Source organism: Listeria sp. SHR_NRA_18, from assembly GCF_003856515.1.
Lineage (GTDB): Bacteria > Bacillota > Bacilli > Lactobacillales > Listeriaceae > Listeria_A > Listeria_A newyorkensis.
On record NZ_QPKR01000011.1, the window covers coordinates 1 to 109,955 of the forward strand.

A 109,955-nucleotide genomic window follows, 5' to 3' on the forward strand; every position below is an offset into this window, starting at 1 on the left:
TTATGTTCGCATACTTGGTAATGCCCGAAAAAATCACTATTTTGGCGGGCTTAGTTTTGTTCGGTCTTAAAACGAAGTTTTTACTCGAATAACTACTCCTTTTCACTTGACTTACTACCACTAGACTTCTACGGATAGTACTGTTTTTCTAAGTATACCCACTTTAGCAACTAGTTACAATGATTGTGATTACTATTACTCGACAACTTCGCTAGAAAAGAAATGTTCGCAAACTTGAGAAATTCGCTCTAAATCAACATTTCCGCCAGATATGATGCAAACAACATTTTTGCCTTGCACATAATCTGTTATTTTATCGGAAACGAGTGCGGCCGTGCTGAGTGCCCCGGCGCCTTCAACAACCGCTTTTCCACGCTGTAGCAAATCTTTCATCGCTTGTTCTAACTCGTCTTCCGAAACCGTGATGATCTCGTCTACCAATTCTTTCACAATAGAAAACGTGATGTCCCCAGGAACTTTCACCGCACAGCCATCTGCCATCGTTGGCGCTGCGTAATGCGGCGTGATTTTTTCAGCATCAAACGACGATTTCATGCCATGCACATTTTCCGCTTGCACGCCGATAATGCGAATGTTCGGATTAAACGATTTCAGCGCAATCGCGATGCCCGATATTAAACCACCGCCACCAATTGGCACGATAACCGTATCGACATCCCACATGTTGTCCAAAATCTCCAAACCAATCGTTCCTTGCCCAGCAATCACCGCCGGATCGTCATATGGATGCAAAAAGGTGCGTCCTGTTTTCTCCGCGATTTCGATGCACTTCTCTTTAGCTTCATCAAACGTTTGCCCATATAAAACAACGTCCGAACCATAACCTCTCGTTGCATCGATTTTAGCTTGTGGCGCGGTTTCAGGCATCACGATTTTACTATTGATTCCGAGTAATTTTGAGGACAGAGCAACGCCTTGCGCGTGATTTCCTGCTGAACAAGCGATGACACCGTGCTCCTTTTCGGTCGTCGTCAAGGCCGCGATTTTGTTATAAGCACCACGGAATTTGAAAGAGCCAGTTAATTGCATGTTTTCTAACTTTAGGTAAACGTTTGCTTCTGCCACACTTGTTAAGTAGAATGATTTTACAAGCGGTGTTTTGCGGGCGTTATCTTGAAGCACTTCTTTCGCTTTATTAATGTCCCAAATCGTCACATATTCGTCGGTTTTCATCATTGGAGTACCTCACTATATTCCATTCCTAACGTGTCGGCGAGGCTTTTTGACATGATGTTCCCTTGATGAATGTTCAGCCCACTTGCCAAAGAAACATCTGCGCGTAAGGCTTGTTCCAGTCCTTTTTCCGCGATGGCTGATAAATACGGAAGGTTCCCCGTTGCCAGCGCCATGGTCGAGGTTCTAGGCGTCGCACCCGGCATGTTTGGAACCGCATAATGAAGCACACCATGCTTGATAAAAATCGGATCATCATGCGTCGTATAGTGCTCGATGGTTTCCACCGTTCCGCCTTGATCGATAGCGATATCAACAATGACGCTGCCCGGTTTCATCGATTTCACCATAGATTCCTTGACTATTTTTGGCGGTTTCGCTCCAGGAATGAGGATTGTCGAAATAAAGACGTCCGCCTTCTGGATTTCCCGCTCGAGATTTTCCGTTGTCGATGGCAAAATTGTGACTGATTTCCCTGCGTAATGTTCCGTTAAATACGCAATTCGTTCTGGATTCAACTCCAAAATCGTCACGCTACAGCCAATTCCAATCGCCATATCGCACGCGTTGATCGCTGCGTTTCCCCCACCAAGAATCACCACCTCACCAGCCGGGATATTTTCAATTCCAGATAGCAAGATTCCCTCACCTTGATGTTGTTTTTCCAAATAATACGCACCCATGAAAATCGCTCGACGTCCTGCAATCGCGCTCATTGGTTTTAACAACGTAAGCACGCCATCTTTTTCAATCGTTTCCCCGCCAATCGCTGTGGCACCTGCTTTTAAAAGGGCTTCCACACACGGTTTCGACGCGGCTAAATGAAGAAATCCCCAGATAATCTGACCTCGCTTGAAAAACGGATATTCGGAAGGCTGTGGCTCTTTCACTTTGACAACCATGTCCGCCATCCATGCTTCTGCTTGATCAACAAGCGTCGCACCAGCGTCCACATATTCTTGATTTGTATAACCGGAACCAATCCCAGCATCTTGTTCTACTAATACAACGTTCCCTTGGTTCACCAATACCGCCGCGTTTTCAGGCGTCATACCAACACGAGCCTCGCCCGCCTTGATTTCTTTCACGACACTAATTCTCATCTTCGTTCACGTCCTTCTTTTAGATTGTGTTTGCGAGTACAGAATAGCACCCTGACGTAAACGCTGTCAAATCGAGTTTGATAAGTATTTCACAATATAAAATAGCAATTAAATCCCGAAAAGCATTGCGCGCCAACACCTGCAAACACTAGGAAAAGCACTCATTTCGTGGCTTGATATAACTTTGTCCAACTTTTCAATTTCAAAACTGGACAAATTAGCAATATGTTTGTATTGCTTATATGCAAGCGGAGTCATAGTATAAGGGTGTAAGGTGAATCTTTAGCAGCGAAAGAAAATGAAACGCATACGCAGCTTTCATGGGGAAAATTTCTGCGAAAGGAAGAAACATAATGTACCTATCTGCACGCTCACGAATCATTTTAGAAAAAATCCTATCGGTACCCGGCGATATTTCGATTGCACAGCTCGCTTCTTATTTAGATGTCAGCGAACGAACCGTGCGTCGCGATTTAAAAGAAGTCGGCGAAACATTGCAGGATTTCAAATTAACCTTAGTCAAACACGGGAGTCGGCTCACTGTCACCGGCGCGTCTGCCCATCGTGATCGCATTCAAAAAAACATATTGGAACTCGTCAATAATGAGTTTACACCTTTTGAGAGACAACAAATCATTTTGCGGGTGCTTTTAAACGAGTCCGAACCGGTGAAATTGATTGCGCTTGCCAACGAACTTTCGGTCACCGTCGCCACTGTGAGCAGTGATTTAACCCGGCTGGAAGAAGACTGGAACGGCAAAATCCACATTAAGCGAAAACGTGGCATCGGCGTCGAATTAGAATCTTCCGTCCTAGAAAAACGCGAACTGCTCGGAGAACTGCTTTTAATGACAGTTCCGAAAATCAAGCTCTATCAAATGTTCAGCGACCTCCTAGATGATAACGAAGCCCACATCGATGAGCGTATCGCGGATTTCGTCGACCTATCCCTTTTGCACATGTGCGATCCGATTATCACTAAATGGATGAAAAAGCTTTCCTATGAAATTAGCAATGATTCCTACATAAACCTGCTGACTTACCTCATGATAACGATTCAACAAATTCCAAAAGGGAAAATCATCGCTAAAAGTGACGGCAATCATGTTTTCCTGCAAGAATACCCTGAATACGACATCGCCGAACGGATTTTGCGTGACTGTTTGCCAGATATGGTCGAAATTCCAGACAGCGAAATCGCGGAGCTAACGATGCTCGTGCTCGAATCAGAAATTCGCCGCGGACAAGATGTTTTTTACCGAAACGAGAAAGTACAAGCCATTCGAATCGCGAAAAAACTCATTTCCCGTGTCGCGAAAGAAATAGATACACCGCTATCACAAATCACTGTTTTAAAAGGGCTTACCGAACACATCCAGTATTCCATCATCCGATTGAAGAAAAAAATGCCGATGAGCAATCCACTACTCGAAATGATCAAAGCCGAGTTCCCGGATTTATTCGACATCGTGCACAGAGCAGCGTGTGACGTCTATCCCTTTAAACAAATTCCCGAAGAAGAAACTGGATTCATCGTCCTTCACTTCGAAGCCGCGATTATCCATTCTGAAAACATGCGACCGTACAGCGCACTCATCGTGACCTCGCGCAGCAGTGGCATCAATACCTGGCTACAAGCAAGATTTAGGAAGCGCTTACCTAAGCTAAAAAAAATGAAGTTCATCACGCCAATCGATCTTATGAAAGAAACCAATCTAGAAAAATACGATATGATCCTCTCGACATCACACTTAGAGAATTTCGCCCATGATTATCAATTTATCAGTATTTTTTTCACAGATAATGAAATCAACGCCATCAATAAAAAGCTCGAAAAAATCGCGAATCGTAAGCAAAACGAGACTTTCCCAATGGATGCCGTTGCAACGACCGATTTTGAGACGGCTTTATCGAGTTTGACTGTGATGCAAACCTATTATCATTTAATTATCTCACTCATTAAGGCGACCCATTTTACAGCGAGCAGCGTGATGACCCGCAATTTAGAAGATAACCTCCGCGGCTTCAGTCAAGAGATCGCCCAGAAAACCAATCTCGCGGCGGACGACCTTTACGAACAATTAAACAAACACGAGAATCACCGCAAAGTCTTGGCCTGCGGAACAAATACGGCCATGTTTCTTATTAATACAGAGGTTGAAACGGCCTCGGTTCACGTTTTTAGCTCCAAGCATAATTTAGAAATGCACATCGCATCAGAAGGCAAAGTCAACATCACGAACATCCTCGTCTTCTTACTTCCAGAAACCTTATCGAGCGAAGAAATCGAGATTTTCACCTACTTAATCACGATGTTAACCGAAGATGAAATCGCGACCAGCATGATTGAATCCGGCAACCCAGAAAAAATCAAAAACCTGATTCTCTCGATACTTCAAGAGTTTTTAGAACAAAAGAACATCAACCATCTGGTGACCGATCGATCGCTTGGTTTCTAGTTTTATTTTGGCATTACCGCGCGGTTCCCTTTCCCAACCCCATCCGGCGTAAGGGACGCGTGATAATATATAAAAAATTTTTTAGGAGGCATCTCTCACATGACGAACAAAGTTTTAAACGACTTTCTAGAACCACAATTACAAGCACTACGAGATCAAGGACTTTACAACACTATCGATACCGTTGAAGGTCCAAACGGCGCGAAGATCAAGGTGAACGGCGCTGAGTTGATCAACCTTTCTTCCAATAACTATTTAGGCTTCTCCAATGACGACCGCCTGAAAAAGAAATGCATCGAAGCAACCGAACAATATGGCGTCGGCGCTGGGGCTGTGCGCACTATCAACGGTACCATGACAATCCATAATGAACTCGAAACACGCCTAGCAGAATTCAAGCATACCGAAGCTGCGATCGCTTTCCAATCCGGTTTCAACTGTAACATGGGCGCTATATCCGCCGTTATGACGAAAAAAGACGCCATCATTTCCGATGAACTGAATCACGCATCGATTATTGACGGGTGTCGCCTATCCGGTGCTAAAGTATTGCGCGCCAAGCATCAAGACATGGACGATCTTCGCCGCGTCGCCAAAGAAGCAACAGAAAGCGGACTATACGAAAAAATTATGTACATCACGGATGGCGTTTTTTCCATGGATGGCGATGTTGCAAAAATCCCTGAAATCGTTGCTATCGCAGAAGAATTCGGCTTAATTACTTATGTAGATGACGCGCATGGCTCAGGCGTAATGGGCAAAGGTGCAGGGACCGTAAAACATTTCGGCATGTCCGACAAAATCGACTTCCAAATGGGTACCCTATCTAAAGCAATCGGCGTTGTCGGCGGCTACGTAGCAGGCTCCCAACAACTCATCGATTGGCTAAAAGTTCGCGCTAGACCGTTCCTATTCTCGACCTCTTTAACACCTGGAACCGCAGCAGCATGTATCGAAGCCATCGATATCATGGAAAGCGACCCAGAACGCATGGAAAAACTATGGGGAAATGGCACGTATCTAAAAATCGGCTTAGCAAAATTAGGTTTTGACATCGGTCATTCCGAAACACCCATCACGCCTTGCATCATCGGCGACGAGAACCTAACACAACAATTCTCACGTCGTTTGCTAGAAGAAGGCGTTTATGCGAAATCCATCGTCTTCCCAACCGTTCCAAAAGGTACCGGCCGCGTACGTAACATGCCAACCGCTGCCCACACGAAAGAAATGCTCGACGAAGTACTAGCAACATACGAAAAAGTCGGCAAAGAACTAAAAGTCATCTAAAAAACAGGCTGGGAGAAAGTGATTTCAAACGCACTTTCGCTCCCTTCCAAAGTAAAATAACAACTCAATTCGTGTGATTAAGAAACAAAAAAGAGCAACTGAGTGGCCATTCGTCTCAATGTTCACCCAGCCGATTACTCTTTCTAATACCAAACTTAATTATACCACTAAAGCGATAGAACATATAAAAATACGATTTCTAATACAATGGAGGTTTTTTAAATGAAAAAAGTACTTATCACTGGTTGTCTAGGTCAAATTGGCTCCGAATTAACGATGCGTTTGCGCGCTGAAAACGGCACGGACAGCGTTATCGCAACAGACATCCGCCGTATCGCTGGCAACGAAGTTATTGAAAGCGGTCCCTTCGAAATTTTAGACGTAACCGATAAAGATAAAATGATGGATATCGCGCGTGAATATGAAGTCGACACGATTATTCATTTGGCCGCATTGCTTTCTGCTGTAGCCGAAGAAAAACCACAACTCGCGTGGAGCCTCAATATGGGCGGTCTTGTGAACGCACTTGAAGTCGCTCGCGAATTGAAATTGAAATTCTTCACACCAAGCTCGATTGGCTCGTTCGGACCTGGCACACCAGCAGATAACACGCCACAAGACACCTTGCAACGCCCAACGACCATGTACGGTGTCACCAAAGTAAGCGGCGAACTACTATGCGACTACTATTTCCACAAATTTGGCGTAGACACTCGCGGCGTGCGCTTCCCAGGCCTGATTTCCTACAAAACACTTCCAGGCGGCGGAACCACCGATTATGCCGTAGATATTTACTACGAAGCACTGAAAAATAAGAGCTACACCTCGTTCATCGCGAAAGGCACGCACATGGATATGATGTATATGCCAGACGCAATCGATGCTATTATCAAACTGATGAAAGCGGATCCAAAACGTTTAGTTCATCGCAATGCCTTCAATATCACGGCAATGAGCTTTGAACCAGAACAAATCGCCGCGTCCATTCGCAAATTTATCCCTGATTTTGAGCTGAAATATGATGTTGATCCTGCCCGCCAAGCGATTGCAGACTCATGGCCAGATTCACTCGATGCAAGCTGTGCTAGAAACGAATGGGATTTTGACCCGCAATATGACCTAGACCGCATGACAAAAGATATGCTGGAAAAGCTGACAAAAAAGCTAGAAAATGATACAGTAGTAAGGCATTAATAAATTTCTATTTTTAACAAAACAACTGTTGACTAGGAATTAGTGTTCAAAGGGGGCGCTGATTCCTGACAACAAGCGAGGGGAAAACACATGGAAAATCAGAAACTAAAAAAAGAGATTGGCTTTTTTACTGCACTAACCATTGTTATGGGAACTGTTATCGGTTCCGGCGTATTTTTCAAACCTGAGGCCGTTTATTCAGCAACAGGAACCGCGAGTCTTGGCCTGCTAGCTTGGATTCTCGGCGGCGTCATCACCATCTGTGGAGGGCTAACCGCAGCCGAGCTTTCCGCTGCCATCCCACAAACCGGTGGAATGATGATGTACCTTCAAAAAACATATGGCAAATTAACCGCGTACTTACTTGGCTGGGCGCAAACCGTTATTTACTTCCCAGCGAATATCGCGGCATTATCAATCATTTTTGCAACACAAGTCGCGAACCTTTTTGGAACTGGTGATGGCATCATCGTCCCAGTGGCCATTGCAGCAGCAGCGTTCATTATGCTCATGAATTTTATCGGGGCAAAAGTCGCTGGGTCATTCCAAGCAGTCACAACAATCTGCAAACTAGTACCACTTATCTTAATTATTATATTTGGACTCTTTCATCAGGGAGACGTTGCGTTCCGGTTATTCCCGATCAGCGTAGAAGATCACCCATTTTTGACAAGCTTAGGATCAGGTCTCGTAGCAACCATGTTTGCGTATGACGGCTGGATTCACGTTGGTAACATTGCCGGCGAAATGAAAAACCCGAAAAAAGATTTACCAAAAGCTATCGTGTTCGGTCTAACTGGCGTTATGTTGGTGTACTTATTGATCAATATCGCTTACTTGTTCGTTATGCCAGCCGCTGCACTAGCTGCTACAGCAACACCAGCATCAGACGTTGCGAATATCATCTTCGGCTCGATTGGCGGTAAGCTCATCACTGTTGGTATTCTGATCTCTGTATTCGGCACAATCAACGGCTACACAATGACCGGAATTCGTATCCCGTACGCAATGGCTCTTGATAACCAACTGCCATTCAGTAACTGGTTCAAGAAACTTGGTGCGAAAAGTAGTGTCCCTTACAACGGCGGAATCGTGATTCTACTCATTTCCATCATCATGATTTTCAGCGGAGGATTCAACCAATTAACCGACATGCTTATCTTCGTCATTTGGATTTTCTACACACTCACGTTCATTGCCGTCTTCGTACTGCGAAAACGAGAACCAGAACTCGTCCGGCCATACAAAGTTCCACTCTATCCAGTGATACCAATCATTGCGATTCTAGGTGGTGCCTTCATCGTACTCAACACCCTCTTCACCCAACCGATGAACGCCGGAATTGGACTAGTTCTAACAGCAATCGGACTACCAATCTACCTTTACAAAAAGAAAAAAGGTCATTTTTCTGAATAACAGTAGTAAAAGCATTGGAAACTGGTGTAAAAACCGCTTTCCAATGCTTTTTTGTTCTGTAAAATGATGTAATCGCGGTGAAAATGGATTTTTCGATAGATTCCAAAAAACACAAATCATGCTATACTAGCCATGTCGCCATCCCACTTTTTTCGCGTGTGTTTAACGTGAAGGAGGTGCGAACATGACACGCTATAAACGAAATAAACAAAGACGACGGGAGCGAGAACAATTTTTCATTAGAGGCTTGATAACCCCCTTATTTATTGGAATTGTACTTGCACTCATTCATTGGTTACTCAATCGTTTTTAGGCGACAAGAAACCCCACAAGGTGATAAGACTTGTGGGGTTTCGTATTGACACGCTATAAACTTATAAACCCAGTATAACACCCTTCTGATTATTTAACAACGCTTTTCCACATGAAAAAACCGCTTGAAACATTTTACTAATGCTTCAAGCGATTTTTTTCGTCTTATGGAGACGGTGGGAGTCGAACCCACGTCCAGAAATAACGGCACTTAGACTTCTACGAGCGTAGTCGTCGTATTAGGATTTCGCATATACATCAGCCCGACAACAGGCTTCCATAAAGCTAGTCTGATTGAGCTCTTCTCCTAAGCCCCAGACGGAGACTTAGAATCGTATCCCACTTCATTTGAGACCCTTACCGTAGCACATGGGCGATGCACGGAGGATCAGCTATCGACTGTTCTTAGGCAGCGAAAGCTAGGTTATTATTAGTTTTGCCAGTTATTATTGGCTTTGACGTTTGTAACGAGGCCGATCCCCCCGACTCGCAATCCAAGCTCGAACTATCCCTGTCGAATCCGTAACGTCCCCGTGTAATAGAGCCTAACTCTAGTAAATTGGCGACAACCGCTCAATTTGTTTAAAGCATCATCTTCGTCCTACCCAATTGAGGGATTCCTTGATTCTGCATGGTTTAGAGTTAGTATCAACATTCCACGAGAAAAATGTTTCTTTTTGCGAAACACCAAACGTGACAGTATCTAATATTATACACGAATGGCTCACAAATGGCAAATTAAAGCCAATCATGAGTGACATCCATTTTATTCTTCTATATATTCATCGTCTAGAATTACATCATCTTCTTCTATATAATAATCTTCGGTATCCTCATCTGTGTATTCTTCCTCCGTCACCTGCAACAACGCTTGATAACGCGCCTTATCCTCCGCCGTCTGATTCCAATTATCACCGTATAGATAATGCAGCTGCCCCTCTTGAAATTCAGCCAGGAACAACAAATCGCCCGCTTCATTCATAATTTTTACATACTGAAATTCCTGATCATCAAAATAATAATCCGTCATTCCAAGCATAAACTCATCCTTCAGCGCTTCTGTTCCCATCAATTTTTCAAAGGTTGGCCGATACGATTCGTCCACATAATCTAGCGCATTCGTTCGTGTCTCCTCATCCGCATCCTCGTAATATCCCTCTTGAATCGCTAAAAAGCTCGAGATGCTCTCTGAATCCGCAAATGCATCATCTTCCATGAAAGATTCACCGTCCACCAAACCGTTATTGGAATCTATCGCGCTACTAATTATTCCAAATCCAAGCAAAATGGCAGCCGGAACAAGGATAATTTTTGGGTTTAATCGCTTACTATTTACCGCTTTCCTCGTAAGTGGTGGATTAACTTCGCGATGCTTCTTCACTTCCCGCGGTGCCACGTTTTTCTTAGCAGGCGCCGTGGCTACTTTAGGTACTGGCGTTTTTGCGATAACAGGCACTGGTCCCGGTTCAACCCGCCCAATTTTCCGCTTTGCCAATCGAACATCAGCAATCAACCTGGCCAGAGCCACAACGATTAGAACACCCGCAAGACATGCAATTCCCCAAGTCGCGTTGATAAAAAACAATGGCACATACAAAATACCGAAGCCCAGCAGAAAACCAGCATTTATTTTTGCATCCGTCATTTTCCCTCGAAATAAACGTGCGAAAAATATGCCGAATTTCCGAACAAAAGCTACTAGTCCATTCCCAGTTGGATAGGCTTGCCTGACTAAAGTCTGCGCTTCCAAATCATTTGGTGTCATCTCCAAAGCCCGTTCCGAGAATTCCCGAGCAGCCTTAAAATCACCAGCCTCATAACTCATCTGCGCGAAACGCCGCACGTTCTCCGTATGATTCGGATCAATTCCGAGCGCCCGTTTTATGTACTCACGCGCAACCTTTTTCTTGCCTAGCGAATACATCACCGTCGCGTATTTCCCAAGATATGACGCATTTCGCGAACCTAAAATCGTCGCCTTTTCAAAATAAACAGCAGCCTCTTTCAAATCCTTCTTTTCAAGCAAAAGCCCCATCCGATACGGATAAAACGGCTCCCGTGACACATAACGCATCCCTTGCTCGATAAAATATTTCTCCTTAGTATCATCGCGGTCTGCCCAAATCAACACACCTAAATGAATCGCTTCCTCACAACGCGGGTCCCATCGCAACGTCTCCTCCAGATACCCGTTTGCCAAATCCAAGTCGCCATCCCCAACAAACGCCGCATACGTCCAGCATAAATAACCTAGAAACCCTCGTGGTTGCGCTTCCACATAAGCCGCCGCAACCTCCCTAGCTTCCGTCATCTCCCCCTGATCCACAAGCTTCATAAACGCCTCAAACTTCATTATTCTAGTTGGAATCATCATCTACACTCCCTATTAATATCTGCTAAAAAAGACCAAATAGATAGGCATCTCAACCACATATCTATTCAGCCTCCCAATCTTATCGCTGTCTTTCTTTAAACGCCCGCTCCACATCACGTTTCGCTTCTTTACTCTTCAAATCTTGACGCTTATCGTATTTCTTCTTACCCTTCGCCACACCAATCAACACTTTTGCATAGCCATCCTTGATATACATTTTCAGCGGAATAATCGAGTACCCCGCCTCTTTTGTCTCGCCGATTAACTTGTTAATTTGCTTCTTGTGCAACAATAACTTACGCGTCCGCAGCGGTTCATGATTATAGCGATTTCCCTGCTCATACGGACTAATATGCATATTATGCAGAAAAATTTCGCCACGATCGATTCGCGCATACGCATCCTTCAAATTCACGCGCGCATTACGAACCGACTTAATCTCCGTTCCCTGAAGCACAATCCCAGCCTCAAAAGTCTCTTCAATCGCGTAATCATGACGCGCCTTCTTATTTTGCGCTAGTAAACGTCCATCACCTTTAGGCATGATACATCTTCCCTTCTAACGGCGTGGTTTCTTCGGCTTCGTGCCCTTTGCCACACCTTGGTAAAATGGTTTTTTCTTTTTCTTCTTCGGGTGTCCAGCGTCCCCGCCATCTTGTTTGCCCTTCTTACGCGAGGAATCGTTGTCCTTCCGTTTTTTATCGCCACTCGGACGGTTTTTATTTTTCTTAAACGATTTCGAGATTTCCACCGTTTTCTTACTCCGCTTAAAGCCAGGCGTTTCCTTACCAAGACTGCGAAGCGCAAAATCGATTTCGCGATGATCCACGTCCACCTTCGTTACCTCAACCTCGACCTCGTCACCAATTCGGTACACACGACCCGTACGTTCACCGATCATAGCCAGCTGATTTTGATGGAATTGATAGTAATCGTCCTTCATCGTACTCACGTGCACAAGGCCCTCAATCGTATTTGGCAACTCAATAAACAGACCGAAATTCGTCACCGAACTAATAATCCCTTTAAAAATTTCACCAACATGATCCACCATGTACTCCGTCTTCTTCAGCTCATCCGTCTCACGTTCCGCCTCTACAGCACGGCGCTCCATTTTAGACGTATGCTCTGCGATCTCAGGAAGGCGCTCAGCCCATTTCGCCATCGTTGCGTCATCAATATCCCCATGAATCAAATACTCGCGAATTAAGCGATGTACAATCAAATCCGGATACCTGCGAATCGGCGACGTGAAATGCGTATAGTATTCCGTTGACAACCCGAAATGCCCTAAGTTCGCCGTATCATATTTCGCCTGTTGCATCGAACGAAGCATGATCGTCGAAACAACCATCTCCTCCGGTTTCCCCTTAACCTCTTCCAAAACTTGCTGCAAAGCCCGCGGATGCACATCATTCGCCGTCCCCTTCACAACCAAGCCGAAGTTCGTAATAAATTCAAAGAAACGCTGTAACTTCTCTTCTTTTGGATTTTCATGGATACGATAAATAAACGGTACCTGCATCCAGAAAAAATGCTCCGCGATACATTCATTGGCCGCCAACATGAACTCCTCAATCAGGCGCTCACCAGCCGAACGTTCCCGCGTCACAACTCCCGTCGGACGCCCCTCTTCATCCACGACAACACGCGCTTCCTTAAAGTCGAAATCAATCGCCCCACGCGCATCCCGCTTCTTATTCAAAATTTTGGACAAAGCATACATATCCTCAAGCATCGGCACAATCGGCGCATACTTCGCGCGTAAATCCGCATCCTCCGCCACTAAAATATCATTCACATCCGTATACGTCATCCGTTCCGTCGTATTGATCACACTCTCAAAAATCTCATGCGAAACGACCGCTCCCGATGCATCAATTTCCATCTCACACGACATCGTAAACCTGTCCACATGTGGATTCAGCGAACAAATACCATTTGACAAACGATGCGGAATCATCGGAATAACCCGGTCCACCAAGTATACACTCGTGCCACGCTCTGCCGCCTCACGATCAAGCGCCGAGCCCTCCGTCACATACGAACTCACATCCGCAATATGTACACCCAGTTTATGATTCCCGTTCGGAAGTTGCGACACCGTTACAGCATCATCCAAATCCTTCGCATCCGCGCCATCAATCGTAATAATAACCTGATCACGCAAGTCACGACGCGCCCCAATCTCACCATCCGAAATCTCAGCAGGAACTTTGTTAGCCTCCTCCATCACATCATCCGGAAACGCAATCGGAATCCCATGCTTATGAATAATCGACAAAATATCAACACCCGGATCATTCCGATGCCCAATAATCATTTTGACAATCCCACGCGCACGGTGACGACCCTCAGGATACTCCGTCAATTCCACGATAACCTTATGACCATCCACAGGTTTCAGACCACTTGCAAGGTCAATTTCCACCTGCCCAAAAGTCCGCTTATCATCTGGAATCACAATCGGATCACCCATCAAATCTTCCATATAAGTCCCAACAACCTGCGACGTTTTCCGTTCCACAATTTTATGAATCGTGCCCTCCGCTAAATTATCACCCTTAATCTTCGTGATATTCGCAAAGACAATATCCCCATTCATCGCGTTATTCACTTGCGTTGGCGGGATAAAAATATCATCCATCTCTTGGTCCTCAGGAAGCACAAATCCAAAGCCCTTCTCATGCGCCCGGAAAGTCCCCTTCACAAAATCCAGCTCCTCCGGCAACGCATAACGGTTCTTCTTCGTCCGAAGCACATCCCCGCGGTCCTCCATCGCAACAAGCGACTTCACCATCGCCTTAAAATCATCCGCATCTTGCAGACCCATCTCCGCCTCTAAATCATCCAGCGAAAACGTCTTTTTCGGTGATTCCTTCATAAAATCTAAAATCTTATCTTCTATTTTCTTCATTGTTTCCCTCCTTTCTCTTCGTAAAACTTAAACATGCCAATCCAGCGTATCTAAAAAGGCCAAAATATCAGCTTGCAACTGCGCCTTTTCCTTGTCAATCGTAATAACATGCCCAGAATTCTCGTACCATTCCAGTTCCTTTTGATCTGACTCTACCTTATTATAAATCAATTCCGCTCCATTTACATCCACCATCTGATCTTTTTTTCCCTGAACGACCATGATCGGCGCATAAATCATATCAATTTGCGGAATAACATCCTGAATCTCATCCTTCAATTTTGCAATCGTGTCCATCGGCGCATCCTTATACGCCAACATCTCCGCATCAATCACGTCCGGCGTCTTGCCCTCATACTTCTTATAATTCCGTACATAATCCAAAAACCCTTGAATAATCGGCGAAGAACTATCCATCCGCGTCGGCGTGCTCATCGCAACAATCCCCTTCAGCGGCCGATTATACCCCAGCTTCAACGAGAAAAGTCCACCGAGCGAAAGCCCAGCCACCGCAATCTCCTCGTAGCCAAGCGATTTCAAGCGATCATAAGCCGCAAGCACATCCTGCCACCAATCCTCAGGCCCCGTCGTCAACAGCACGTCAGGCGACACACCATGCCCCTTATACTGCGGCGCATAACACGTATAATGATTATCCTGCAAAAACCGCCCCAACATCCGCACATCCGCAGAACTCCCCGTAAAACCATGCAACAACAATACCGCACGCTTCCCCGTCTCAAATAAAAATGGCTCTGGCGCCTTCATCTTCATATCAAAAAATCCCCTTCATTCTAAAAATATCACTACACCCAGTGTACCGCCTCCACACCTAAAATTCAAAAAGAAGGTATTGAATGAATCAAGTTAGCGGCACTGGAGTTCAAGACAATTGGTTTTACAATGGATTAACTGCTCTCTTCGTCCACAGCCCCACCAACAAAAAGCTCCACCCGAAAAAAATTCAGGTGGAGCTTTTTAAAATTACAAGAAAAATCCTAAAGCAATCAATATTGCAAAGAAGATTACCGCTAAAACAATCGTTGTACGATGTAAAATACGCTCAAGTCCTCTTGCTTTTTGTTTACCAAATAGTTCTTCTGCTCCACCAGAGATAGCTCCGGATAACCCGTTACTCTTACCTGGTTGAAGAACAACTACGATTATTAACAATACCGATACAATAACTAATAAAATTGTTAACGCTGTATTCATGCTCTTTCCTCCTAAAACCGTCCTCTTTTTGACTACCTTTTATGATAGCATATTTTACAAAGAACGTAAAGCCTAAAAGGAGTTCGGATCATAACCCAAATAAATCGGCGACAAGCGCTCGCATTCAGGGGATTTGGCGGACTTCCGGTTCTCATGTACAAGTCGTACACTCCGCTTCCGGCTCCCACCAAATCCCCTGAATACAAACGCTTTCGCTCGATTTGCGTGTAGCATGATCTTAAACCTACTCAAAAAATAATAGAAAGCGATTTAATCATTTTTTAGAATCACAAAATCTATTTATCCACTTTAGGTTGCAAGCGACTCATAACGCCCAATCGATTGTACGCATTAATCGTCGCAATCAACAAGTACAACTCACCAATCTCCTTCTCACCATAATGCTTCTCAAGCTCTGTATAAACCGCGTCAGAAACACCGTGCTGATGAATAAACGTTACTTCCTCAACAAGCTCCAACACCACACGCTCTTTATCCGTATAAAACGGAGCCTCACGCCAAGCATTCACGCCCATCACACGCTGCACCGTCTCACCATTCTCCAAAGCCTCTTTCGTATGCATATCAATACAAAACGCACAATGATTCAGACAAGAAGCATAAATCTTAATCAATTCCTGCAAATCTTTCGGAATACTACTCTCCCGACCTAACGTATCCAACTTACCTAATGTTGCATAAATCTCCGCATTTTCTTTCATCAAATTAAAACGTGCACTCATTTACTTTCCCCTCCATATCTTCCTAGAGTATAGAATAGAATCTATGCTACAAATTCGACTACATGTTTGACAAAATGCTAATCTTCAGTTTGTCCTATACCTCACATCTATACAGAGTCCAAGGTGGTTCCATGATAGCATATTTTAATATATAGGTAAAGCTTGAAAGTTGCCTGCACAAAGCATTCGTTAAGCCATTCCCCAATCGATTATTTAGTTAACTTTTTTGTGTTCATAGTTAGGTTTTTTATATCCAACAATTTACCAAACTTATCAAATGCTTCTACCGATACAACGTCAGTAGCTTTTTTTATTTTGTCGACCGCATAAAACTTAAATGTACCATTATTATGGAATGTACCTCCTTTATAGCTGATACCATTGACTTTTATGACAATAGATTTCACACTACCTGTATACGAGCCCGTAATATTCTTATCACCAATTGTAAATGTATCCAAATTTATTTCCCCGATATCTTCAATAAATGCCGATTTAACCGTCACTATTTTCGTGTCCAATATGTTATTTTTCTTGTCCAGAGCTTGAATTGTAACGATATCATTCTCTGATTTAATTTTACCAAAGACATAGAATTTAAACTCACCGTCACCATGGAATGTGCCTCCTTTATAACTTGTACCATTTACAGTGACAATGAGTGATTTCACATCATGTGCGTAGGTTCCAGTAATGTTCTTATTTCCTATTATAAAATCATCTGGCGCAATATGCCCTTTTGTAACCTCAACATTTGATTTGAGTGTCACTATTTTCGTGTCTAGCAACTCACCTGAGGCATCGTAAGCACTTACAATAACTTCACTTGTTAATGACTGAATCTTATCAAAACTGTAGAAGTTGAATGTACCATTGCTTGTCACCCCACCTTTATACTCTTTTCCATCAATTGTAACCCTAACAAAGGCCACATCACCTTCATATGTTCCAGTTATATAGCGACTTACTCCCAAGACATAATCATGCGGTGCTATCACTACTTGCACTTCATCCTGCTTCTTCAAGTGTACTTTTGCAACATCCAGATACATTTGCAAATCCTTTTTAACCGTTTCATCCTGTATTTCATTTACCAGCTTCTGAGCATTATCAATTGCTTGTTGATTTGTAGTATCTTTGATTTGATTAGTCAGCGGATTACCATTGATAAATAAATCTTGCACAGCCTTTGTTGCAACATCTTGCTTATCTTTTTCCGCTTGTGTCTCTATCACCTTTTGGCTCAAAAGCTCCTGTGCCCTATCTAAATCAGCTTGCAACTTGGCTTTTTTCAAAGTATCTTCCACCCTGTCAATCGCTTTTTGAGCCACGGCAATCGCCTCTTGATTAGTGGTATCTTTTAATACATTCATAGTTGGATCATCATTTATGAATAGTTGACTCACTATTTTTTTTGCTTCCTCCTCTTTTATCACCGTTAAATCGACCACTTTTAGATGTTTCATATGAAATGCTTGCCAATTATCGCTTTTATTGGAGTATGCACGATTGCCAATGCTCGTTTTATTTGATTTGGCAATAAACACTACTTGACGCTTTTGTTCATCTGGATTCATTACATAAGAAGTAGTTAAGGCTTTGTGACCGGCATACACATCTATCCCATCAAAAACCGTATAGCCCATTTTATCTAGACCAGTATGTGTCCCCTCTATTTGATATTCATGGCCTGCAATAGTGTCAATCGTCTGTCCAATTATAACAACCGTATCTGCTCTCACGTAACCTCCAATTTCACCTGAGGGTAAATCAGTCTTTAATTTGATATGTTTACTCTCCGTCAATACATCCCCATTTTCATCTAGTTCATTTTTTAATGCTATAGGGACATTAGCAGTAAGTACAGCTGTTGTATTCCTTAAAAGTTTCCATCCCTCCATTGTACTATTCCCTACTTCAAAGTAAAATGAGGGATTTCTAAATAAATTTTCCATTGCTTTTTGCGTAGTATATTGATTCGTTGTTTCCATTGACACTGCCTGAACATTTTGCATTGCTTGAACTTGACCCGTGAACATGCTAAATGAAGATGAAATAGTCGCTCCTACAACTGATACTACTAACAAATGGCTTATTAATTTTGCAACCTTTCTACTTTTCATAATCCATTCCTTCTTTCCTCTTTTTTTTAAACAGAAGTTCTAAACTCGTTACATCCGCATCACACCTAAGATATCCCTTCGAATGTAACCGCTGCCATTAATAACAACTTGCAACATTACCTTGCTCATAGTAGGCCCACTAATAAGCGATTCCTTCTCTTTCAAGAAATTATCTTTCTAGTTGATGAATTTAGTATATTGCAATAAATCAATACAGTTTTCTAAAAATGTGGATTTTAACATCTGTTTTTGTGAATTTTTTTTGACTTTTTAGCTGAATTAAAGTAATCTACGCTAAAATTAATGTACCTTTAAAGTACAAGCAAGGCGGACAGACCGAGCCTACAATCATTATCGTACCAAAAAAATTGGCTGACCTTAGTCCGGTGAAACACCGTTTTTTAGGCCAGCCAGGAAATTCGATTAAATTAGGGTCCAAATTTTGGGATTCAATGCAATTCGGTTGCTTCTTTCTATCTTATACCACGACTTCTTCTACCCACATCAAATCGTCCAAGAAATAAACTAAATCCTCCGCTAAAATATCTTTCTCGCAGTCCGTTGTAATATCGTGACCCGAGCCCGCATAAAAGCAAAGTTGCTTATCATCCGAGTGAATATTTTTGAAAATATAGTTCGCGTCGTCTGGCGCAATTTCTTCATCCTGACAACCTTGGCCAATCATCGTTGGCACTTCAATGCGTTCAATATCGCTCGCCACTGCCTTGTAAAAAGCAGAACGCGCGTCAGTCATTGTTTTTATCTCAGGTGCATAATTAGCAAGCATTACTTGTGCTTCCTCATCTGCAATACCTTCTCTACTCATGCTCTTTAATAGATACTTCTCCACTGGAATATATCGCATTTTACGGTTCACGTTCGCACATAATGGAGCGATTGCTTTCGGATTAAATGTTTCCGCCATTTTCAGAGCAAAAACACCACCCATTGCAGCGCCTACTATTGCTATTTCGTGATATCCTTGGTCCTGCAAGTGTTTATAACCAGCTTTCGCATCCTCGTACCACATATCTGGTGTGGTTTTCAGGAAAATTGCCGGTTCCTCGCCGTGACCGCGATAATTTGGTGCATACACTGTATAACCATTCTCTGCTAGATATTCACCTAATTCTCTAACATCCTCTGTCGTTCCTGCAAATCCATGCAGTAATAGAACAGCACGACTGCCTGCTTTTAAAAGAAAGCTACGATCCGTACTCATGATTAATTGCACTCCTCCATCTTCCTTAACTTGCCCTCATTGTACGCCATATTTGCGCCAATTGCCAACTTTTGATTCGAGCCCCGAAAACCCTTGGTATCAAAGGATTCAGCACCGTTCACAATCTCTGTTTTTTTGGTAAGTAATTTATACAATAGACATATGATAACGCCAAACGGAGGAACTGTCAATCTAATTCTCACATAATCCATCGAAAAACACCATTTAGCTACTTTATCCCTACATTTACGTCACATCTTCGTCAAAAAAGGAGGCAATAACCTGGTGCAACTCGCGCGGTTTCTGCCGAGTCAAAAAATGCGTACCATGATGAATAACCATCATCTCCCCGCGCTGAACCAAACGCACCATTTTCTGCGTGTCCGCCTTTGAAATCACATCATACTCCCCGATAATCGCCAACATCGGAGCTGAAATCCTCGCCAAATCCCTTTCTTTAATATGCGGATGAAAAATCATCAATCCCATCTGCGCCTTGATACGCCTAAAAAAGAAGCTAAACGGCGCCAAAAGAATTGAAAATAAATAACCGACAAAAGTAAAAATATTAGCCCACCATTTAATCTGACTCGTGTCATAATTCGTCCCAATCACAACCATCTGCACCTGCCGATTTGGCTGATACATCGCCATTTCCAACGCAATAATTCCACCATCACTATACCCAATCACGCGATACCTATTAATTTTCAAATAATCTAATAAACATAAAATATCCAACGCCATAATCTGAAAATCCAGCGGTCGAAAACCCAATTCCGACTTCCCATGTCCACGCGAATCCACCGCAATCACTTGATATTTTTTTCGAAAAAAGTCGATTTGGCGCTTCATTGCACCATGGCTCTGCCCATTTCCATGCAACAAAACAAGCGGCTCGCCTCTGCCATAAATATGATAAGAAAGGTCAATTCCATTCACATGTACTTTCATCGCTATCACCAAACCTTTTAACACCGAAGTCTTAGTAAAGCAATTATAGCAGAAAAAACACATTTTCCATACGACTAGGAACTGACATTTTGCAATACAAAAAGCACCCCATAATTTCTGGAGTGCTTCGTTTCATTTAGCGATTATTTTTTCAAGTTGTAGAAAGTATCGTCGCCGTGATATTGAGCTAGGTTACCTAGGTTATCTTCAATACGTAGCAATTGGTTGTATTTAGCAACACGGTCTGTACGAGTTGGAGCACCTGTTTTGATTTGTCCAGCGTTTGTTGCAACAGCGATATCAGCGATTGTGCTGTCTTCTGTTTCACCTGAACGATGGGAAATAACTGCTGTGTAACCAGCGCGTTTAGCCATTTCGATAGCGTCTAATGTTTCAGTAAGCGTACCGATTTGGTTTACTTTGATAAGGATTGAGTTAGCGATGCCATTGTCAATTCCTTCTTTTAGTTTCTTCGTGTTTGTAACGAACAAGTCATCACCAACTAATTGTACGCGATCGCCAAGGCGTTCAGTCAACAGTTTGTGACCTTTCCAGTCGTTTTCGTCTAAACCATCTTCAATAGAGATGATTGGGTATTTGTTAACTAACTCTTCGTACCAAGCAACCATTTCTTCTGAAGTACGCGTTACGCCTTCACCTTTAAGTTCATAGTTACCAGTTTCGCGGTTATAGAACTCAGAAGATGCTGCGTCCATTGCCAATTTAACTTGTTCGCCTGGCGTATAACCAGCTTTTTTGATTGCTTCGATGATTGTTTCTAATGCTTCTTCATTAGATTTAAGGTCAGGAGCGAATCCACCTTCATCACCAACACCAGTGTTAAGCCCTTTGCCTTTAAGAACTGTTTTAAGGTTATGCAAAATTTCAGTACCCATACGTAATGCTTCAGAGAAAGTTTTAGCTCCAACTGGCATAACCATGAATTCTTGAATGTCAACGTTATTGTCAGCATGTTCGCCGCCATTAACGATGTTCATCATTGGAACTGGTAATACTTTCGCGTTTACGCCGCCAATGTATTCGTATAACTCAAGGCCTAATTCTTCTGCTGCTGCACGAGCTGCTGCTAAAGAAACACCTAAAATTGCGTTAGCGCCTAATTTACCTTTGTTTTCAGTACCGTCAAGCTCGATCATTGCTTGGTCTAAACCGATTTGGTCTGTTACGTCAAAACCGATAATTTTGTCTGCAATAATGTCATTTACGTTTTCAACTGCTTTCAAAACACCTTTACCCATGTAACGGCTTGAATCGTTGTCGCGTAATTCTACTGCTTCATATTCACCAGTAGATGCACCACTTGGAACTAATGCGCGACCGAATGCGCCAGTTTCTGTGTAAACTTCTACCTCGATAGTTGGGTTACCACGGGAATCAAGAACTTCGCGTGCGTATACTTCAGTAATAATAGACATAATTTATACTCTCCTCTAAAAATGAATTTTTGTAAGGAAGTGACCGAATTACCGGTTGCTTACCTTCTTATTTTAGCCTTGTTTGGTCGAAAACGCAAAGCAAGACCTTGTTTATTTTTGAATTAAACTTTCGCCAGTCATTTCTGCTGGTTTTTTCACGCCTAAAAGATCAAGCATTGTTGGGGCTACATCGGCTAAACGACCGCCTTCACGCAATGTTACGCCTGGCTTTGTTACGATTACTGGAACCGGAACTGTCGTATGCGCTGTATGTGGCTTGCCTTCTGGTGTTGTCATCGTTTCGGAATTACCGTGATCGGCGAAAATAATCGCAGAACCGCCTTTTTCCAAAATAGCATCGACAACGCGCCCAAGGTTCTCATCCACTGCTTCAATCGCTTTAATCGTTGGTTCAACCATGCCTGAGTGCCCTACCATATCAGGATTCGCAAAGTTTAAGATAATCGCGTCATGTTTATCATTCTCGATATCTGCTACTAGCGCGTCCGTTACTTCATAGGCGCTCATTTCAGGTTTCAAATCGTACGTTTCCACTTTCGGCGAATCGATTAGAATCCGGCTTTCACCAGGAAACTCTTCGTTACGTCCACCGTTCATGAAGAAAGTAACGTGAGGATATTTCTCTGTTTCAGCAATACGCAACTGCGATAAGCCTTCATTAGATAAAACTTCCCCGATCACATTCGTCATTGGCATCGGCGCAAAAGCAACTTCTGCGATAATACTCGGATTGTAAAGTGTCATCGTTACGAATTTGATGTTTTTCGGATGTGTTTCACCACGGTCAAAATGTTCCCATTCTGTATCCGTGAACGCATTCGAAAGTTGGATCGCGCGGTCAGGACGGAAGTTGAAGAAAATAACAGCGTCGTTATCTTTCACTGTTGCAACCGGTTTACCATCTTTCGCTACAACAGCAGGAACAACGAACTCGTCATTTTTGCCATCTGCGTAAGAAGCTTCGACCAATTTCACAGGATCTTCAAATTGCGCGCCTTCACCTTTAACAATCGTGTTATAGGCTTTTTCGACACGTTCCCAGCGCTTATCACGATCCATCGCGTAGAAACGTCCAGAAACCGTTGCAATTTCGCCATAGTTAAGATCAGCAATAGCTTTTTGTAACGTCTCTAAATATCCTACTGCGGATTGTGGTGCCACGTCACGCCCATCAAGGAAAGCATGGATGTAGACGTTTTTCACGCCTTCTTGCTTCGCTGTTTCAAGCAAGGCTACTAAATGGTTGATGTGACTGTGCACGCCGCCATCTGATAACAAGCCGAACAAGTGAAGGTCAGAATTGTTCGTTTTAGTGTGCGTGAAAGCATTGTTTAACGCTTCGTTTTTCGCGAATTCGCCTTCTTCAATGGCTTTATCAATACGCGTCAAACTTTGGTAAACAATACGTCCAGCGCCGATATTTGTATGTCCCACTTCTGAGTTACCCATTTGGCCTTCTGGAAGACCGACATCGAGTCCGGCTGCTTTCAGTTGTCCATGTGGGAATTTTGCCCAGTAGCGGTCAAAGTTAGGTTTATTAGCTAAAGCAACAGCATTCCCAACTGTTTCGTTACGTAAACCGAAACCATCAAGAATGATGATAGCTACAGGTGATTTTGCCATTTATTTCACTGCCTCCAATAAAGCTAAGAATGATGCTGGCTCAAGACTCGCGCCACCAACTAAAGCTCCATCAATGTCGGATTGTGCCACATATTCAGCAATATTTTCAGGTTTTACACTACCGCCGTATTGAATACGAACAGCGTCTGCCGCTTCTTTAGAAACAACTTCTGCAACGGTTTGACGAACAACAGCACATGTGTCGTTAGCGTCTTTACTTGTAGAAGATTTACCAGTTCCGATTGCCCAGATTGGCTCATAAGCAATAACAGATTTAGCAACTTGCTCTTCCGTCAAGCCTTTAAGCGCTGCACGGATTTGTCCACTAACCCATTCGTTCGTTTGGCCAGCTTCGCGTTGTTCCAATGTTTCACCACAGCAAATGATTGGCGTCATGCCGTGTTTGAAGATTGCGTGTGCTTTTTTGTTGATATCTTCGTCTGTTTCGTGGAAATACTCACGACGTTCAGAATGTCCGATAACAACGTAAGAAACGCCTAGATCAGCGACTGCAAACGGGCTGATTTCGCCTGTGAAAGCACCTTCGTCTTCGAAATAAGTATTTTGCGCTGCGATTCTAAGATCAGTCCCCTCAGTTAGGCCAACTAATTCTTTTAAAAATAGAGCTGGTGCTGCGATGACAGAATCCACAACATCGTTACTTGGAACTTTATTCTTAACGTCCTCAGCAAATTGTCCAGCTTTCGCCGCCGTTTTGTTCATTTTCCAGTTTCCTGCAATGATAGGTTTACGCATAATTTATTCCACCTTCCTCTTCAGCGCGCCGACAAACGCTCATCTTTGTCGTTAAACCTTCCGTTCCGATGCTCACATACCCAAGTATGCTCCACTTCAGTACTCAGCTTTGCCTAAAATCTAAGCATTTGTCGACACGCTGAGGTTCACAGGTTCTATCTTGCTCTGCGAAATACGAATGGCTCACAATTTCAGTCCTTATTTATCGCTAATTGATTCAACGCCTGGTAGTTTTTTGCCTTCTAGGTATTCTAGAGAAGCGCCGCCACCAGTTGAAATGTGTGTGAATTTGTCAGCGTAACCTAGGTCCATCGCTGCAGCTGCACTATCGCCACCGCCGATGATTGTAGTTGCGCCTTCAAGATTCGCGATTGCTTCACAAACGCCGATTGTTCCTTTAGCAAAGTTGCTCATTTCGAATACGCCCATAGGACCGTTCCAAACAACTGTTTTCGCGCCTTGCAATTCTTTTGTGAAAAGTTCCACTGTTGCAGGACCGATATCCAAACCTTCTTCGTCAGCTGGAATGTGGTTTGAGTCAACCGTGTGGAATGGTGCGTCATTGCTGAATTCATGAGAAACAACATTGTCGATTGGAAGTACTAATTTGTCGCCTGCTTTTTCAAGTAAGCTCTTCGCAAGATCGATTTTGTCTTTTTCTAAAAGGGAAATGCCAACTTCTTTACCTTGCGCTACAAAGAATGTATACGCCATTCCGCCACCGATAAGTAATTTGTCTGCTTTTTCGATTAAGTTCTCGATAACGCCGATTTTGTCGGAAACTTTCGCGCCACCAAGGATTGCAACTAGTGGACGTGATGGGTTATCCACAACGCCACCGATGAATTTGATTTCTTTTTCCATTAGGAAGCCTGCCGCTGAGTCTAAGTTAGAAGCGATTCCAACGTTAGAAGCATGCGCACGGTGGGCTGTACCAAATGCATCATTTACAAAAACATCACCTAGAGAAGCCCAATACTTGCCTAGTTCAGGATCATTTTTGCTTTCTTTTTTACCGTCAACATCTTCAAAACGCGTATTTTCGAAAAGGATCACGTCGCCGTCTTTCATTTCGTTAATTGCGCCTTCAAGTTCTGGTCCACGAGTTACAGGTACGAATTTGACTTCTTTACCTAATAATTCGCTCAAACGTTCAGCAACTGGGCGAAGAGATTTGTCCGCTTTGTCTTCTTCTGTCTTCACTTTACCTAAGTGAGAGAAAAGAATTGCTTTCCCGTTTTGTTCAAGGATATATTGAATCGTTGGAAGTGCCGCTACGATACGATTATCATTGGTAATTTTACCGTCTTTCATTGGAACGTTAAAATCAACACGTACTAGAACTTTTTTGTCGTTTAAGTCTAAATCGGTCACAACTTTTTTAGCCATAATACTTTTCCTCCATACTTTTCAAATAAAAAGCGGAAACAAAAGACCTGTTCCCGCTTATTTGTTTATTATTTAGTTCTTAGCAATCTTATTTAGCAATTTTAGCGAAATATTCAAGTGTACGAACTAATTGTGCAGTGTAAGACATTTCGTTGTCATACCAAGCAACAGTTTTCACTAGTTGTTTGCCGCCAACTGAAAGGACTTTAGTTTGTGTTTCGTCGAATAAAGAACCGAAAGTAATTCCAGCGATATCAGAAGAAACGATTGGATCGTTAGTGTAACCGAATGTATCTGCATCACTTGCAGCTTCCATTGCAGCGTTCACTTCTTCAACAGTAACTTCTTTCTTAAGAACAGTTACTAATTCAGTTAATGAACCTGTTGCAACTGGAACACGTTGAGCAGCACCGTCTAATTTACCAACAAGTGATGGTAATACAAGACCGATTGCTTTAGCAGCACCAGTCGTGTTAGGAGTGATGTTTTCTGCTGCAGCGCGCGCACGACGGAAGTCTCCACCTGGGTGAGGACCATCAAGTGTCATTTGGTCGCCTGTGTAAGCGTGAATTGTAGTCATAAGACCTTGTTCAATACCAAATTGTTTTTCTAATACGTTAGCCATTGGAGCAAGACAGTTAGTAGTACATGAAGCACCAGAGATAACTGTTTCTGTTCCATCTAAAGTATCATGGTTTACATTGTAAACGATTGTTTTCATGTCGCCAGATGCAGGAGCTGAGATAACAACTTTTTTAGCACCAGCTTTGATGTGTAGTTCAGCTTTTTCTTTCGCAGTGAAGAAACCAGTACACTCAAGAACGATATCTACACCAAGTTCGCCCCATGGTAATTCCTCAGGGTTACGGTTAGCTAAAACTTTAACTTCTTTGCCGTTCACGTTGAAATAACCATCATGTACTTCAACATCGCCATCAAAACGACCTTGAGTAGTATCATATTTCAACAGGTGAGCTAACATTTTAGCGTCTGTTAAGTCATTGATTGCAACAACTTCAATACCTTCCACATTTTGAATACGACGGAATGCTAGACGTCCGATACGTCCAAAACCATTAATACCAACTTTAACTGTCATAAGTCAATTTCCTCCTTGAAAATAATGAAATTTTTTATTTCAAAAGGGTGTTTTCCCCTTTTAAAAGCATCGTTGCGGCTCCTTCGTCTGTTACTAAAATCGTATGTGCCGGAGCGGTTTTCATATACGATTTGATTGCTTTGGCTTTCGAAGTGCCTCCTGCTAGCGCAATAATATTCGGTATGCGAGGTAGGTCTTCAAATTGTAAACCAAATGTTGGAACTTTGTACACGACTTCTCCTTGCTCATTGAAGTAATAGCCAAATGCTTCTCCCACGGCTTGTCTTTCCGTGATTTTCTGCATCGTTTCGGCGTTCGTGTGCCGGCGCTGTGCCATCGTCATCGCGTCGCCAATGCCATGTAATATCGCATTCGCAGATTGAACGAGTCGCAGTCCTTCTTGAATTGCAGGCTCTTTCATCAATGATTGATATGCTTCTTCGCCAAGCTGTTCCGGTACATAAAACATACGGTGTTTGCCGTTCGTCTTCGTTGCCATCCTGTCACAAATCGTGTTCGCTTGATTATTGAGATCCTCACCAAGCCCACCACGTCCCGGGACAAAAAGTAGTTCGCGTCCATTTGAAAAATCAGGTGTCATCATTTCGGCTAGCGTCGCCATGGTAGAACCACCCATCACGGCAATCGTATTCTTCTTCTCCGTGAGCGATATATCCAACTGTTCGAGTGCCACACGTCCCATTTCTTCCAGGACCCACGGCGTCACATCACTATCACCTTGAACAACAAAACAAGCTTTGATCTTTAATTTCTCGCGGAGTCGATCTTCCATTGTATGTATTCCCGTCAATTGATTCATAACGGATTCTAATTCGCGAAATACGACCAGACCATCCTTCGTCACTGTCATCCCAGCAGGAGCAATGCCAATCAACCCTTGTGCTTTCAAAAATTCAACCTCACCGCGTAGCACCCGCTCACTCATACCCAACATCTGGGCAAGTGTCCGTCTACCAACCGGTTCCGCAAAATAAATCGAACGCAAGATTTGATAGCGCTTCTGCATTACTAGAAGCATGTCGGGTAACAATTTCTTTTGAATGTTAATAATATCTGACATTTCAAAGTCTCCTAACCATCTTGGACTCTTCTTGACCCGCTTAGTCATAAGATGTCCCGATAAAACTAAAAAAACAAGAGAACTAAGTCTTTGCTAGTAAACTATTGTGACCATCGCTCGTTAAAATGCAACGCCAGTCATCTTTTCGTTTCTAAACTAACCCATCTCTTCTCGTAAATCGCCTGCCATAAAGCAAGTAGCTATTTCATTACCCTACAACAACCATTCTACCAGTGATTAGGTCAAAATTCAAGCATTAAGCTATCATTTAAAGAAAAATTCATGATTCATGAACACTGTGTTCCTACTATATAATAAGCACACACTACCATATTCCACGGAATGACTATGTTAAAACATGAACAATTCAAATCAAGAAGAAAACCTCTCGCCGCATGACAAGAGGTCAAACAAATCTTTTCCGTTTCGATGAAGATGGAATATTCAACTCACCGCGATATTTCGCAATCGCCCGGCGCGAAACTTGAATACTTTGATCATCCAGCATCTCCACAATTTTTTGATCAGAAAGTGGTTTTAGCTTATTTTCTTCGTTCACAAATTGTTGGATTAGCTTCTTAATGCTTTGACTTGAAACATCACCCGCATCCGATTCTTCGCTCGCTTTTTTCGTCAGGCTCGATGAAAAGAAATACTTCAACTCGTATACACCTTGCACCGTCTCCATATATTTCCCATTCACCGCCCGGCTCACCGTCGATTCATGGACATCAATTTCCTCCGCGATTTCCTTTAAAGTCAATGGCTGCAAATGCTTTCCCTCATGCAAAAAGAATTCCCGCTGATGCCTCACAATCGCCTCACCAACACGACCAATCGTACTTTCCCGCTGCTCCAAACCCTTCTTCAACCAGTCAAATTCGCCAGCCTTCTCCTTCAAAAAAGCCGCCACATCTTTTTCTTGCGTCGCCTGCATCATCTTGAAGTAACCCTCTTGAAACTTCATCCGCGGCAAAAATTGCTTAGCTACCTTGACCCGCAGCTCATCCCCATCCCGCTGCAACACAAGATCTGGCACAACATATTGTACCCGTTCCGATTCAAATTCCGCACCAGGTTTTGGATTGAGCGTAATGATGAAATCCGAAATCGCCTGAATGTCCACCATCTCAATACCCAAGCCATCCGCAATCTTTTTCCAGCGCTTGTTCGCAAAGTCCTCGAAATAATCCCGAATTAGCTCGTAAGCCTTATCTGGCGCTCTTTCATGCCTCTGGATTTGCAGTAAAATACATTCCTTCGCATCACGCGCGCCGACCCCCGCAGGCTCAAACCCCTGCAACGTCTCCAGCATTTCCAGCACATCGCCCTCAGAAATAAGCAACGCCGAAGCTACAACATCCAGCTCCGTCTGCAAATAGCCATTTTTATCAAGGCTTTCAATCAAAAACAATAACGCCAACTTCTGCTGACTCGTCATATCTAAAAATTGCATCTGCTCCTTCAAAGCATCGGAAAGCGTCATCGTCGTATCCGCAATTTGCTCCAGCCAATCCGTATCATCCGCTCCCGCAAGATTATCTTTTTTGCGCGTCGTCGTTATTGTATAATCAGGAGCCGTATCCACACCCGGAATCACCTCAATCAAAGGATTCTCCAGTGCCTTATCTTCCAGAAAAGCCGTCAAATCTTCCATATTAAACTGCAACATCGCGATAGATTGCGACAACTGTTGTGTCATCATCAACTTCATCGATTGCGTCTGCTGCTGCTTCTGGACAAAATTGGACTCTAATCTCATGAGATAACTCCTCCTATTTCATACTCGTCCTCTCTATTATAACACGTCCCCTCCAAGTCGATAAGCCCTAAATCAAAAACACCTCCCAATCATGCTGGGAGGCGCATCGTCCTATTTCGGCAAATGCTCCAAAAAATTATCGTAGCAAAAGCCCTTAATTTCCTGTTCCGTAAAATGCTTTCGAAGCTCCGCGATAAAAGCCGGATATTTGGAGCAATCCTCCAAGCCCTCAATATGATACGGAATACCATCAAAATCAGAGCCAAAGCCAATATTTTTAACACCGCCAAGATCGCAAATATGTTTGATATGAGCAATTAAATCTTCCATATAAACCGTGTCCGCCGTCTCCTTCACAAAAAGTGGATAGAAAACCAGGTGAATCATCGCGTCTTTTTCAAGTAATGCCTTGATTTGTTCGTCCGTCAAATTACGGGGGTGGGGGCAAATCGCTTTGGCATTAGAATGGCTAGCAATCGGGTAATCCGCGAGTTCCATCACGTCCCAGAATGCCTTCTCACTCAAATGCGACACGTCCGTGAACACTTTCCGGTCATTCAGCCGCGCCACAATCGCCTTTCCGAAATCCGTCAAACCAGCGCCACGAGACTCCTCAATCCCATCCGCCGCCAAATTCGCGTTATTCCAAGTCAAACCGACCGAAAGCACCCCATAATCAAGCATTTGATCCAATTTGCGCAAGTCCGTCCCAATCGGCTCCACACTCTCCAAAGTCAGGAACGCCGCGATTTTCTCCTCCGGCACACGAGCAACATCGGACCACTGTCTGAGCGGCTTAATCACACCATTTCGATGCAAAACATGCTGCTTATAAATATTCACTTGCTCAATCGCTTTCTTCCATTTCTGTTCGACAGGTGTCGTCGGTTCTAGAAAAATCGCAAAAGCCTGCATTTTAATACCGCCCGCAATCATTTTTTCAAAATTCACGTCCAACTGCTCCGAATCCTGAAACGTCACTTTCCCAGCACCCGCCTGCAGCTTATAAAGCGCGTCACAATGCATATCCACGATGTTCATCATTACACCCACCCCCATTTAATATCTCTATTATATACTTTTTGAGGTGGGAAACAAGCGTTATTTGATCAACGTTCTTTATTATGCCCTTTCCCCGGCCAAAATGACCACTTTCCAAGCAGCATCGTTATCGCTGGGACTAAGAATGGACGGACAATGAAAGTATCCAATAAGACACCAATCGCCGTTATTAAGCCAAATTGGACGAGCAATTGAATCGGTAAGGTTGTCAAAACAGCGAACGTTCCTGCTAAAATAATACCCGCTGATGTGATAACGCCACCCGTTTGTCCCACGCCTTCTGTAATCGCCTCACGTAACGGCAATTCCCGACTTTTTTTCCAGATGCTTGAAATCATGAAAATGTTGTAATCCTCGCCGAGCGCTACGATAAAGACGAACGCGTAAATCGGGATCAAACCAGCGATTGCCTCGACGCCCATCACGTAATGAATGATAAGCCAGCCCAGTCCAAGTGCACTGAAGAACGAAAGCAGAACCGTCGCCACAAGGTATATCATCGCTGTCACCGAACGCAAGTAAACGAGTAGTAGCAACGCAATCAAGCCGATAACAAGTGGAATAATCAACGCCTCATCCTGTTTCGTCACAGCGCGCGAATCGTATTGTGTCGCCGTTTGTCCAGCAATCCAAACATTGTCTTTTGAAATCCCAGCATCACTCAGCGTTGTTTTTGCCGTATCGCGAATATCCGGAATCACGTCCATCGCCTCGTTGCTATACGGGTTATCCGCCAGCTCAATCGTGTACATCACATAATCCGGATTTTTCGTGCTCGGAATACCCACAGACACATTCGCAACGCCATCCTCTTTCTCCAAATTAGTCCGCAGATCCGTCTTCTCGCCATCCGTTTTCACAATCAAGTTCACCGGCGCTAATTGCCCCGCACCAAAATGATCACTAATCAGCGTAAAACCTTCACGCGACGGCATATCTTTCGGGAATGTCGAAAGCGTGTCATACGTATACTTCACCTGCGTCGCAAAAATCGCACAACCACCCAAAATCAAAATCGTAATCACAAACGTTTTAATCGGATGTTGCGCTGACATTTCACCAACACGGTGCCAAAAACGGTTTTCGCGATGAGGTTTCACCGTTTTGCTCTTTTTAGCAGCATGCGCTTTTGCCATTTCCTCTGTGCGCGGAACGAACGGCCAGAACGAAATCCGTCCAAAAATACCGAGTAGCGCTGGAACGAGCGTCAACGAAGAAATCATCATAATCAAGATCGACAAGCTAAACGGAACCGCAAAATTATGAATCGAACCATATTTTGCAACAAGTAAAATAAGTAACGCCGCCATCACCGTGAAGCCACTAAGCGCAATCGCGCCCGCCGTATTACTAAACGCCTTTTTGAAAGCCGTATAGCGATTTTCATCATGATGCAACTGACTGCGGAATCTCGCAATCAAGAACAAACAATAATCCGTCCCAGCCCCAAACAAAAGCACCGTCATAATCGAAAGCCCCTGCGAACCGTACGTAATAATGCCCTCTTTCCCAAGCAACGCAATAATCGGCGTCACCGCCAAGTAAGCGAAACCAACCGCAATAAGCGGAATAAATGCCAAAATCGGTGAGCGATAAATCAGCAACAAGAATATCAAAACAAGCAAGACCGTCCCGATTAACAGCGACACATCCGCATCACTAAATAACTCCGTCGCATCCACGCTAATCCCCGCAGGCCCAGTCGTGCGCGCCGTCAACGTATCCTTACTACTCACCTTCTGATCAAACGGCTTATCCGCAAAAATCCCATTCGCCGTCTTTTCTAACTCCTCAAAACTTGTTTTCAGCTCATCCGAAGACGCCTTCGAATCCATCAAAACCGTCTGAATAAACGTCGTACCATCCTTCGAAACCTGCTGCTTCAAAACCGGAAGTGGCATCTTATCATACGGAACCACCGTTTTCTGATGATCCACTGGGTTTTGCTGCAACGCCTTCGAAAACTCCTGAATTTGCGCTAAATCAGTATTTGTCAGCCCCGTACTCCGAAACCACGTAATCAGAGCCGGCGTACCTTCCCCAGTCGGAAACTGCTCATCCATCACTTTTTGCGCCACGACAGAAGGCTCCGATGCCGCCAAATCCGACGCCGCATCATCCTTATAATCCGCCGATTTCGGCAAAAACACCTGCAATGCGACCACAATCAAAATCCAGACAGCAAGCGTAATCCACCGTCCACGCTTTCCACCTACCGCGTTCGCAATCTTACTAAAAATACCATGACTCATCTCAACTTCCCCCTAATTCATTTATCACTTGATCAACATTTTCGTTTATCAATCGATAAATTTTTATTTATAAAAAAAGAGACATTCCAATTATACCTCTTTTTTACAAATTCCAAACATCATAAAATCAATCAACTCGTCCAAACGGTCCGAAATAGAACCAGTACGAAACGGGCTATCACTAGCAAAAACCGGGCTAATCGTCGACAAACAATAACGCGCCGCCGTCTCACTCGTCACCCCCGGGCGTAATGTCCCATCATCTGCCATCTTTTCAAAGAGACGCTTAAACGGATCCAAATACGTCGATTGCCAAAGCTGAAACATCAAAAACTGATTTTCCTTCTTCAGTTCGTTCAATATATCATGAATCATCATCAAAATATTCGTCGGATGATTCTCAATCAACATCATTAGCATAGCCTTTAGTTGCACTTTTGGCGAATCATTTGCTTGCTCAATCGGAATCATATCCGTATGAATCTCAATCGTCAACTGCCGAACAACCTCGACATAAAGCGATTCCTTATCCTTGAAATGATGGTAAAGCCCAGGCTGCGTCATCTGGCACTGCGCCGCGATATCACGCGTAGAAACCGTTCGATAACCCTTCTCCATAAACAAATCACGAGCCGTCGTTAAGATTTTATTCCGCGTAAAAACCAATTCCTCCGCACGAGTCCGCTTCTTCATCCCGTTTCGCCTCCATCACTCATTCCTCCATCATTTTATCACGACTTCGCCAATCCGTAAACCTCACATCACAACTCCTCCCGCAACACCAAAACCGACTGCTCCTTGCGCTTCGCCTCAAACATAATATCCACATCACGCCCAGCCAATAATCCCATCAACCGCTGAAAATCCTCCAAATGAATCAAATCATGATGCGACCGATCCGTAGCCCCCGTTTTTCCAGAGCTAATATGCATTTTTGGCGTCGTTTCCCACGTTTTAAAAACATCCGTCACAATTTGCGCCACATCTGCATCCGGCTCATGATTACAAATATGATGATGAATATCAAAACAAACCGTTGCGCCCGTAGCCTCCGCAATAGCCAAAACATCATTCGCCGTATACGTCTTATCATCATTTTCCAGCCGTAAAAGCCGCTTAATATCATCCGATAAGCCTTTATATGCCTGTATAAAGCGCTCACTTGCCGTTTTCTTATCGCCATAAGCCCCACCAATATGCAAAATCATATCCGTGCCACCGACCAAATCCAACAACTGCTGATGATACGAAAGTTCCGCAATCGCCTTCTCCACAACATCCGCACGCGGCGAATTAATAATCGTGTACTGCCCAGGATGCATCGACAACCGCATCCCATGAAGCTCCCGCAGCCGACTAATCTCCTCCGTCAACGCCAAAATATCCGCATCCCGCTGCCAATCCCACGTCATAATCGGATGCGACGCAAAAGGAATCAAATCACTCGACATTCGGAAAAAATAAATCTCATGCGCAATATTCCACTCCAAAACCCGAATAACCTCCGCCAAATTATGTACCGCAATCTCCTTCACTTTTTCCAGCCCCTGCTCCTCCACCGTCCGCAACCGACACGTCCGAAACTTCGAAGGCATCGACATATTAATACACGCATATCCTAATTTCATCACTCCACCCCTTCCGCACACCATCATAGCAAAAAAGCAACCATCACACCAAGTAAAGTGGTTTTGATCGTTGCTTTCGCTATCCATCCTAATGTATAAACTCAGCCAAAATACTCGTAACCACCACCGACAAAATCGTCACCGTCGAAAAACCAGCCACAATCATTTTCGGTAATATTTCTGCCTCAATCGCCGCGATTTCTTCCTTGTTCTCACCAGCACTTTTCGCGGCCTCTTGACTCAAAATCATCGTTCCAGGAAAACCATAGAGCGTCGTGAGCCCAATCGCCATCGACATCGCCATACTATACCCAAGAAGTTTTCCCAAAACAGCCGAAAACGCGACACTTCCTGTAACCCCAATGGCAAACGCGATGCAAAGCGGACCAATCAACGCAATTAAATCGTCCACAGAAGACGTAGCGAGCGGGCCAAAAATAATGAGCAAAATCCCAATCATCATCAACCCATACGCATCGATACCAGTCAAAATATTCGGTTTTAGAACACCAAACGCACGCAGTAAAATACCAAGCAGCAACGCAATAACAAATTGATTCACAATCCCATTCGTCAAATCAGAAATAAATCCAGCAAGCATCACGACTGCACCGACCACGAACAAAGTCCCCGCCGTCGTTTGGAAAGCTTTCGGCAATATTGTTTTCGGCTCCTCCTTCACCGCTTTTTCCACAGGCTCCTTCACTTTCAATCGGCCAGCCCGATATTCTCCCTTCAAACGATTCGCCTCTTTCCGCAAAATAATCGAAGTGAGCGGATAACCAATCAACCCCTGAAAAGCCGAAATCAGCACAGCAAAAACAGCAACCAACACCAGTCCAGATGCCAGCGCGGCCTCTTGAATAATGATGACCGCGACCGTCGTACCACTAATCGCCCCAATCGCCGAAATGATGAAATTTTGATCCAAAAAGAAAGAGCCAATTGTGAAAAGGAAAACGATAATACCAAGAATCGCAGAAACACCGATAAGAACCGTTCTCCACTGCTTTTTCAGCTCATCAATACTAATCATCGTCCCAATATGAACAATTAGCATGCCAATAACCGTCTGGCCCAGCGCGAGTAAAGAAGAACTAGTCAGCAAATCTTCCGGAAACATATTCGTTTTAAACCCGACTATGAAAATAATCGCCGCCACAAGTAAAGAAGAAATAATTGATTTCGTTTTCTTAGCCACAAAATCCCCAATCGTCCAAATAAGCATGATAATCGTAAAAGCCGTAACCGGATTCATATAAATCCCCCATCTCATTAAATTATTCCAACCAATCTTCTCTCTGTATGCTTTCACTCTGTTAATTACCGAACAAACTGATAGAATGTTCTGAAATTTAAAAGTAACAATAAGTACTAATAACCAATCAAAAAGAGTAAAATAATTTACTGTCACAAGGATTGTAGCACAATTCATAGCAAATTATCAAATAAAAAAAGCCCAAAATATAGGCTAATTATGCAACATATCTTCCATCTCTCTATAAATCGTTTCTTGAACTTGTTTTGTAGCAATTCCCATAAGATGTTCTCCCGCACCAGAAAAATGAACAATATCCGCAAACCCCATCGATTTATAAAAGCTGGTTGATTTTTCATTTAGCGAATCCACAACCAACACTGGGAACTTAACATATGGAGATATATTAATACTACATATCCTGAACAAAGCATTCATCAGAGCTGATCCATATCCTTGGCCTTGATGCTCTTCTTTTATTGCAAAGTGTGTAATTTTAAAAGCTGGATAAACTCTTAATTGATTTGTAAAATATTTCGTATTGGAACGTTTAAATTTCTTAGCTAAACTCACCTCACTCGCGCATACTGTGAAGTAACCAATTAATTCGTTCCCCATCATCATAATCGTTGTGGCACTAAGCATCTCAGAATCTTGTTTCATCGCGTCTGTACGAATAAAGTCATTCAATAGATCAATCCCACATCCAAATGGTCCCACAACATTATCATGAGACACTAATCCATTAAGAGAGAAAATATCTATGTCGCCACTTTGCTGCTTCTCGTTATCCCTCATCATATTTCCATCCCTCAATGAATATTTATGTTTTTGTTTTTCTTTGCTCTTCTCATTCTTAGGACAACTTCATTCACTTTATTTAAATCAACTACTGGATTTTCAAACAATTTAACTGCATTCTTAAAATCCTTATCCGGTAGAACAATGACATCATTTTTTTTCAATGTACCTGTTACCATAGCTCATTCCTCCAAATTATATTATTAGTCTTGATAGTAAATTTAATTTTAAAATTTAATACAACGCCAAGCAATGTGCAAAACTACATAGTTCGTATAGCCTTATACCTCTAATCCTATAGTACCACAGATTAAGAAAAAACGGTACACATATATAACAAAAAGTGTCCAATTAGTTTAGCCTAATTGGACAAAGGAATTATGATTCATGTAATTAACAGCCATTAATCACATGGACACATTGGTACTACTCACTTTTAATGCCCTCGACAGGCGTAATTAATGGCTCTATATGTAGGTTTTTATGACCGTATGCCACGGATAATGCCACGAAGGACACCTAGGCTAGCACAATTAGGTGTCCTTTTTCTGTCTCATGCTCGGGATGAGAACAACGCTATTATAACATACTAATAAATTATTTTTAAATATCAAGACTCATAAAAAATATATCACATTAAATATTAAGCATCAGAAAACAAAATAAAAAAGCCCCTCAAACGAGAGGCTTTTTCAATTACTTTAGAATCCACGCATTTTCTTCAATAACTGCAAGTTCTGCGAGGTACTGCCTCTATAGGCATCGATACCATACTGATGAGCGTATTTTGAACGTGAACTGTAGTCAGACGCTTTATTTACTGATTTCAAATAATCAACCAGTGAAGTGCCTTTATATCCTGATTGCACTGGTTTAGATGGTGCCGCACCCGCTTTTAGTTTATTCAATAAAGCCGTATTCTGCGTTGCTGTCCCTGTGTAGTTCGCGATGCCGTATTTAACAGCTAGTTTCTTACGATTAGCCATGCTAGAATCAATCTTCTTGCTGTTCAAGTAATCTACAATACTCCCACCAGTTGCTTGTTTAGAGGGAGTTTGCGGTGATTTGCTCGGTGCATCCCCAAGCGTATCTGTAGCATAACCCTTATAATTGTTCTGCAAGTGTGGTTTATCCACAAAACTAGTCCAATCTCCGCCCCATTCAAATCCTAACGCCTTAGCTTTAGCAATGAATTTCTTAATATCCGCACGTCCATATTCATCCCATTTTGTTGCTGATCCTTTTGTCGGAACAAAATCAAGCGCTTGACCTACTAGGTGATAGGACTTCATCGTTTGCGATGCACCAGATTTAACGTTAGCCTCTTGTTGTGCTTTTGTTCGGATAGTCTCATAAATTAATACCTCGATGTTGTTATCCTCTGCATATTTAAATAGTGCCGTTGCTTTTGCCTTTGTATCATTCGCCAGTTTTGCAATGTTACCCCAACTTCTTTCACTGTAATGTAATTTTGTCATTATTTATCATCCTTTCTTGGTTCCGTATAATTCATAACCTGCTTACTATCAGAAAACCCAGCAGTTGTTGGGTCAACATATGTTGCAATCAAAGCTGTGATAACCCCAATAATCGCAACTGGTTTACTTAGAAACTCCACAAACGCCTGACCTAGGATTCTCCAACTATCTAAATCAGATAGTTCAAAGCCTCCTGCTGTCCACATAATAGTAGCTACCGTAACGCCAGATAATACCCATGTACGCCAGTTATTTCTTATTTTCCAGTTGATTTTCATTTGTCCTCAACTCCTATTTCTTTTTACCACATCGTGTGCATTTACCATTTTTCCATTGATGAATTCCCATATTACAAAGCATTTTACCAACTGCTGACATGCTTTCACCCCCCTCCTAGATTGTTCAAGAACACCGCTACATAAAAACTAATGACTCCTCCGATTATCGATGTAAAAAAAACGGCAATTAATGCACCTATAATAATTCGAATAAGCCACCGTTTTTTTTCTTTTGATTCTTCAATTATCTGCTCTGCTTTTTCTGCCCGCTCTCGTTCGCGATTTAGCTCTATTTCGGAAAATTTACGATCATGGATTATTACCTTTTCCAATGTTGGGGCCATACCTTTTTCTACCGCCTTTTGAATAGCAAGCGGTAATGTCATTTGAGCATCTTCTATAATATCTAACCGCTTACTATGTCGATTTAATCGTTCTAAATTAGCAGTTGACTGTTTTTCTGTTTTTTCTACTTTATTTGTAATTTGGGTCCATTCACGATTTGTAATCTTTACTTCTTGCTCCAATCCAATCACCTCATCCCATAAAAAATACACCTCTATAAGGTGCGAATTTCTTCTTGTATTTGATTGATTAAATCCCCGTTTTCAACCATTACATTTTGTTGCTCTTTTTTATCCAATACAGCAATGCCATCAACGATTTTTACAGCATCAACATTACCAATTAGTTTTTCATCCGCCATCGCTTTAAAAAAACGTTCTGGCAAATTGTCATTTCCTTCTATATCACACCACTCTTGCACATATCCATTTTCACTCAAAGACACATATACTTCTTTCATTTTTTTATTCCTCCTATCTATATCCTATTCGCCTAATACACCAGCCGTTGTTTGGACTTGCGCCATTATCAGCATGTCCTTTAATTGAAGTTGACGTTCCATAAAATATTTTCTTAGCTCCATCTGTCCCTGTCATACCTTCCCACACTGCCTTTCCACTGTTTTCAAGTAATGCCTCGCGTGGAATGAAAATGGTATGAAAGCCATATTCCAAAGGGCCAACTCCCGGCGTATACCTGGAAATATCAATATACAATCCTAATTTAACCGCATCTGCTACAAAGGTATATGTGTTTGTGTCAAGGAAATAAGCTGCACCTTTAAACAATTGGACATAAGTAGCAAAGGCATTTACATACTCTTGTGTAGCTACATCCTTTGTTGCTATTTTTAATCCTGTTGCATCAATTACCCCAGCTACCGTAGAGTTTCCTGTTTTCTGAACAGAATCATCTTTAAGCGCAACATCTTTTCCGTTTAACCTCAAATAATTTTGGATAAAGTCATATCCTAGACCTGTTGTATTATTAATCCCTGTAATCCTTGCAGCTAATGAGAATTGAATAAAAGCATTAGTTGCGTTTCTGGTAATTCTAGCCCACCAGTTCCCATCTTTTCTAGCTTGCAACGGAGTATCAGATTCACTAATAATAGTCCCTGTCATTGCTTTTGAACCATCGAGTGGTAAAACATTCATCGCTGTTATCTGACTTTGTAACGTGTTAAATTGCGTCTGTAAAGCCGTCACCTGCGTTTGAAACGCGGCGAAATCACCTATATAGTCTTGAGCATCAATCTTACCTTGCGCTGGGTCTTTATCGACATGATAAGTAAAACGTGGCATTCCTGATAATTGTGTGCCGTCTTGTTTTATTAGTACAAAACGGGCATTGTCAATCTCGCCAGGTGTAGAAAACGCCTCTTTTACAAACGTATATTCAAACTTCCCATTCACCGGGTCTGTAAAATTAATCACGGGATCACTAATAATATGAATATTATCAGGAGATGCAACAAAATTCGCTCGCCAACCCGTAATATTTACAACAATCCCTGATGCAACAACTGTTACTTGTAATGTGAATGAACCATAATCACCCTGTACAGCCTCTAATCGCGGTATATCCCACGAACGTGTGTTTATATCAAGAACTGCTTGCAACACTCGCAATCCTGCCATTATGCATCACCTTCCTTGTTTATTAATGCGTGAACCATTTCTTCTAAATCGGTTACTCGTTTTTCGAGTGCTTTCTTTTCTTCTTCATTTTCGCGTGCATATTGCCATAACCACATAATTGTTTTTTGCATGTCCATCGCCATCATGTCATCTGAACGCAATTCAGGTGGTAACAATTCAGCTATAAAGCCTATTTTTTTATCAAAACTGACATAATCACCCGTGGACTCTTCATTGAATGCAGATTCTACATCTTGCCTTAATCGATAATTAAACACTTCTACAGTGTTAATCATTTCTTTTGCAGAATACCTTTTCGCCATATCTGAATCTGTGAACTTCTCAATATCCTGTTTAATCAAAGCGCTAGACATTTGAGTAAATGATTTAGCCACATGATCCGCATAAACCAACGTCGGCGTGTCCCATGATGTGTACACAATACTTGCCACTTTACCACCAGACGAACAACCAAGAGAGAGCCACGCTGTTGAGTACACCAATGGTACTTCCGCGCCCGCGAATGGAGATAATCGTATGACTTTATCTGGATTAACTGCCCCTGTATTTTCATTTATCGCCTCAATTGCTAACCCTAAATCACCATTCGTGTTCAATCTCACTTGCATAGCAGGATAAAGACTTGTATCACGCTTTGCCTTAAGACTAAATCCATCACCACCACCCATTCGTAATATTTCACGATATTGAGGTGCTGGTAATCCAGGCATATAATCGGAATACAATGTATCGAAATAACCTGCTGACCCTCTAATTGTTACCCCTTCTATATTGATTGCTCGCAATGTCCCAGCACCAATAAAATCAGCTAAAAATACGCTGTCAATACCCCATGCCGTTGTGGGTATACTGCCAATTCCATCCTTGTAAAATGCTATACCTCGCCTGTTCATCATCATAATGTTTTTAGCGGTGTTTATATCACCTGTATCAAGGAAGTACATTGTAGACGGTCTATACGTCGGGGCTGTTAAGATATCCCCACCATTCGCGCCTTGGATGTCTTGCCCTAAGCGATCAAGTTCTGATGTCATCCAATCTTGTGTGGGTACCTGCTCGATAACACTTTGAATGTCTTTCTTAAAGTTATCTGTGAAATCAGCCTTTACATCACCCAATTCAATCGATTCATAACGTTCTGTGATGACATTAAAGCGAGTACGTACCACCTTCGCTATGATGTTTATTTTCAATTTCGGATGATATACCGTGACTGTATCGCCCAGAACAACACGTTCCAGATTCGCGTACTTTTCGTACTCTTTCGTTTGCCACAGTGGTTCAAATTCCACTTTGACGTTCAACGTCGGTTCATCGTTTTTCGTCTCTTTAAAGTACTTTTTAGCCGCGGTACGTAATGTCGCAACATCTGTTACCGTGTCATCCTGCGAATAATCCACTTCTAAAATACGGATAAACGAATAATTATTGATATAGTCGCTATCAATGTATTTTTCAGGAAGTATAATCTCTTGCTCCGCACCGCTTGCATTATTTTTAACAGCAAACGGATAAATACGTGTGATAACACTCTCCACATTGACATCCATTTCCAAACCAGTGAGATTTTTACGATATAAAATACGGGCTACGTTATCGCGCCCGCGTCGTTTTAATAATCGAATTTGGAAGTTATCACGTTCTATCTCACCGCCCCATACATCTAAGAATGAGCCTTCTGTCCCAGCTACACATTGTAATGCGTTCTTACGTTTTAACTCGACATTGTTCTGTGTAGCTATATCTGAATATCCGCTGAACTTCGATGTATAGGACGTGTTTTGAAATAATTTTGCAAACGCCACGGTAGGTGTTGCATTCTCAACACTCAAACTCTCAACAAAGTTACCCGCTAGATCATTTGTGATGTGTTTCGCCTTCACAACTATCTGGCTATCAAACATCTGCTTCACTGGGTTATATGCACGGAACAACTGTGCTTTTTCGTTTGTCTGCTCATCTTCCGTCTTTACCTTGAATATCGATTCTTCACCTATTTTCGAATACAAACGGGATTCGATTGGATACGTTAATTCTAATTCACATGGTCCGTTTAACGTTTCATCTACAACGGCTGATATCGTATCTTTTAATAACCCTTGTCCGTTTTTCGAAAAGTCTGTTTCTCGTTTGTCATATAAAACTGGAATCATTAGAAATACCTCCAGTACGGATTGACTTCTATTTTCGTCACATTACCAATCCAATCAAAATAATTTTTTCCTTCTTCTAGTATTGGAAATTCAAGTGTTTCCATCAAGTTATCCGCCAATACCATAGCGCCGTTCACGGTTCTAAAAGCTATCATTGCATCACAATCCAGTTCGATAAAGTCGGTTAATCCTTTAAAAATAAACACCTGACTATTGATGTAGAGCGTGATATTTCCGGTACCGTATATCTTCATATAAGGTTGTGAATATATCGTGCCTTCGTTCTGGATGAAACTCCCCTTATTAATTGATACGGTTTGCGTTGTTAAATATTCGAATGGATCAAACGTGAATGTCACATCAAAATAACCATATTCGCGAATCGTATTATCAGCATCACCAAATTGTACCTTCTTCATCTTTCTATACACGTGTGGATCATCAGACATAATAAATTTACTACCTCGCTTAAAATACGGTTTCGCGATGCGGTAGGTCTGTTTAAAGTCCTTTACATCATCTAAAAAGTTGAACGGTATTTCATGGTCCACATCATTATAGGCGTAGGGTATAGTCAAACTACCATTACGCCCTCTGATTAGTTTTGTGTCGATATCCTGTTCCGCTGTGACAATGTTTGGTCTTTCTGGGATGCATAAGCCGTAATCAGAACAGGAAACGTTATCTATTAGCACGGTATACATCATGCACGACCTCCCCAAGCTGTTGTTTTCGTATTCGTATTCTTCGTGATGCCTTGTGTGATTTTATCAACCAGTCTATTTTCGTCTGCTGCGCCGTATAGATTGTTTGTCATATTGATAGTCACATCCGTATCACCAGCTTGTGAAAGCTTATTCTCCGCCATTGCTGGTAGATTTGAGAAAATACGATTTGATACAGCATCAGCGAACGGGTCCATACGTCTACCCATCAACGGAACAGCCGCTTCGGGTCCTTTTTCACCAATACCGATCACAGACGCTTGGTTGAAGAAGCCACCGTTTGCGTGCCAGTCTACTTTTAACTTAGGTACGCTTGGTGGTTTTAAGCTAAACTTACCGTCCAGTTTGAAGTGCGGTAGTTCTGGCATATCAATCTTAGGAAATTTCAATTTTAATCCGCTGAAAAAACCTTTAATAGCATCAATTGCCCGTTTTATGCCATCTTTCGCCGCGTTGATTGGTGTCATGATTGCGGTCTTAATACCGTTCCATACACTGCTAGTGGTTGATTTAATACCATTCCACACGCTCGAAACAGTAGATTTCACAGCATTTGCAGCACTAGAAACAACCGATTTAATCGAACTCCAAATATTTGATATAGTGTTTTTTATGCCGTTCCACACACTGCTAGAAATACTTTTAACTGTATTCCATACACTATTTATTACGTTTTTTGTAGCATTTATAGCTGTTGTTACCGCACTTTTTATCCTATTCCACACAGAAACTACAATACCTACAATCGCATTCCAAACGGTTGTTGTTATACCTTTAATCGCGTTCATTACAGTTCTTATCACATTGCTTACTGCATTCATGACATTTGTAATAATACCTTTCATCTTATTTAAAATATTAGCTACAAAGCTATAAATCACATTCCAAACATTTACAATAATCATTTTCATCTTGTTCATTGTATTTTGAATAAAAATAACAATCGGATCTAAGACTATATGAACGACATTCGCGAATTTTTGCATAATAGTTAAGAATACAGAAACAATCGCATTCCAAGCAGTTTGTATTGTTGTTGAAATGCTGGTCCATAAACCAGATAAGAAACTAGAAACCGCACTCCATACCGTAATCGCTACCGTCTTAATACCTTCCCACAACATCGTAAAGAAACTAATGAGTGGTGTAAATATGATAGTCACAACACTAACAAGGATGTTCCATGCGCCAATAAGCAAGGATGAAATAATGGTCCAAGCACCCATAATAACCGTTTGAACCAATAAAAAAATGAACGTAAATACGTTCACCAGACCATTCCATATAGTCATTGCTATGTTTACGATTCCTTGCCATACACCTGTTAAAAAACTGATTGTGCTATTCCACAGTGATACAGTTACATTTTTAATACCCTCCCATATCATCGCAAAGAATTTAATAATTGGAGTCCAGAAAGCTGATAAGATGGACCAATAAATGTCCCATGCTTTTACAAAGAAGTCGGATATCGCTTGCCAGCCTGCCATGAATATGTTTTTTATACCTTCCCACACACTAGACATGAAGTTTTTGAAGTTATCCCATTGCTTGCCGAGCCATTTTGTGATGTTTCCCCAGTTTTTAATTATCACAATAACTATGGTTATGGCAGCAACAATTAGCCCAATCCAAGCAAGAACTGTACCCCCTACCACGGCAATCGCGGCAATCGCTGGTAACAATGCAGACACAGCAACTAAAACGAGTCCCAAAATAACAATAACATCCTTCGACGTACTAGAAAGCCCACTAAACCATTTAGCAACTTTCTGCAAAATACTTGATAAACTATCTAATATCGGCGCTAATGTTTCAGATATAGCCGCGCCAAGCTCACTCATTGCTAATTTGATATTATTTAACGCTTGATCTTGTTTATCAATGGAATCTAATGTTTCATCAAATGTGGTCGAAACAGTTCCAGACGTATTTTTTGCACTATCAGCTAAGTCATCCAAGTTCAATGTGCCACGTTTGATAGCATCCACCATTCTTACAGCGCCTTTTGTACCAAATACTTCGGAAGCAATTGTTAACGCCTCTGTTTCGCTTTTTGCACCCTTAATTTTATCAACTGTACCTTTCAATCCTTGTTCAAGTGTCTTACCATCTTTTGCGTACACCACTGTTGCTTTCCCTAAGCTAGATAACGCCGCCGCGGAATCGACACCATTTTGCTCCAATTGACCGATTAAAACAGCACCTTCTTGATAAGATAATCCCATCGCTTTAATCTGCGGTGCGCCAGATATAACTTTGTCATTCAAATCGTCAACACTCAACCCAGTTGCTTGGGCTACAGATGTTGTAGTATCTAAAACGGTTCCTAAATCATCATATGACAAACCGTAAGCTTCGATGCTTTTTCTCGCATTAATGGTTGAATCTGTAACGTCTGTTCCGTTAATTTCGGCATATTTCAATAACAATAAAGAGTTTTTTTCTAACACATCATCTGTGAATCCAAATTGTGTATTTAATTCACCTACAGCGTCACCGATGGATTGGAAATCAAACTTAGAATTCCCAGCTATGTTATTAAATACTTCGCTTAAAGCTTCCCCAGCCTTACCAGTTGCGCCCGTTTTAGTGATAATGGTATCTAGCCCGTCATCCACATCGCGGAATGAATCAAAAGCGTATTGCCCCACTTCTTTCAGTTTATCCCCAATTTCCGCTAACTGTTCCGCCGCTGCAATCATCATTCCACCGCTAAGTGTTTTGTTTAGTTTATCCATACCTTCATCGGCATTGTTCGAACTATTTTTAAGCTCGTCCAGCTCATTTTCAAGCTTAGAAACCCCGCCTTTAGCTTGATTCAAAGCTGTTTCCATTCGCAAAGCTTCTGTAGAGTTTTCGCCATATTCCTGTTTCGTGAGTTCCAGTTGTCTTTCCATGTTTTCTATTTTCTTTTCTGCTAATTCCGTCTGATCCGCCACGTATTTTTCAGCATGTGCTAGTTTTTCAGCCTCGGTTGCCGTGTCTGCCATCGCTTGTTGTTCCAATTTGAATTCGCTTGATAGTTTTTCGGTTTGCGCTTCAAGATTCTTTTGAGTATCTTCTAAATCTTTAATAGAAGAAACACGACTTTTTTCCGCCGCTTTTGCTTCATCTAATTTCTGACTAGTAACCCCAATCTTATTAGCCAACTGCTGTTCTGCAATCTCGGCACTACGTAATTTCGTTTCCATCGTAGCGACTTCGGTTGAATTTTCCCCGAATGCTGTTTTTGCCTTTTCTAATTGATCTGCTGTAGCTTTCGTTTTCTGTTGTGCGACATCGTATTGTTTTTGCAAACCGTTTAAATCAGCCGCTAATTTATCGGATTCAGAACCCGTCATTTTCAATTGCTCTTGTTCTAGTTTCAGTTCTTGTCGGAACTTTTTACCCTCATTATTCATTTCTGTTATCGCTTTATTAAATTCCTGATTGAATACCTTGAATGTTATTTTAGGTTGATTATTTGCCACTTATATCACCTCTTTTTCTTTGCCTGCTTTTCTTCTTCGTGGTTCATAAATGATTCAATTGCCGTTTTATTTTCTGCCATAATGTGAATAGTTTGAATTGGTAAATGCCAAAAATCGAAATCATTAATACCAATGATGTACACATAATACGCATGTAAATCCTCGACACTATCAATTTCGAATTTCGGCATTTTTATTTTTTTACGCCCGCTTTACCTGTTTTCTTTTCGAATTTTTCAGCTAGCGTGTTACGCCCCTGCTTCGTAATAACAGCAAAATACACAATCATATCGACTTCCATATCTAGTACGTAGGACTCCAAAAACTCATCGTATGATTTACTACCTTTCTTGCCATTATGTTGAATATAAGCCGCGTACACTGCTTGTAAAAGTGGTAATGGACTCATGTCTACTTCTTCTTTCATGAAGCCTTTAAAGAATGCACCATCAATCACGCCATCATTTTGTAAAGTAAGTAAAGTTTTAGCTAAAACGGTTGTATCCACAGTTGCTGTTGAACCGTCAATAAATTCAATTTTCTTTTCCATTTCGTTTTCCTCCAATATAAAAAGACGGGTATAGCCCGCCTTTCAAATTTATTCTCTAATCTTTTCTTCTAAGAAAACGTCATATGTTGTTCCGTTTTTAACCGAAAATTTAATGACATCCCCAACATTTAACGTTTCAAAATCATATTCGAACAGTCCGCCGATATCTGTTGTTACCGAACTGCGACGACCATCATTCAGTGAAATATATACTTTTGTTTCAGGTGCATATACACCTATGACATGCAATTGTTCTGTTGTTATATTTTCAAATAACGGATCAAAAGCTGGATTAATATCTTCATACCGCAAAATTAGCGCCCCCCCTATACTTATGTTGCTATTTTCTCTACATAATTTGGATAAATAGCCCCTACTTTAGCCTCTGCTTTAACTACTGAACCTACGACAATACCAGATATGTTACCGCTAAATATGCCTGTAGCACCTGCTGTTAAAACCGTTTTATTTACTCCGTCTACGCTTATCCTAACTTGCCCGTTTTTCTCAGTTGTGCCAGAAACGACACCAGAACTAGCAACGATATTGTTTAATGTCACTTTAGCTATTTCAGCCGTTATTGTTGTAATCATCCCCGGAACTGTTGCAGGTAAATTCGGATTGCCGTCAAGCGCTCGTATATCATACTGCGCACCAGCGATGATATTAACATTACCTAGTACATAAATTCGTAAAACCCCTGCTGTGATTGTCCCGGTCAGAAGAGCTATCGATTCGCCTTTTCTGTACAATCTGCAATTCGTAACATTGACATCATTTACAGATGTACCATTGATGTATGTTTCACCATACAAAAATCTGGCGATAACTGGTGCTGGTAAGAGAGTTTTTTGACTAACTATTACTGTTTTTTCACTTTCCAAACCATATTTAGTAACAGATGAAACTTGAATTCCGTGTGTACTCATATAACTCAAATTATTAAGTGTATATGAATTGGTTGTTACCTTAACTGGGATGGTTGAACTATCTACATATACATAATAAAAAGAAGCCCCTGTGGATACGTCCCAAGTCCACGTGATGCTGGTATCTGTGAAACTTGATACCTTTAAGTTAAGGGGCTTAACTGGGAAAGACGAAATCAGCACGTGTCATTGCTGGCGTGAAATTAGTATGCCAAAGTTCGACATATTCGTCAGCAGTTTCCGGAGTTAGTTCACCAATAAACGTTTCGTAGTAACATTGACGGAAATCATCAATCATAGCTGTAAATTCAATTTCAACCTCTGCTACTTCATCCGCGCCGTTTTCTACCGTGATTTTTAGCCCGGTGCTTGACGTACAATTCGGAAATGCAATCAATTTTGTAACATCTTCGAATTCATCCATGACATCTGCGGTTAATACAAACGGTTTACTCATGCTATCCGCACCATATGCGTATACACCGACTTGTAATCCTTCATTAGATAAGCCGTAAATATCACGCAATACAGCTACTTTAATGTGGGCTGAAATAGTCAGCGTCATTTTTTGTGGTCTACTTCGCTTTTTAACCTCTACACCTTCGCATTTTTTTACTAATTCCAGTAACTCTGTTTCCCCTTCGACACTACCTGTACAACCAAACGGCGTACTTGCTGTTTCTCCATCAAATTTAATACCTAGGTTCGTGATGCGCGTTGCGTCAAAATCTTCAATAATTGTTGGCATTATTAATTACCTCCTAATGTTCTATTTATTTCTTCTAATACATCTTTTTCGAGCTGTTCTACTATTTCTGGAACTGATTCATCTAGCCCTTTTTGCATGAAACCTTGTGCGTTTTTGTTATGCGCGCCTATACCTTCATCTGGAAAAACGAGATAATTAAATGGATTTTTACTGGTGATTTCAAAGCCTAGATTACTCGGTGTAACTTTAAAAGGACTAGCAGATTGGGCGTGTTTTTTGTTCAATACACGACCTAGCCGGTCCTTCGATATATTAATTTTCTTTTCGATATTCTGAATGGCTAACGGTGCGCCTTTTTCTTTGAGCGATTTGTTTATTACTTCCTCGGAACGATTCGGCAATTTAGCCATCACATCAAGCAACCGGTCAACATCAGACGATTCTAATTCCCATTTAGCAGACATTTTTAATCGACCTTGTAAATTCGAATGTCAGTGCATCCACATATTTATCCTGTTTTCCTTTTTGTATCTGTCCTTTTTCTGATGATAAAAAGAAATATGGACCATTATCTGCTACACCAGAAAGTGACGTAATGATATCTAATTGCAATCCGTCCAAATCCGCAATAGTTTCCGCCGCAACTTGAACGGTAACGGATTGTACAAGTGTGAATTTTGATGCGTCTGGTTTTGTAAATCCTCCTGTAGAAAAGATGATATATTGGTATATTTCATCCAATTCTTCCTTTAATTCTGCTTCACTCACATTGTCTTGGAATACCTTCAAACCTGTATCTCTTTCTAAACTTTCAATGAGATATTTATTTAGCTTTTCAAGACGCGCCTTATTTTGTTCATTCATTATCATCACCCGACTTTTCGAGGTACCAAAAAAGACGTATATTGCGGTCTGGATCAATCGTAATAACATCGTAAATATCTGTACCTATTTTTACTTTTTGATATACCTGGGCTTCTTTCCGATATGGTGTTTTTATCTTAAGCGTTAAATTACCACCAATGGCATTTACTAGCATATAATCCTGCTCTCGGACAGACATTTCTTGATAGAATAGTTTCCCTTGCTCTATAAAAACATCTTCGGAACGCTTTCTATTGTCATCCCTAACAGTCTTTAATGCGCCATAGTATAAAACGCCATCATTAAAATAATCATGGTTGACTTTCTGCATCAGCAACCGCCACCTTAAACTGCAAGCTTTGAATTTGTCCCAAAAAGTTTTCTTGGAAATATTCAAATGCGTTATTATGTGCATACCGTGTACCATCGAAAAGTAGTTGTTTCGCCTCGTCCTCTTCAACGAAAGCAAAGGACGTACCGGTTACTCGCTCCATGTACGCCCCTACTCTGTTAATGATATTTTTTAACCGGTTATCCTCTGTGGTGTCGTCCCATGTGATGCGAAGATAATCCTTTACTTCTTGTAACAATTCATCAGATACCGTCATGATTATCACTCTCTTCTAACAGGGAGATGAGTGTGGCTTTGTTATCATTCGCGGAGTACGAAACACTACGACTGTCTAACTCTGCTCTTAACTCACTATTCGTCATACCTGAATAACCCGTACTTTGTAATTGTACGGGACTATCAGGGTGTAGGCGTTACTGGATTCACCACATTTACATTGATTGCTGGTGTAGTAGTAAGATCCGTGATATCAAACACTAAGAAAGAATCGTTATCTTTCGGACGACCATTCGCATACTGTTTAGAGTAGTAAAGCGTTTCATCATCCAATAGACGATATTCCGTTGATGTACGGATTTGTTGTTCCGAACCAATGCCCATGAAGTAATCGCGCGCACGACCTGCTACAGCTTTACCGACTGGAACTGCTACTGATTCGATAATTTTAAGTGGAATTGGTAGAATACCTGTTACCCATGCGCCTTGTGGTGTCATATATGTTGTAGCTGGGAAAATCTTAGCCCAATAATCCGCTGGGTTAATGATTAAAATTGCATCCGTTACCGACTTCAAACCTTCATTCGTAAGTGGTAGCATGATTTCATTAGCCAATGTAGCAGGAGTTAAATCGTTCAATGGTGTTGCTGGTTTTGATGTATGTTCACCACTAACAACGTTGTCCACATCTCGCATCATACCGATAGGCATGTCTTTCCCAGTGCCATCAACGATACCGTGTTCCAAACCTAGTGCCATTGATTCTGCCAAGATAGTGCGAACATAACGATCTAACCATGCAGGACCAAGATCAAGCATTGCATTACATACCGGGATGTAAGCAGATAGCTTGTACATGCCTGTTTGGATTTTATCGAAACCATTATCTAGCAGTTCTTTAATCTCCGCACACAATGGTCCCCACCAAGCTGTACCAACATCACCGATTGAAATAATCCATTCCGTTGTTGCGGTTGTATTCACGAAATTAATTTCAGATAGCAACGGGTGCGCTACAGTTAAATCTTCAAATACACGTTCGAATACCGTTGGTGGCAATAGGTCCGTCACACCTGCAAAACCATTACCTGCAATAACTGCATTGTAATATTTCGTTTCTTGAGCAGTTAGAACATTAGCACCACGACCAGCCAATACGTTGTTATCCACATTGCGTGTTTCTACTTCGCTTTTCGCTTTCTCTAGGATGTTATTTTGGATCGCTTCCGCCATTTTTGTAAATGCTTCTACCTGTTCTTCTTCCGTACCACCAGTTTTAACAGCGTTCAGGAAGGCATTTTTAAGATTAATTTCGTTTTCATTTTCTTTTGTTTGAATGTTTGTCATTGCCATTTTAATTTTCCTCCTCGAAATAAAAAATCATCGCTTGATATTAGCGATGTTCATAAAGATATTTTTTTGTGATGCTGCTACTTCTGTTGTATCGAAGTTGTATTTTTCGCGTAGACTTGCTGCTGTTACGTTATCTTCCGCAGGGGGAGGTGTTACAGCGTCTGCGATTTTGTCGCAGAAACCATGCGTCATACAATCCTCTGCTGTAATCCAATCTTCTTTTGCCAATAAATTTACTAACTCTTCACGTTCACCTTTAAAACGACCTGTGTACGACTCTGTGACAGCATGGTCGATATTATCCATATCGTTCGCTACCTTGCGTAATTCGTCCGCATTACCAGCGACAACCGTCCATGCTTTATGAATCATCATCATAGCGTTTCTCGGCATAATAATTTCATCCGCTGCCATTGCAATTACAGACGCGCCTGATCCAGCTAAAGCGTCCACATGTACTGTAATCTTCGCGCTATGTGCTTTCAATAGATTATGAATCGCGATAGATTCGAATACGTCGCCTCCACCACTGTTGATGTGGACATGGATTTCATTCGCATTCGATTCGTTAATTGCTTGGCGAACACTGTTTGAATCAATTTCATCAAACCAACCAGTCCCAATACTTCCGTAAAGGTAAAGTTCGGCTGTATCTTCGCCTTCAACACTGTTCTTAAATTCGAAACGTTTTTCAATTTTAGGCATTTTCATTAACTTCACCTCCCTTCGTTGGTTCGACTTCTTCACCTTGTGGTGCATAGTTTTTAGAAATATAACGTTCGTTATTTTCTGGTAATCCTGTCCGCTCTCTGCCTATCATGGCAAGATTGTCATCTACAACATTTGTGCCTGTTCTAAATAGTAATTCCAGCGCAGAAGCAACATCTTTCAAGTCTTGAACCTTAATCATGCTTGTGTCCATTTTCATGTAAGTTCGTTTCAGAACGGCATCGCGCCCATAGTATTTCCTGTTCACTTCGGCGTTTATCATTTCAGCAATCGGGTTTAAACAGAGCATTAGAAATGCGTTCATCTGTTCGTTTAATCCGACCGTATCACCCTTTGCCAAACCCAACGGAATGTGGAAACTGTTTGCTATCATTTCGAAAACATCATCAATCATCTTTTTAATGTCCCGTGAATCGGCTATTTTCCCATCACTTTTCAGTTCTTCGATGTCCATTCCGTCTTGGAGTGGTAGTGCTGAATCTTTTTCAGATAAGAATTTTTGCATTCGATCTGTCATTAATTCTCGAACCTTTTCCTCTGCCTCTTCACCCTGACCGAACATAGCTTTCAATTTGACTAATAATTTTCGAGCGTTCATTTTCTTGTACTTCGCAATACCGGTATTAAGTAGGTCCGCATAAGTAACATAGAATGCATCAATAATTTTTTTAACACTTTCGTTATTCAGAACTAGATGCATGACATCCGATTCATTAAACGTCTTACTCATTGAAAACTCTTTCAGTACCACATCTGTATATACGTTTTCTTTGAACGCGTACTTTACTTGTGAAAAACTATCCGCAACATACAATGCGTCGCCCACTTGGAAAACTAATGCTTCGTTTTCGTATACTAATTTGAAAACAATTTTCTTCCAAAATTCAGTTGCGTTCTGATTCGGACTAGCTTCAATGTTAAATAAATACCAGTTCAAATCGCGTTCTTCTTTTCCATTCACAAACGTTTGTATCTCGGCTTTACACAGCGCATTAGCAATTTTATTGACGCATGAATCAATCGCCCACCGCTTGATTGCCAATTCATTCAGTCGATCCGTAGAGATACAACAAAAAGCATTATCAACTAATGTAGCTGTGTCTGATTTACCAAATACGCCTTTCACCCAGCTATTGAAACTCACTTTCTCACCTCCCTAATATGTGTATGTGTCAAATAGCTTGAACTCCCGCGCTTCTGGTAATTCCTCATCTAGCATCAAAGCGTGTAGCACAGCAAAAAAGCCGTCCGTCTTGCGCGTCTTCGGCTCAATCTTGATATATGTTTTCTCTCCACGAGCATCAAATTTAATAGCCACATTGTTGCAGTACCATCGCATCATCATATCGTCGCCAAACACAACCGCGTGGGATGCGAATAATTTATCAACTTTAGATGATAGCCGGTTATGACTATATGGACCAGAACGAACTTGTGTTAATGGTGCGCCCGCTTCTTCAAACTTTTCTCTTAAGGTAGCGTAACGGAAACTATCCGTTGCGATATTGACGATGCGATGCTTTTTAGAATGATCTATGAACCATTGCAATGGATAACTTTCATCGATATAGTTATCTTGAATAATCGTCGCCAATCCCATTTCCACAGCTTCATGTATTGGGAATTTAAACTTCGTAATCTTCAATGACTCCGCACAAATAAACGTATGATGTTTAAAATAATATTTACCTTCTTTTTTGAACATCAATATAACGGAACAAAAATCACGAACACTTGCGAAATCAAGCGCTCCGACACACTGCATTCCATCAAAATCAACAAATGGTTGATTGGTCGCCTCGATATCTTCCCACTTAACAGCGATGCTTGTAGGGTCTTGTGAAGGACGATTCATCCGCTTCGTCATAAACTCAACCATAACCTCGGACGACGCTTGGGCTTCTTCCCAGTGTTGATGTATTTCTGTTCGCAATGGTTTATAATATAAAATCATCGGGTTCGCTTTAGGCCAGTTTTTCGGATCGTTTACTTCCTCATCGTTATCCAGTTTACAGATGAACGGGAACATCCTAGAATTAGGCTTCTCACCGTTTAATACAGCTTGTGCTAAAATCTTTCTATCGTCTAACACACTGCCACGAACATAGCCATCCGTCGTTAAATGGAACCTTCTCGGATGCCGTTTCTTACCTAAACCAGATGTATGAACTTTGTAATTTTGATAATCTTCATAGGCGTGTTCTTCATCAAAGGCAACCGCACCTGGTCGCCCGCCGTCTTTGGTACGGGCGTTCGATGTTTTGTATTTAATTGTCGAACCGTTACGCCGATGCTTGATGTATTCTAAATTCCATTGATACACGTTTTTCATTTGCTTCTTGTTGTTTTCCAACATGTTGTGAATATCTTCAAACGACGTTTTCGCTTGATCCTCTGACGTTGCGATGATATCGATGTTATACTGATCGATACCATGATTCGCCGTTGTGCATTCAAATATCATGCAGCTTAAAATCCCATTCTTACCAAAACCTCTGCCGGCATAAATGAAATAATCATTAAACATCAATTGCTCGTCGCCATCCTCGTCGATTTCAAATACAGCGAAAACAAACGCGTATATAAATCGTTGAAACGGATAGAGTGTATAAAAATACCGCTCTGCTGTAGCAATAGCGGTGTCTAATACATCATTTTTGATTACCACATTATCAGCCTTCAAACGCTGTCTAATGTATGTCATTAATTGCTTTTGTTCCTTACAACTCACAACGTCGCCTTGCTCAACCATCTGCATCCACTCGGATATGGCGGGGTGCCAATTATATGTGTTATAAGTTTGGGTCATCGTTACCACCTACATCCTTTTTAACATCCGTCGGCGGTTTTAATCCCATGAACTGCAATGTGTCCAGCATTTGTTTTGTATATTTTTGCAAAAGAATGGTACTATCATTTTTCTTAGTACCAACTTGACCGCCACCGTTATTGTATTCTGTGAAGAATCCACGTTCATTTATGTCTTTCACTAACGCTTGTTCCATATCCCAATAACCAAGATAGGAATCAATGCGATCTAGGAAAATCGGATTGTTTAAACCTTTTTCGTCAAGTTGTTTTTTCAATTCTGCTTCGATTCTTTCTCGCTTCTTCATGCGTTCTTTTTCTGATAAAAGCTTGGTAAAAGCCATTTTATACACCCCCTTATACGCGTTTTTGCTGCGCGAAATTTTGGCAGCTCCATCCCCCGTTGTCGCACCCTTCCAAAAGTTTTAAAATATTTTGATGGGGGGGTTATAGTCGCGGGAAAACTTTTTCCATAAAAATAAAAATAGAATTTATTTCTTCATCATCGAACGGAAGATATTTTTTTATCTTCTCACGATCCGCATTTACTTTTAATTTAACTTCATTCAGCTTAAGACCTTGGCACTTGTTGTCCATGATTACATTGCGCATCGCTTTATATCCTTGATAAACAGTACTTCGTATCTTATTCTGTGTGTACACATTGTACGTATCGTACTGATCCGTGTCGTACTCTATTCCATCTATATCTAATTGCATTGGTAATCACCACCGTTCTTGATTGATTGGTTCCTTCTTCTTTTGATTAGGTAGCCTGTCATGCTCCTCGTTGTGGCACGTGTTGCAAAGACACTCAAGGTTGTTCAAGGTAAGCGCAAGATAAGGAAACTCTTTCACATACTTTATATGATGCACACAGTCAGCCTTACGATACTTACGCTTCTTCTTACATCGTTGGCATTCAAAATTGTCGCGGACAAGAGCCACCTGTCTAAGCTCTAACCATTCACGAGACTTATAGAACTTAATGAGCTGATTGGTCTGGATTAGCTTATATAGTTTTGGTGTCATGTGCATATGTGTTCACCCCATAATAAAAACGCACCATACAATTGTATAGAGTGCGTTCAGTTTATATAACGACCACATGACTGGTCCGCATCGTTGAGAGGCGTTCATGGGTACTATTCATTTTAAAATCCGCAGTTATAAAACCAGGTAACTTCTGCGGTGTCGCTCGTCAACGACTTGTTTTTGTTCTCCTCTTTCTCATTCGTTCTACCCGTAGGCGAGGATACACTATGCTATACATAGCGCTGGCAATTAATTAATAAAAGACCCTTGCGCCAACAAAGTTCTCAAAAACACTTTGTTAATAAAGCCAACCTAATCAGAGTAATAGGACTCGAACCTATAGCCTTTCGCTCCCAAAGCGAACGCTCCACCAAATTGAGCTATACCATGTAAACAGTACCAGAAAAGCAAAAGATAGAAGTTATCATTCAATTTATTTGGTTATCTTCACTTTCCTGATACTATCATCATACATTAGAAACCGACATTAAAAGTCGCACGAAAGTTGCACTACTTTTTAAAACCTAGCTGTTCAGCTATTTCTTTAATGATTGCATCCCGATGTCTAATAGCCGTTGACCTTTCCATAAATGATTGTGCTGCGATGTATTCCCACTTATGTTTATGGTTCGACCAATAGCGCAACTGAATCATCGTCTTATCACTTTCTGAAATCTTGCAGATTATACTTTCAATAGCACTTACAACCTTACTCATCCTATTAATTTGTTTATCCATTTCAAGTATTGTTGCTTGTTTTTCAACGGGATTACTTACACAACTGCCAGAGGAACCACCAGTATTATCATCTCGATACTCACGAAATATAGAACCTGTGATGACATTAGAACGCAAATCTTCCAGTTCCTTCTTCGTCTCATGATAATGTCTTAACTCGTCCTCGATATACTGAAATTGTGCTTTGGTTAGTCGTTTGCTCATTTGTCATCACCTACCATTCGTTGTACAAGAATCATGTATAGCATAACGACAACCGTTTCATTGAAATTAAGTTCGCCCGAATGATATTTAAACGCGACCATCATTCCTAATATAATAAAACTGACATTAAATAAAAACGATATAATCAATCTCATTCACTCAACCCCTTCATAATCTTCTAATATCCGTTCAATCTTTTTCGGATTTAGTTGCGTTAGTCTGCTAATCTTCTTCATGTCATACCCAAGTCTTTGCAACTTCTTGATATGTCTGTATCGCTTTAGACCATTCATATTCTCATGATCGATGAATATTCCATTTTCTGATTTCCATTCACTAAGCTGCGCTTTGGTAACGCCCCACCTATTCGCTATTTCACTATCTGTATGGAAGTTTAATAATTTTTTATATTCCGAATAATAATGTCCTTTTAGATTTGTCATATTAACCACTCACTTCTGGTTTGATTGGGTCGTCATCTGTCATAGCGCCTTTAAATAAACATTCTCCACACGTTACACATTTTCTTGACAGTAAAGTTCCATCACCCGATTTCGTCAATAATATATCTGGTTGATTGCAATTAGTGGTTTTCTTGAACCACTTAAACGTTCGGAGTTTTTTTGTATCGATTAATATTCCTTTAATCGAAGAAATGCAGTCGCTATGTTCGTATTTATAAAACAAACTATCTTCTTTTCTATTCTTAATCATCCCCATTGCTTCATCGAATGTTATTTCTTTGTAGTTTTCCATTTATTTATCCTCCCTTTCATTCGATTTAATAATATTGAAATTGTTAGCAGTAACATAATGACCTATATCACCCAGTGCAACCACATATGTTTTATAGAATAATATTCTTTTAATCGCTACAATCTCGCCATATTTAACACAACTATATTTAACTTTCACAAAAACTTTATCGCCTATGTTCATTTATTCATCCTCCTCATTCAAAATATCCGCATATTTCTTAAGTTCTTTATAAGACACCCCAGCGATCACAGCCATAATTATCGTTGCAATAACCCAGACCGAAATTGCACAAATCATAAGAAACAATGTGAATGAGTTATGCCAAATCAATTGAGCTACAACGCTGATACCTGGTACTAACAGACTGATAAGCCAAAATATCACAATCCCCACAACTATTTTAGTTACAGATTCTGCTTCTCGCTTTGTTTTTTCCTTCTCAGACCATCCCATTACTTCTCACCCTCCATCCACTCAATTAAATCATTCAAGTAAAACTGTGCTTTCTTCAAATCTTCAATACCATTTTTATGCTCATATCGCGTGATGTATTTCATGATGTTGCCAACTGCATAACTTGGATAATCTTTTACTTTAGCTTTGATATAATCCAATGTTTCGATACCGCCTGTATTATAATGGCTTGGATTATTTACTGTGTCGTTGGCTTTGTATTTTATGATTTTATAAGCGTTGAAATAACTACAAGTCGCATAAGTGATTTTATTCCCTTCTTTTTTTATGCATGTTTCATTTCCATAAATATCCCATAAGTTAGATGCAGTAGGTTTGTCCCCAGCGAATGCCCAAGTTACACCTTCCTTCTCCAACTCAACCATCAGCGCATCATAATCTTCTTGCGTTTCCGTGTGATATATTTTCATTTTTGGTTCCTCCTTTTTACGTTCAGTCGCCGTAATACTTATTTTGTTGAGATGTCCCATCGCTTCTTTTGTAGTTATCATATAAACTTTCGACGGATTATCTTTTTTTAACTTTTCAAGAAGTTCACCTAGTAAATCTTCTTGACTTTCAATTAATTCTTTATTTGTCATTGATCGTGAATGATATACATGTTCTTGTGGGAATGGTTCTTTATTCAACGGTTGTTCCTCCTTGTATTGTTTTAATTTTAAATAATTATATTTAGTTGGGTTTGTCATAAATTGTTTTAGCGGGTTATCTTCTGCCATCTTTTCAATAAATTCTTTCCGCTACGTATTCACGAGCGGAAAGAAAATTAGGTGGTTTCGGAAACATACCATCAGTAACTGATTTCGGACGAACAACACCACCATACGCCATTTTATTTGGTTTACTCTTGATCGGATTTGGTCTGCTACCTTTTGGCGGTATGTTCTTTTCTTCGCTGCCACTATTAGGTATGTGTGTTAAATAAATAACAATTAGAGAAGTTAAAATACCACCAAGAGCTATTCCTAAAACAAACATCATTATTAAATCCAATTCTGTCACTCTATCCCCTCCACAATCCTAACCGCATCCTCAACACTCCGAGCTACTCCACAGAGTGCTTGCTGTTTACTCATAGCATCCTGAAATTTAACCTGTTCCGGTCTCAATCTACCTTTTTCATTCTTCACTTCAATAAAGAATATTTTGCCGTCTGATTTTCGGAATCCGAATAGATCCGTAAAACCAGGTGGAAGCCCTGTGTCAAAAAAACGTCCGTTTTGCATTCTTACCTTTCCAACGTTACTTCTGAACACATAATGACCTAATTTTCCCAATTCACGCCGTATTGCATTTTGAATATCTATTTCTGCTGTCATTTTATACCTCCTATATATATTTATTATTCTTTTTGGGACAGTTGGGACAAGATAAGAGTTAAATATAGAAAGTAGTATAGGAAAATAAAAATAGTAAAGGTTTATGAAAAACGGGTCAAACCTGCCCAACATGTCCCGTTTTAAAAATTGAAGTTCATTTGTGAGTATTCATCATTTAGTTTTATACCTTGATACAGACGAACTGACCCACTTTTTTTCTTCTCAAACTTCAATCCCATTTCCCGACCGAACTTTGTAGAACTCATAACATATTGACCGTTATCTTTCGCCCATTCTCGATAGGTATCATATAATGTCTTTGATTTTATTTTATTTTCTATATCTACGTCGCAACAATCCTCAATAAATGCCGTAATAACATCCATTTCTGACTTATATTCATTACTTGCGCGTTCTACTGCTGTTGGTAATTTCAACCCTTCTCGTTGCCATTTTAAGCATCCTTCCACAGCCCAATTTAATATCCCTGTGAGTTCGCTTTTTAGTTTGTATTTCAGTTGTTTATCTACTTTATGATCTGGTATCTTCACTGTGAAAGGAATCAGATGCAACCTTCTCCATATACCATCATCACGACCGCGAATTATAGGCTTATGATTCGTTGCCATCCAAATTTTAAATTCCGGAGTGAACTCAAATTCATCTTTGTACAGATGCCTTGCGGTTACCTTGTCGCCACCTGTGAGCTGTTTTATCAAACCTTCATCTAAACGTACGCCTTCGTTTGGTTCTGTTGTTGTAACGAAGCGTGCAGCATGTAGACGGGCAATATCACTATTCGCACCACTTGATTGTTGTTTCACCATGATTGTTTGTGGTTGAATATTAGTAGAATAACTGCCGAATACATCATTAATAATATCCAAAAACACACTTTTACCATTACGACCATTCCCAAACAAGATAAACATTACCTGTTCACTCGTACTCCCTGTGAGAGAGTAACCAACAGCTTTTTGTACATAGTCGATTAATTCCTTGTCATTGTCGAAAATATCAAGCAAGAAGCTATTCCATAATGGCGCATCGATTTTATCGGTGTATTCAATGTGACTAATCTTTGTGAACATTTTTGAACGGTCATGCGCATTCAATTTGCCACTTTTCAAGTCAATGTAGCCATTTTGAGTATTAAAAAAGTGTTTATTTACATCGAATTGTTCTGGCAGCACCGGCATTAAATGCTCGGCTTCTTTTAACATGTTTGTCTTTCCTCGATTACCCCGAGTTGCTTTCAAATGCTTCACAAACGCTTTTTCAATGTCGGACTCTGATTCCATGTAGGCGAAATCTTTTTTCATGTTTTGAATCACACGATCGGCCAATGTTTTAATAGCACCTGTGTTATCAAACATCCAGATTTTCGAATTATAGTAATACCATCCCTTATTGACATATGAGTAACGGACCATATTATTATATTCATCTCTAAAACGTTCTGCGTTGCCAGTGTCATCAAAACTATATGCTTTTTTAGCTTTACCGTTATCTAATATTTTAATCTCATAATCATCAATGGAATTACCAGGTGCATACACATCACTTGTGTTTTGAATAGCGATATTTAATACTTTCTCTCCATACAATGAAGCTCCGCGTTTTTGGTCCCATTTAGATCGCATCAAGCCGGAGGAACGAAAAATTTCATCCATCTTTTCATAGTCGGCGCCTGTCCAAAAAGCAAGCATATTAGCAAAAGCAAGGTCTGCCTCTGACTGCGAAGGGTACAGTCCATCCCACATGCCATCGTATAGTGTTTTAAACTGTGAACCCTGCTTACTTTGCATAGCTCTTTGAATAATTTCATTAGAAGGTAAGTCCACATGGCTCATTTCGGAATGGTTGACAATAGGCGCATCATTCACACCAATATATTTCGCGTGTAAGTATTGAATACCTGTGGAACCATCGTTTATTTTAGTGAAGTTATTGATTACATTGCCTGTCATAACGAAAAATCGACCATCATTGTACATTTCTACATTATTCTTTCTTCGCCCACCATCTGGAAACTTTCCTTTAGAAATGATGTGAATACCAGTGCCACTAACGGAATACTCCGTATAACTCGCTAGTGTGTGAATAAATTCAGCAACAATATTTTCTTGGTCGCCTAATAAATAATCTTCGATTTCGTCTGCTATATCATCAATATCTACACCGAAATACGGGGCTTTAAAGTAAAAACCTAACCCATCGAACCCATAATCTTCTAAAGAAGCAAGGGCGGTCGTAAAATCCGCCCATGTGCTTTCATCGTTACTTTTACCATGTTTACCTGTATTGGCATCCATTGGCATTTTTTTATACTTTTGTCGCTCTTCATCCCAAAGCAGTTTGTAAGCGCACCATTGTTTTAACTGTTTTAATTCATCTGGTATTCTTTCGAACATTTCCGCACGCTCCTAACTTTTAAAATGGAAGATCATCATCTGTAATATTAAATGGTTGATTGTCTTGCTGCGCGATATCTTTTGCTTTGAATTGATGATTAGATGGACCAGGAATTTTCGATTCAGCCCAACTTTTCACATTAAGATTGTTGTATGTCTTACCATTGTATTCTGATGTTTCGTTTTTCACGGACACGAGGCATGTTTTCAATGCAAAATCTTCTAATACCTCCGTCAATGAGTTATATTCTTTACCATTTGCCAAACCTACCGCTTTACCAATGGTGTTAATGGATTTCGCATTGTATTGGTTATCCTTTTTTGACTTCCAAATACTATGGAAAATATGCGCGTTTTTAAATTTTTGATTAATATCATTACGAATAATTAAATCCACATTGATATACTCCGCACCGCTCTGTGTCGCATCTTCTGTCGCGTGATTAATAATTACTTCATAAATCCCATCTTCTACTTGACCGCCAAAAACATCTTCTGTATCTAATTTGAATACCATTTTTACATTCCTACTTTCGTTTTTTATTTGATAAATCCTAATAATTTACCTTGATGGTATGCCCATCCTCGTTTATAATTCCTACTTTTTGCTAATTCGTATAACTCGCCCATATTTTTGCAATCCCCCGGCTCTCTGTAGTCAAGGGTGAACGATGTTTCGTTTACTTCTTGTAACTCGGCTAATTCATCCACTTCAACCGCCTTCACCTCAACCTTAAACTCCGCCCCGCAATGCTCACACCGCTTTGCCGTCTGGCTCACGGTCATAAAACATTCTTTGCATATTTTCACAGGTGCTTCGGCTTTCGTTGCGTTACTGCCCTTACGAGGCGTTAGCGACCACGTGCGTTCCATGTCTGGTAAACCAAACCGTGTTACATTTCCGACGTGATCTATAATGATGGACGTTTTACCAGGTCTATAACGCATTCCTCGCATGGACTGTTGAATGTACAGCGATAATGACTGCGTAGGTCGCAACATAATCACAGTAGAGCAATCTGGCACATCGAATCCCTCGCCTATAAGATCAAGATTGCAAAGGACCTTTATTTCGCCTTCACGGAATCGTTTGATGATGTCATCACGAATCGCTTTAGGTGTCTTGCCGTCAATATGTGCCGACGAAATGCCTACAGCATTAAAACTCGCTGCCATTTTCTCGCTTTGATAAATGGAACTGGCGTACAATATTGCTTGCTCTCCAGGTGCTAATTTTTGATAATGTCGTATAACATCGCCCCAGACCATTCGAGCGTTGAACTGGTCGTCTAGTCCACTCATATCAAACTCACCTGTACGCTTGATGTTTAATGTATCTGTTTGAACGATTTCGGGTGCATAGTATTTGTAAGGTGAAAGAAAATTATTTTCTATGAGCCATTTGGCGGTTACTTTTTCGATTAGTGTGTCGTTGATATCGCCTAACCCGCCCCCGTTGAGTCTGACAGGTGTTGCAGTGAATCCGACCACTAGAGCTGTCGAGAAGTGAGCTATAATCTTTTTATAGCTGCTCGCTAGGACGTGATGGCTTTCATCAATGATTATCAAGGAAGGCTCCACCGTTTTATCTAAGCGCCTGACGATTGTTTGGACCATGCCGAGTGTGACGAAATCCATATCCACATCGTTCGATTGCAGTGTGTTACGAATTTGATCTATTAATTCTTTTCTGTGGACCAGGAACAGCACGTTATTTTTATTATGTGTTGTTCTACGGATGATTTCGGATAGGATGACCGACTTACCAGCGCCTAACCACAAGGAGCTACAACACATGGTGTTCTATATCCTTGCACAAACGCCTCCTTTACATCATTGATAATTTCGGATTGATATGCTCTAAGCTTTAGCATCCACATCACCACTACTAAATAAATCTTCCTGCAAACAAAACTCACGATCATCTATCTGGTTCTTTGCGAATACTGCATCAGATGGTGTTAATGTAAAACCGCGTTTCCCTGTTTTAAGTGATACAGACAACCTCGCAACCTGCAAACATAAACCCATAACATTCGTCAAAATTGGCTTTCTAATCTGTGGATAGGACCTATTAAATATCTGTCCCGCTTCCGTTTGCCATTCGTCCGACACTTCCCACGCTGTGATTAAAATATTTTTACCAAACGTTTTCAAGTAACGTATTAAATCGAGTTCCCAAAACTGCAACTGCTGGTAATTTTGAATACCTGGTACACCATTATTATTTCCATTTTTCCCATACTCCGTGAGCATGGCGGTTTCTAACTCGGAAATATTATCAAGAACAATATTGTCGTAGCTGTCCAGATGATTCGTTTTTATTTCTTGAAGCAATTTAGGTAACCCCATTCTGTACCCGTGTTCTACAATAATAGGATCGTGCATATCCACAATATCAATGTTATCTTTACCTTTTAATACACTTGATGTCCCATCGATATCAATGACTAGCGTTCTACCCGGCATGAATCCAATTGTGGACGTTTTCCCTTTGCCTGGATCACCATAGATCAATCTAATTGCTGACGGTGTTGTTATCTCACTTGCTTTTTTTATATCCATATTTTCCTCCTATCTTATTCTCAACGATCTACCCTGATACAGTTCCGCGCCATCCACCTCAATACCTGCCTTTAAATCGACTAGAAGGGCTTTTTTATCGAGTTTTTTGGGCTGTTCGACTAAATATGCAATAAGCTTGCTTTCGTCCTCTACGCGTGCAGATGGCGGATTATTTTGTATTGCAATGGTGAGATGCTGCCCTTTGATTTTGTCCGTCCCGATTTTTTCTAATTCGGTTTGTAGATAACGTTTCAAGCCATCGACATTATTTTTAATAGTACTTTTACGATCAGCCATCCTTTTCATTTCTACATCAAAACCAGCAACTTCCGCTTCTAAACTTTTAATAACTTTCGCTAAATTTTCTGCTTTAATATCAATACTTTCTTTGATTGAATCTAAGGTGTCTTGCAATGTCTCTGCTTCTGTTTGTCCCGCCAAATCCAATACCTTCTGATAATTATTTCCCAGTTCATACAACTTCATTCGTCCGTCTCACCTCCTGAAACTTCTTATCTAACTGAATATACATATCAATCACTTCGTCATAGATAGAACAACCTTCTAGCGTTTTCTTATTTCTGCGTAGCCAGTTATACATACATGAAATGTCCTCATGCTCGTGCAAGCTAATCCCTTCACCGCGATAGATAACATCCATCCACATTTACACCACCAAATTTCTCAATATTCATTCTTTTTCCTCCCTAATGTCTGAAACCATCGTTCCAGTGTTCGTCTACAATTAACGGATTCTCAACTTCATTGTTCATTTTTAATCACCCGTTATTTACCGCGGTCTTTTCTAATACACACTGCACGTCCATGGTCCGCTTTCTTTCTTGAGTTGTATTCCTTAACCGGTAACCATTTTTCAAGCGCATAATTATACTTTTGCAAGACATAACTCATTTTCTCTCAACCTCGCTTTATGAAATGCTTTTTGACTCTCTTTTAACTTAACTGTGAGTGATTCTAAGTTGTGCATTAAATTGTCCAGATCGTTGTCGCTTTTAACAATTTTATTTGCTAATTGCTGCCCTGTTCTATTAACCGTTCTATTTATTTCTGACATAATAATTTGGCTTTCTGTCATTGACTTTAACCCCCAATCGTGCTAAATTATGCATGGTTTTTGTTTTATAAAGGCTCGTCTTTGAAGTTACAGCTTCGGGACGAGTATTATCACTTCCTTTCGTTAGGTGATAGGTGATTAGTACTGTGGTTAGGATGATGATTGTTAGTAGGGCTGTGAGTTGGATAATGTTTAACATGGATTATCGCCTCATTTCTGTTTAGTCTCTCAACATCAACCAAAATACAAATCCTAAAAATACGAGTGTTGCGCAAAATGCTATAACTTCGCCTGTGCTCAATTACTTAAACCTCCTTCTAAGCATTTTCCAACTCACTTTTTATTTTAGTAATCTCACTATTCACTTTTTTCCACACTAGCTTCAAATCGGAAAATGATTCGATGTCAGGCGCTACATTCGTTGCGTATTTTGCGTATGCTTCTAGTGCGGTCGGAACGTCCTTGTAATATCCGATGCTGTTCCAGTATTGTTCTTCTTTAGTTGGATCGTACTTTTCTGGTTCCGTTCTACGCTGCAATTTTATTTGAAGTGGGTCACTCCACAATCTGTATTCTTCGTTAATCTTGATTTTCATTTGTTCTCCTCCCCATCTACATCAGGAATCCAGATGCCTTTAGTAAATTTCATATGATTCTTATAACCTCGTATTTCATCTTCTGTCCAAAATTCTGAATGAGCACGTGAATCTCTATAAATAACCTCCGCATTCTCCCTCTCTTTCAAAGTTTTTTCGTATAGCCACAACGCGTTAGATAAATCCTGCCTTGTTATATTATCTCCATATCTAACTTTTTCCTTTAGTTTCTTGTATAGTTCGTTTTTATAAGTGTTATTCTGCGTCATCGTCTTGCGCCTCCTTTATTCTTTCTCTTTAAGTACCTTTAAGGTGTAGCTGTAATAGTCCCGAACGCTCCCATAACTATTTTCAGCGTCATGTTCCACATCTACCAAACACCAATAGCCTAGATTGTTGTATTGTTCAAGATAAGATGTCAACTCTACAAAATTGAGTTCTCGTTTTTCATCGATTTGTTCCAGCTTTTCCAATCCGTTCATTCCGCATCCTCCTCGCAATACCGTGCAATCCACTCCGCCGGCACACGGTTAGCTCTACCTGCCGAGTAAAACGCCCATTCTTTTTCAAGATCCGCAACGTCCTTATCGTTTTCTATGCCGTAAAACCGCGCTTTAGCTCTCCTCGCTTCCAAATCTTCGTTAATCGCCTTTTCTAGCTTTTTGTTAAATTTCATTCCGCCACCTCCAGCAATTCTTTATTTTCGTGAATATTCCCAACAATTTCACCTTCCAAATATGCTCCTTCACTAAAGAAATCGGATTGGTTGTCCTGCAAAGGTTCTTTAAATCCAAGCAGTTCGAATTTGTAGGTACCTTTAATGAGTCTGTAGTGTTTGCCTTTATAGCTCACAATATCGTCTTGACAATATTTTTGCTTGTTTTTGTCTTTTAAACCTGTGTACTGCATTAAATGCCAGTCTTTATGATTCTCGAAATATGGGACAACATCACCACCAGCCATAGCGTACCAAAGCGCTCCATCTTCATCGAAATTTAGACTGTCAACATGCATCATTTCCTTGTTCTGCTCGCAATAAATTCTATACTCAATCGGTCTCATGTTCGCGCTCCTCTCCTTTCCTGATAACTTCGTCAATACTAATAAGATATTTGCCTATTTGTTTTTCAACGCGTCCGATTGCATCATGTATGTTCCCATATTTCAGACATACATACGTCTGCCCAATTTCACGCTCACCCGTCACGCACTGGAATGTGTAAGTTATATGCCACTCAGTCATCACGCCTCACCCTCTCCTATATCTTGAAATGAGTAATACACATTTGCCGTGAACATTTGTGATTTTGATTTTACGACTCTATCAAGCGCCTTAGTTGCGCATGTTGAGCATAAATCTAAGCGTTTAACCCCAATGTTTCCGCCATATTTTCGATGGAAATTACCGTACTCGTCAAGATGTCCGATATTTAAAACTGCCACAGTCATCTTTGCTATTGGGAATCCGTTTTCCTCGCTCCTTCTGCAAGTATCGCACTCTACATGAGTAGTGATTGTTTCAGTCCTCAAGCGCTTCACCCTCCAATCTCTTCAACTTTGAAAAGTCGCTTGTCGCAAATGATGCAATACGTATATTTACTTTCCTTTGTAAACAACGTATCGTGAAAATGTGAATTATCTTTTTCCTGACCGTTAAAATTATGATGCCATTCTCCGCTGCCTGAAAATCGATTTTTAATGTAATAACCCTCGTCTGAATGACAATGTGGACACTCACTTATTGGCGCTTTTTGCTCGTTCATGCTTCATCATCCTTAACTGGCACGGCAACCGCCCACAATTTTTCGTTTATTTCTTTGATTTCTAATTCTGTATACTGTGTTTTAACGTCATCATCGTTCCCTTTATCTGCAAGGTCATATATACCAGAGCTGACTTCATAATTGAGATAACCACACTTATCATCAACGACTTTCACGTAATACAACGGCTCCTTTTCGACTGTGTAGCCGTCAAGTACTGCGCGTATAAGGTCTAGTTTATGCTTTATAACGTATTCAGTTGCCGCAGTAGAAAGTTTGTCCGTGAAAGCTATTAATTGGTTATGTGAAGAACCAAACTCGGCTGCACATATCATACGAATCATATCCACGTTGCAAGCGTCATATTTCCCTTCAAGATAAACGCGCTTCGTATCCCTATAAATTGTATCAAACCACTGTGGCACCACAACTAACGCTGGTGCAGGGACTACACTATCCATTCTAATTACGCGATTCAAGCCATTCATACTAACTTCTAAAGTTCGCTCATCAACGTCAAACCCTCGTATTTCTCCTGTAAATTGGACGGTATCGCCTGTTCTAAACTGTTGTGTCATGCTTGTTCCTCCTTCAAAACAGCTAGATTTAGTGATGCATTTGATAGCCCGTCTAACGCATTTGAAAGTTCGTCATGCATTTCCATGTAATCGAGCTGTTTATCTCCGTAATCTTTATCGCCTGCATCAACATCAATCAGTGTTACAATCGCGTTATATGCGGCTCTTATACGTTTTTTATACTTTTCATACTCCCTTTTTTCCATTTTTTCAGGCATTATTCTTCCTCCTTCAATTCTATAATTTCCAAATCGTCGTCCAACATGTTCGAGTCCAGCCAATCAGGCTCTCCACGGTCACCAGCGTAAAATTTCGCTTCTGCTTCCTCGGCTGACTCGGCTTGTATTTCGACGGTCATCAGTACTTTTTCCGTCCATTTCAACTTAAATATTGGCATCAGATTTCCACCTCTTTCTTAATCAATTTTAATAACCCTAAGCCCGTTCTTCTCGCTCGTCCGTCGCCTGTAAGCTCGTGAAGTGTAGAATAATATCGTTTCTCGCTTTACGTTCTTGAACGCAGCTAATTCGTCTACTGTGCCGATTTGTAGCAGTGTGTCGCCTTTGTATAAAGCGTATTCCATCACTCGCTCACCTCATCCTCAATCAAATGCTCCGTCGAAAACGTAAAGGCTTCGATTTCTGCGCGGGTGTAAGATGTTTGCCAATTGTCGCCATAATCGTATTTCTCACCATATGTTCGGGTTCCAGTTTTTCTATTAATTTTCAAGTAATTAAACGATTCATCACTAATCACGGGATCGCGCAAATACCACTTACGTTCCGGTTCGCGTTCGTCTAGCGGTGTTGCGGCGTATTCGAATAATAAGGCTCCTAGTGATTGTTTTTCAGCATCACTCAATTGTTCAAACCTTCCAAATGTTGTATCGATACCTACAACCTTATACACCTCTACAAAAGCGAGTGTACCTTTCCTGTTATTTATACTGAAACATGGTTCAGAAGCACCTCCAAAACCAATAGAATACCCAAGCTCCTCAACCGCTTGCTTAAATTCGCTTGTTTTCATTGTTTTCTCCTCCTAACAATCACCTTTTAAAGAATACGGAACGTTTGCAAATTCGATATACATACCATTTTCGGCTACGATTCTGATACAAATACTTTCTTCATACTCGTAAATAGCCTTTACTCTATACGCAATGCGTTTTTTCGAATCGCTAATGTCATACGTATTATGACCGACTGTAAAGGTTTTCGTTTGGCAATCATGCGTTGGCAAGTACACTGTTGCACTTCTTATAGTTCTTATGTTCATATTGCTATTTCCTCCAATTTCGGCTATAATAAAGCCAAGTTATTTTGTTAAATACCCTTTAGTCCACAATGCCATGTGGGCTATTTTTTGTTGTCTTGATAGCTTAGATACATGAATGGTGTGAACAGTAGAAGTACTAATATGGCTATAAACATGTTGTCATACCTCCTTATAAACAAACTTCTTAATCAACCATTCGTTTGCCTTCACAGCGTCAAAAGCCCAGTGTTCTTTTTTCTTTTTATCCCAGTTGCTGAACTCGCTTATTTCAGGATAATCATAGATATTTTCAAGCCACCAGCTATATGATCGTGGACTTGCATCCGCAAACTTCGCTAATGTCCACACGCCGTATACGACTGGGGATGTTAGTTTTTTGTTTTTTACTGGTCTTGCCATGGGCGGGCTCCTTTCTATAAGGAATCGAATATCATTCCTTGTTTTAGTGGTAGTAGTTTGATTTTCACCTTATTAGTTCTACATAAATAGCGACTTATACTTATGATGTCTGCCGGTTTTGGTTCATCCGCTTTTGACATTTCAAGATACATATCGTAAATCTTGCTCAATTCTTCACCTATTAATGGGTTATTAGTCATGATTACGATCCTTTCTTATTTCATAACATACATTTCGGAGGGTATGGTTTACTCGTCCTCAATCTGCTTTTGTAGTTCGATTGCTTGTTTGATTTTCTTGATACTTAATTCCAAAATTGTTTCTTTAGCGTCTTGAAACAGCAATAATTCTTCGCATTTGTTATTTTCAAAAACGTGAACTAAAACTTTTCCATTTGTATAATATTGTTCATAGTGGTTCACTGTTTCACTAAAGGCGATATTTTGACCGATATCAATCATTGACTCACCTTTCAAGAACTCACTAATGGTAACGTCATTAACTTTACTACGGTATCCATCTGTACCGTCCTCAAATGCCGCAATGCATTTTTTTGCTTCTTCTAATAGAGTTTCGATTTTCGTATATTTCTCCACTTATATTTCCTCCTCTAACGTATTTAAGTAGGGCACTCCATTTTTCGGTACCCCTTATTTGTGGTCGTTTAAAGCGACTACATCATTTTCAGAAAAAGCTTTCTTGGACAACGCCAAAGTTGTCCGTATTATAGACATCCTTATTTTTCAAAAACATATTCACGAAATATATTTGTCCTTTACCAGTAACCATTGTGGTGTAACGAGTTCTGTGTGAATTTGATTTTGAATCATAATACGAATTAAGTTGTAATTCGAAAAGTCCACGATCTAGCGCACGTTGATTTGGTAGGTTGCGTGTAGTACCGTTTTTGGATGAAAGATAACCATGCTCTCTTAACCATCTAAATAACCGATTTTGTCCAATATCAATTCCATGTTTTTTAAGAGTAGTGGCAAGAACTTTCACATTTACACTATCTTCTGCAACTTCAACCGCATTAGCGAAAATAACTTTTGGCCGCTGTTCTTCGATAATTGCGTATGCTTGTTGTTTTTCTTGATATTCTTCAATCCATTTTTGAGCTCTAGCAGCGGGGTCTTCAATCATGTATGAATCCATTGGGTATGCTTTGATGTGGTTTTCCATTTTGTTAAATTGCTGAACATAGAATGCGGTAAACTGAACACCTTTTTTACCATTCATTTTGTTTCCAATCATTTCGCAACCTTGTTTGGTGCAATCGAAGCTTGGACGAATTTCACCTTTGGCATCTTTATAGCTAGACTCAATGAAGAAATCAACGAATCCAACTTTGGCTTCGTTAAGATATTCGCAATATTGGCGAATGTCTCGCATTAATTTTGCATGTTCCTTTCCTACCTGCTTCGCAACTTCCACACTACTAATTGTTCTTTGTAATTCATTCATTGTTTTTTCCTCCTCGTAAGGTGCATTTATGCACCTTTGCTATCAAAAAAAATTTCTTTCGCTTCTTCCATTGTAAGTGGAATTGAAACCATCATATTTTTCATTTGTTCAATTGTAAAATCTTCGCCACCTCTTTCCATCTTCCTGTAGAACGTTGAACGATGTATTCCAATTTCTTCAGCAACAGTTTCTTGCGTTTTGTTTTTTTCAACTATAATTCCCTTAAGTTTAGAAACGTTCATTGTTATCACCTCCCTTTTTAAAAGGTGCATTATTGCTCCTTGAAGTAATAATAACACGACCCCATGAGTACGTCAACAAGTTTGTTGTTGCATTTTTGCACCATTGGTAGTAAACTATATACAAAGGCAGGTGTAATAAATGAGTATCGGTAGCAGAATTAAGGAACGTAGGCTTGAATTTAACATGAGTGCTGATAAATTAGGTAAACTAATCGGAGTAAATAAAACAACTATATATCGCTATGAAAAAGGGTTTATAAAAAAAATGCCTATAAAAGTAGCTCAAAGATTGTCTGAAGTACTAGATATTCCACCATATGAGTTTATGGAAATAGAAACACTAGACGAAATGGTAACTATGGAAAACTTAAAAACGTCTAAGTTCATTGATTTTATAGAAGATACAGGATTCGATGTCCAATTTAATGAAGATTATTCCGAATTTATTCTCTCATATAAAGGAGACAGTTGGAATGTACCTTTATCTGATATTGAATTTCTTTTTAATCAATACAAAAATAACACTTCACATATGTCAGCCCATTTGGATGCTGTTTTACTATCTGATTTACTTGGTAATTTTAATGAAACTCTCTCTACACATGTTATGAATTTGGCAGAGCTATCAAGCGACAATCGAAGAGCGGTTTACTTACACACGGAAGCACTATTAAAAGCACAGGAAAGAAAAGATACAATGAAGGAACAAATCATGACAATTGCAGCCCACATTGATGATGATGCAACAGAAGAAGACTTAGAAGAAATCCAAGATTTCATAAATAAGAAAAAAGAACTTCAAGCAAAAAAACAAAAGAAATAATATACGAGATGAATGAGGTGTTTCCATGCTTTTAGAAAAGTTATGTGATGAATTTCCTCACCTTGAGATTGTGCTAGAACCAAAAATGAATAAAAAACATAAAGGACAACTAATCGGTCGTACCGTTTATTTAAATAAAGAACAGACAAGTACAGAATTAGGATGCACCTTTTTAGAAGAAGCAATGCATGATCTCTACACTGTGGGTGATATATCAGCACAAAAAACAATGACAGATAGAAAACAAGAACAATTTGCACGGCGACGGGCTTATGATTATCTAATTTCATTTGATGATCTAGCAGATTGTTATTACAACGGTTTTACGGAATATCACGAGGCTGCTGAATACTTAGATGTGTCAGAAAGCTTCTTACGAGCAACAATTACTTATTTTAAAGATAAATACGGCTTGATGTATGATACTGGAAACTATATAATAAATATTGAGCCTACCATTGAAGTATTCAAAGTGGATACCACAGAGTATTTGTACGATTACGGGTGTTAGGGGAAAATACATTATATAGAGGGAGAATGAGAAAAATGGATTTTATTGCATTTTGGTTAGGTACCTTGGGTCTAATAGTAGGACTGGTACTATTGGTATTTAACTTAATAAAAAGAAAACCCAAGAAGGTTTCTTTAATGACAATAGTCGTGTCTCTGGTCTTAATACTAATAAGTATGACTATACTATAATCATAAGATTTTAGATTATACAGTGACGAAATAAAGAGATCATAAAATATGCACAAAGGGGAGAATGTAAAGATGGCAGTTTTAGGAGCATTATCAATTGTCGGTTTTATTATCGGCATCGCGTGGCTAATAGTCAGCGCTATTAGAAAAAAAGGAAAGAAAATACCGTTGATTGTAATTGCAGTATGTTTAGTAAGTACGATTGTTGCGGTTAGTAATTCGGATTCAAGTGAAACGAGTGATAAAAGCGATACGAACACATCTACAGTAAAAAAAACACCTTCGAAAAACAAAGACGACTCAGTTTCAAAAGAGGATGTACAAAAATCTGTAGATAAAGTTGTTAAAGAGTATGACAGTTCATGGCAAACTAATTGGAAAGACGCTTGGTCTGAAACTAAAACAAAAGCTGACTTATCATCATTAAGAAGCAATATGGATAACTTGACTATCAAATATGATAGTTTGAAAAATTATTTATCCACAAATGAAGTATTTAAAGAAAACGAAGATCTTCAAAATTTTTCAAGAAAAATGACAGAAAGTATTAATTTACGTCTTCAATCTATTAAACAAATATCCACAGCTATAGACAATAATGAAGATATGGCACAAGCTTCTGATAATGTTGTTGAAACTGTAAAACAAGCAGATACAGCACTAATTCAAGCTATCTCAAGTGCTCTACAAGCAGGTTATGAAACAAATTAAATAACCCCAGCAAGCCCAAATCAAATGGGCTTCTGCGGCTCTCGAATCGAACGTATGTGCTATTTCAAGGCGTTAAAAAAAGCCTTGAACAGGCTTTATTCAATCTAATCTTTTGACCATTATTCTAAGTTTATTTTCAGAAATATGATCTTCTAAAATTTTGAATCCACATGATTCATAGAAAGTAATTATTTTTAGATTGTCTTCGCACTCTAAGTGCAAAACCTTACCGCCAGCTAAGGCTTTAGCTTCTAGTACCTTTTGATAGGCTAAGCCAAGTAAATCAGTTCCAGTCGCTGCGTTCGCCACTTTACTTATCGGACTTCTATTTTTGCCTAGTTGACCTAAGAGATAGCCTTGCATCTTGTAATATTCCATATCTGTTTTATGCCCAAATGCCATCAATTTTTTCTGGAACGATTTAGATAGCTTCCGAAATGATTTCTTTGGCACAACTAATGGTTTATTGCTTATCGCGAAATAACCAGCTAAAAATGGTTTACCTTGGTATGTAGAAAGAACTAAATACGTTCTTGCGATATCTACTTTTTCAAACTCGATTGATTTATTGCGTATGAAATCCTCGACATCATTTGCGCCAGATGATAGTTGTCCACAATCAAAAGTGTAGAGAAGGTCTTTTACCTCCTCTACTGGACTAGCTTCTAATAAAGTGGTGAGTGAAATTACATTCAAACTCAAAAGCTACACCTACTTCTCTGAAAAAGAAGACATTATCGAACGGATAGTATCTTTATCTTTAATATTTTTTGAATGCTTGCTGCTTTTTATTTCAGTAGGTCTTGAATTTTCGATAGCATTGGCTAAGTTTTGAGCAGATTTTTTACTGAATTTAAAATCAGTCTGAAAGCTCTTCGTCGCCATATCTTATCCCTCCAAATTGTAAAATTATAAATCGTTGCGTTTTATTTCCACGATATATAACGTAACGTGCTTTAATATAACTATACCCATAATAACACAAATTAGGATGAATTAGGATAAAAAAAGCTAAATTCTTATTTTATTTTAATTAAATATATTATATGAGGAGCCTAAAACCATGAAAATAACCAAAAAAGCAAACGGAGATTACACTATCCGTCTCCGTATAAAAGTAAATGGCGAATGGAAAGAAAAACGATTAACCGATTCTGATAAAGACAATCTAATTTATCGTGCATCAAAATTAAAAAAAGAAACGAAACAAGAAGATTTTTCAGCAAAGAAATGGAAAATGGGTGAATTCTATGAACTTTATATGAGTACCTACAAGGATAACAAAGTTAGTCGCTCTACAGAAATCTTGTATGAATTAGCTTATAAACAATTTATCGATTTCTTTGGCGATGTCCTACTTGATTCCGTTGATGCTGTTAAATATCAACGCTTCATCAATTACCTAGGAGAAGACTACGCCCTTGCCACTGTGGACACCAGACACCGTAAAATTAGAGCGCTTTATAACAAAGCTGTAGAATTAGGATACGCTCAAAAAAACCCCACGAAAGGGGCTGTAATGAGCGGAGAAGATGTTGCTAAAAATAAAAAAAAGTTCATGGAAACTGATAAAGTGAAACTATTAGTTCAAGAACTGCAAAAAAAGAACTCCACTTCTCGCGGAGTAATACTGTTAGCTATTAGAACCGGCATGAGATTTGAAGAAATAATAGCTCTTACAAATAAGGATATAAACTTCAAAAATCGAACGATTGATGTTACAAAAGCGTGGGACTATAAATTCACGAATAATTTTATTGATACAAAGACAAAGAAATCTCGTACAATTTTCATGGATACATTGACAAGTAAGATGGTTAAAGAATATATAATGTGGCATAGTGAAAACGTCGATAACTCTAACAATACATTCGGTTTGTTGTTCAATAGAACTGGAACACATCGCCCAATATCTAACACTGGCGTGAATAAGGAATTAAAGAAGCTATGCAAGATTATTGAAAGTGACGAATTAACACTTCATAAGCTACGACACACGCATACAGGCTTATGTGTTGAAGCTGGTATGGATATTATTTATGTTGCAGATAGGTTAGGACATGAAAATATTAATACAACATTAAAATATTACAGCCATTTGAGCGAAAGTCTAAAAAACAATAATCAATCAAAACTTGATTCATTCTTTGCCGCAAATAGTGCCACAAATGCCACAAATTTATAGGTACTATAGGACACTATAGGGTACAAAAATAAAATTTCATCACGCTCTAAAACGCTCGTATATGGCGATTTACAGCCGTTTTCATAGCGTTTCGAAAAACTCTTAAAATGCCCTCGACAGGAATCGAACCTGTATTTTGAGCTTCGGAGGCTCACGTGCTATCCGTTGCACCACGAGGACGAAATTTTAATACACTCACAATCAATAATTATAGCGGAAAAATGCCAATTACACAAGCTTTATCTCATAGGAATATTTCATTCGAGCCTTTCGTTTGACCTAGTTTGACCATTCGTGTAATATAGAAGCATCAAGAGGAGAATGGAACATAATCGAAATAAATCGGCGACAAGCGCATGCATTCCAATAATTCGGCGGACTTCCGGTTCTCACATACACTAGTATGCTCCGCTTCCGGCTTCCACCAAATTATTGGAATACAAACGCTTTCGCTCGATTCGTGTAAAGCATTATCTTCATCTTACCCGTAAAAGGGTTTGGCAATCTTTTCATTATTTCGATTTTGTCTCAGTTTCTTTTTTAAATGAAATATACCTAAACAGGAGGGTTTTATTATGAATTTAATTCCAACAGTAATCGAGCAAACTAGCCGTGGGGAACGCGCTTATGACATCTATTCCCGCTTACTTAAAGATCGGATTATTATGCTAGGCAGTGCGATTGACGATAACGTAGCGAACTCGATCGTTTCGCAATTGCTATTTCTAGACGCGCAAGACCCTGAGAAAGATATTTTCCTTTATATCAACTCACCAGGCGGCAGTATTTCTGCTGGGATGGCGATTTATGACACAATGAACTTCGTAAAAGCGGACGTTCAAACAATCGCGATGGGTATGGCAGCATCGATGGGATCATTCCTACTTACAGCTGGCGCAGACGGCAAACGTTTCGCACTTCCAAACGCTGAAATCATGATTCACCAACCGCTTGGAGGCGCACAAGGCCAAGCAACGGAAATCGAAATCGCAGCTCGCCACATTTTAAAAATAAAAGAGCGCATGAACACAATCATGGCAGAGCGCACAGGTCAACCAATCGAAGTTATTTCACGCGACACAGATCGCGACAACTTCATGACTGCAAGCGAAGCCAAAGAATACGGCCTAATCGACGACATCGTAGTCAACAAAGCTGGTCTAAAATAACCAAACAAAACTCCCGAGCCATTCTCGTTTTCAGAGATAACTCGGGAGTTTTGCTTTTCAAAAACTATATTTTCCACAGAAACCTGTCCGTTCCTCCAAACCTCAGCCTGTCGACAAATACCTAGTTTCTAGGCAAAAGTGAGTACCGAAGCGGAGCGTACTGAGGTACGTGAGCATCGGAACAGAGCTTTTAACGACGAAAATGGGTGTTTGTCGACAGGCTGAGACTCGGGAGTTTTTTAATCAATATTCCCACGACGTCTACGAATAAAATCACGAAAATCCTTACTCGACCTCGTAGAAAGCAGGCATTCCTCTTGATTTACCATCGTGATAATACCATTTACATAGTTCACCGATTCAATTTTGTCCGTATTCACAATGAAAGCCCGATGCGTCTTATAAAATCGCTCGTCGAAACTATCTTCCAAGCTCTTAAGCGTGCCATAAAACTCGATTTGGCGGTCTTGCCCATGCAAAATAATCCTCCGCGCCTTCGTTTTTAACGTACTCAAAAACAAGATATCATCATAGAGCTCGTGAATAACTTTTTCATCTGTTTTCATAGTAAAAAACTTGCCGACCTCTTTACGTTCCCTGCCAACTCTTTCCTCAACACTTCTCATACAATCAAAAATCCGATTGCGCACTTTGTCGAAATCGTCCTTGATAATATAATCCATGGCCTCCACTTTATATGTAAAAGTCAAGTAACTGAGTTCTGCGTGAGTTGTGATGAAAACGATAAACCCTCTAGGATCGTATTCCCGAATCTTCTGCGCCAGCTCCAAACCGTCCAGCCGCGGATGCTTCAAGTCAACATCTAGAAAGTAAAGACCCATACCTTCGCCACCAAATTGGACGTAAGATAATAGTTCTTCAGGATCACCTGTGGATAAAGCGAGCTCCATGTCAAAATTCTCCATCATGATGTAATTCTCAACATGTTTCACAAGCTCGCTTCGTTGATTAACCTCGTCCTCACAGATAAAAACCTCAATCATCTCCTCACCCTCCTGTTAGCCGATTTCCAGTTCCTGCACAAAACCATGCTGCGTTATCTTCGTGTCCAGAGATACATTGGGATATTTCTTTAACGTCTTCTTCAAAGTCGAAAGCCCAATCCCGCGGTTCTCGCCCTTCGTAGAAAACCCTTCCTCGAAAAATTGATGAATCGGCGGCGAATCCTCCGGTAAACTATTAGCAAAAATGAGTACAATCGCCTCTTTTTTCTGAATAATTGCAACGCGAACAGTTGGATCAGCAGTATCAACGACCGCCTCAATCGCATTATCCAATAAAATCCCCGTCACCCGACATAAATCAATACTATCCATATTCATTTCATCAATTCGCTTATAAACCTCAACCTGCGCATCCACGCCCAATTCCTGAGCCCGAATCATCTTCGTAGCAAACAGTCCCTTCAGTTCAATAACCTCCAAATTCTGCAACGTCGACAGCTTCGAAATATTAACTTCCATATCCGAATTCATCGGAATAACCTTCGTCCGAAAATAAACGCTAAGCCCATCCATGTCCGAATTTGTGATGAAACCATTGATGCCAGATAAAATATTCACATAATCATGTCGGAAAACCCGCATGTCTTTTTGAAGCGCTTCGAGTGCCCCGACATATTCGCGAAGTTGGCTCATTTGGAGAGCTTGAGCTTCGACTTTTGCGTTTTTGACTGCACTTCGGACTATGATTGTTAGTACTACAATCATGATTGCTGTATACATCAAAAAAATAAATGCATTAGCCTCTAGGGCTGCTTCTGTAAATTCAAGCTTAGAGCCTTGAACTATGTAAAAATAGAATAGTCCAACAGTAGCCGAGCTGACAGCTAGTACCAAAGCTAGATACTTGTTTTGAAAGATTATTTCTTTGCTCAGTCTCCCCATAATGATATCAACAACCTTAAAAATTAAGCATGCATAGACAAATATCAAAACACTAGTAATAAATGGTTGGCTCTGAGAAACTGTTCCTAATGTTAAACCAGCTAAAATATTTGCTATAACTACTATTACAAAAGATGAGGTTGTAGCTATTAAAGATACTCTAATGCTTTTTGTTTTCCAATAAAGTATTGCAGCGAATACTAGCATCATATATACTACAGACAAATATGTGAGAGTTAGAAAAATTGGAAAAGCTGTCAGTGAAATCCCCACTATTAAAACAATAAATAACTTCCAAGAAAACCTTACCCTACTCAAAACCTGAATACCTATTAAAAGACATGTAACCTGTATTATATTAGCAAAAAATAATAGCATAACTCCTCCTATGTATAACTAGATACTTTAAACAAATTATAGTCTAAAATACTCTAGTTTACAAGCTTGGGATTACATATATGCACCTTTTTTTTCCTGTTCCAATAATACTTTAGGAACTTCTGGTTCATACACATATACTGTACATATACCACTTAGCGATTCTATCGCTAATTTATTGAATTTTTCCTCAATTTTTAAACTAAGTTTATCTTGTAGGTTTTTAAAATTATTTTTATAAGTATTCATAGTTATTATATCTCCTTTTTAATAATTTGTACGTTATTGGATGAATAGTTAAGACCTGTAGTATGCCACCGTATAAAATTAAGCTTTGAATATCCGAAATTGGCATTAAAATCGCCACAGAAATAACAATTAATGTGTTAATTATAGATTTCCGCCTCAAATCGTGTCTTTTTTGAGCATTAAAAAGCGGCATTTTTTCAGTATCTGAAGGTGAAAATATCGCAATATTCAGTAAAATCAGAGCGCTTATAATCACAATCATCCATCCAGATAATTGAACTTCCTTCACAAAGTAAGGTAACACCACAAACACTACAACACTCGTTATTGTGCACCCCAAACTAGTCTTCGCATGCAGACCAAACGAATGCCTACGAATCATCAAGTAAGAAAGATGTACAATCAACGTCTGCCAAATCATCCCTAACAAGGCAGCGGCGAGGTATACGGTAATTCCCTTCGTCACGTTCACTAAAAATATTTCTACACCATACTTTACAATCGCAAATCTGTCTTCATCAACTTCCCTATCGCGGAAAATTGTTCTGGTAATCTTTGCTGCCATATTGGGGACGGTCAAACTAAACATTCCAATTCGCCTCCCTATTCATCGAGTGCTAATTCCCAGACAGAGACTAGCGAGATTTCACTAGCTCTGTCCGAATTAACAAACTCTGCAATTTCTACCCTATCATTTGGTATTTCATTCTCATTCAATATTTTCTCTATATTTCGTGTAACTCTTGCGTCTTGAGAGAGAAGATTGTGCTTCCCTCTCAACGGCTTACTATACAGTGCCTCATCCCGATAAACAATCATGTACAGCTTGTCGCGATTAAGTCCTACCAAAAACCGATTATCACTGATCCCAACGTGCCTTGTGATGCTATCCAAAAAATAGATGTAACCACGGTATGTAATCAACATTTTATATTTTGGTTGATGGCCAGCTACTGGAAACCGATCTAAAAAGTAGTCTTCTTTATTTATATAGTCACGTCCAAGCTTTGAAAATACTGCCAACATGAGACAATCCCATTTTGAATCCTCACTATTACGGTCTACTAAATTAATTTTAGCCAAGACGGGGCTAAAAAACTGCAAATCACGAACAATTTCCTTTTGGAAAAATAAGCATGGTTGTGTGCTAGCCATTTTTGCTTGAACAAATGGTTTCATCATTTCGTGATCTACTCCTTTCAGCGTCGAATAATGTGGTTCAAAAAGCTCATCTCGGTAAGCCTTATTTCCATAAACCAATTATACGACAGAAAGGTAGCATTTTTATCATTTTGTCGTGAACGTAGCGATTTCGTTCGTAAGCGCGAAAAAAGGGGTGTTTTTGAGTCACGTATGTAACATTAATTAATTTTATAGCAAAAAAAAGGATAAAATATCGGAGGTGAGTCCAATGTTTTATCCTGGTTTTTAGTTCTTCAATCCTTTTATTTTCCGTGTTGAGACCATACATTTTTCACCATTGACCATATGAGCGACGCCTTTATTCGTATCGACCTCTAAAATATGATCTTTATTCACCAAAAAAGCGCGATGTGTTCGGTAAAATCGATCGTCTAATTCAGATTCAATATCTCTTAACTTTCCATAAAACTCAATTTGGCGATTTCGACCGTGCAAAATCACTTTATGCGGACGCGGAGAAGTTTCGATGAATAAGATACTTTCTAGTGGTTCATGCATAATCCGGTCATCAATTTTTATCGTTAAATATTTGCCTTTATTTCCGTGGTTCTTAATCCGCTTGCTGACACTTTCCATGCATTCGACAATACGCTTTCGGATATTCTCGTAGTCGTCTTTGATGATATAATCCATAGCTTCGATTTTGTAGGTGAATGTTAGGTAGCTCATTTCAGAGTGCGACGTGATGAATACGATGAAGCCTCGCGGATCATTTTTTCGAATTTCTTTTGCCAGTTCGAAACCGTTAATCGTTTGGGTTTTTAAGGCTACATCTAGGAAATACAATCCCGGTTCTTTCTTTTTCTTGCTTGCTTCTAGTAACTTGGTAGGGTTTTCTGTTGCGAGGAGGATACGCATATCTTGGTGTTCGATTGTGATGTAATCCTTGATGTATGCCACGATTTTATCTCGCTGCATTTTGTCATCTTCACATATGTAGATTGGAATCATTGGCTTAAGTCCTTTCTGTTCGTAAATTCTGAAAGCTGAGTTTTGCTGTTTAGTAACGCTTGATTTAGCGGCTGGATTGTTTCTTGAAAATAGTTTTTTAGGAGAAGTGTATCGCCTTTTTCAATATAACCGTGTAAGCTTGTTAAAATGTTGATATAATCGTGATTGAAGTTATTCATATCGCTTGAAATACGCTCCATTTCTCTTGTATATTCATTGAGCTTGCCCAACTGCACTTTTTGCTTCTTGATTTGTAATTGGAGTTGTCCTGCTCTAAGAATCAGCATAAATACACAATTAATACCTATTGCATAGATACAAAAAAGCAGGCTGTTTGCTATAATTATGTCGTTTGAAAAACTATACAGGGATTCTAAGTAAATAAACAAATACATCATTATAATCGTCACAATAAGAAGCGCCACCATCAAATAGCTACTTTCTTTTGAATTATTTCTGTATGTTTCAGCGCGCGATAGCTTCTCAATTAATAAGCTAACTGCATATGCCATCAAATATAGTATAATGCTCGATATAATCACGGATACAATATTCCCCTCATAGATAGCATTGCTTCCACCTAAGATTGCTACGGTTATCCATTCAAGTACATAATTTATACAAATCATTAAAAACAAGGGAAGTATTGATAATACCACTGATTCGATCCAGCTTTTCTTCTTCCATCTAAAAGCCAATATCGTTATGCCTAGAACTACTAGGAGTGAAAAATACTGTACAGTCACTAAGAGCGGTGTCCCAATGAGGGATAATATTATCCCCAAATATACTACTTCTCGCCGAGTAAGGAACCTTCTTCCAATAATATTTGCACTCATAACTAATATAAATAATTGCGATACTCCCGATACAGTCAATAAAAAAACGGATTGCATAGATGTTTCCCCCTGTCTTTATACTAGTTATTGTTTTTTAGCAATGGCTTAATAGTAGACTTAAAATACTCTTCTAAAAGCTCTTTTTCAGAGGCTACAATATAACCATGGAGACTAGCTAAAATATTTATATAATCATGCCTGAAGTCACTCATTTCGTCCGAAAGCTTTTCAAGTGCTACTGTATACTTTGCTAGCTGTTCTTGTTCTATCTCCTGCTTTTCTATTTCTACACGCCTTTGATGGATTTTTGCTAGTATAGCAGTGGTTACAACAATCATTGTTAACAAAGTTATGAAGAGAATGCCATTAAAAAAGATTATTTCATTTGGAAACTGGTATAGTGATTCAACGTATATAAACGAGTAGATAATAATAACCGTGATTATTAGGATAGATGAAAACAAATATACATTTTTATTTATTACGGCCCTATACGATGTGTTTCGAATTAATCGACTGACCCCTGTTGAGACGGCATAAGTTAAGATTAATAAAACTACGCCGTACAATATACTCGTTAAAATACTACTAGTCAATATCCCGTAATCCCACGTTCTATCATCTAAACGAAGTAACCCAATAAGAAAAGTATCCATAAGATAGGTTATGACAACTAATAGAAGAAAAGTGAGTAATGGCGTCACAATGCAAACAAGCCAATGTTTATTTTTCGTTCTGAGTGCTAAAGCCAAAATTCCCGCTATAAAAACAAGTGAATAATACTCCACATAAAAAAATAGTACGGTACCGCAAACTCCTAGTATCGTTCCAGCAAAAAACACAAAGCGTTTTGTGAATACCTTGTTTGATAATATGTTTACGGAAAGAACAATACAATATATTTGATTTACAATTATGATTACTGTTAATAATAGAGTCTCTAATTCCATGTTCTCCCCCCAGATTAGCAAATATTGATCATCTTTTTAGTCAAATTTACTTAATGGCCTAATCGTCTCATTAAAGTAATTTTCCAATTGGCCTATATCCCCCTTCACGATATATCCATGAAGACTAGCTAAAATATTGATGTAGTCATGCTTGAAAAGGCTCATTTGAGCATATATCGTCTCTAGCTTTTTCATATAGTCATGCAGTTGCGCCAATTCTTGCTCTTGCTTGATTTGTTCAGCCCTCGCATTTTCAACTTTAGCAATAATCACAAGTACGATACCCATTGCAAAGAGTAGCGCCAAAAATATAAAAATATATAACTCAGCAATTTCAATATGCCCCCCCAAAACATTATCCAGATGAATGAGCGTATACATAATCACTATGGTTAATACAAGTAAAGCCACTATCACATACTCACTATATTTCACAGTGTTATCAAAATTATTTTTGCGTAATATACCACGAATACAAAGAGCCAATATATACGCAATCGTCAGACACGGAGTTATAAACACTATCATTGCAAACATCATATCAAATATAGTAGTAGTGTAATCTTGACTGCTCAAGCCTAAAATATTGTTTGCAAACACTCCAACTATATAATTACCTATGAGAAGTAATATTTGAGCTGCTACAACACAAATGAGAGCGTTCAACCAACGAATACCTTTCCATCTCAAAAATAATACCAGCACTCCCAATGTGTATATTTGTGAAAAGTATTCTATAAAACTTAGAAGGATTGGACCTCCAAGTGCCATAATACTTGTTATTAAGATTATGTCTTTTTTTGATAAAGCTTTCTGAGCCAGAACATTGGTAACTATCACAATTCCAAATATTTGATATGTTACTCCCATAAATATCACTAATAATGAATACATGAAACTCTCCTGTCTATTTTAATAGTTGTGCTTTACTGGATTCTATTTTTCTAGTTAGAGGAGTAATTGAGTTTTGAAAATATTCCTCTAGCTGTTGTTGATTTCCGTTGTTTATATAGCCTTGTAAGCTCGCTAAAATATTAATATAATCATGCTTAAACAGACTCATTTCATCATAAATCTTTTCCAATTTATCCGTATAGGATTCGAGTTGCATAAGCTTCTCTTTCTGATTATCTATAGCTATCTTATTCTCACTAATTTTTAGCATGATAGTAAATACAATAAATATCAAACCTGAATACACGGTGAATAATATCGCATTTACCACCATGATTTCATTTGAAAAATCATACAATGAACCTATATAAATAAACATATACAGTAAGATAACCGTTGTTAGCAAGGTAGCCACAATCAGTATTTTATCTGCAGCACGGCTCTTCTGGATAACATCTTTATTTAACAATTTCGCCACTGGAATGCACATCAAGTAATTGACTATGAGCAAAAACAAATCATAGAATGTGTTTAAATGATCCTCGATATAACTACTTCCTATACCGAATAATATAATGGAGACTCCGTCAAATATATAATTCACCATCACTATAAAGATAATCGCAATTAACGGAGTCGCAATTGACAGGAACCAGTTTTTCTTTTTCCACCTCAATGCAATCATCAATACTAGAACGATATATATAATTGAAAAGTATTGATAATATCCTAGAAGTGGTACTCCTCCTAAGAATAAAATAAACACTATCATTAATATTTCGAGTTTTGTAAAAACCTTTTTTCCTAACAGGTGTATCGTGATTACGACACATACGGTTTGCGCTGCCGTGGCTTGAATTAAAGTAAGTATATTTTCTAAATCCATTTAATATCACCTAGCCTTACTGCCTAATAACCAACCCTTGCATAAACGCCTCGCCTTCCAGCACTTGTGTATCTAAAACAACGGATGGATTTTTATTCAGAATTCCTCGCACGATTGAAAGCCCCAAGCCCCGATTCTCACCTTTTGTCGAGAATCCTTTCTCAAACATTTGATGAATCTCTGGCATGTTTTCTGGCAAACTGTTCTGCACCAAGAGCGTCACCGTATTCTCATTCTTCACGAAAGCCACTTTCATAAAAGCGCCTGGTTGCCCTTCACTCGCCTCGATGGCGTTATCAAGCAGGATTCCGACAATTTGACACAACTCCACTTTATACATCGAAATCGTCTCAATCGGTTCCACAATCTCCAACTGCGCATCGATTTTAAGCTCCTGCGCACGCATCATTTTAGCCGCTAGTAAGCCTTTCAACTCCAAAACATGCATATTTTTAATTTGCGATAACTTGTATTTATTATCCACCATGCTCTTGTTCACCGGCATGATATTCGCGTCAAAATACGCCGCCAATTCCTCCATTTGACCGTTTGAAATCAGCGTTTCCAAGTTCGCCAACACTTCCACATAGTCCTGCTGGAAATGCACAACCTCCGACTGCAATTGCTCGACATTCGCCACGTACTGCTGTAGCTGAACCATTTGCTCCTCCTGATTCCGCTTTTGCGCCTCTTTCAAATTCGCGCGATACACCTTTACCAACACCAAACAAATAATTCCCAAATACACCGCGAAAAGTATCTCCGTCAGATAAAGTATTGTTTTCGGGAACTGATATGTACTAGACATGTAGAGCGTCAACTGCAAAATCACCGCGGTCACGATAATAATCCCAATCGCTAAAAATATATAATACCGTTGCGTTTTTGAAATCCTCACCCGTTTTTTCATCAAGCACATCATCCCGATAAATAGCACCACACACGCCACCGCAATAAGTGTGACCCAAATCAAAACATTGTTACTACTAAAAATACTCATCATTCTTCGCTGCCTCCAGTTTCTCTATTTATATATAACGGCAAACTCAGCGACAATAGCCACGTGCCTTTTTTATATCGTATTGCGAATATCAACACGCACATCGTGAATACTAACGAATAATATTGCACGTAATAAAGCAACAATAGTCCACTTATCAATAAAATTAAGAATAGGATAATCAAATATAATTTTGAGAAAATTCCCTTGCTGAAAATCTGAATTCCCATAAGTAAAGAAATGATTTGTACGCTACAACCTAATACTGCTGATAGAAAATATGTTTGAATCTCTTGCATGTTGGTCTCCTTTTCAACCATCGAATCTCCTAATTATATAGGTATATTGGCAGGTTCGCAATACTTTTTTATGCAAAGAATTGGCGTTCAGGATGGAAATAAGGTCATTCAGGACTGAACCGGCCACAGCGCATATTTTCGTGCTATGATTATTTTAACTGAGCAATGACGCGCGAATCCTATTCAATAAATGAAAGTAGCTAACCGTATAATATACATTTTTTATAGTACCACAAAAAAGGGACGAAAAACCAAATTTGTCGTGAACGCTTGGTTTTTCGTCCTGAACGCGATTCTTTTTCAAATTTTTGCTAGAATTTTAATACAAAAGGAAGGGATAGTAGATGCGAAATGAAGTGGTTGATTATTTATTGGGAGTTTTTACAGGAGCGATTATGTTATTTTTAGTTGGGTATTTTTTGCTAGGGGAGAGTTTTTCGGTTGCGGTTATTATTTCTGTTGCATCTTTTTTTATTTTGAGTGCTAGTTTTATCTTGAAATACAGAAAATGAACCAGCACCTGATTGATAAGTGCTGGTTTATGTTTCTACTTCACCGCAATCGATGCTCCTGTCTTGTCTTTGCTGGATGGTTTTGAGGCTTTTAATGAATTTCCACCATAGCCATACATGATATTTGTGTTATTGTTCGTATTATATAAGTCTTTCAATCCTATGGTATGACCAATCTCATGTGTTGCAACGGCTTGTTTTTGAGCATTCGTCAACTTCACCATGAGGTAGATATTATACTTGATATGCCATTGAATAATTTTATAATCATCGGTGTAGTAATACGACGTTGTTACGGCATATGCTGATGAAAGCGGATCATTATTTGTGTTGATGGTATTTATTGATTTCGCGACTTTATTGGAAATTTGATAAATCCCAGTTTCTCGCCATCTTTTTGCGCCTTCGTTAGTGATATCAACATACGCGCTCGGAATTGCCAACGAATAGGTTGTCCAATCAGATGTTCGCTTGGCTAAATGTGTGTTTTTGATAATGTAACCTGCCGTCTCATTCCCAATATTACCAACAACGTGAGCCTCGGTGGTTGGGCTAAAAATTGTCATGATTAGGATAAATATCATACCAGTAATGTAAAATTTCTTCATTCCTTCACATCCTTTTCAAGTTGCAATTGGAAGGCTTCTGTATCTAAGACTTGCGAATTATTAGCTGTTTCTTCTTGTTTCTCAATGATGGTTTCATCTAGGTCACTAATATCCTTCTTCTCAGGTAAGGTTGGCTCCGTGTCACCGAATTTTAACGTCGCATCTCCATCAACAAAATAAGTTCCATTCACTTGACCTTTAATCCAAAATGTTTTGCCATCTCCTGAATCCACCAGCATCAAAATATAGGTTTCGCCTGATTGGAATAGAGGATAATCTTCAATCTCCATCCCTTCTTTACCTTCTTGTAAAACATAGATAGCTTCATCATTTTTCTTGTTCCCTGCATATACTTTTTCTATTGAACCTTCAAATTTTGTTTTTGCAACAATATTATTTCCGCCTTCTACAATATCGTTTACTTTTCCAATTTTAACTTCTGCAATTAAATCCGCTTCCTTAATTGCTTGGTCATACGTAACATCCTCAATCGATGTATGCACATTGGCTTTTAGCTCGCTGTTCGGTTTAGTAGTCTCCTCAGCATTCTCCTTACCACAAGCAACTAGCACCAAACAACTTAGCATTAGGATACATATCTTTTGTTTTTTCATGTAAGCACTCCTCTTTGTCATTATTAATACGCTTTCATCTTAACATACTTTAAGCTAGCAAAACGGATTTTGTCGTGAAATGACGTTTATTCATCTTAAACGCTTCCAAATTAGTGATACCAACTATTTTCTTAGTTTTCAATTGAATTTAGATTAGGTGTTTTTGAGTAAAGAATGGTATTATATTGAGACACAAAGGAAAATAAAACCTAAAGGAGTCGTTACTCGTGAAAAAAATTGCAATGACTAGCATTTTATTAGTATTTTTTGTAGCCGGATGCTCAGCGAATGGTACTACAACAGAACAAAAAGTAGATATGACTGATGAAAAAACTATTATCTCATCTTCTGGAAAATACACGTCTCTCGCTTCCAGTCTTGGAGAATTGGAGAACACCTCGCCAATCATTGTAGAAGTTGTTAAAAATGACGAAAAGCAGACCGTAACCAAAGAAAGCGAACAAAATACCATGCCTACAGAATTTTATACCATGAGCGGAGTCACCATAAAGAACATCCAAAAAGATGACACCCATACTTTAAAGATTAGTGACAAGATTAAAGTTATGGAAGATGTGGCGACGAATGTTTCAATTGAAGGTAAAAAGATGACACTGACTTTAGATCATTACAAAAAAATGGAGATAGGAAAATCTTATTATCTCTATCTCAGACACAGTACGTCTGGCGATAACTATGTCTTGTCAAACGTATTCTTGAGTAAATATCCTGTTAGTAAAGTACCTAGGAATGAGCTTTTCTTAGCTGAAAACAACGCAACTCGTAATTTAGAAAACATGGATTATCAGGATTTTTATACAGACTTATACGCGAAAATTTTACATAAAAATGAAGCCTTACAGCAGCCATAATTAATGATACTAAAAAGCCTCCAATTTATTTTGGAGGCTTTTGCTGTTACTATACTCAATTTTATTTTTTTCTTTTTTTACTCGTTATTTTCACAATTATATAAATCACAATCGATAAAATAATTGTTAAGATAACACCTACTTGATTAGGCACTACATCTAAAACAAATATCACATAAGACCACAGCGACGCAACAACTAGGATAACCAAAAACTCTAATACATCATATTTTTTCATTTACTGTCTCCATACGCCTGTAACTGTTGCTAGTGTTCCAAATCCTGCTATCCGAACAACATAGCCATGTTTTGCGCTTGTTCCAAACACACCAAGTGCGCCCATTGCTCCAGCTACTAAAAGACCGTATGGATGTTTCCATGGTAATTTATTAGTAATATACCCTGCCATTGCAACAAGTGAGCCTCCACTATAATTCAGGAATGTTTTGCTCATATAAATCTTCATTCCCCACCAATATCTTTCAAATTTAGTAACGCCCGCTGCTCTTAGTAGAACTTTCTGCCCTGCATCTCTCAGTACCTCGGTATCAGAGATTAGGAAATTCACAGTTTTAGCATCTTCATCCACATATGTATGCGAATCTGATTCCGTTTCTTTTAGCATTTGATTGCTCTCGTCTATTTGCGCTTGAACTGTTGCAATCTCCTCGTCTGAATAAGCAATCTTCACTGCAATAGGAACATTCAGTGTATACTTCTCGCCATCAAATTCAACAAACTGATCCAGTCCATCAATAAGTTGCTCTGATAAGCCAGATACCTCATTTTCTTCAATTGATGAACTATCTAAAATTAGATTTTGTTCTTGTGCACTTGCAAGCGGAGCAAAAGCAGTTAAACTCATTATACTCACCGCAAAAATTGTGATTGCCTTTTTCATAAATAATTCCTCCCGTTTTTAGAATAAGTAACAGCACAATAAGCGTAACATAAAAAACAGCTGTATAACCATATTTGTCCTGAATGTATTGATTTTGTACCTGAACGTGTTAAAAACGTTCAATTTTAATTATATATATAACAAAAAAATCTAGTATCCCAATTATTTCTTAGAATACTAGACCCTCATTTTCCTCCATCTAATTACCAACCACCACGCGAATACTGCTCAGGCGGCGTCACTTCTCCACGAACATCTTTCGCAGCGGTTCTCGCCCAATACGGGTCACGCAACAATTCGCGTCCTAGGAAAATCAAATCGGCGCGGTCATTTTGCAGAATTTCTTCTGCTTGAACGCCCGTTGTAATTAGGCCTACTGCGCCTGTCGCGATTCCTGCGCCTGTGCGGATTTTCTCTGCGAATGGTACTTGATAGCCTGGGTAAACTTTTGGAACGGTATTTACTAGTGCGCCACTGCTGACATCTAGTAAATCGGCGCCGTCTGCTTTCATCCATTTAGCGAACGGGATGTAATCGTCTACTGTCAAACCGCCATGCGCGTAATCGGTCGCGGAAATACGAACGAAAAGTGGGCCATCCCAAACTTCGCGAACGGCTTTAATCACATCGCCTAAAACGCGGTAACGGTTCCCTGCTGGGCCGCCATATTGGTCTTCACGTAAATTCGAAATCGGTGATAGGAATTCGTGTAATAAATAGCCGTGCGCTGCGTGAATTTCAATGACATCAAATCCGGCTTCTTTCGCGCGGAAGGCTGCTTTTTTGAAATCAGCTACGACTTCTTCTATTTCTGCTGCTGTTAGTTCGTGCGGTTTTTTGCTTTCATCGTCAAATGCGACTGGGCTTGGTGCGACTGGATCTACGTCTAAAACGGCTTTTCGACCTGCGTGTGCCAACTGGATTCCAGCTGCGCCTTTATGGTAGTGCACGCCGTCAACGATTCGCTTCAAGGCTGGAATTTGGGCGTCATCCCATAATCCTAAATCGCCGTGAGAAATCCGGCCAACCGCCTGTACCGCTGTTGCTTCCAAGATGATAAGGCCAACTTGACCTGCCGCGCGGGAAACGTAATGCGCGAAATGGAAATCGTTCGCCACTCCGTCATCCGTCTCTACAGAATACATACACATTGGGGACATCGCCACACGGTTTTTCAAAGTAAGACCTTTCGTTTTATACGTAGAAAACAATTTTGACATGGTTTGATCGCATCCTTTTCTTAGTTATATTTATTTCGAAGGTATTCTAAGTCCTAATTGTGACGGGGATTCGCCACTTCGCAGTTGGTCCGCGATTTGGTCAAGTTTGCGCAAACGGTGGTTGATTCCTGATTTGCTGATTGGTCCGCTGGAGAGCATGTCGCCGAGTTCTTGTAGCGTCACGTCTTCATATTGAACGCGCAGTACCGCGATTTCTCGCAATTTTTCAGGTAATGCTTCTAAGCCCACCGCCGCCGCGATAAATTTAATATTATCAATCTGTCGCACCGCCGCGTTAATCGTTTTATTCAAGTTTGCCGTCTCGCAATTCACGAGGCGATTCACCGAATTCCGCATATCGCGCATGATTCGCACATCTTCAAAATGAAGCAGCGCCCCAGTTGCCCCGATAATATTCAGGAATTCCGTAATTTTCTCCGCCTCTTTCAAGTACGTAATATAGCCATTTCGGCGTTCCAACGTCCGCGCATTGAGCTTGAAACTGTTCATCAAACTACAAATCGCGTCGTTGTGCTCCTCATACACCGAGTTAATCTCCAAATGATACGACGACGTCTCCGGATTATTCACCGATCCACTCGCCAAAAATGCGCCGCGAAGATAGGCCCGGCGCGCACTCTTCGTCTTAATTAACGCCGGATTAATTGCATTCTGAAACACGCCATCATTTAAAATCGCCAAATCGGCCAGAATCTCTTTCGTCTTAGCCTTCAAACGCACAATATAGACGTTATTTTTCTTCAATTTCATTTTTTTGCGTACCAATAATTCGATCGGCACTTGATACAATTCCTTCAAAAGTCGATACATTCGGCGTGCAATCGCGGCGTTCTCCGTCTGGACGTCCACCACCATCATCTGGTTAGAAAACGAGACGGCACCGTTCATGCGGATAAAAGCCGACAGTTCCACTTTTGCATCCGTTTTTGTAATATCTAAATTGGTTAATTCTTTCTTTGTTTCCGAGGCAAAGGACATAGACCCTCATTCCTTTTCTTTCAAATTCATCAGAATCTGTAATAATGTATTCGTCACTTTATCCGCAGCATGCCTTACTAATCCGCCTTCTGTGGAGAGTAAATCGCCTGCAATGACGTTAATATTCAGCGCGTGATCCTTCTCAAAATTCTGCTCAACCTGCATCACATCATCCGGGAACATCAAATGTCGCGGCACTTCCGCCGTATTAATCATCATCGCGTCAATAATCGGCCGACCCACATGGTTCAAAATCACCTGCGCATGATCCGCGTCCGTGAAGAAATCCGTTTCCCCAACTTGCGTCAAAATATTGCAGATATACACCTTGTAAGCCTTACTTTCAAAAATCGCATCCTGTAAATCCTGCACCAACAAGCTCGGCAAAATACTCGTATACAGACTTCCCGGCCCAAGCACAATCAAATCCGCGTCATGAATCGCCTCAATCGCGGCCGGCAAAGCCTTCACATCCGCAGGCGTAATAAATACGCGATCAATCGGCTGGCCCTGCATCGGAATCGCCGACTCTCCTTGCACAAGCGAACCATCCTCCATCACCGCATTCAAAATCAGCGGTCGATCCGTCGCCGGAATCACTTTTCCACGGATCCGCATCGCCTTGCTAAGTACTTCAATTGCCTCCACGTAACTATCATTCAACTGCGATAACGCCGTCAAAATCAGGTTTCCAATCACGTGCCCCGACAAATCACCTTCCACTTTAAAACGATATTGCATCAGAGCTTCCATCCGCGGATCCGTATTCGACAGCGCCACCATCACGTTTCTAATATCACCAGGTGGCAATACATCCATTTGCTCGCGAATCTTGCCCGAACTCCCGCCATCATCAGCAACCGTGACAATCGCAGTCAAATCAATAGGTTGTTTTTTCAAGCCCCGCAGTATGACCGGCAGACCTGTCCCGCCGCCAATCACGACCACTTTCGGCTTTTCCGTCGTTGTCATCTTACTTTCCCTTTCTGCGTTTCATATCACGATGCGAAATTTGCGTCTCATATTTCGTTTTCAAGTTATTCCCAATGTACTCCGAAAGCGCCACAGAACGATGTTGCCCGCCAGTACAGCCAATCGCAATCACCAACTGCGTCTTCCCTTCACGCTTATAAAACGGCAACGTAAACAGCAACATATCCATCACTTTATTCAGGAAAGTCTCCGTCTCCGGCCATTTCATCACATAATTATACACATCCTTGTCAAGCCCAGTCAGCGGACGCATCTTATCAATATAATGCGGATTTGGCAAGAACCGCACATCAAAAACCAAGTCAGCATCAATCGGCAAGCCATATTTAAAACCAAACGACATCACCTGCACATTGAAAATTTCCCGCTCACTCGTCTGAAACTCATTATTCATCCGTTCCCGAAGCTCACGCGGCGCCAATGTCGACGTATTAATCACCAGCTGCGAACGACCCTTCAAGTCCTCCAACAACTCACGCTCCTGCTTAATCCCCTCCAACACAGAACCATTCGGCTCAAGCGGGTGATGACGGCGAGTCTCCTTATAACGAGACACCAAAACCTGGTCATCCGCATCCAAAAACAACATTTTCGTCGTAATAAAAGACGTATTATCCAACTCATCAAGCGCCGGCTGAATCGAATCAAAAAACTCGCGACCCCGCAAATCCATCACGAGCGCAATTTTGTTCATTTTGCCAGATTCCTTCATCAATTCCCAGAACTTCGGCAATAAACTCGGCGGTAAATTATCCACACAAAAGTAGCCCAAATCCTCCAAAGATTGCATTGCGACAGTCTTCCCTGCCCCACTCATCCCCGTAATAATCACTAACTGCAAATGATTCGTCGCCATCTATAGCCCAACCTTTCCTATCTCAAAAAGTAGTCCCAATATGTACTCTAGGCTACTTCTTTCTATACTAATATACAAACTCATTCTACCATATCTCCACCCAAAAACCTAACAAAGTAAATCAGCCGGGCGTTTCATTTCCCTTTCGTAAACTGTCACAAACTGTACACAATTCCATTCCAATATACGGAAATTCTGTATTTTTTAGCCCACACAACCATGATACTATTTAGAAGCACTAGAAAATGCGATAACTTGAAGGAGGAATTATAAAAATGAATAAGAATATCAAAAAAGTAGCCACAGTAATCTTAGCAACCAATGTGTTAGCAAGCACAGTACTGACGACATTACCTGCTGGCACTTATGCAACATCTACTCAAGAAAATACAGAAACGAGCGTAACAAGTCCCATTGTTAATCCTATCATTACGAACTCTACTCATATAACTGGTAAAGTGGATCCCCATACATCATCTATTAAAGTTCAAGTCCATAACCCAAATCAGTCTGTATTAGCCAATTATGAGTTTACTGATATCGATACAGACGGTTCCTTTAATATTTCAGTAGCAAATATGCATCTTGAAGCAGGAATGTCTATATCTATCAGTCAAGTTGTTAATGGTGTTGAGAGCTCTATAACAAAAACACCTGTTCAATTTCCCAAACTAAATATAAATCCATTAACCGTTTCTTCCACTAGCGTCCAACTGACCAATGCTGAATATCTTCAACTAATAAAGATTGACGTTTATGATAAAAATGGAGCATATTTAAACCGGCTTCTTCAAAAAATGGCTCCATCTGGTGGAAATCTAACATTCAATATCGATTTATCCAGATATTCGCCTGGAGACTACATTATGGCATATCAAGGTTACGGATCATCCTTAGCAGAATACTCTAATGTAAGCGCACCTGCAAAAGTAATCATCCAGGACCCATCAACAAACCACTCCCAAGATCTTGTTGACGCTCTATTCATTGATAATGATACCAGTAAAAGCATTAAGCCTACTGTCACACAAGCGGATATCGATGCCGTACAAGCGGCGCTAGACTTAGTTGTTGACACAGTTGACAAGACAGCTGTACAAGCAGCTATCGACAAAGCTACAGCAGGACTTGCAGATTTCACTACAATTGAAGCTGCAACAACCGCTGTAAATCAACTTTTCGTAGACAATGATCCCGAAAAAAGCATCCGACAAACAACCACTCAAGCGGATATCGACGCAGCGCAAGCTAAAATCGATGCTGTAACAGACGCAACTAAAAAAGCAGAACTTCAAGCAGAACTTGACAAAGCAACAACAGCTTTCAATGTTATCGCGCCAACTACTATCAGCGCTTTAACGACAGATTCTGTCAAAGTAACAGGAAGTGGGGAACCCAACGCTCCTGTGACCATCAAAAACGGCACGACAACTATCGGTACTGGCACTGTCAAAGCAGATGGTACGTTTGAAGTAACCATTGCCAAACAAGCAGCTAACGCAACCATCACTGCTACTGTCACTAAAGCAAGCAATGGGAAAAAAGCTACGGCTTCAACAACGGTCAAACAAGGTATCGACTACTCCCTAACAGCCAATACCTACAAAATGGGCGATACAAAACTTACTGGTACAGTCGGCAAAAACGTATCGAGAGTCCGTCTATGGATCAATGGCAAGCCGGTAGTCCAAGGCGTTATCAACGCAGATGGCACCTATGAATTCCCAACTGCCGCTAACTTCATCAAACTCGTTGGTGACACAGTGGAAGTCGTTGCTGTTGATAGCAACTATGTCGAAGTAAACCGCAAAACCGTTACTGTTACGGGGACATCAACATTCGATAACGCTTTAACTGTCGCTAAATTCAACACTGGTGATACGAAAATCACGGGTACTTTTGGAAAAGACATCAAAAAAGTACGTCTATCTATCAATGGTAAATCCGTAACACAAGCAGCTACAACAGCAGCCGGTACGTTTGAAATTGCCAATGTAGATAAATTCATTACAAGTCCATTAGATCTTGTCGAAATTGTCGGTGTAGATGATCAATACAATGAACTAAACCGTAAAACAGTCAGCCTTCCTGGGTCAGACACATATGAAAACACATTCTCTGTAGATAATTACTTCATCGGTCAAAACACACTAGGCGGCTCTTACGGTCAACACACAGCTTACGTTCGCCTATGGGTGAACGGTGAGGTTAAAAAACAAGCAGATTTAAACCCAGCAGATAACACCTTCAAACTAAAAGGTATTTTCGGATTCATCAAGAGCAAAACGGACGTAGCAGAAATTGTCTATGTCGATGCGCAATATAAAGTAATTCAACGTGTAGCAGTAACTGTTAAATAAGACTATTTTTCATCAAAAAACCATCGCGCTCACTAAACAGAGACGATGGTTTTTTGATACATATTATGACTCTGCTTGCTCTCGCCTTCTTTTTGCCGCCGCATTCACCTGCTCATCCGCATGATAACTTGAGCGAACCATTGGCCCAGATTCACAATGAATAAACCCTTTTTTCCTAGCTACTCGTTTCAACTCACGAAACTCTCGTGGATCATAATAACGCACCACTGGGAAATGCTTTTTAGATGGCTGCAAATACTGGCCAATCGTCAAAATCTCTACACCGTGCGCCAACAAATCATCCATCGTTTCTAATATTTCCTCGCGTGTCTCACCAAGTCCCACCATAATGCTTGATTTCGTTGGCAAGTCCGGCTCCATGTCACGAACACGTTGCAATAGCTCCAATGACCGGTCATATGTCGCGCGATGCCGAATGCTTGGTGTCAAGCGCCGAACCGTCTCGATATTATGATTGAAAATATCCGGCTTCGCATCCAGCAATGTTTTCAAACTCTCATAATCACCCTTCATATCCGATGGCAAAACTTCAACCGTAGTTTGTGGCATCCGATATCGAATCGCGTTCACCGTATTTGCAAATACTTGCGAACCACCATCTGCCAAATCATCACGTGCCACCGCGGTGATCACGACATGACGCAATCCCATCGCTGCCACCGAATCTGCCACACGCTTTGGCTCCCCCAAATCCAAATGCGTTGGTGCACCTGTCGTTACCGCACAAAAGCGACAAGCCCGCGTACAAATATCACCCAAAATCATGAACGTCGCCGTTTTCCGGTCACCAAAACACTCTTGAATATTTGGGCATTTCGCCTCCTCACAAACCGTATGTAACCGATTTTCCCGCAAATTACTCTTAATCGCCTTAAACCCTTCACTGTTGCTAATCTTCGTTTTCAACCAATCTGGCTTCCGTACATGCTCTTGTTTTTTCTCCACTATCTTATTACCCCTTTCAACGTGAAAATAAATAACTTTCCTGCCTGAACTTGTTCTCGGCCAACGCATGAATCTCGTCCCACTGCGCATCTGACAAAGTAAGCTCCTCAAAAGCTACATCAAAAACCTGTGCAAACCCATCTTGGAAAGCCTTCTTCATCTCATCAAGCGGTATCTCTCTACCAATCAAATCCAGAATTCCCGACGCTTTCCCGCCAAAAGCCCGCAACATCCGCTCTTTCACCCGCGCATTCTCAAATACAAAAAGGTCAAACAGCTCAGTCGCGTTCATATGTAGCGGAATCGATCCATGCTGCAGCAAAATCCCCTGATGCCGACCTTGCGCGCTACCAATAATTTTGCGATCCTGCATCGTAATCTCATACCAAGATGGTTCTTCAAAACAAATCGCCGTCCCACTTCCCGTTTGTTTCGCCTCTGGTATTGCAAAGCTCGCCTCAATATCAAGCTTCGCCAATCCCACCAACAACGCCTCGGAAATCAGTTTATGCGCCGCTTTAATGGTTTTTGGAATCGCTTCATGCTCCTCCGAAATAACAAAACTATACGTCAACTCATCATCATGCAACACCGCCTGGCCACCCGTAGGCCTGCGAACCATCTCAAAACCGTGCTTTTGCACAGCCTCATAATCAATCTTGCCCTGCGTCCGCTGAAAATAACCAACCGAAAGTCCCCCTGGCGCCCAACCATAGAAGCGCAGAACTGGCGGAATCTGCCCAGCCCGGTGCCAATCCGTCAACTTCTCATCAATCGCCATATTTATCGCTGGTTCCAATTTTTCCTGATCTAGAAGCAACCACCGTTCCACCCTCATTTCCCCTCTCAAAAACGCATACTGCTTGAATTTTCATCATTATCCCTTATACTAAGGAAGAATGCGCTATCTTTCAAATGACTATTCGCATAAATTGATCAATGAGGTGACGAGCGATGACAAAAGAACTCGGAAGATGTATTAAAAAATTACGGACCAACTTGGAACTCACGCAAAAACAACTCGCAGAAGGCATCTGTTCCCAAAGCTTGCTGAGCCGTGTCGAAAAAGGTTTGGAGATTCCTAGCGTGCTGATTATCCACAATATTTGCCAAAAACTCGGCATCACCGTTGATTCCCTGTTATCCTCATCCCAGCTCGACTCCCCATTTATCCAATTAAAAAAAGAGCTACAAGAGCTCTTTTTCCGGCATGATTTCGAAACGCTGTATCCCAGTCTACATAAAAAGACATTCGCCTTGTTTGAGACACATTCCCAAGCAACGCATTACTATTTTTTCTTAGGTGTGTGCGAACTGCTTTATAAAGCCAATCCTCAGAATGCTATCACCGCTTTGGAAGAAGCACTTTCGCTTAGCAGTCGCCGTTCCAATCCCTTGACGACGCATGATATCTTAATCAGCAGCTACTTAACGCTAGCCTATTCCGAATTGAACGATGAAATTCACGCTTTGAAACACCTCAATCAATGCCTCCTGTTTTTACATAAACAAGTCGAGCCGTCAGAATGGATGCCATCAATCTACTTAAATATCGCCCGGTTCTATGCACAGCAATCGGAAAATTTGACCGCCATCGAGTACGTGCATCTCGGCATCGCTTGCTGCCAGAAGCAAAACAGTACGTTCCAGCTAAGCCATTTATTTTTCGAACTTGGCGTCCTTTTCATCCAAACCGATAGAAAACAAAGCGGCGTCCGCAAAATTAAATTCAGCTTGGAGCTATCTTCCTATCTAGACGAACAATTTGTAACCGCCGAGCTCACCAGACGAAGAAAGTTACTGTACTAAATATGCAAATAATCATATTAGGCAATACCGATTTTTAAACAGTCCGATTCTAACGGGCAACCTTCGCAAATTGGCTTTTTCAAACAATGTTCTTTGCAATGATTCAAAACCAAACCGTGGAACGTCTGCACAACCGCCAACTCATTTGGCAACCCCCGCTCTAACATCTGCCGAAAATCATCATACTTCTTAGGAACCTCATACCCAACTCGCTCAAAAATCCGTCTTGTGTAGGCGTCCACAACCACCACTGGCTTATCGAACGCGTACGCCAGCATGCAATCCGCGGTCTCCGGCCCAATCCCCTTAATCCCAATTAATTCGGCGCGCAACACATCAAACGGCTGCTTTTTGACCTCCGCCACATCAAAATGATACCTACCAAACCACGCTACAAATGCCTTGATTTTCAGCGCCTTCTGATTGTAAAAGCCACTCGGTCTGATACGCTGCCCCAACTCCTCGAGCGGCATATCCCGAATTTTCTCTGGCTCGATAAACGTGGCTAGATTAGCGAGCGCCTGCTCTACATTGCGCCAATTCGTGTTTTGCACCAGAATCGCGCCAAGCATCATTTCAAAAACACTATCCGCCGGCCACCACCGCTGTATCCCTTGCCTCGCAAGCATTTTCTCATATATATCGTGTACTGTTATCATGTCCTAATCCTCCATAATAGCAAACATCGCCCAACCAATTTTTCCGGTCAGGCGATGTTTTCATGCATTATTTTTCAACGATTTTCAGTAAGCCTTCACGAACGCGTTCCAATTTCTCAGTTGCCGCCGCCTCTGTTTCGCCTTTAATACTGAAATAAAACTTGATTTTCGGCTCCGTTCCAGATGGACGTAGGCAGAACCACGAACCGTCTTCCAAGAAACATTTGATAACGTTCGATTTCGACATATCAATCGCTTCTTTTTTATCACTCTCGATATAGTGACGCTCGCTCAGCTGATAATCCTCAACTTTCGCGATTTTCTCGCCGCCCATTTCGGCAGGCATCGACTCACGGAACGACTTCATAATGTTGCTAATTTGCTCCGAGCCATCTTTACCACCCATCGTCAAGGAAACTAAATCCTCTTTAAAATAGCCAAACTGCTCATAAATTTCTTCTAGATCTTCCGCTAACGTTTTTCCCGCTTGCTTACTATCAAGCGTCACTTCACAAATCGCGAGCAAGGCTTGAATCGCATCTTTATCACGCGTAAACGGCTTCACCATGAAACCATTACTTTCCTCGTAACCAAACTCATACGTATGCGAGCCGGTCGTTTCGAAATTGTGAATTTGCTCCGCGATAAACTTGAATCCAGTCAAAACTTCGATCATTTCCACATCAAAATGCTTCGCGATCAGCGTTCCCAAGTCCGATGTAACAATCGATTTTAGTACGGCTGCATTTTTTGGAAGCTCGTTCTGCGCTTGCTTTTGTTTCAGTAAATAATGTAAAATCAGCGCGCCGATTTGGTTCCCGCTAAGCACATCATATTTTCCCGATTTCGTCCGAATCACAACGCCAAGACGATCTGCGTCCGGGTCTGTCCCCACAAGTAAATCCGCATCATATTTCTCACCGTAACCAATCGCGACCTCGAACGCTTCCCGATTCTCAGGATTCGGCGATTTCACCGTCGTAAAATTCGGATCCGGCTCAAACTGCTCGGCAACTTGAATCACATTCGTGAATCCGACGCTCTCAAGTGCCTTCAAGCCCAGCATTCCACCAGTCCCATGAAGCGGCGTGAAAACAATTTTCAAATCCTTGCCGTGTTTTTCAACCAAATCATTGTTCACAATCACGGTTTTCACATCTTCTAAGTATGGCGTATCGACCTTCTCGCTGATCACGTCCAGCATCCCGTCCGCAATAAGCGCGTCCTTATCCGCAACCTGAACCGCAAAAATATCATCAATCGCATCAATGTAACGCGTCACCGCATCCGCACCATGAGGCGGCATTTGACCACCGTCTTCCCCGTAAACCTTGTAACCATTGTACTCCGCAGGGTTGTGGCTCGCCGTAATCACGATACCACTAAACGTATTCAAAAAACGCACAGCATAAGACAATTCCGGCGTCGGACGCAGCGTCTCAAACACATAACTCTTAATTCCGTGATAACCAAGCACGCGCGCCGATTCATACGCGAATTCCGTCGACATATGGCGACAATCATACGCAATCACAACGCCACGCTTCTTCGCCTCTTCCCCATTTTCCGCAACATAACGCGCCAAGCCTTCCGACGCCTTGCGAATCGTATAAATATTCATCCGGTTCGTCCCAGCACCCAACACGCCACGCATTCCCGCCGTACCAAATTCCATATTGCGATAAAAACTGTCCTCTAGCACTTTCTCATCCTTCTCCGCATGCAACGACTCTTTCAAACCAGCCTCCAGCGCCTCATTTGCCAACCATTTCTCGTACTCATCTCTCCACTGCATCCTTTTTCGCCCCTTTTCACAAACTACTTTCCCGAATAACCAAATCCGTGGATAGCGTTACTTTTTTCGTAATCGATCGACCAGCCAGCAACCGTTCTTGCAAAAGTTCCACGCCAGTCTCGCCCATCAATTCTGTATATACTTTCACCGTACTAAGCGGTGGGAAAACATATTTTGACACACTTACATCGTTGAGCCCAATCACACTCACCCGTTCTGGCACCGCGATTCCTTGCTCCTGAAGCGCCCGTAAACACCCAATCGCAATCGAATCATTCGCTGCAAAAAACGCCGTTGGTAAGTCCTCACCAAGCTCCCCGATTGCCTTCACCATTAACTCATACCCTGTTTTGACGGAAAACTTACCCGAAAAACAATATTTCTTTTCATAAAGTCCCATTCGCTTCATATAATCCCGAAAAGCAAGCCATCTCGCATCAATAATATTCGCCGAGTCATCACTAAACTGCTCTTCGCCCGCGATAAATCCGATATTCCGGTGCCCATTTTTGATAAAATGATCCAGAACTGACACCGTGGCCTGCTGAAAATCCACAACGACCGAATCGTATTTCTGCACCGATTGGTCAAAATCCACAAAACAAATGTTAGGATTCCAGTTCGTCAGCTCCACGATTTGTGCCTGACTGAACTTGCCAATTGCGATAATCCCTTCCACATTTCCAAGCGTCTGCTCTGGGATATCTTGAAACACACGCAACACTTGGTAGCCTTCTTCTTCCGCCTTGCGCTCTGCACCGACACGAATCGATAAATAATACAAATCATTCAATTCTTCTTTTTCCGAATACCAGTGCACAATCGCAATTTTCGCGTTTTTCTTTTGCTGTTTCCGTTTATGCTTCGTATAAGAAAGCTTTTCCGCCGCCTCAAAAATACGTTTCTTCGTATCATCACCAACAGAAAGCGTTTCGTCATAATTCAGCACCCGCGAAACCGTAGCAATCGAAACCCCCGCCTGTTTCGCAATATCCTTAATCGTTGCCATTTCCTAACACGCTCCTCTTGCCCACATTCCATGAAGCATCCCCTTCATTTTATCAGGAATCTCACATCACGTCTATTTTTTACAATAAAAAGGCTGGGAACATCACATTCCTAGCCTCCACGCCTATAATGTCTTAAAAGTAAATACCGTTTCCGATTCGAAAAGTTCGTCCTTCTGAATCACCGCCGAGCCAAAACCTTCGTGATTCATCGAGTCTGGCAACCCTTGCGTTTCCATCGTTACGCCCGCATATTTCGGAACCGCCACGCCATCTATCGCAAATTTTCCAGATAACTGATTTCCCGTATAAACAACGACAGAATCGCAGTCCGTGCGCATTTCCACCACACGCCCACTATCCGGATCCACCAAACGCGCATCAGGCTCACCCGCTTCATGTTCCAATACAAACGCGTGATCATAACCATTTTTGATAATCACGTTTTGCGGATGTTCACTCGTCCCCCCATCACGAAGCGCACGCGGTTCACGAAAATCAAACACCGTCCCCGTCACATCCACCAATTCCCCCGTCGGAATCGATGCAGCATCCAGCGCCACAAAGCGACTACTCCTCATCTGCAACTCTTGATCCAAAACGAGCTTCTCCACATCACCCGTCAAGTTAAAATACACATGATTCGTCGGATTAAACACCGTCGCCGCGTCCGATTTCGCTTCATATTTAATCCGCCACTCATTCGCATTGTTCAGCGTATACGTCACCCGCACATCCAAGTTTCCAGGAAAACCATTGTCCCCATCCAGACTCGTCAGCGAAAAAACAACACCAATCTCATCCACCGTCTCCAAACGCTCCGCATCCCACATCCGCTTGCTAAAATTATCCGGTCCACCGTGCAGTATATTCTCGCCCTCATTTTTCTCCAGTTGATACGTCTTCCCGTCCAACTCAAAACGCGCGTCACCAATCCGCCCAGCAACCCGTCCAACAAGCGCCCCAAAATATGGAGAATGCGCCAAGTACTCGTCCAGCGTCGCAAAACCAAGCGAAACATTCACAAAATCACCTTTTGCGTCAGGCACCCACGTCTCCGTCACAATCCCACCATAATCCAGCGCCCGAACCCGCACACCATGATCATTTTCCAAACAAAACTCCGTCACAACTTGCCCTTCCAATTCCCCAAACTTGCGCTCACTTAGCTTCATTCTCTATTTCCTCCGTCTCCATCACTGATTTCATAAACCGATCAAACGCGCGTATCCCGTCCGCCGTATCCTTGAAAACACCCGCATCCGTCAACACTTGCTCAAATACCTTCCCAACCTCCTGCTGCAAAAATTCCGTCACCGAGCTCGCATCAAAGCCACCGTCACGCTTCAATCGATCCGCCCATTCCTTGTGATGATCCGCCATCGCGTTCGGCTGATCCAACAAATAACGCGCAACCTCCTCAAGTTCCGGCTTCAAACGCGGCGGCAACACCGCAAGCCCCATCACCTCAATCAAGCCAATATTCTCCTTCTTGATATGATGCAACGCCTGATGCGGATGAAAAAGCCCATCCGGATGTTCCGCCGTCCGCCGATTATTCCGCAACACCAGCGCCAACTCAAACAACGACTCACCGTCCACCGCACAACGACTGGCGATTGGCGTCACCGTATTGTGCCGCTCCTCTTTACTATACGCCAAAATCCCGACCGATGCATCCGAATAACCCTTCCATTTTTGCAAAATTTCGTCCGCAGCCGCCACAATATCCGTCGCACTCGCCGCACGCAACCGAATCACCGACATCGGCCATTTTACAATTTCCACCGTCACGCCCGGAAAAGCCCCCCACGAATAAGTCGGGAAATCCTTATGTACAGGCGCTTTCGCCATCGCAAACGTATGCCGGCCACCCTGATAATGATCATGCGACAAAATCGAACCACCAACAATCGGCAAATCCGCATTCGATCCCACAAAATATTCCGGAAACTGCGCCGTAATCGCAACCAACCGCGCAAACGTCTCCCGCTCAATCACCATTGGCCGATGCTCCGTCGAAAGAAAAATACAATGCTCATCATAATACGCATACGGCGAATACTGCAATCCCCAGGCCTCATCACCAACTTGCAATCCCACAATCCGATGATTCGTCCGCGCCGGAAAATCCACACGCCCTGCATAGCCTTCATTCTCCACACAAAGCGCGCACAGCGGATAAGCAACCGTTTTCACAGTTTTCTCCAATGCAATCTGTTTCGGGTCCTTCTCTGGCTTCGACAAATTAATCGTCATCTCAAGCTTCCCATACGCCGTCTCCACCAAATATTCAATATTCTTCGCAATACTCCGCGTCTTAATATAATCGCTCGCCTTACTAATCTCATAAAAATAATCCGTCGCCGCCCGAGGAGACCGTTTATATAATTCCCAAAATTCAGCATTCAACTCCGATGGTCGAGGAACAAACAAATCCATCACCTTACTCTGCCAAATTTCCCGCTCCGCAAGCGCCTCCCCAATCACACCAGATTCCACCGCGAGTTCCGTCAACTGATCTAGCATTGCCAAGCGATCCGCGGCGACATCCACTGCCACCGCACGCTTTTCCGACCAGCCTAGCAAATCCAGCAACCGGTTCGTCACATACACTCGATCCGATTCCGCCAATTCGCCCCTTTTTACCGCTATATCAATAAACTGATCTACTATCATTATTTTGCACCCCATCGTTTTTAGTTAGCATAACCATCCGGATTCTTAGAGTGCCAATTCCAAGCATCCTCAATAATTTTAGTAACATCCGTAAACTGAGGATTCCACTTCAAAACTTCCTGCGCCTTATCACTCGAAGCAATCAACGTACTAGGATCACCCGCACGTCTTGGCACAATTTTCGCCGGAATCTCTTTGCCAGTCACTTTTCGAGCCGCCTCTAGCATCTCCTTCACCGAAAAACCTTGGCTACTGCCCAAATTGAAAATATTACTTTCGCCGCCATTCTTCAAATATTCCAATGCCAAAATATGCGCATCAATCAAATCGACCACGTGGACATAATCGCGAATACACGTCCCATCCTCAGTCGGATAATCGTCACCAAAGATCGAGAGTTCCGAACGTTGACCAAGCGCCGTTTGTAAAATAATAGGAACCAAATGCGATTCTGGATTATGATCCTCACCGATGCTTCCATCAAACTTCGCACCCGCCACATTGAAATAACGCAACGCCACAAAACGCGTATCATACGCCTTATCGCACCACTTCAGAATTTTTTCCATCATCAGTTTCGTTTCGCCATAAGGACTTTCTGGATTCGTTGGTGCATCTTCCGTAATCGGAATCACTTTCGGTTCGCCATACGTCGCGGCCGATGAAGAAAAGACGATATTTTTCACGCCGAATTCTTCCATTACCTCAAGCGTAACCTGCGTCCCGTACACGTTATTATTAAAGTATTCCAGTGGCATTTCCACCGATTCCCCCACCAAAGAATTCGCCGCAAAATGAATCACGCCCTCAATCGTTTCCTTTTTGAAAACATCTTGCATGAAAGCTTTATCACGAATATCCCCTTCATAAAATACAGCGTCCTTGTGTAGAGACTCCGCGTGACCCGTTTGTAAATTATCGACTACAACAACCTTGTAACCCTTGTCTACCAATTGATCCACCGCGTGCGAACCGACATAACCTGCGCCACCTAATACTAAAATACTCATTTCCTATTCCTCCTTGATGGCTTTTGCTCCATCACTAATATTTGCAATATAAAACGCTGCTGGATAGCCAATTTTTTGCTCGTAGGCCGTTCCAACTTCCTGAATAAACGCATCAACTCTGGCTGTTTCCACGATTGCAATCGCACATCCGCCAAAACCAGCTCCCGTCATCCGCGCTCCTAAAACGCCTGCTTGCTTCCAAGCCGTTTCTGCTAGCATATCTAATTCTACACCAGTAACATGATAATCGTCACGTAAAGACATGTGAGATTGATTAATTAATTCACCAAACGTCACCAAATCTTCATCTTTAAGCGCTTTCGTTGCTAAAATTGTCCGCTGATTCTCACTGACAGCATGGCGCGCCCGCTTCACAAGCGTCTCACTCGAAATCAAATGTTGATACTTTTCAAACGTTTCCATATCCAACTCACCCAGCGCATTTACCGAAAGCTCCGCCTGCAATTCCGCCAACGCCTGCTCACATTGACTACGACGCTCATTATACTTCGAATCTGCCAACTCACGCCGCTTATTTGTGTTCATAATCACAATCTTATAACCCTCAAGCTTCACCGGAACCATCTCATACTCCAGCGTATTACAATCCAGCAAAATCGCCATATCCTTCTGGCCCATCCCAATCGCAAACTGATCCATAATCCCCGAATTCACGCCAATAAACTCATTTTCCACCCGTTTCCCCGTCAAAATCAGCTCCAATTCCGCCAATTCTAAGCCAAACAAGTCCTCTAAAATAACCCCTGTCAGCAGCTCAATCGAAGCCGATGAAGAAAGTCCAGCTCCATTTGGAATATTACCCCAATACAAAATATCCATTCCCCGGTCAATCGCGTGACCCGCCTCTTTCAAATACTTCATCATGCCCTTCGGATAGTTCGTCCAATTATCCGCCTTCCGATAATCCAAATCCGCCAAATCAAACGACATAATCCCTAAATCCTCAAAGTTAAGCGATATCAGCCGAACGAGCGAATCCTCCCGCTTTGCTGCCACCGCATACGTTCCCAGTGTAATCGAACACGGAAAAACATGTCCACCATTATAATCCGTATGCTCCCCAATTAAATTAATACGACCCGGCGCAAAAAACAACGCACCATCCGTCCTGTCAAAAAATCGTGCAAAATCAGCTTTCAGTTTTGATTCATCCATTATCCCAATACCTCCACATTCAAAATAACTCTCTTGGCTTCATTATAATTTATTTAGTAAACTTTATCAACTAATTTTACTAAATATTTTTAGTGGCATCCGACATTGGTGTTAATTTTCTTGGTATTAGAATTTCCAGCTTTCGTTATAATAGCTTTATCAAATAGTTTGGAGATGATAAAATGAACCTATATATCAACGAAACGAGGCGAAATGCATGATCACCGAACAAGCCAAAGTCGACCAATTTTATGACATGCTCGTGAAAAAAGATTCCAATTACGAAGGCGTCTTCTACGTTGGCGTGAAAACAACAGGGATACTCTGTCGCCCAACCTGCCCCGCGAAAAAGCCAAACAAGGAAAATTGCGAGTTTTTCGAAACAGCTCAGGAAGCACTTCTGGCCTCCTATCGACCATGCAAACGATGCCAACCGCTGAGCAATCCTAGTAAACTATCCAAAGAAGTCAAACTACTCGTCGAAGCGATCGAAGCAAATCCCGAACGAAAATGGAGTGACAAGGACTTCGATGAACTAGCTATCAGCGCCAATACCGCGAGACGTCAATTCAAAAAACAGTTCGGCATGACGTTCATTGAATACGCCAGAGCGAGACGGCTTGGTTTCGCATTTGACCACATTCGCAACGGCGCACCAATCATCGAGGCACAGCTAGAAGGTGGCTATGATTCAGGCAACGGTTTCCGCGACGCCTTTACAAGAACGATGGGCACCATTCCTAAAAAAGCGACATCGCTAAATAAGTTTGCCTCCAAGTGGATGGAGACACCGCTTGGCTCAATGATTGCCATTGCAAATGACGATGCCCTAATTTTGTTAGAATTTGTTGACCGGCGCGGGCTCGAAACGGAAATCGAAGTTTTACGGAAAAAATGGCACGCTGCTGTGATTCCTGGAGAAAGCCCTATTTTCGAGCAACTAACGCGTGAGCTAGATGCTTATTTTAGCGGCACACTCCAAGTTTTTCAGACACCTATTGCCTATCGGGGATCTCCATTCCAACAAACCGTTTGGCAAGCTCTACAAAAAATCCCGATTGGTTCTACTATCTCCTACGCGCAACTAGCCAGCCAAATTGGGAATCCGAAAGCATTTCGCGCTGTTGCCAGAGCAAATGGGGCTAATCAACTCTCTATCCTCGTTCCGTGCCACCGCGTTATTGGCAGTAACGGCGCATTAAGTGGCTACGGCGGTGGTATTGCCCGCAAAGAATGGCTACTCACACACGAGAAAAAAATAGGAGCACCAAATCAATGTTAAAGTTGATTTGGTGCTCCTATTTTCGGTTATCTTATTTGCGTACTAGTGGCTTGCCAGCATAAGTATTTTTCAAGGCTTCTTTGATCATTTCTGCGTTTTCTCGCTTTAGTTCTTCAAGCGTCTTCTTTAGTAATTCTTCGACCATATCAACCACTCCTCGTATAATAAGTTTATAGCTTCTTAATTGTTCTTTGAAAATTTCATATAACAGCCTGTCGGCTTGTAAATGGTTTGCTTTGATATTGTGTGATTTCCCAGATTATAATGGAGCTATGGAA

Annotated in this window: 127 protein-coding genes, 2 tRNA genes and 1 other RNA gene; 14 read left to right on the top strand and 116 right to left on the bottom strand. The window is 40.9% G+C overall.

Going from position 1 to position 109,955, the window contains the following annotated elements; translation table 11 throughout:
- Positions 1 to 195: 195 nt before the first annotated feature.
- Positions 196 to 1,194 (bottom strand): bifunctional threonine ammonia-lyase/L-serine ammonia-lyase TdcB, encoded by a 999-nt coding sequence (gene tdcB, locus DUK53_RS14040; protein WP_081964400.1) that lies wholly within the window; start codon positions 1,192 to 1,194, stop codon positions 196 to 198.
- Positions 1,194 to 2,297: an alanine dehydrogenase gene (gene ald, locus DUK53_RS14045; protein ID WP_036090763.1), complete on the bottom strand. Its 1,104-nt coding sequence runs from the start codon at positions 2,295 to 2,297 to the stop codon at positions 1,194 to 1,196. Before ald ends, tdcB begins: the two co-directional genes overlap by 1 nt.
- A gap of 353 nt (positions 2,298 to 2,650) precedes the next feature.
- Here ald and DUK53_RS14050 point away from each other — a divergent pair, with 353 nt between their 5' ends.
- The 4 genes from DUK53_RS14050 to DUK53_RS14065 all read left to right on the top strand — a co-directional run bounded on the left by DUK53_RS14050 (position 2,651) and on the right by DUK53_RS14065 (position 8,656).
- The gene (locus DUK53_RS14050) at positions 2,651 to 4,756 is read left to right on the top strand and encodes a BglG family transcription antiterminator (protein ID WP_036090761.1); all 2,106 of its coding nucleotides are present in this window, start codon (positions 2,651 to 2,653) and stop codon (positions 4,754 to 4,756) included.
- A gap of 99 nt (positions 4,757 to 4,855) precedes the next feature.
- Positions 4,856 to 6,046, top strand: a complete 1,191-nt coding sequence (locus DUK53_RS14055; RefSeq protein WP_036090760.1) for a glycine C-acetyltransferase — start codon at positions 4,856 to 4,858, stop codon at positions 6,044 to 6,046.
- Between the two features lie 222 nt (positions 6,047 to 6,268).
- On the top strand, positions 6,269 to 7,240 hold the full coding sequence (locus tag DUK53_RS14060) for an L-threonine 3-dehydrogenase (protein ID WP_036090758.1): 972 nt from the start codon (positions 6,269 to 6,271) through the stop codon (positions 7,238 to 7,240).
- A 90-nt stretch (positions 7,241 to 7,330) separates the two neighbouring features.
- Complete coding sequence (locus DUK53_RS14065) at positions 7,331 to 8,656, top strand: APC family permease (RefSeq protein WP_036130212.1); 1,326 nt, start codon at positions 7,331 to 7,333, stop codon at positions 8,654 to 8,656.
- 477 nt (positions 8,657 to 9,133) lie between these two features.
- On the opposite strand, the gene ssrA is transcribed toward DUK53_RS14065, so the two are convergent.
- The 83 genes from ssrA to DUK53_RS14465 form a co-directional block, all read right to left on the bottom strand.
- Positions 9,134 to 9,501, bottom strand: a transfer-messenger RNA (tmRNA) gene (ssrA, locus tag DUK53_RS14070).
- A 233-nt stretch (positions 9,502 to 9,734) separates the two neighbouring features.
- Complete coding sequence (locus DUK53_RS14075; protein ID WP_124892820.1) at positions 9,735 to 11,342, bottom strand: tetratricopeptide repeat protein; 1,608 nt, start codon at positions 11,340 to 11,342, stop codon at positions 9,735 to 9,737.
- A gap of 79 nt (positions 11,343 to 11,421) precedes the next feature.
- The gene (gene smpB, locus DUK53_RS14080; RefSeq protein ID WP_036090750.1) at positions 11,422 to 11,886 is read right to left on the bottom strand and encodes an SsrA-binding protein SmpB; all 465 of its coding nucleotides are present in this window, start codon (positions 11,884 to 11,886) and stop codon (positions 11,422 to 11,424) included.
- 15 nt (positions 11,887 to 11,901) lie between these two features.
- On the bottom strand, positions 11,902 to 14,259 hold the full coding sequence (rnr, locus tag DUK53_RS14085) for a ribonuclease R (RefSeq protein ID WP_036130207.1): 2,358 nt from the start codon (positions 14,257 to 14,259) through the stop codon (positions 11,902 to 11,904).
- Positions 14,260 to 14,286: 27 nt separating this feature from the next.
- A complete protein-coding gene (locus tag DUK53_RS14090; protein ID WP_036130205.1) occupies positions 14,287 to 15,033 on the bottom strand; it encodes an alpha/beta hydrolase in 747 nt (248 codons plus the stop codon).
- Between the two features lie 210 nt (positions 15,034 to 15,243).
- Positions 15,244 to 15,474: a preprotein translocase subunit SecG gene (secG, locus tag DUK53_RS14095; RefSeq protein ID WP_036063112.1), complete on the bottom strand. Its 231-nt coding sequence runs from the start codon at positions 15,472 to 15,474 to the stop codon at positions 15,244 to 15,246.
- A gap of 296 nt (positions 15,475 to 15,770) precedes the next feature.
- Complete coding sequence (locus DUK53_RS14100) at positions 15,771 to 16,217, bottom strand: carboxymuconolactone decarboxylase family protein (RefSeq protein WP_036130202.1); 447 nt, start codon at positions 16,215 to 16,217, stop codon at positions 15,771 to 15,773.
- Positions 16,218 to 16,426: 209 nt separating this feature from the next.
- The gene (locus tag DUK53_RS14105; protein ID WP_036130200.1) at positions 16,427 to 18,340 is read right to left on the bottom strand and encodes an immunoglobulin-like domain-containing protein; all 1,914 of its coding nucleotides are present in this window, start codon (positions 18,338 to 18,340) and stop codon (positions 16,427 to 16,429) included.
- Positions 18,341 to 18,818: 478 nt separating this feature from the next.
- Positions 18,819 to 19,562 carry an alpha/beta hydrolase gene (locus DUK53_RS14110; protein ID WP_036130199.1) on the bottom strand — a complete coding sequence of 248 codons (744 nt, stop codon included), beginning with the start codon at positions 19,560 to 19,562 and terminating at the stop codon, positions 18,819 to 18,821.
- Positions 19,563 to 19,808: 246 nt separating this feature from the next.
- Positions 19,809 to 20,516, bottom strand: a complete 708-nt coding sequence (locus DUK53_RS14115; protein WP_036130194.1) for an alpha/beta fold hydrolase — start codon at positions 20,514 to 20,516, stop codon at positions 19,809 to 19,811.
- Between the two features lie 143 nt (positions 20,517 to 20,659).
- A complete protein-coding gene (eno, locus tag DUK53_RS14120; RefSeq protein ID WP_036090728.1) occupies positions 20,660 to 21,952 on the bottom strand; it encodes a phosphopyruvate hydratase in 1,293 nt (430 codons plus the stop codon).
- A gap of 111 nt (positions 21,953 to 22,063) precedes the next feature.
- Positions 22,064 to 23,596, bottom strand: coding sequence for a 2,3-bisphosphoglycerate-independent phosphoglycerate mutase (gene gpmI, locus DUK53_RS14125; protein ID WP_036130190.1), 1,533 nt, complete (start codon positions 23,594 to 23,596; stop codon positions 22,064 to 22,066).
- Complete coding sequence (tpiA, locus tag DUK53_RS14130; protein ID WP_036130187.1) at positions 23,597 to 24,352, bottom strand: triose-phosphate isomerase; 756 nt, start codon at positions 24,350 to 24,352, stop codon at positions 23,597 to 23,599. It abuts the gene before it with no gap.
- 198 nt (positions 24,353 to 24,550) lie between these two features.
- On the bottom strand, positions 24,551 to 25,741 hold the full coding sequence (locus DUK53_RS14135) for a phosphoglycerate kinase (protein ID WP_036090722.1): 1,191 nt from the start codon (positions 25,739 to 25,741) through the stop codon (positions 24,551 to 24,553).
- A gap of 88 nt (positions 25,742 to 25,829) precedes the next feature.
- Positions 25,830 to 26,840 carry a type I glyceraldehyde-3-phosphate dehydrogenase gene (gene gap, locus DUK53_RS14140; protein ID WP_036090720.1) on the bottom strand — a complete coding sequence of 337 codons (1,011 nt, stop codon included), beginning with the start codon at positions 26,838 to 26,840 and terminating at the stop codon, positions 25,830 to 25,832.
- A gap of 34 nt (positions 26,841 to 26,874) precedes the next feature.
- Positions 26,875 to 27,921: a sugar-binding transcriptional regulator gene (locus DUK53_RS14145; protein ID WP_036090718.1), complete on the bottom strand. Its 1,047-nt coding sequence runs from the start codon at positions 27,919 to 27,921 to the stop codon at positions 26,875 to 26,877.
- A gap of 406 nt (positions 27,922 to 28,327) precedes the next feature.
- Positions 28,328 to 29,683: an RNA polymerase factor sigma-54 gene (gene rpoN, locus DUK53_RS14150; RefSeq protein ID WP_036090714.1), complete on the bottom strand. Its 1,356-nt coding sequence runs from the start codon at positions 29,681 to 29,683 to the stop codon at positions 28,328 to 28,330.
- Between the two features lie 111 nt (positions 29,684 to 29,794).
- Entirely contained in the window at positions 29,795 to 30,724 is a 930-nt protein-coding gene (locus DUK53_RS14155) for a dipeptidase (RefSeq protein ID WP_036130232.1), read from the bottom strand.
- Between the two features lie 68 nt (positions 30,725 to 30,792).
- A complete protein-coding gene (locus DUK53_RS14160; protein ID WP_036130186.1) occupies positions 30,793 to 32,997 on the bottom strand; it encodes an MMPL family transporter in 2,205 nt (734 codons plus the stop codon).
- Positions 32,998 to 33,087: 90 nt separating this feature from the next.
- Complete coding sequence (locus DUK53_RS14165; RefSeq protein ID WP_036090708.1) at positions 33,088 to 33,690, bottom strand: TetR/AcrR family transcriptional regulator; 603 nt, start codon at positions 33,688 to 33,690, stop codon at positions 33,088 to 33,090.
- Between the two features lie 68 nt (positions 33,691 to 33,758).
- Positions 33,759 to 34,625 (bottom strand): UV DNA damage repair endonuclease UvsE, encoded by an 867-nt coding sequence (gene uvsE / locus DUK53_RS14170; RefSeq protein ID WP_036090706.1) that lies wholly within the window; start codon positions 34,623 to 34,625, stop codon positions 33,759 to 33,761.
- 88 nt (positions 34,626 to 34,713) lie between these two features.
- Complete coding sequence (locus tag DUK53_RS14175; protein WP_036090704.1) at positions 34,714 to 35,883, bottom strand: hypothetical protein; 1,170 nt, start codon at positions 35,881 to 35,883, stop codon at positions 34,714 to 34,716.
- Positions 35,884 to 36,096: 213 nt separating this feature from the next.
- Positions 36,097 to 36,681, bottom strand: a complete 585-nt coding sequence (locus DUK53_RS14180) for a GNAT family N-acetyltransferase (protein WP_161564243.1) — start codon at positions 36,679 to 36,681, stop codon at positions 36,097 to 36,099.
- 14 nt (positions 36,682 to 36,695) lie between these two features.
- Positions 36,696 to 36,863, bottom strand: coding sequence for a hypothetical protein (locus DUK53_RS17545; RefSeq protein WP_156110573.1), 168 nt, complete (start codon positions 36,861 to 36,863; stop codon positions 36,696 to 36,698).
- Between the two features lie 522 nt (positions 36,864 to 37,385).
- Positions 37,386 to 38,162 carry a M15 family metallopeptidase gene (locus DUK53_RS14185; protein WP_124892822.1) on the bottom strand — a complete coding sequence of 259 codons (777 nt, stop codon included), beginning with the start codon at positions 38,160 to 38,162 and terminating at the stop codon, positions 37,386 to 37,388.
- Positions 38,162 to 38,440: a phage holin gene (locus DUK53_RS14190; protein WP_124892824.1), complete on the bottom strand. Its 279-nt coding sequence runs from the start codon at positions 38,438 to 38,440 to the stop codon at positions 38,162 to 38,164. Before DUK53_RS14190 ends, DUK53_RS14185 begins: the two co-directional genes overlap by 1 nt.
- A gap of 104 nt (positions 38,441 to 38,544) precedes the next feature.
- The gene (locus tag DUK53_RS14195) at positions 38,545 to 38,967 is read right to left on the bottom strand and encodes a hypothetical protein (RefSeq protein WP_124892826.1); all 423 of its coding nucleotides are present in this window, start codon (positions 38,965 to 38,967) and stop codon (positions 38,545 to 38,547) included.
- Between the two features lie 32 nt (positions 38,968 to 38,999).
- A complete protein-coding gene (locus tag DUK53_RS14200) occupies positions 39,000 to 39,245 on the bottom strand; it encodes a hypothetical protein (RefSeq protein ID WP_124892828.1) in 246 nt (81 codons plus the stop codon).
- 13 nt (positions 39,246 to 39,258) lie between these two features.
- Positions 39,259 to 40,425 carry a BppU family phage baseplate upper protein gene (locus DUK53_RS14205; protein WP_124892830.1) on the bottom strand — a complete coding sequence of 389 codons (1,167 nt, stop codon included), beginning with the start codon at positions 40,423 to 40,425 and terminating at the stop codon, positions 39,259 to 39,261.
- Positions 40,425 to 42,599 carry a phage tail spike protein gene (locus tag DUK53_RS14210; protein WP_124892832.1) on the bottom strand — a complete coding sequence of 725 codons (2,175 nt, stop codon included), beginning with the start codon at positions 42,597 to 42,599 and terminating at the stop codon, positions 40,425 to 40,427. The genes DUK53_RS14205 and DUK53_RS14210 overlap by 1 nt, the downstream gene beginning before the upstream one ends.
- Positions 42,599 to 43,306, bottom strand: coding sequence for a phage tail domain-containing protein (locus tag DUK53_RS14215; protein ID WP_124892834.1), 708 nt, complete (start codon positions 43,304 to 43,306; stop codon positions 42,599 to 42,601). Before DUK53_RS14215 ends, DUK53_RS14210 begins: the two co-directional genes overlap by 1 nt.
- Entirely contained in the window at positions 43,303 to 46,797 is a 3,495-nt protein-coding gene (locus DUK53_RS14220) for a phage tail tape measure protein (RefSeq protein ID WP_124892836.1), read from the bottom strand. The genes DUK53_RS14215 and DUK53_RS14220 overlap by 4 nt, the downstream gene beginning before the upstream one ends.
- Positions 46,798 to 46,802: 5 nt before the next feature.
- The gene (locus tag DUK53_RS14225; RefSeq protein WP_124892838.1) at positions 46,803 to 46,988 is read right to left on the bottom strand and encodes a hypothetical protein; all 186 of its coding nucleotides are present in this window, start codon (positions 46,986 to 46,988) and stop codon (positions 46,803 to 46,805) included.
- 2 nt (positions 46,989 to 46,990) lie between these two features.
- Positions 46,991 to 47,347, bottom strand: coding sequence for a F0F1 ATP synthase subunit delta (locus DUK53_RS14230; protein WP_124892840.1), 357 nt, complete (start codon positions 47,345 to 47,347; stop codon positions 46,991 to 46,993).
- Positions 47,348 to 47,395: 48 nt separating this feature from the next.
- The gene (locus DUK53_RS14235; RefSeq protein WP_124892842.1) at positions 47,396 to 47,659 is read right to left on the bottom strand and encodes a hypothetical protein; all 264 of its coding nucleotides are present in this window, start codon (positions 47,657 to 47,659) and stop codon (positions 47,396 to 47,398) included.
- Between the two features lie 20 nt (positions 47,660 to 47,679).
- The gene (locus tag DUK53_RS14240; RefSeq protein WP_124892844.1) at positions 47,680 to 48,276 is read right to left on the bottom strand and encodes a hypothetical protein; all 597 of its coding nucleotides are present in this window, start codon (positions 48,274 to 48,276) and stop codon (positions 47,680 to 47,682) included.
- Between the two features lie 157 nt (positions 48,277 to 48,433).
- Positions 48,434 to 49,024 carry a phage tail protein gene (locus tag DUK53_RS14245; RefSeq protein ID WP_124892846.1) on the bottom strand — a complete coding sequence of 197 codons (591 nt, stop codon included), beginning with the start codon at positions 49,022 to 49,024 and terminating at the stop codon, positions 48,434 to 48,436.
- A gap of 2 nt (positions 49,025 to 49,026) precedes the next feature.
- A complete protein-coding gene (locus DUK53_RS14250; RefSeq protein ID WP_124892848.1) occupies positions 49,027 to 49,449 on the bottom strand; it encodes a hypothetical protein in 423 nt (140 codons plus the stop codon).
- Positions 49,439 to 49,849: a hypothetical protein gene (locus DUK53_RS14255; RefSeq protein ID WP_124892850.1), complete on the bottom strand. Its 411-nt coding sequence runs from the start codon at positions 49,847 to 49,849 to the stop codon at positions 49,439 to 49,441. The genes DUK53_RS14250 and DUK53_RS14255 overlap by 11 nt, the downstream gene beginning before the upstream one ends.
- Entirely contained in the window at positions 49,842 to 50,180 is a 339-nt protein-coding gene (locus DUK53_RS14260; protein WP_124892852.1) for a phage head closure protein, read from the bottom strand. The genes DUK53_RS14255 and DUK53_RS14260 overlap by 8 nt, the downstream gene beginning before the upstream one ends.
- On the bottom strand, positions 50,161 to 50,457 hold the full coding sequence (locus tag DUK53_RS14265; protein WP_124892854.1) for a phage head-tail connector protein: 297 nt from the start codon (positions 50,455 to 50,457) through the stop codon (positions 50,161 to 50,163). Before DUK53_RS14265 ends, DUK53_RS14260 begins: the two co-directional genes overlap by 20 nt.
- Positions 50,444 to 50,563: a hypothetical protein gene (locus DUK53_RS18015; RefSeq protein ID WP_368665725.1), complete on the bottom strand. Its 120-nt coding sequence runs from the start codon at positions 50,561 to 50,563 to the stop codon at positions 50,444 to 50,446. Before DUK53_RS18015 ends, DUK53_RS14265 begins: the two co-directional genes overlap by 14 nt.
- A 37-nt stretch (positions 50,564 to 50,600) precedes the next feature.
- Positions 50,601 to 51,770 carry a phage major capsid protein gene (locus DUK53_RS14275; RefSeq protein WP_483306208.1) on the bottom strand — a complete coding sequence of 390 codons (1,170 nt, stop codon included), beginning with the start codon at positions 51,768 to 51,770 and terminating at the stop codon, positions 50,601 to 50,603.
- A 27-nt stretch (positions 51,771 to 51,797) separates the two neighbouring features.
- Complete coding sequence (locus tag DUK53_RS14280; RefSeq protein ID WP_124892856.1) at positions 51,798 to 52,490, bottom strand: head maturation protease, ClpP-related; 693 nt, start codon at positions 52,488 to 52,490, stop codon at positions 51,798 to 51,800.
- The gene (locus DUK53_RS14285) at positions 52,468 to 53,643 is read right to left on the bottom strand and encodes a phage portal protein (protein WP_124892858.1); all 1,176 of its coding nucleotides are present in this window, start codon (positions 53,641 to 53,643) and stop codon (positions 52,468 to 52,470) included. The genes DUK53_RS14280 and DUK53_RS14285 overlap by 23 nt, the downstream gene beginning before the upstream one ends.
- 12 nt (positions 53,644 to 53,655) lie before the next feature.
- On the bottom strand, positions 53,656 to 55,308 hold the full coding sequence (locus tag DUK53_RS14290; protein ID WP_124892860.1) for a terminase TerL endonuclease subunit: 1,653 nt from the start codon (positions 55,306 to 55,308) through the stop codon (positions 53,656 to 53,658).
- The gene (locus tag DUK53_RS14295; protein ID WP_124892862.1) at positions 55,292 to 55,651 is read right to left on the bottom strand and encodes a P27 family phage terminase small subunit; all 360 of its coding nucleotides are present in this window, start codon (positions 55,649 to 55,651) and stop codon (positions 55,292 to 55,294) included. Before DUK53_RS14295 ends, DUK53_RS14290 begins: the two co-directional genes overlap by 17 nt.
- Positions 55,652 to 55,754: 103 nt before the next feature.
- Entirely contained in the window at positions 55,755 to 56,027 is a 273-nt protein-coding gene (locus tag DUK53_RS14300; RefSeq protein WP_124892864.1) for a hypothetical protein, read from the bottom strand.
- A 6-nt stretch (positions 56,028 to 56,033) separates the two neighbouring features.
- Positions 56,034 to 56,345 carry an HNH endonuclease gene (locus tag DUK53_RS14305; RefSeq protein WP_124892866.1) on the bottom strand — a complete coding sequence of 104 codons (312 nt, stop codon included), beginning with the start codon at positions 56,343 to 56,345 and terminating at the stop codon, positions 56,034 to 56,036.
- 313 nt (positions 56,346 to 56,658) lie between these two features.
- Positions 56,659 to 56,732, bottom strand: a tRNA-Pro gene (locus DUK53_RS14310).
- 120 nt (positions 56,733 to 56,852) lie between these two features.
- Entirely contained in the window at positions 56,853 to 57,284 is a 432-nt protein-coding gene (locus DUK53_RS14315) for a DUF722 domain-containing protein (RefSeq protein ID WP_124892868.1), read from the bottom strand.
- Positions 57,281 to 57,439 (bottom strand): hypothetical protein, encoded by a 159-nt coding sequence (locus tag DUK53_RS17550; protein ID WP_161564244.1) that lies wholly within the window; start codon positions 57,437 to 57,439, stop codon positions 57,281 to 57,283. Before DUK53_RS17550 ends, DUK53_RS14315 begins: the two co-directional genes overlap by 4 nt.
- Positions 57,440 to 57,727 (bottom strand): hypothetical protein, encoded by a 288-nt coding sequence (locus DUK53_RS14320; RefSeq protein ID WP_124892870.1) that lies wholly within the window; start codon positions 57,725 to 57,727, stop codon positions 57,440 to 57,442.
- A 1-nt stretch (position 57,728) separates the two neighbouring features.
- Positions 57,729 to 58,040 (bottom strand): hypothetical protein, encoded by a 312-nt coding sequence (locus tag DUK53_RS14325; protein WP_124892872.1) that lies wholly within the window; start codon positions 58,038 to 58,040, stop codon positions 57,729 to 57,731.
- Positions 58,041 to 58,223 (bottom strand): hypothetical protein, encoded by a 183-nt coding sequence (locus DUK53_RS14330; RefSeq protein WP_124892874.1) that lies wholly within the window; start codon positions 58,221 to 58,223, stop codon positions 58,041 to 58,043.
- The gene (locus tag DUK53_RS14335) at positions 58,224 to 58,496 is read right to left on the bottom strand and encodes a hypothetical protein (protein ID WP_124892876.1); all 273 of its coding nucleotides are present in this window, start codon (positions 58,494 to 58,496) and stop codon (positions 58,224 to 58,226) included.
- Positions 58,496 to 58,927, bottom strand: a complete 432-nt coding sequence (locus DUK53_RS14340; protein WP_124892931.1) for a DUF3310 domain-containing protein — start codon at positions 58,925 to 58,927, stop codon at positions 58,496 to 58,498. Before DUK53_RS14340 ends, DUK53_RS14335 begins: the two co-directional genes overlap by 1 nt.
- Positions 58,928 to 59,240: 313 nt before the next feature.
- Complete coding sequence (locus DUK53_RS14345; RefSeq protein WP_124892878.1) at positions 59,241 to 59,519, bottom strand: hypothetical protein; 279 nt, start codon at positions 59,517 to 59,519, stop codon at positions 59,241 to 59,243.
- Complete coding sequence (locus tag DUK53_RS14350; RefSeq protein ID WP_124892880.1) at positions 59,516 to 59,836, bottom strand: VRR-NUC domain-containing protein; 321 nt, start codon at positions 59,834 to 59,836, stop codon at positions 59,516 to 59,518. The genes DUK53_RS14345 and DUK53_RS14350 overlap by 4 nt, the downstream gene beginning before the upstream one ends.
- 140 nt (positions 59,837 to 59,976) lie before the next feature.
- On the bottom strand, positions 59,977 to 62,250 hold the full coding sequence (locus tag DUK53_RS14355; RefSeq protein WP_124892882.1) for a phage/plasmid primase, P4 family: 2,274 nt from the start codon (positions 62,248 to 62,250) through the stop codon (positions 59,977 to 59,979).
- Between the two features lie 19 nt (positions 62,251 to 62,269).
- The gene (locus tag DUK53_RS14360) at positions 62,270 to 62,767 is read right to left on the bottom strand and encodes a DUF669 domain-containing protein (RefSeq protein ID WP_124892884.1); all 498 of its coding nucleotides are present in this window, start codon (positions 62,765 to 62,767) and stop codon (positions 62,270 to 62,272) included.
- A gap of 23 nt (positions 62,768 to 62,790) precedes the next feature.
- A complete protein-coding gene (locus DUK53_RS14365) occupies positions 62,791 to 64,047 on the bottom strand; it encodes a DEAD/DEAH box helicase (RefSeq protein WP_124892885.1) in 1,257 nt (418 codons plus the stop codon).
- Positions 64,048 to 64,110: 63 nt separating this feature from the next.
- Positions 64,111 to 64,815: an AAA family ATPase gene (locus tag DUK53_RS14370; RefSeq protein ID WP_124892887.1), complete on the bottom strand. Its 705-nt coding sequence runs from the start codon at positions 64,813 to 64,815 to the stop codon at positions 64,111 to 64,113.
- Positions 64,816 to 64,824: 9 nt separating this feature from the next.
- A complete protein-coding gene (locus DUK53_RS14375) occupies positions 64,825 to 65,301 on the bottom strand; it encodes a siphovirus Gp157 family protein (protein WP_124892889.1) in 477 nt (158 codons plus the stop codon).
- A complete protein-coding gene (locus DUK53_RS14380; RefSeq protein WP_124892891.1) occupies positions 65,288 to 65,476 on the bottom strand; it encodes a hypothetical protein in 189 nt (62 codons plus the stop codon). Before DUK53_RS14380 ends, DUK53_RS14375 begins: the two co-directional genes overlap by 14 nt.
- A 225-nt stretch (positions 65,477 to 65,701) precedes the next feature.
- Positions 65,702 to 65,911: a hypothetical protein gene (locus tag DUK53_RS14385; RefSeq protein WP_124892893.1), complete on the bottom strand. Its 210-nt coding sequence runs from the start codon at positions 65,909 to 65,911 to the stop codon at positions 65,702 to 65,704.
- A gap of 296 nt (positions 65,912 to 66,207) precedes the next feature.
- On the bottom strand, positions 66,208 to 66,486 hold the full coding sequence (locus DUK53_RS14390) for a hypothetical protein (RefSeq protein ID WP_059140829.1): 279 nt from the start codon (positions 66,484 to 66,486) through the stop codon (positions 66,208 to 66,210).
- Positions 66,483 to 66,755 (bottom strand): hypothetical protein, encoded by a 273-nt coding sequence (locus DUK53_RS14395; protein ID WP_124892895.1) that lies wholly within the window; start codon positions 66,753 to 66,755, stop codon positions 66,483 to 66,485. Before DUK53_RS14395 ends, DUK53_RS14390 begins: the two co-directional genes overlap by 4 nt.
- Before the next feature lie 15 nt (positions 66,756 to 66,770).
- Positions 66,771 to 66,968, bottom strand: coding sequence for a hypothetical protein (locus DUK53_RS14400; protein ID WP_103035046.1), 198 nt, complete (start codon positions 66,966 to 66,968; stop codon positions 66,771 to 66,773).
- Positions 66,965 to 67,162: a hypothetical protein gene (locus tag DUK53_RS14405; protein ID WP_124892897.1), complete on the bottom strand. Its 198-nt coding sequence runs from the start codon at positions 67,160 to 67,162 to the stop codon at positions 66,965 to 66,967. Before DUK53_RS14405 ends, DUK53_RS14400 begins: the two co-directional genes overlap by 4 nt.
- Positions 67,159 to 67,548: a YopX family protein gene (locus DUK53_RS14410; RefSeq protein WP_124892899.1), complete on the bottom strand. Its 390-nt coding sequence runs from the start codon at positions 67,546 to 67,548 to the stop codon at positions 67,159 to 67,161. Before DUK53_RS14410 ends, DUK53_RS14405 begins: the two co-directional genes overlap by 4 nt.
- Positions 67,535 to 67,729, bottom strand: a complete 195-nt coding sequence (locus tag DUK53_RS14415; protein WP_036130098.1) for a hypothetical protein — start codon at positions 67,727 to 67,729, stop codon at positions 67,535 to 67,537. The genes DUK53_RS14410 and DUK53_RS14415 overlap by 14 nt, the downstream gene beginning before the upstream one ends.
- Positions 67,730 to 68,021: 292 nt before the next feature.
- Positions 68,022 to 68,249: a hypothetical protein gene (locus DUK53_RS14420; RefSeq protein WP_036132359.1), complete on the bottom strand. Its 228-nt coding sequence runs from the start codon at positions 68,247 to 68,249 to the stop codon at positions 68,022 to 68,024.
- Positions 68,246 to 68,827 carry a DUF1642 domain-containing protein gene (locus DUK53_RS14425; protein ID WP_124892901.1) on the bottom strand — a complete coding sequence of 194 codons (582 nt, stop codon included), beginning with the start codon at positions 68,825 to 68,827 and terminating at the stop codon, positions 68,246 to 68,248. Before DUK53_RS14425 ends, DUK53_RS14420 begins: the two co-directional genes overlap by 4 nt.
- A complete protein-coding gene (locus tag DUK53_RS14430; protein ID WP_124892903.1) occupies positions 68,824 to 69,045 on the bottom strand; it encodes a hypothetical protein in 222 nt (73 codons plus the stop codon). Before DUK53_RS14430 ends, DUK53_RS14425 begins: the two co-directional genes overlap by 4 nt.
- The gene (locus tag DUK53_RS14435; protein WP_124892905.1) at positions 69,045 to 69,224 is read right to left on the bottom strand and encodes a hypothetical protein; all 180 of its coding nucleotides are present in this window, start codon (positions 69,222 to 69,224) and stop codon (positions 69,045 to 69,047) included. Before DUK53_RS14435 ends, DUK53_RS14430 begins: the two co-directional genes overlap by 1 nt.
- An 18-nt stretch (positions 69,225 to 69,242) precedes the next feature.
- Entirely contained in the window at positions 69,243 to 69,410 is a 168-nt protein-coding gene (locus DUK53_RS17735) for a hypothetical protein (RefSeq protein ID WP_167333276.1), read from the bottom strand.
- A complete protein-coding gene (locus DUK53_RS14440; protein WP_124892907.1) occupies positions 69,410 to 69,856 on the bottom strand; it encodes a hypothetical protein in 447 nt (148 codons plus the stop codon). The genes DUK53_RS17735 and DUK53_RS14440 overlap by 1 nt, the downstream gene beginning before the upstream one ends.
- Before the next feature lie 12 nt (positions 69,857 to 69,868).
- On the bottom strand, positions 69,869 to 70,105 hold the full coding sequence (locus tag DUK53_RS14445; protein ID WP_124892909.1) for a hypothetical protein: 237 nt from the start codon (positions 70,103 to 70,105) through the stop codon (positions 69,869 to 69,871).
- 159 nt (positions 70,106 to 70,264) lie between these two features.
- A complete protein-coding gene (locus DUK53_RS14450; RefSeq protein ID WP_124892911.1) occupies positions 70,265 to 70,504 on the bottom strand; it encodes a hypothetical protein in 240 nt (79 codons plus the stop codon).
- Between the two features lie 248 nt (positions 70,505 to 70,752).
- Positions 70,753 to 71,100 carry a polysaccharide deacetylase family protein gene (locus tag DUK53_RS14455; RefSeq protein ID WP_124892913.1) on the bottom strand — a complete coding sequence of 116 codons (348 nt, stop codon included), beginning with the start codon at positions 71,098 to 71,100 and terminating at the stop codon, positions 70,753 to 70,755.
- An 88-nt stretch (positions 71,101 to 71,188) separates the two neighbouring features.
- Entirely contained in the window at positions 71,189 to 71,971 is a 783-nt protein-coding gene (locus tag DUK53_RS14460) for a phage regulatory protein/antirepressor Ant (RefSeq protein ID WP_124892915.1), read from the bottom strand.
- Between the two features lie 26 nt (positions 71,972 to 71,997).
- Positions 71,998 to 72,213 (bottom strand): helix-turn-helix domain-containing protein, encoded by a 216-nt coding sequence (locus DUK53_RS14465; protein ID WP_036131723.1) that lies wholly within the window; start codon positions 72,211 to 72,213, stop codon positions 71,998 to 72,000.
- A 139-nt stretch (positions 72,214 to 72,352) separates the two neighbouring features.
- On the opposite strand from DUK53_RS14465, the gene DUK53_RS14470 reads away from it, so the two are divergent.
- The 3 genes from DUK53_RS14470 to DUK53_RS14480 all read left to right on the top strand — a co-directional run bounded on the left by DUK53_RS14470 (position 72,353) and on the right by DUK53_RS14480 (position 74,449).
- Positions 72,353 to 73,036: a helix-turn-helix domain-containing protein gene (locus DUK53_RS14470; protein ID WP_124892917.1), complete on the top strand. Its 684-nt coding sequence runs from the start codon at positions 72,353 to 72,355 to the stop codon at positions 73,034 to 73,036.
- A gap of 25 nt (positions 73,037 to 73,061) precedes the next feature.
- A complete protein-coding gene (locus DUK53_RS14475; protein WP_124892919.1) occupies positions 73,062 to 73,547 on the top strand; it encodes an ImmA/IrrE family metallo-endopeptidase in 486 nt (161 codons plus the stop codon).
- Between the two features lie 263 nt (positions 73,548 to 73,810).
- Complete coding sequence (locus tag DUK53_RS14480; protein WP_124892921.1) at positions 73,811 to 74,449, top strand: hypothetical protein; 639 nt, start codon at positions 73,811 to 73,813, stop codon at positions 74,447 to 74,449.
- Between the two features lie 99 nt (positions 74,450 to 74,548).
- On the opposite strand, the gene DUK53_RS14485 is transcribed toward DUK53_RS14480, so the two are convergent.
- Entirely contained in the window at positions 74,549 to 75,151 is a 603-nt protein-coding gene (locus tag DUK53_RS14485; RefSeq protein ID WP_124892923.1) for an N-acetyltransferase, read from the bottom strand.
- A 9-nt stretch (positions 75,152 to 75,160) separates the two neighbouring features.
- A complete protein-coding gene (locus DUK53_RS17740) occupies positions 75,161 to 75,334 on the bottom strand; it encodes a hypothetical protein (RefSeq protein WP_201740733.1) in 174 nt (57 codons plus the stop codon).
- A 178-nt stretch (positions 75,335 to 75,512) separates the two neighbouring features.
- On the opposite strand from DUK53_RS17740, the gene DUK53_RS14490 reads away from it, so the two are divergent.
- Positions 75,513 to 76,634, top strand: coding sequence for a tyrosine-type recombinase/integrase (locus DUK53_RS14490; RefSeq protein ID WP_124892925.1), 1,122 nt, complete (start codon positions 75,513 to 75,515; stop codon positions 76,632 to 76,634).
- Positions 76,635 to 76,742: 108 nt separating this feature from the next.
- Here the strand turns inward: DUK53_RS14490 and DUK53_RS14495 are convergent.
- Positions 76,743 to 76,814: transfer RNA gene (locus DUK53_RS14495), tRNA-Arg, on the bottom strand.
- A gap of 395 nt (positions 76,815 to 77,209) precedes the next feature.
- On the opposite strand from DUK53_RS14495, the gene clpP reads away from it, so the two are divergent.
- Positions 77,210 to 77,803: an ATP-dependent Clp endopeptidase proteolytic subunit ClpP gene (gene clpP, locus DUK53_RS14500; protein ID WP_036062063.1), complete on the top strand. Its 594-nt coding sequence runs from the start codon at positions 77,210 to 77,212 to the stop codon at positions 77,801 to 77,803.
- 239 nt (positions 77,804 to 78,042) lie between these two features.
- On the opposite strand, the gene DUK53_RS14505 is transcribed toward clpP, so the two are convergent.
- From DUK53_RS14505 to DUK53_RS14555, 11 genes are all read right to left on the bottom strand, one after another.
- Positions 78,043 to 78,807 carry a LytR/AlgR family response regulator transcription factor gene (locus DUK53_RS14505; RefSeq protein ID WP_036076760.1) on the bottom strand — a complete coding sequence of 255 codons (765 nt, stop codon included), beginning with the start codon at positions 78,805 to 78,807 and terminating at the stop codon, positions 78,043 to 78,045.
- Between the two features lie 15 nt (positions 78,808 to 78,822).
- Positions 78,823 to 79,710 carry a sensor histidine kinase gene (locus DUK53_RS14510; protein ID WP_052164892.1) on the bottom strand — a complete coding sequence of 296 codons (888 nt, stop codon included), beginning with the start codon at positions 79,708 to 79,710 and terminating at the stop codon, positions 78,823 to 78,825.
- A gap of 450 nt (positions 79,711 to 80,160) precedes the next feature.
- Complete coding sequence (locus DUK53_RS14515; RefSeq protein ID WP_077947547.1) at positions 80,161 to 80,337, bottom strand: AgrD family cyclic lactone autoinducer peptide; 177 nt, start codon at positions 80,335 to 80,337, stop codon at positions 80,161 to 80,163.
- Positions 80,324 to 80,926 carry an accessory gene regulator B family protein gene (locus DUK53_RS14520; protein ID WP_052164891.1) on the bottom strand — a complete coding sequence of 201 codons (603 nt, stop codon included), beginning with the start codon at positions 80,924 to 80,926 and terminating at the stop codon, positions 80,324 to 80,326. Before DUK53_RS14520 ends, DUK53_RS14515 begins: the two co-directional genes overlap by 14 nt.
- Positions 80,927 to 80,940: 14 nt before the next feature.
- A complete protein-coding gene (locus tag DUK53_RS14525) occupies positions 80,941 to 81,519 on the bottom strand; it encodes a hypothetical protein (protein ID WP_036090696.1) in 579 nt (192 codons plus the stop codon).
- 246 nt (positions 81,520 to 81,765) lie between these two features.
- The gene (locus DUK53_RS14530; RefSeq protein WP_036131709.1) at positions 81,766 to 82,491 is read right to left on the bottom strand and encodes a LytR/AlgR family response regulator transcription factor; all 726 of its coding nucleotides are present in this window, start codon (positions 82,489 to 82,491) and stop codon (positions 81,766 to 81,768) included.
- Complete coding sequence (locus DUK53_RS14535) at positions 82,488 to 83,387, bottom strand: hypothetical protein (RefSeq protein ID WP_036131708.1); 900 nt, start codon at positions 83,385 to 83,387, stop codon at positions 82,488 to 82,490. Before DUK53_RS14535 ends, DUK53_RS14530 begins: the two co-directional genes overlap by 4 nt.
- Positions 83,388 to 83,410: 23 nt before the next feature.
- Positions 83,411 to 84,280: a hypothetical protein gene (locus DUK53_RS14540; protein WP_036131707.1), complete on the bottom strand. Its 870-nt coding sequence runs from the start codon at positions 84,278 to 84,280 to the stop codon at positions 83,411 to 83,413.
- 36 nt (positions 84,281 to 84,316) lie between these two features.
- Entirely contained in the window at positions 84,317 to 85,174 is an 858-nt protein-coding gene (locus tag DUK53_RS14545) for a sensor histidine kinase (RefSeq protein ID WP_036131706.1), read from the bottom strand.
- A 13-nt stretch (positions 85,175 to 85,187) separates the two neighbouring features.
- On the bottom strand, positions 85,188 to 86,060 hold the full coding sequence (locus DUK53_RS14550; protein WP_036131705.1) for a hypothetical protein: 873 nt from the start codon (positions 86,058 to 86,060) through the stop codon (positions 85,188 to 85,190).
- Between the two features lie 16 nt (positions 86,061 to 86,076).
- A complete protein-coding gene (locus DUK53_RS14555) occupies positions 86,077 to 87,063 on the bottom strand; it encodes a sensor histidine kinase (RefSeq protein ID WP_052164890.1) in 987 nt (328 codons plus the stop codon).
- A 640-nt stretch (positions 87,064 to 87,703) separates the two neighbouring features.
- On the opposite strand from DUK53_RS14555, the gene DUK53_RS17555 reads away from it, so the two are divergent.
- Positions 87,704 to 87,871 carry a hypothetical protein gene (locus DUK53_RS17555; protein ID WP_156110589.1) on the top strand — a complete coding sequence of 56 codons (168 nt, stop codon included), beginning with the start codon at positions 87,704 to 87,706 and terminating at the stop codon, positions 87,869 to 87,871.
- A gap of 35 nt (positions 87,872 to 87,906) precedes the next feature.
- On the opposite strand, the gene DUK53_RS14560 is transcribed toward DUK53_RS17555, so the two are convergent.
- Together DUK53_RS14560 and DUK53_RS14565 are read right to left on the bottom strand one after the other, a co-directional pair.
- Positions 87,907 to 88,479, bottom strand: a complete 573-nt coding sequence (locus tag DUK53_RS14560) for a zinc metalloprotease (protein WP_036131702.1) — start codon at positions 88,477 to 88,479, stop codon at positions 87,907 to 87,909.
- Positions 88,476 to 89,093, bottom strand: coding sequence for a hypothetical protein (locus DUK53_RS14565; protein WP_036131700.1), 618 nt, complete (start codon positions 89,091 to 89,093; stop codon positions 88,476 to 88,478). Before DUK53_RS14565 ends, DUK53_RS14560 begins: the two co-directional genes overlap by 4 nt.
- Before the next feature lie 227 nt (positions 89,094 to 89,320).
- On the opposite strand from DUK53_RS14565, the gene DUK53_RS14570 reads away from it, so the two are divergent.
- Positions 89,321 to 89,965 carry a hypothetical protein gene (locus DUK53_RS14570; protein ID WP_052164889.1) on the top strand — a complete coding sequence of 215 codons (645 nt, stop codon included), beginning with the start codon at positions 89,321 to 89,323 and terminating at the stop codon, positions 89,963 to 89,965.
- Positions 89,966 to 90,026: 61 nt separating this feature from the next.
- Here the strand turns inward: DUK53_RS14570 and DUK53_RS17560 are convergent, their stop codons facing one another.
- The 6 genes from DUK53_RS17560 to rapZ all read right to left on the bottom strand — a co-directional run bounded on the left by DUK53_RS17560 (position 90,027) and on the right by rapZ (position 94,934).
- Positions 90,027 to 90,203: a hypothetical protein gene (locus tag DUK53_RS17560; RefSeq protein WP_156110588.1), complete on the bottom strand. Its 177-nt coding sequence runs from the start codon at positions 90,201 to 90,203 to the stop codon at positions 90,027 to 90,029.
- Positions 90,204 to 90,866, bottom strand: coding sequence for a hypothetical protein (locus DUK53_RS14575; RefSeq protein WP_036131698.1), 663 nt, complete (start codon positions 90,864 to 90,866; stop codon positions 90,204 to 90,206).
- Positions 90,867 to 91,069: 203 nt separating this feature from the next.
- Entirely contained in the window at positions 91,070 to 92,086 is a 1,017-nt protein-coding gene (namA, locus tag DUK53_RS14580) for an NADPH dehydrogenase NamA (RefSeq protein WP_036131696.1), read from the bottom strand.
- Between the two features lie 30 nt (positions 92,087 to 92,116).
- Entirely contained in the window at positions 92,117 to 93,085 is a 969-nt protein-coding gene (gene whiA / locus DUK53_RS14585) for a DNA-binding protein WhiA (RefSeq protein ID WP_036076742.1), read from the bottom strand.
- A 6-nt stretch (positions 93,086 to 93,091) separates the two neighbouring features.
- Positions 93,092 to 94,057: a gluconeogenesis factor YvcK family protein gene (locus tag DUK53_RS14590; RefSeq protein WP_036131694.1), complete on the bottom strand. Its 966-nt coding sequence runs from the start codon at positions 94,055 to 94,057 to the stop codon at positions 93,092 to 93,094.
- 1 nt (position 94,058) lies between these two features.
- On the bottom strand, positions 94,059 to 94,934 hold the full coding sequence (rapZ, locus tag DUK53_RS14595) for an RNase adapter RapZ (protein WP_036131692.1): 876 nt from the start codon (positions 94,932 to 94,934) through the stop codon (positions 94,059 to 94,061).
- Between the two features lie 866 nt (positions 94,935 to 95,800).
- Here rapZ and DUK53_RS14600 point away from each other — a divergent pair.
- Entirely contained in the window at positions 95,801 to 97,294 is a 1,494-nt protein-coding gene (locus tag DUK53_RS14600) for an immunoglobulin-like domain-containing protein (RefSeq protein ID WP_124892927.1), read from the top strand.
- 63 nt (positions 97,295 to 97,357) lie between these two features.
- Here DUK53_RS14600 and lipA read toward each other — a convergent pair whose 3' ends face one another.
- Together lipA and DUK53_RS14610 are read right to left on the bottom strand one after the other, a co-directional pair.
- Positions 97,358 to 98,260 carry a lipoyl synthase gene (gene lipA / locus DUK53_RS14605; RefSeq protein ID WP_036092793.1) on the bottom strand — a complete coding sequence of 301 codons (903 nt, stop codon included), beginning with the start codon at positions 98,258 to 98,260 and terminating at the stop codon, positions 97,358 to 97,360.
- A gap of 16 nt (positions 98,261 to 98,276) precedes the next feature.
- Positions 98,277 to 99,092 (bottom strand): lipoate--protein ligase family protein, encoded by an 816-nt coding sequence (locus tag DUK53_RS14610; protein ID WP_373862742.1) that lies wholly within the window; start codon positions 99,090 to 99,092, stop codon positions 98,277 to 98,279.
- Positions 99,093 to 99,214: 122 nt separating this feature from the next.
- Between DUK53_RS14610 and DUK53_RS14615 the strand changes: the two genes are divergently transcribed.
- A complete protein-coding gene (locus DUK53_RS14615) occupies positions 99,215 to 100,069 on the top strand; it encodes a helix-turn-helix transcriptional regulator (RefSeq protein WP_036092787.1) in 855 nt (284 codons plus the stop codon).
- A 17-nt stretch (positions 100,070 to 100,086) separates the two neighbouring features.
- On the opposite strand, the gene DUK53_RS14620 is transcribed toward DUK53_RS14615, so the two are convergent.
- From DUK53_RS14620 to DUK53_RS14650, 7 genes are all read right to left on the bottom strand, one after another.
- The gene (locus DUK53_RS14620) at positions 100,087 to 100,728 is read right to left on the bottom strand and encodes an endonuclease III domain-containing protein (protein ID WP_036092786.1); all 642 of its coding nucleotides are present in this window, start codon (positions 100,726 to 100,728) and stop codon (positions 100,087 to 100,089) included.
- A gap of 67 nt (positions 100,729 to 100,795) precedes the next feature.
- Complete coding sequence (locus tag DUK53_RS14625) at positions 100,796 to 102,523, bottom strand: phospho-sugar mutase (protein ID WP_036131787.1); 1,728 nt, start codon at positions 102,521 to 102,523, stop codon at positions 100,796 to 100,798.
- Between the two features lie 16 nt (positions 102,524 to 102,539).
- The gene (locus DUK53_RS14630; protein WP_036131786.1) at positions 102,540 to 103,532 is read right to left on the bottom strand and encodes a LacI family DNA-binding transcriptional regulator; all 993 of its coding nucleotides are present in this window, start codon (positions 103,530 to 103,532) and stop codon (positions 102,540 to 102,542) included.
- A 123-nt stretch (positions 103,533 to 103,655) separates the two neighbouring features.
- Positions 103,656 to 104,705, bottom strand: coding sequence for an aldose epimerase family protein (locus DUK53_RS14635; protein WP_036131783.1), 1,050 nt, complete (start codon positions 104,703 to 104,705; stop codon positions 103,656 to 103,658).
- Positions 104,692 to 106,209: a UDP-glucose--hexose-1-phosphate uridylyltransferase gene (gene galT / locus DUK53_RS14640; protein WP_201740734.1), complete on the bottom strand. Its 1,518-nt coding sequence runs from the start codon at positions 106,207 to 106,209 to the stop codon at positions 104,692 to 104,694. Before galT ends, DUK53_RS14635 begins: the two co-directional genes overlap by 14 nt.
- Positions 106,210 to 106,229: 20 nt before the next feature.
- On the bottom strand, positions 106,230 to 107,219 hold the full coding sequence (gene galE / locus DUK53_RS14645; RefSeq protein WP_036092776.1) for a UDP-glucose 4-epimerase GalE: 990 nt from the start codon (positions 107,217 to 107,219) through the stop codon (positions 106,230 to 106,232).
- A 3-nt stretch (positions 107,220 to 107,222) separates the two neighbouring features.
- Positions 107,223 to 108,395 carry a galactokinase gene (locus tag DUK53_RS14650; RefSeq protein ID WP_036092774.1) on the bottom strand — a complete coding sequence of 391 codons (1,173 nt, stop codon included), beginning with the start codon at positions 108,393 to 108,395 and terminating at the stop codon, positions 107,223 to 107,225.
- Positions 108,396 to 108,612: 217 nt separating this feature from the next.
- Here DUK53_RS14650 and DUK53_RS14655 point away from each other — a divergent pair, with 217 nt between their 5' ends.
- Positions 108,613 to 109,677 carry a bifunctional transcriptional activator/DNA repair enzyme AdaA gene (locus DUK53_RS14655; RefSeq protein WP_036092772.1) on the top strand — a complete coding sequence of 355 codons (1,065 nt, stop codon included), beginning with the start codon at positions 108,613 to 108,615 and terminating at the stop codon, positions 109,675 to 109,677.
- Positions 109,678 to 109,955: the final 278 nt, after the last annotated feature.

Excerpts from the sequence above, each read along its gene's own strand:
- tdcB (WP_081964400.1), bottom strand. The coding sequence starts at position 1,194 with ATGAAAACCGACGAATATGTGACGATTTGGGACATTAATAAAGCGAAA.
- ald (WP_036090763.1), bottom strand. The coding sequence starts at position 2,297 with ATGAGAATTAGTGTCGTGAAAGAAATCAAGGCGGGCGAGGCTCGTGTT.
- DUK53_RS14050 (WP_036090761.1), top strand. The coding sequence starts at position 2,651 with ATGTACCTATCTGCACGCTCACGAATCATTTTAGAAAAAATCCTATCG.
- DUK53_RS14055 (WP_036090760.1), top strand. The coding sequence starts at position 4,856 with ATGACGAACAAAGTTTTAAACGACTTTCTAGAACCACAATTACAAGCA.
- DUK53_RS14060 (WP_036090758.1), top strand. The coding sequence starts at position 6,269 with ATGAAAAAAGTACTTATCACTGGTTGTCTAGGTCAAATTGGCTCCGAA.
- DUK53_RS14065 (WP_036130212.1), top strand. The coding sequence starts at position 7,331 with ATGGAAAATCAGAAACTAAAAAAAGAGATTGGCTTTTTTACTGCACTA.
- DUK53_RS14075 (WP_124892820.1), bottom strand. The coding sequence starts at position 11,342 with ATGATGATTCCAACTAGAATAATGAAGTTTGAGGCGTTTATGAAGCTT.
- smpB (WP_036090750.1), bottom strand. The coding sequence starts at position 11,886 with ATGCCTAAAGGTGATGGACGTTTACTAGCGCAAAATAAGAAGGCGCGT.
- rnr (WP_036130207.1), bottom strand. The coding sequence starts at position 14,259 with ATGAAGAAAATAGAAGATAAGATTTTAGATTTTATGAAGGAATCACCG.
- DUK53_RS14090 (WP_036130205.1), bottom strand. The coding sequence starts at position 15,033 with ATGAAGATGAAGGCGCCAGAGCCATTTTTATTTGAGACGGGGAAGCGT.
- secG (WP_036063112.1), bottom strand. The coding sequence starts at position 15,474 with ATGAATACAGCGTTAACAATTTTATTAGTTATTGTATCGGTATTGTTA.
- DUK53_RS14100 (WP_036130202.1), bottom strand. The coding sequence starts at position 16,217 with ATGAGTGCACGTTTTAATTTGATGAAAGAAAATGCGGAGATTTATGCA.
- DUK53_RS14105 (WP_036130200.1), bottom strand. The coding sequence starts at position 18,340 with ATGAAAAGTAGAAAGGTTGCAAAATTAATAAGCCATTTGTTAGTAGTA.
- DUK53_RS14110 (WP_036130199.1), bottom strand. The coding sequence starts at position 19,562 with ATGAGTACGGATCGTAGCTTTCTTTTAAAAGCAGGCAGTCGTGCTGTT.
- DUK53_RS14115 (WP_036130194.1), bottom strand. The coding sequence starts at position 20,516 with ATGAAAGTACATGTGAATGGAATTGACCTTTCTTATCATATTTATGGC.
- eno (WP_036090728.1), bottom strand. The coding sequence starts at position 21,952 with ATGTCTATTATTACTGAAGTATACGCACGCGAAGTTCTTGATTCCCGT.
- gpmI (WP_036130190.1), bottom strand. The coding sequence starts at position 23,596 with ATGGCAAAATCACCTGTAGCTATCATCATTCTTGATGGTTTCGGTTTA.
- tpiA (WP_036130187.1), bottom strand. The coding sequence starts at position 24,352 with ATGCGTAAACCTATCATTGCAGGAAACTGGAAAATGAACAAAACGGCG.
- DUK53_RS14135 (WP_036090722.1), bottom strand. The coding sequence starts at position 25,741 with ATGGCTAAAAAAGTTGTGACCGATTTAGACTTAAACGACAAAAAAGTT.
- gap (WP_036090720.1), bottom strand. The coding sequence starts at position 26,840 with ATGACAGTTAAAGTTGGTATTAATGGTTTTGGACGTATCGGACGTCTA.
- DUK53_RS14145 (WP_036090718.1), bottom strand. The coding sequence starts at position 27,921 with ATGTCAGATATTATTAACATTCAAAAGAAATTGTTACCCGACATGCTT.
- rpoN (WP_036090714.1), bottom strand. The coding sequence starts at position 29,683 with ATGAGATTAGAGTCCAATTTTGTCCAGAAGCAGCAGCAGACGCAATCG.
- DUK53_RS14155 (WP_036130232.1), bottom strand. The coding sequence starts at position 30,724 with ATGAACATCGTGGATATGCATTGTGACGCGCTTTATAAGCTGCAGGCG.
- DUK53_RS14160 (WP_036130186.1), bottom strand. The coding sequence starts at position 32,997 with ATGAGTCATGGTATTTTTAGTAAGATTGCGAACGCGGTAGGTGGAAAG.
- DUK53_RS14165 (WP_036090708.1), bottom strand. The coding sequence starts at position 33,690 with ATGAAGAAGCGGACTCGTGCGGAGGAATTGGTTTTTACGCGGAATAAA.
- uvsE (WP_036090706.1), bottom strand. The coding sequence starts at position 34,625 with ATGAAATTAGGATATGCGTGTATTAATATGTCGATGCCTTCGAAGTTT.
- DUK53_RS14175 (WP_036090704.1), bottom strand. The coding sequence starts at position 35,883 with ATGAATCCGGTTACGGCTTTTACGATTATCATGCTTATTTGGACGATT.
- DUK53_RS14180 (WP_161564243.1), bottom strand. The coding sequence starts at position 36,681 with ATGAGGGATAACGAGAAGCAGCAAAGTGGCGACATAGATATTTTCTCT.
- DUK53_RS17545 (WP_156110573.1), bottom strand. The coding sequence starts at position 36,863 with ATGGTAACAGGTACATTGAAAAAAAATGATGTCATTGTTCTACCGGAT.
- DUK53_RS14185 (WP_124892822.1), bottom strand. The coding sequence starts at position 38,162 with ATGACAAAATTACATTACAGTGAAAGAAGTTGGGGTAACATTGCAAAA.
- DUK53_RS14190 (WP_124892824.1), bottom strand. The coding sequence starts at position 38,440 with ATGAAAATCAACTGGAAAATAAGAAATAACTGGCGTACATGGGTATTA.
- DUK53_RS14200 (WP_124892828.1), bottom strand. The coding sequence starts at position 39,245 with ATGAAAGAAGTATATGTGTCTTTGAGTGAAAATGGATATGTGCAAGAG.
- DUK53_RS14205 (WP_124892830.1), bottom strand. The coding sequence starts at position 40,425 with ATGGCAGGATTGCGAGTGTTGCAAGCAGTTCTTGATATAAACACACGT.
- DUK53_RS14210 (WP_124892832.1), bottom strand. The coding sequence starts at position 42,599 with ATGATTCCAGTTTTATATGACAAACGAGAAACAGACTTTTCGAAAAAC.
- DUK53_RS14215 (WP_124892834.1), bottom strand. The coding sequence starts at position 43,306 with ATGATGTATACCGTGCTAATAGATAACGTTTCCTGTTCTGATTACGGC.
- DUK53_RS14225 (WP_124892838.1), bottom strand. The coding sequence starts at position 46,988 with ATGCCGAAATTCGAAATTGATAGTGTCGAGGATTTACATGCGTATTAT.
- DUK53_RS14230 (WP_124892840.1), bottom strand. The coding sequence starts at position 47,347 with ATGGAAAAGAAAATTGAATTTATTGACGGTTCAACAGCAACTGTGGAT.
- DUK53_RS14240 (WP_124892844.1), bottom strand. The coding sequence starts at position 48,276 with ATGAGTACACACGGAATTCAAGTTTCATCTGTTACTAAATATGGTTTG.
- DUK53_RS14245 (WP_124892846.1), bottom strand. The coding sequence starts at position 49,024 with ATGCCAACAATTATTGAAGATTTTGACGCAACGCGCATCACGAACCTA.
- DUK53_RS14250 (WP_124892848.1), bottom strand. The coding sequence starts at position 49,449 with ATGTCTGCTAAATGGGAATTAGAATCGTCTGATGTTGACCGGTTGCTT.
- DUK53_RS14255 (WP_124892850.1), bottom strand. The coding sequence starts at position 49,849 with ATGAATGAACAAAATAAGGCGCGTCTTGAAAAGCTAAATAAATATCTC.
- DUK53_RS14260 (WP_124892852.1), bottom strand. The coding sequence starts at position 50,180 with ATGCAGAAAGTCAACCATGATTATTTTAATGATGGCGTTTTATACTAT.
- DUK53_RS14265 (WP_124892854.1), bottom strand. The coding sequence starts at position 50,457 with ATGACGGTATCTGATGAATTGTTACAAGAAGTAAAGGATTATCTTCGC.
- DUK53_RS18015 (WP_368665725.1), bottom strand. The coding sequence starts at position 50,563 with ATGACGAATAGTGAGTTAAGAGCAGAGTTAGACAGTCGTAGTGTTTCG.
- DUK53_RS14275 (WP_483306208.1), bottom strand. The coding sequence starts at position 51,770 with ATGGCAATGACAAACATTCAAACAAAAGAAAATGAAAACGAAATTAAT.
- DUK53_RS14290 (WP_124892860.1), bottom strand. The coding sequence starts at position 55,308 with ATGACCCAAACTTATAACACATATAATTGGCACCCCGCCATATCCGAG.
- DUK53_RS14295 (WP_124892862.1), bottom strand. The coding sequence starts at position 55,651 with ATGGCTTTTACCAAGCTTTTATCAGAAAAAGAACGCATGAAGAAGCGA.
- DUK53_RS14300 (WP_124892864.1), bottom strand. The coding sequence starts at position 56,027 with ATGCAATTAGATATAGATGGAATAGAGTACGACACGGATCAGTACGAT.
- DUK53_RS14305 (WP_124892866.1), bottom strand. The coding sequence starts at position 56,345 with ATGCACATGACACCAAAACTATATAAGCTAATCCAGACCAATCAGCTC.
- DUK53_RS14315 (WP_124892868.1), bottom strand. The coding sequence starts at position 57,284 with ATGAGCAAACGACTAACCAAAGCACAATTTCAGTATATCGAGGACGAG.
- DUK53_RS17550 (WP_161564244.1), bottom strand. The coding sequence starts at position 57,439 with ATGAGATTGATTATATCGTTTTTATTTAATGTCAGTTTTATTATATTA.
- DUK53_RS14320 (WP_124892870.1), bottom strand. The coding sequence starts at position 57,727 with ATGACAAATCTAAAAGGACATTATTATTCGGAATATAAAAAATTATTA.
- DUK53_RS14325 (WP_124892872.1), bottom strand. The coding sequence starts at position 58,040 with ATGGAAAACTACAAAGAAATAACATTCGATGAAGCAATGGGGATGATT.
- DUK53_RS14330 (WP_124892874.1), bottom strand. The coding sequence starts at position 58,223 with ATGAACATAGGCGATAAAGTTTTTGTGAAAGTTAAATATAGTTGTGTT.
- DUK53_RS14335 (WP_124892876.1), bottom strand. The coding sequence starts at position 58,496 with ATGGGATGGTCTGAGAAGGAAAAAACAAAGCGAGAAGCAGAATCTGTA.
- DUK53_RS14340 (WP_124892931.1), bottom strand. The coding sequence starts at position 58,927 with ATGAAAATATATCACACGGAAACGCAAGAAGATTATGATGCGCTGATG.
- DUK53_RS14350 (WP_124892880.1), bottom strand. The coding sequence starts at position 59,836 with ATGACAGCAGAAATAGATATTCAAAATGCAATACGGCGTGAATTGGGA.
- DUK53_RS14355 (WP_124892882.1), bottom strand. The coding sequence starts at position 62,250 with ATGTTCGAAAGAATACCAGATGAATTAAAACAGTTAAAACAATGGTGC.
- DUK53_RS14360 (WP_124892884.1), bottom strand. The coding sequence starts at position 62,767 with ATGGTATTCAAATTAGATACAGAAGATGTTTTTGGCGGTCAAGTAGAA.
- DUK53_RS14365 (WP_124892885.1), bottom strand. The coding sequence starts at position 64,047 with ATGTGTTGTAGCTCCTTGTGGTTAGGCGCTGGTAAGTCGGTCATCCTA.
- DUK53_RS14370 (WP_124892887.1), bottom strand. The coding sequence starts at position 64,815 with ATGGATATAAAAAAAGCAAGTGAGATAACAACACCGTCAGCAATTAGA.
- DUK53_RS14375 (WP_124892889.1), bottom strand. The coding sequence starts at position 65,301 with ATGAAGTTGTATGAACTGGGAAATAATTATCAGAAGGTATTGGATTTG.
- DUK53_RS14380 (WP_124892891.1), bottom strand. The coding sequence starts at position 65,476 with ATGGATGTTATCTATCGCGGTGAAGGGATTAGCTTGCACGAGCATGAG.
- DUK53_RS14385 (WP_124892893.1), bottom strand. The coding sequence starts at position 65,911 with ATGACAGAAAGCCAAATTATTATGTCAGAAATAAATAGAACGGTTAAT.
- DUK53_RS14390 (WP_059140829.1), bottom strand. The coding sequence starts at position 66,486 with ATGAAAATCAAGATTAACGAAGAATACAGATTGTGGAGTGACCCACTT.
- DUK53_RS14395 (WP_124892895.1), bottom strand. The coding sequence starts at position 66,755 with ATGACGCAGAATAACACTTATAAAAACGAACTATACAAGAAACTAAAG.
- DUK53_RS14400 (WP_103035046.1), bottom strand. The coding sequence starts at position 66,968 with ATGAACGGATTGGAAAAGCTGGAACAAATCGATGAAAAACGAGAACTC.
- DUK53_RS14405 (WP_124892897.1), bottom strand. The coding sequence starts at position 67,162 with ATGAAATTTAACAAAAAGCTAGAAAAGGCGATTAACGAAGATTTGGAA.
- DUK53_RS14410 (WP_124892899.1), bottom strand. The coding sequence starts at position 67,548 with ATGAGACCGATTGAGTATAGAATTTATTGCGAGCAGAACAAGGAAATG.
- DUK53_RS14415 (WP_036130098.1), bottom strand. The coding sequence starts at position 67,729 with ATGACTGAGTGGCATATAACTTACACATTCCAGTGCGTGACGGGTGAG.
- DUK53_RS14420 (WP_036132359.1), bottom strand. The coding sequence starts at position 68,249 with ATGAACGAGCAAAAAGCGCCAATAAGTGAGTGTCCACATTGTCATTCA.
- DUK53_RS14425 (WP_124892901.1), bottom strand. The coding sequence starts at position 68,827 with ATGACACAACAGTTTAGAACAGGCGATACCGTCCAATTTACAGGAGAA.
- DUK53_RS14430 (WP_124892903.1), bottom strand. The coding sequence starts at position 69,045 with ATGCCTGAAAAAATGGAAAAAAGGGAGTATGAAAAGTATAAAAAACGT.
- DUK53_RS14435 (WP_124892905.1), bottom strand. The coding sequence starts at position 69,224 with ATGCCAATATTTAAGTTGAAATGGACGGAAAAAGTACTGATGACCGTC.
- DUK53_RS17735 (WP_167333276.1), bottom strand. The coding sequence starts at position 69,410 with ATGGAATACGCTTTATACAAAGGCGACACACTGCTACAAATCGGCACA.
- DUK53_RS14440 (WP_124892907.1), bottom strand. The coding sequence starts at position 69,856 with ATGAAAACAAGCGAATTTAAGCAAGCGGTTGAGGAGCTTGGGTATTCT.
- DUK53_RS14445 (WP_124892909.1), bottom strand. The coding sequence starts at position 70,105 with ATGAACATAAGAACTATAAGAAGTGCAACAGTGTACTTGCCAACGCAT.
- DUK53_RS14450 (WP_124892911.1), bottom strand. The coding sequence starts at position 70,504 with ATGGCAAGACCAGTAAAAAACAAAAAACTAACATCCCCAGTCGTATAC.
- DUK53_RS14460 (WP_124892915.1), bottom strand. The coding sequence starts at position 71,971 with ATGAATGAATTACAAAGAACAATTAGTAGTGTGGAAGTTGCGAAGCAG.
- DUK53_RS14465 (WP_036131723.1), bottom strand. The coding sequence starts at position 72,213 with ATGAACGTTTCTAAACTTAAGGGAATTATAGTTGAAAAAAACAAAACG.
- DUK53_RS14470 (WP_124892917.1), top strand. The coding sequence starts at position 72,353 with ATGAGTATCGGTAGCAGAATTAAGGAACGTAGGCTTGAATTTAACATG.
- DUK53_RS14475 (WP_124892919.1), top strand. The coding sequence starts at position 73,062 with ATGCTTTTAGAAAAGTTATGTGATGAATTTCCTCACCTTGAGATTGTG.
- DUK53_RS14480 (WP_124892921.1), top strand. The coding sequence starts at position 73,811 with ATGGCAGTTTTAGGAGCATTATCAATTGTCGGTTTTATTATCGGCATC.
- DUK53_RS17740 (WP_201740733.1), bottom strand. The coding sequence starts at position 75,334 with ATGGCGACGAAGAGCTTTCAGACTGATTTTAAATTCAGTAAAAAATCT.
- DUK53_RS14490 (WP_124892925.1), top strand. The coding sequence starts at position 75,513 with ATGAAAATAACCAAAAAAGCAAACGGAGATTACACTATCCGTCTCCGT.
- clpP (WP_036062063.1), top strand. The coding sequence starts at position 77,210 with ATGAATTTAATTCCAACAGTAATCGAGCAAACTAGCCGTGGGGAACGC.
- DUK53_RS14505 (WP_036076760.1), bottom strand. The coding sequence starts at position 78,807 with ATGATTGAGGTTTTTATCTGTGAGGACGAGGTTAATCAACGAAGCGAG.
- DUK53_RS14510 (WP_052164892.1), bottom strand. The coding sequence starts at position 79,710 with ATGGGGAGACTGAGCAAAGAAATAATCTTTCAAAACAAGTATCTAGCT.
- DUK53_RS14515 (WP_077947547.1), bottom strand. The coding sequence starts at position 80,337 with ATGAATACTTATAAAAATAATTTTAAAAACCTACAAGATAAACTTAGT.
- DUK53_RS14520 (WP_052164891.1), bottom strand. The coding sequence starts at position 80,926 with ATGTTTAGTTTGACCGTCCCCAATATGGCAGCAAAGATTACCAGAACA.
- DUK53_RS14525 (WP_036090696.1), bottom strand. The coding sequence starts at position 81,519 with ATGATGAAACCATTTGTTCAAGCAAAAATGGCTAGCACACAACCATGC.
- DUK53_RS14530 (WP_036131709.1), bottom strand. The coding sequence starts at position 82,491 with ATGATTCCAATCTACATATGTGAAGATGACAAAATGCAGCGAGATAAA.
- DUK53_RS14535 (WP_036131708.1), bottom strand. The coding sequence starts at position 83,387 with ATGCAATCCGTTTTTTTATTGACTGTATCGGGAGTATCGCAATTATTT.
- DUK53_RS14540 (WP_036131707.1), bottom strand. The coding sequence starts at position 84,280 with ATGGAATTAGAGACTCTATTATTAACAGTAATCATAATTGTAAATCAA.
- DUK53_RS14545 (WP_036131706.1), bottom strand. The coding sequence starts at position 85,174 with ATGTATTCATTATTAGTGATATTTATGGGAGTAACATATCAAATATTT.
- DUK53_RS14550 (WP_036131705.1), bottom strand. The coding sequence starts at position 86,060 with ATGGATTTAGAAAATATACTTACTTTAATTCAAGCCACGGCAGCGCAA.
- DUK53_RS14555 (WP_052164890.1), bottom strand. The coding sequence starts at position 87,063 with ATGATGAGTATTTTTAGTAGTAACAATGTTTTGATTTGGGTCACACTT.
- DUK53_RS17555 (WP_156110589.1), top strand. The coding sequence starts at position 87,704 with ATGCGAAATGAAGTGGTTGATTATTTATTGGGAGTTTTTACAGGAGCG.
- DUK53_RS14560 (WP_036131702.1), bottom strand. The coding sequence starts at position 88,479 with ATGAAGAAATTTTACATTACTGGTATGATATTTATCCTAATCATGACA.
- DUK53_RS14565 (WP_036131700.1), bottom strand. The coding sequence starts at position 89,093 with ATGAAAAAACAAAAGATATGTATCCTAATGCTAAGTTGTTTGGTGCTA.
- DUK53_RS17560 (WP_156110588.1), bottom strand. The coding sequence starts at position 90,203 with ATGAAAAAATATGATGTATTAGAGTTTTTGGTTATCCTAGTTGTTGCG.
- DUK53_RS14575 (WP_036131698.1), bottom strand. The coding sequence starts at position 90,866 with ATGAAAAAGGCAATCACAATTTTTGCGGTGAGTATAATGAGTTTAACT.
- namA (WP_036131696.1), bottom strand. The coding sequence starts at position 92,086 with ATGTCAAAATTGTTTTCTACGTATAAAACGAAAGGTCTTACTTTGAAA.
- whiA (WP_036076742.1), bottom strand. The coding sequence starts at position 93,085 with ATGTCCTTTGCCTCGGAAACAAAGAAAGAATTAACCAATTTAGATATT.
- DUK53_RS14590 (WP_036131694.1), bottom strand. The coding sequence starts at position 94,057 with ATGACAACGACGGAAAAGCCGAAAGTGGTCGTGATTGGCGGCGGGACA.
- rapZ (WP_036131692.1), bottom strand. The coding sequence starts at position 94,934 with ATGGCGACGAATCATTTGCAGTTAGTGATTATTACGGGGATGAGTGGG.
- DUK53_RS14600 (WP_124892927.1), top strand. The coding sequence starts at position 95,801 with ATGGCATATCAAGGTTACGGATCATCCTTAGCAGAATACTCTAATGTA.
- DUK53_RS14615 (WP_036092787.1), top strand. The coding sequence starts at position 99,215 with ATGACAAAAGAACTCGGAAGATGTATTAAAAAATTACGGACCAACTTG.
- DUK53_RS14620 (WP_036092786.1), bottom strand. The coding sequence starts at position 100,728 with ATGATAACAGTACACGATATATATGAGAAAATGCTTGCGAGGCAAGGG.
- DUK53_RS14625 (WP_036131787.1), bottom strand. The coding sequence starts at position 102,523 with ATGCAGTGGAGAGATGAGTACGAGAAATGGTTGGCAAATGAGGCGCTG.
- DUK53_RS14630 (WP_036131786.1), bottom strand. The coding sequence starts at position 103,532 with ATGGCAACGATTAAGGATATTGCGAAACAGGCGGGGGTTTCGATTGCT.
- DUK53_RS14635 (WP_036131783.1), bottom strand. The coding sequence starts at position 104,705 with ATGAAGCTAAGTGAGCGCAAGTTTGGGGAATTGGAAGGGCAAGTTGTG.
- galT (WP_201740734.1), bottom strand. The coding sequence starts at position 106,209 with ATGATAGTAGATCAGTTTATTGATATAGCGGTAAAAAGGGGCGAATTG.
- galE (WP_036092776.1), bottom strand. The coding sequence starts at position 107,219 with ATGAGTATTTTAGTATTAGGTGGCGCAGGTTATGTCGGTTCGCACGCG.
- DUK53_RS14650 (WP_036092774.1), bottom strand. The coding sequence starts at position 108,395 with ATGGATGAATCAAAACTGAAAGCTGATTTTGCACGATTTTTTGACAGG.
- DUK53_RS14655 (WP_036092772.1), top strand. The coding sequence starts at position 108,613 with ATGATCACCGAACAAGCCAAAGTCGACCAATTTTATGACATGCTCGTG.